This window comes from Methylobacterium sp. Gmos3 (assembly GCF_056430985.1).
This window is the reverse complement of the sequence record NZ_JBWJYL010000001.1, coordinates 555,266-666,218: the sequence shown is the minus strand read 5'-3', so window position 1 is coordinate 666,218 and position 110,953 is coordinate 555,266. Positions and strand designations below refer to the sequence as shown.

110 protein-coding genes, 1 tRNA gene and 3 pseudogenes (1 of these 114 only partly in view) are annotated in these 110,953 nt (G+C 69.0%); 71 read left to right on the top strand and 43 right to left on the bottom strand.

Annotated features, from left to right (window positions below):
• The 5 genes from ACS5Q7_RS03220 to ACS5Q7_RS03200 form a co-directional block, all read right to left on the bottom strand.
• Nucleotides 1-30: the 5' end (the start) of a sulfate/molybdate ABC transporter ATP-binding protein gene (locus ACS5Q7_RS03220; RefSeq protein ID WP_478338023.1), read on the bottom strand. The gene continues 996 nt to the left of window position 1, outside the view; the window shows 30 of its 1,026 coding nt (coding positions 1-30); the start codon lies at nt 28-30; the stop codon falls past the left edge of the window.
• A 16-nt stretch (nt 31-46) separates the two neighbouring features.
• A complete protein-coding gene (gene cysW / locus ACS5Q7_RS03215; RefSeq protein WP_478337959.1) occupies nt 47-928 on the bottom strand; it encodes a sulfate ABC transporter permease subunit CysW in 882 nt (293 codons plus the stop codon).
• Nucleotides 921-1,802, bottom strand: coding sequence for a sulfate ABC transporter permease subunit CysT (gene cysT, locus ACS5Q7_RS03210; protein WP_243951957.1), 882 nt, complete (start codon nt 1,800-1,802; stop codon nt 921-923). Before cysT ends, cysW begins: the two co-directional genes overlap by 8 nt.
• Nucleotides 1,803-1,815: 13 nt before the next feature.
• Nucleotides 1,816-2,865, bottom strand: coding sequence for a sulfate ABC transporter substrate-binding protein (locus ACS5Q7_RS03205; protein ID WP_478337958.1), 1,050 nt, complete (start codon nt 2,863-2,865; stop codon nt 1,816-1,818).
• Between the two features lie 276 nt (nt 2,866-3,141).
• Complete coding sequence (locus ACS5Q7_RS03200) at nt 3,142-3,345, bottom strand: NepR family anti-sigma factor (protein ID WP_478337957.1); 204 nt, start codon at nt 3,343-3,345, stop codon at nt 3,142-3,144.
• 177 nt (nt 3,346-3,522) lie between these two features.
• On the opposite strand from ACS5Q7_RS03200, the gene ACS5Q7_RS03195 reads away from it, so the two are divergent.
• From ACS5Q7_RS03195 to fdhE, 5 genes are all read left to right on the top strand, one after another.
• Entirely contained in the window at nt 3,523-3,855 is a 333-nt protein-coding gene (locus ACS5Q7_RS03195) for a hypothetical protein (protein WP_478337956.1), read from the top strand.
• Between the two features lie 151 nt (nt 3,856-4,006).
• A complete protein-coding gene (gene fdnG, locus ACS5Q7_RS03190) occupies nt 4,007-7,087 on the top strand; it encodes a formate dehydrogenase-N subunit alpha (protein ID WP_478337955.1) in 3,081 nt (1,026 codons plus the stop codon).
• A 15-nt stretch (nt 7,088-7,102) separates the two neighbouring features.
• Entirely contained in the window at nt 7,103-8,035 is a 933-nt protein-coding gene (gene fdxH, locus ACS5Q7_RS03185; RefSeq protein WP_478337954.1) for a formate dehydrogenase subunit beta, read from the top strand.
• A 206-nt stretch (nt 8,036-8,241) separates the two neighbouring features.
• Nucleotides 8,242-8,964: a formate dehydrogenase subunit gamma gene (locus ACS5Q7_RS03180; protein ID WP_478337953.1), complete on the top strand. Its 723-nt coding sequence runs from the start codon at nt 8,242-8,244 to the stop codon at nt 8,962-8,964.
• Between the two features lie 142 nt (nt 8,965-9,106).
• On the top strand, nt 9,107-10,093 hold the full coding sequence (gene fdhE, locus ACS5Q7_RS03175; protein WP_478337952.1) for a formate dehydrogenase accessory protein FdhE: 987 nt from the start codon (nt 9,107-9,109) through the stop codon (nt 10,091-10,093).
• A 7-nt stretch (nt 10,094-10,100) separates the two neighbouring features.
• On the opposite strand, the gene ACS5Q7_RS03170 is transcribed toward fdhE, so the two are convergent.
• Both ACS5Q7_RS03170 and ACS5Q7_RS03165 read right to left on the bottom strand, forming a co-directional pair.
• Entirely contained in the window at nt 10,101-10,427 is a 327-nt protein-coding gene (locus ACS5Q7_RS03170; protein ID WP_478337951.1) for a hypothetical protein, read from the bottom strand.
• A gap of 98 nt (nt 10,428-10,525) precedes the next feature.
• Entirely contained in the window at nt 10,526-11,008 is a 483-nt protein-coding gene (locus tag ACS5Q7_RS03165) for an SRPBCC family protein (RefSeq protein WP_478337950.1), read from the bottom strand.
• 188 nt (nt 11,009-11,196) lie between these two features.
• Here ACS5Q7_RS03165 and ACS5Q7_RS03160 point away from each other — a divergent pair, with 188 nt between their 5' ends.
• Both ACS5Q7_RS03160 and ACS5Q7_RS03155 read left to right on the top strand, forming a co-directional pair.
• A complete protein-coding gene (locus ACS5Q7_RS03160; protein WP_478337949.1) occupies nt 11,197-12,900 on the top strand; it encodes a lysine--tRNA ligase in 1,704 nt (567 codons plus the stop codon).
• A gap of 85 nt (nt 12,901-12,985) precedes the next feature.
• Complete coding sequence (locus ACS5Q7_RS03155) at nt 12,986-13,534, top strand: c-type cytochrome, methanol metabolism-related (protein ID WP_243951967.1); 549 nt, start codon at nt 12,986-12,988, stop codon at nt 13,532-13,534.
• Nucleotides 13,535-13,748: 214 nt separating this feature from the next.
• On the opposite strand, the gene ACS5Q7_RS03150 is transcribed toward ACS5Q7_RS03155, so the two are convergent.
• Genes ACS5Q7_RS03150 through ACS5Q7_RS03140 form a run of 3 tightly spaced genes read right to left on the bottom strand, consistent with a single transcriptional unit; the run spans nt 13,749 to nt 20,474 of the window.
• Nucleotides 13,749-14,648: a transglutaminase family protein gene (locus tag ACS5Q7_RS03150; protein ID WP_478337948.1), complete on the bottom strand. Its 900-nt coding sequence runs from the start codon at nt 14,646-14,648 to the stop codon at nt 13,749-13,751.
• A 34-nt stretch (nt 14,649-14,682) separates the two neighbouring features.
• Nucleotides 14,683-17,211 carry a circularly permuted type 2 ATP-grasp protein gene (locus tag ACS5Q7_RS03145; protein WP_478337947.1) on the bottom strand — a complete coding sequence of 843 codons (2,529 nt, stop codon included), beginning with the start codon at nt 17,209-17,211 and terminating at the stop codon, nt 14,683-14,685.
• Nucleotides 17,208-20,474, bottom strand: a complete 3,267-nt coding sequence (locus tag ACS5Q7_RS03140) for a transglutaminase family protein (RefSeq protein ID WP_478337946.1) — start codon at nt 20,472-20,474, stop codon at nt 17,208-17,210. Before ACS5Q7_RS03140 ends, ACS5Q7_RS03145 begins: the two co-directional genes overlap by 4 nt.
• 191 nt (nt 20,475-20,665) lie before the next feature.
• Between ACS5Q7_RS03140 and ACS5Q7_RS03135 the strand changes: the two genes are divergently transcribed.
• Nucleotides 20,666-21,862 (top strand): zinc-binding metallopeptidase family protein, encoded by a 1,197-nt coding sequence (locus tag ACS5Q7_RS03135; RefSeq protein ID WP_478337945.1) that lies wholly within the window; start codon nt 20,666-20,668, stop codon nt 21,860-21,862.
• A gap of 4 nt (nt 21,863-21,866) precedes the next feature.
• Here ACS5Q7_RS03135 and mntR read toward each other — a convergent pair whose 3' ends face one another.
• Entirely contained in the window at nt 21,867-22,325 is a 459-nt protein-coding gene (gene mntR, locus ACS5Q7_RS03130) for a manganese-binding transcriptional regulator MntR (protein ID WP_478337944.1), read from the bottom strand.
• A gap of 139 nt (nt 22,326-22,464) precedes the next feature.
• Here mntR and ACS5Q7_RS03125 point away from each other — a divergent pair, with 139 nt between their 5' ends.
• On the top strand, nt 22,465-23,793 hold the full coding sequence (locus ACS5Q7_RS03125) for an Nramp family divalent metal transporter (protein WP_478337943.1): 1,329 nt from the start codon (nt 22,465-22,467) through the stop codon (nt 23,791-23,793).
• Here the strand turns inward: ACS5Q7_RS03125 and ACS5Q7_RS03120 are convergent.
• On the bottom strand, nt 23,790-25,772 hold the full coding sequence (locus ACS5Q7_RS03120) for an acyl CoA:acetate/3-ketoacid CoA transferase (RefSeq protein WP_478337942.1): 1,983 nt from the start codon (nt 25,770-25,772) through the stop codon (nt 23,790-23,792). The genes ACS5Q7_RS03125 and ACS5Q7_RS03120 overlap by 4 nt on opposite strands.
• Before the next feature lie 590 nt (nt 25,773-26,362).
• Here ACS5Q7_RS03120 and motA point away from each other — a divergent pair.
• Together motA and ACS5Q7_RS03110 are read left to right on the top strand one after the other, a co-directional pair.
• Nucleotides 26,363-27,220 (top strand): flagellar motor stator protein MotA, encoded by an 858-nt coding sequence (gene motA / locus ACS5Q7_RS03115; RefSeq protein WP_478337941.1) that lies wholly within the window; start codon nt 26,363-26,365, stop codon nt 27,218-27,220.
• A 199-nt stretch (nt 27,221-27,419) separates the two neighbouring features.
• Complete coding sequence (locus tag ACS5Q7_RS03110; RefSeq protein ID WP_478337940.1) at nt 27,420-28,280, top strand: flagellar motor protein MotB; 861 nt, start codon at nt 27,420-27,422, stop codon at nt 28,278-28,280.
• A 51-nt stretch (nt 28,281-28,331) separates the two neighbouring features.
• Here the strand turns inward: ACS5Q7_RS03110 and ACS5Q7_RS03105 are convergent, their stop codons facing one another.
• A complete protein-coding gene (locus ACS5Q7_RS03105; RefSeq protein WP_478337939.1) occupies nt 28,332-30,020 on the bottom strand; it encodes a thiamine pyrophosphate-binding protein in 1,689 nt (562 codons plus the stop codon).
• A gap of 171 nt (nt 30,021-30,191) precedes the next feature.
• Between ACS5Q7_RS03105 and ACS5Q7_RS03100 the strand changes: the two genes are divergently transcribed.
• Nucleotides 30,192-30,452: a type II toxin-antitoxin system HicA family toxin gene (locus ACS5Q7_RS03100; RefSeq protein WP_478337938.1), complete on the top strand. Its 261-nt coding sequence runs from the start codon at nt 30,192-30,194 to the stop codon at nt 30,450-30,452.
• Nucleotides 30,449-30,778, top strand: coding sequence for a type II toxin-antitoxin system HicB family antitoxin (locus ACS5Q7_RS03095; RefSeq protein WP_478337937.1), 330 nt, complete (start codon nt 30,449-30,451; stop codon nt 30,776-30,778). The genes ACS5Q7_RS03100 and ACS5Q7_RS03095 overlap by 4 nt, the downstream gene beginning before the upstream one ends.
• Nucleotides 30,779-30,834: 56 nt before the next feature.
• Here the strand turns inward: ACS5Q7_RS03095 and ACS5Q7_RS03090 are convergent, their stop codons facing one another.
• The 3 genes from ACS5Q7_RS03090 to ACS5Q7_RS03080 all read right to left on the bottom strand — a co-directional run bounded on the left by ACS5Q7_RS03090 (nt 30,835) and on the right by ACS5Q7_RS03080 (nt 34,461).
• Complete coding sequence (locus ACS5Q7_RS03090; protein WP_478337936.1) at nt 30,835-31,719, bottom strand: LysR substrate-binding domain-containing protein; 885 nt, start codon at nt 31,717-31,719, stop codon at nt 30,835-30,837.
• 85 nt (nt 31,720-31,804) lie between these two features.
• Complete coding sequence (locus tag ACS5Q7_RS03085; RefSeq protein WP_478337935.1) at nt 31,805-33,493, bottom strand: methyl-accepting chemotaxis protein; 1,689 nt, start codon at nt 33,491-33,493, stop codon at nt 31,805-31,807.
• Between the two features lie 164 nt (nt 33,494-33,657).
• On the bottom strand, nt 33,658-34,461 hold the full coding sequence (locus ACS5Q7_RS03080) for a transporter substrate-binding domain-containing protein (RefSeq protein ID WP_478338022.1): 804 nt from the start codon (nt 34,459-34,461) through the stop codon (nt 33,658-33,660).
• A gap of 164 nt (nt 34,462-34,625) precedes the next feature.
• On the opposite strand from ACS5Q7_RS03080, the gene ACS5Q7_RS03075 reads away from it, so the two are divergent.
• Together ACS5Q7_RS03075 and ACS5Q7_RS03070 are read left to right on the top strand one after the other, a co-directional pair.
• A complete protein-coding gene (locus tag ACS5Q7_RS03075; RefSeq protein WP_478337934.1) occupies nt 34,626-35,819 on the top strand; it encodes a glycosyltransferase in 1,194 nt (397 codons plus the stop codon).
• A 56-nt stretch (nt 35,820-35,875) separates the two neighbouring features.
• Nucleotides 35,876-36,349 carry a hypothetical protein gene (locus ACS5Q7_RS03070; protein ID WP_478337933.1) on the top strand — a complete coding sequence of 158 codons (474 nt, stop codon included), beginning with the start codon at nt 35,876-35,878 and terminating at the stop codon, nt 36,347-36,349.
• A gap of 14 nt (nt 36,350-36,363) precedes the next feature.
• Here ACS5Q7_RS03070 and ACS5Q7_RS03065 read toward each other — a convergent pair whose 3' ends face one another.
• Nucleotides 36,364-36,864: a hypothetical protein gene (locus ACS5Q7_RS03065; protein WP_478337932.1), complete on the bottom strand. Its 501-nt coding sequence runs from the start codon at nt 36,862-36,864 to the stop codon at nt 36,364-36,366.
• Nucleotides 36,865-37,043: 179 nt separating this feature from the next.
• Between ACS5Q7_RS03065 and ACS5Q7_RS03060 the strand changes: the two genes are divergently transcribed.
• Entirely contained in the window at nt 37,044-38,003 is a 960-nt protein-coding gene (locus ACS5Q7_RS03060) for a DNA-methyltransferase (protein ID WP_478337931.1), read from the top strand.
• Here ACS5Q7_RS03060 and ACS5Q7_RS03055 read toward each other — a convergent pair.
• Entirely contained in the window at nt 38,000-38,923 is a 924-nt protein-coding gene (locus tag ACS5Q7_RS03055; protein WP_478337930.1) for a HindIII family type II restriction endonuclease, read from the bottom strand. The genes ACS5Q7_RS03060 and ACS5Q7_RS03055 overlap by 4 nt on opposite strands.
• Before the next feature lie 117 nt (nt 38,924-39,040).
• Entirely contained in the window at nt 39,041-40,006 is a 966-nt protein-coding gene (locus ACS5Q7_RS03050) for an IS1595 family transposase (protein ID WP_478337929.1), read from the bottom strand.
• A 105-nt stretch (nt 40,007-40,111) separates the two neighbouring features.
• Between ACS5Q7_RS03050 and ACS5Q7_RS03045 the strand changes: the two genes are divergently transcribed.
• Nucleotides 40,112-40,342, top strand: coding sequence for a helix-turn-helix domain-containing protein (locus ACS5Q7_RS03045; protein WP_478337928.1), 231 nt, complete (start codon nt 40,112-40,114; stop codon nt 40,340-40,342).
• A 188-nt stretch (nt 40,343-40,530) separates the two neighbouring features.
• Here the strand turns inward: ACS5Q7_RS03045 and ACS5Q7_RS03040 are convergent, their stop codons facing one another.
• On the bottom strand, nt 40,531-40,983 hold the full coding sequence (locus ACS5Q7_RS03040; RefSeq protein ID WP_478337927.1) for a helix-turn-helix domain-containing protein: 453 nt from the start codon (nt 40,981-40,983) through the stop codon (nt 40,531-40,533).
• Between the two features lie 12 nt (nt 40,984-40,995).
• Entirely contained in the window at nt 40,996-41,310 is a 315-nt protein-coding gene (locus ACS5Q7_RS03035) for a DUF4258 domain-containing protein (RefSeq protein ID WP_478337926.1), read from the bottom strand.
• Nucleotides 41,311-41,493: 183 nt separating this feature from the next.
• On the opposite strand from ACS5Q7_RS03035, the gene ACS5Q7_RS03030 reads away from it, so the two are divergent.
• The 6 genes from ACS5Q7_RS03030 to ACS5Q7_RS03005 all read left to right on the top strand — a co-directional run bounded on the left by ACS5Q7_RS03030 (nt 41,494) and on the right by ACS5Q7_RS03005 (nt 44,448).
• Nucleotides 41,494-41,820 carry a hypothetical protein gene (locus ACS5Q7_RS03030; RefSeq protein WP_478337925.1) on the top strand — a complete coding sequence of 109 codons (327 nt, stop codon included), beginning with the start codon at nt 41,494-41,496 and terminating at the stop codon, nt 41,818-41,820.
• A 271-nt stretch (nt 41,821-42,091) separates the two neighbouring features.
• Complete coding sequence (locus tag ACS5Q7_RS03025; RefSeq protein WP_478337924.1) at nt 42,092-42,769, top strand: glycosyltransferase family 2 protein; 678 nt, start codon at nt 42,092-42,094, stop codon at nt 42,767-42,769.
• Nucleotides 42,766-43,023: a hypothetical protein gene (locus ACS5Q7_RS03020; protein ID WP_478337923.1), complete on the top strand. Its 258-nt coding sequence runs from the start codon at nt 42,766-42,768 to the stop codon at nt 43,021-43,023. The genes ACS5Q7_RS03025 and ACS5Q7_RS03020 overlap by 4 nt, the downstream gene beginning before the upstream one ends.
• Nucleotides 43,024-43,081: 58 nt before the next feature.
• A complete protein-coding gene (mazG, locus tag ACS5Q7_RS03015) occupies nt 43,082-43,909 on the top strand; it encodes a nucleoside triphosphate pyrophosphohydrolase (RefSeq protein ID WP_478337922.1) in 828 nt (275 codons plus the stop codon).
• A gap of 60 nt (nt 43,910-43,969) precedes the next feature.
• Complete coding sequence (locus tag ACS5Q7_RS03010) at nt 43,970-44,317, top strand: hypothetical protein (RefSeq protein ID WP_478337921.1); 348 nt, start codon at nt 43,970-43,972, stop codon at nt 44,315-44,317.
• A complete protein-coding gene (locus ACS5Q7_RS03005; RefSeq protein WP_478337920.1) occupies nt 44,314-44,448 on the top strand; it encodes a hypothetical protein in 135 nt (44 codons plus the stop codon). The genes ACS5Q7_RS03010 and ACS5Q7_RS03005 overlap by 4 nt, the downstream gene beginning before the upstream one ends.
• Before the next feature lie 7 nt (nt 44,449-44,455).
• Here ACS5Q7_RS03005 and ACS5Q7_RS03000 read toward each other — a convergent pair whose 3' ends face one another.
• From ACS5Q7_RS03000 to rimO, 4 genes are all read right to left on the bottom strand, one after another.
• Nucleotides 44,456-45,385 carry an AEC family transporter gene (locus ACS5Q7_RS03000; protein WP_478337919.1) on the bottom strand — a complete coding sequence of 310 codons (930 nt, stop codon included), beginning with the start codon at nt 45,383-45,385 and terminating at the stop codon, nt 44,456-44,458.
• Between the two features lie 100 nt (nt 45,386-45,485).
• On the bottom strand, nt 45,486-46,145 hold the full coding sequence (locus ACS5Q7_RS02995) for a Fic family protein (RefSeq protein WP_478337918.1): 660 nt from the start codon (nt 46,143-46,145) through the stop codon (nt 45,486-45,488).
• On the bottom strand, nt 46,126-46,317 hold the full coding sequence (locus ACS5Q7_RS02990; protein WP_478337917.1) for a hypothetical protein: 192 nt from the start codon (nt 46,315-46,317) through the stop codon (nt 46,126-46,128). Before ACS5Q7_RS02990 ends, ACS5Q7_RS02995 begins: the two co-directional genes overlap by 20 nt.
• A gap of 46 nt (nt 46,318-46,363) precedes the next feature.
• A complete protein-coding gene (gene rimO, locus ACS5Q7_RS02985) occupies nt 46,364-47,713 on the bottom strand; it encodes a 30S ribosomal protein S12 methylthiotransferase RimO (RefSeq protein ID WP_478337916.1) in 1,350 nt (449 codons plus the stop codon).
• A gap of 185 nt (nt 47,714-47,898) precedes the next feature.
• Between rimO and pabB the strand changes: the two genes are divergently transcribed.
• The 5 genes from pabB to dinB all read left to right on the top strand — a co-directional run bounded on the left by pabB (nt 47,899) and on the right by dinB (nt 52,516).
• Complete coding sequence (pabB, locus tag ACS5Q7_RS02980; protein WP_478337915.1) at nt 47,899-49,269, top strand: aminodeoxychorismate synthase component I; 1,371 nt, start codon at nt 47,899-47,901, stop codon at nt 49,267-49,269.
• A complete protein-coding gene (locus ACS5Q7_RS02975) occupies nt 49,266-49,871 on the top strand; it encodes an anthranilate synthase component II (protein ID WP_478337914.1) in 606 nt (201 codons plus the stop codon). The genes pabB and ACS5Q7_RS02975 overlap by 4 nt, the downstream gene beginning before the upstream one ends.
• The gene (locus tag ACS5Q7_RS02970; RefSeq protein WP_478337913.1) at nt 49,858-50,712 is read left to right on the top strand and encodes an aminotransferase class IV; all 855 of its coding nucleotides are present in this window, start codon (nt 49,858-49,860) and stop codon (nt 50,710-50,712) included. The genes ACS5Q7_RS02975 and ACS5Q7_RS02970 overlap by 14 nt, the downstream gene beginning before the upstream one ends.
• Nucleotides 50,709-51,113 carry a DoxX family protein gene (locus tag ACS5Q7_RS02965; RefSeq protein WP_478337912.1) on the top strand — a complete coding sequence of 135 codons (405 nt, stop codon included), beginning with the start codon at nt 50,709-50,711 and terminating at the stop codon, nt 51,111-51,113. Before ACS5Q7_RS02970 ends, ACS5Q7_RS02965 begins: the two co-directional genes overlap by 4 nt.
• A 320-nt stretch (nt 51,114-51,433) precedes the next feature.
• A complete protein-coding gene (dinB, locus tag ACS5Q7_RS02960; RefSeq protein WP_478337911.1) occupies nt 51,434-52,516 on the top strand; it encodes a DNA polymerase IV in 1,083 nt (360 codons plus the stop codon).
• A gap of 12 nt (nt 52,517-52,528) precedes the next feature.
• Here dinB and ACS5Q7_RS02955 read toward each other — a convergent pair whose 3' ends face one another.
• The 3 genes from ACS5Q7_RS02955 to argC form a co-directional block, all read right to left on the bottom strand.
• The gene (locus ACS5Q7_RS02955) at nt 52,529-52,729 is read right to left on the bottom strand and encodes a hypothetical protein (RefSeq protein WP_478337910.1); all 201 of its coding nucleotides are present in this window, start codon (nt 52,727-52,729) and stop codon (nt 52,529-52,531) included.
• Nucleotides 52,730-52,894: 165 nt separating this feature from the next.
• Nucleotides 52,895-53,872, bottom strand: coding sequence for a quinone oxidoreductase family protein (locus tag ACS5Q7_RS02950; RefSeq protein ID WP_478337909.1), 978 nt, complete (start codon nt 53,870-53,872; stop codon nt 52,895-52,897).
• Nucleotides 53,873-53,972: 100 nt separating this feature from the next.
• The gene (argC, locus tag ACS5Q7_RS02945; RefSeq protein WP_478338021.1) at nt 53,973-54,908 is read right to left on the bottom strand and encodes an N-acetyl-gamma-glutamyl-phosphate reductase; all 936 of its coding nucleotides are present in this window, start codon (nt 54,906-54,908) and stop codon (nt 53,973-53,975) included.
• 173 nt (nt 54,909-55,081) lie between these two features.
• On the opposite strand from argC, the gene ACS5Q7_RS02940 reads away from it, so the two are divergent.
• A complete protein-coding gene (locus ACS5Q7_RS02940) occupies nt 55,082-55,615 on the top strand; it encodes a hypothetical protein (RefSeq protein WP_478337908.1) in 534 nt (177 codons plus the stop codon).
• Nucleotides 55,616-55,739: 124 nt separating this feature from the next.
• Here the strand turns inward: ACS5Q7_RS02940 and ACS5Q7_RS02935 are convergent, their stop codons facing one another.
• The gene (locus ACS5Q7_RS02935) at nt 55,740-56,267 is read right to left on the bottom strand and encodes a hypothetical protein (RefSeq protein ID WP_478337907.1); all 528 of its coding nucleotides are present in this window, start codon (nt 56,265-56,267) and stop codon (nt 55,740-55,742) included.
• A gap of 151 nt (nt 56,268-56,418) precedes the next feature.
• Between ACS5Q7_RS02935 and ACS5Q7_RS02930 the strand changes: the two genes are divergently transcribed.
• Entirely contained in the window at nt 56,419-56,568 is a 150-nt protein-coding gene (locus ACS5Q7_RS02930; protein ID WP_478338026.1) for a hypothetical protein, read from the top strand.
• 28 nt (nt 56,569-56,596) lie between these two features.
• Here the strand turns inward: ACS5Q7_RS02930 and ACS5Q7_RS02925 are convergent, their stop codons facing one another.
• Nucleotides 56,597-57,280 (bottom strand): gamma-glutamylcyclotransferase, encoded by a 684-nt coding sequence (locus tag ACS5Q7_RS02925; RefSeq protein ID WP_478337906.1) that lies wholly within the window; start codon nt 57,278-57,280, stop codon nt 56,597-56,599.
• Between the two features lie 46 nt (nt 57,281-57,326).
• Here ACS5Q7_RS02925 and recO point away from each other — a divergent pair, with 46 nt between their 5' ends.
• Genes recO through ACS5Q7_RS02910 form a run of 3 tightly spaced genes read left to right on the top strand, consistent with a single transcriptional unit; the run spans nt 57,327 to nt 60,975 of the window.
• On the top strand, nt 57,327-58,046 hold the full coding sequence (gene recO, locus ACS5Q7_RS02920) for a DNA repair protein RecO (RefSeq protein ID WP_478337905.1): 720 nt from the start codon (nt 57,327-57,329) through the stop codon (nt 58,044-58,046).
• Between the two features lie 41 nt (nt 58,047-58,087).
• Complete coding sequence (parC, locus tag ACS5Q7_RS02915) at nt 58,088-60,334, top strand: DNA topoisomerase IV subunit A (RefSeq protein WP_478337904.1); 2,247 nt, start codon at nt 58,088-58,090, stop codon at nt 60,332-60,334.
• On the top strand, nt 60,334-60,975 hold the full coding sequence (locus ACS5Q7_RS02910; RefSeq protein WP_478337903.1) for an SGNH/GDSL hydrolase family protein: 642 nt from the start codon (nt 60,334-60,336) through the stop codon (nt 60,973-60,975). The genes parC and ACS5Q7_RS02910 overlap by 1 nt, the downstream gene beginning before the upstream one ends.
• 158 nt (nt 60,976-61,133) lie before the next feature.
• Here ACS5Q7_RS02910 and rpsI read toward each other — a convergent pair whose 3' ends face one another.
• From rpsI to ACS5Q7_RS02885, 5 genes are all read right to left on the bottom strand, one after another.
• Complete coding sequence (gene rpsI / locus ACS5Q7_RS02905) at nt 61,134-61,619, bottom strand: 30S ribosomal protein S9 (protein WP_378972653.1); 486 nt, start codon at nt 61,617-61,619, stop codon at nt 61,134-61,136.
• A gap of 2 nt (nt 61,620-61,621) precedes the next feature.
• On the bottom strand, nt 61,622-62,083 hold the full coding sequence (gene rplM, locus ACS5Q7_RS02900) for a 50S ribosomal protein L13 (protein WP_342164606.1): 462 nt from the start codon (nt 62,081-62,083) through the stop codon (nt 61,622-61,624).
• Nucleotides 62,084-62,257: 174 nt separating this feature from the next.
• A complete protein-coding gene (locus ACS5Q7_RS02895; protein WP_478337902.1) occupies nt 62,258-62,815 on the bottom strand; it encodes a CoA-binding protein in 558 nt (185 codons plus the stop codon).
• Between the two features lie 33 nt (nt 62,816-62,848).
• On the bottom strand, nt 62,849-63,361 hold the full coding sequence (locus ACS5Q7_RS02890) for a cupin domain-containing protein (protein WP_478337901.1): 513 nt from the start codon (nt 63,359-63,361) through the stop codon (nt 62,849-62,851).
• A gap of 83 nt (nt 63,362-63,444) precedes the next feature.
• Nucleotides 63,445-64,539, bottom strand: coding sequence for a PAS domain-containing protein (locus ACS5Q7_RS02885; RefSeq protein WP_478337900.1), 1,095 nt, complete (start codon nt 64,537-64,539; stop codon nt 63,445-63,447).
• A gap of 687 nt (nt 64,540-65,226) precedes the next feature.
• Between ACS5Q7_RS02885 and ACS5Q7_RS02880 the strand changes: the two are divergent.
• The 3 genes and pseudogenes from ACS5Q7_RS02880 to ACS5Q7_RS02870 all read left to right on the top strand — a co-directional run.
• Nucleotides 65,227-65,520, top strand: a pseudogene (locus tag ACS5Q7_RS02880) (PAS domain-containing protein); the annotation flags it as partial.
• Nucleotides 65,469-65,732, top strand: a pseudogene (locus tag ACS5Q7_RS02875) (hypothetical protein); the annotation flags it as partial. The pseudogenes ACS5Q7_RS02880 and ACS5Q7_RS02875, both read left to right, overlap by 52 nt.
• A 202-nt stretch (nt 65,733-65,934) precedes the next feature.
• Nucleotides 65,935-66,102 (top strand): hypothetical protein, encoded by a 168-nt coding sequence (locus tag ACS5Q7_RS02870; protein ID WP_478337899.1) that lies wholly within the window; start codon nt 65,935-65,937, stop codon nt 66,100-66,102.
• Between the two features lie 3 nt (nt 66,103-66,105).
• On the opposite strand, the gene ACS5Q7_RS02865 is transcribed toward ACS5Q7_RS02870, so the two are convergent.
• Nucleotides 66,106-67,023: a LysR family transcriptional regulator gene (locus ACS5Q7_RS02865; RefSeq protein WP_478337898.1), complete on the bottom strand. Its 918-nt coding sequence runs from the start codon at nt 67,021-67,023 to the stop codon at nt 66,106-66,108.
• A 113-nt stretch (nt 67,024-67,136) separates the two neighbouring features.
• On the opposite strand from ACS5Q7_RS02865, the gene ACS5Q7_RS02860 reads away from it, so the two are divergent.
• From ACS5Q7_RS02860 to ACS5Q7_RS02850, 3 genes are read left to right on the top strand one after another with little or no spacing between them, the layout of a single operon-like run.
• The gene (locus ACS5Q7_RS02860) at nt 67,137-68,066 is read left to right on the top strand and encodes a VOC family protein (protein ID WP_478337897.1); all 930 of its coding nucleotides are present in this window, start codon (nt 67,137-67,139) and stop codon (nt 68,064-68,066) included.
• A 26-nt stretch (nt 68,067-68,092) separates the two neighbouring features.
• Nucleotides 68,093-68,725, top strand: coding sequence for an alpha/beta hydrolase (locus ACS5Q7_RS02855; protein WP_478337896.1), 633 nt, complete (start codon nt 68,093-68,095; stop codon nt 68,723-68,725).
• A gap of 36 nt (nt 68,726-68,761) precedes the next feature.
• Nucleotides 68,762-69,598 (top strand): alpha/beta fold hydrolase, encoded by an 837-nt coding sequence (locus tag ACS5Q7_RS02850; RefSeq protein WP_478337895.1) that lies wholly within the window; start codon nt 68,762-68,764, stop codon nt 69,596-69,598.
• A gap of 16 nt (nt 69,599-69,614) precedes the next feature.
• Here the strand turns inward: ACS5Q7_RS02850 and ACS5Q7_RS02845 are convergent, their stop codons facing one another.
• A complete protein-coding gene (locus ACS5Q7_RS02845; RefSeq protein WP_478338020.1) occupies nt 69,615-71,234 on the bottom strand; it encodes a methyl-accepting chemotaxis protein in 1,620 nt (539 codons plus the stop codon).
• A 204-nt stretch (nt 71,235-71,438) separates the two neighbouring features.
• Here ACS5Q7_RS02845 and ACS5Q7_RS02840 point away from each other — a divergent pair, with 204 nt between their 5' ends.
• The 9 genes from ACS5Q7_RS02840 (at nt 71,439) to ACS5Q7_RS02800 (ending at nt 79,556) form a co-directional block, all read left to right on the top strand.
• The gene (locus tag ACS5Q7_RS02840) at nt 71,439-71,804 is read left to right on the top strand and encodes a hypothetical protein (RefSeq protein ID WP_478337894.1); all 366 of its coding nucleotides are present in this window, start codon (nt 71,439-71,441) and stop codon (nt 71,802-71,804) included.
• Between the two features lie 100 nt (nt 71,805-71,904).
• A complete protein-coding gene (locus ACS5Q7_RS02835; RefSeq protein ID WP_478337893.1) occupies nt 71,905-72,603 on the top strand; it encodes a L,D-transpeptidase in 699 nt (232 codons plus the stop codon).
• Nucleotides 72,604-72,675: 72 nt separating this feature from the next.
• Nucleotides 72,676-75,588, top strand: coding sequence for a monovalent cation/H+ antiporter subunit A (locus ACS5Q7_RS02830; RefSeq protein ID WP_478337892.1), 2,913 nt, complete (start codon nt 72,676-72,678; stop codon nt 75,586-75,588).
• Complete coding sequence (locus tag ACS5Q7_RS02825) at nt 75,588-75,941, top strand: Na+/H+ antiporter subunit C (RefSeq protein ID WP_478337891.1); 354 nt, start codon at nt 75,588-75,590, stop codon at nt 75,939-75,941. The genes ACS5Q7_RS02830 and ACS5Q7_RS02825 overlap by 1 nt, the downstream gene beginning before the upstream one ends.
• Entirely contained in the window at nt 75,938-77,530 is a 1,593-nt protein-coding gene (locus tag ACS5Q7_RS02820) for a monovalent cation/H+ antiporter subunit D (RefSeq protein ID WP_478337890.1), read from the top strand. Before ACS5Q7_RS02825 ends, ACS5Q7_RS02820 begins: the two co-directional genes overlap by 4 nt.
• Nucleotides 77,527-78,012 carry a Na+/H+ antiporter subunit E gene (locus tag ACS5Q7_RS02815; protein ID WP_478337889.1) on the top strand — a complete coding sequence of 162 codons (486 nt, stop codon included), beginning with the start codon at nt 77,527-77,529 and terminating at the stop codon, nt 78,010-78,012. The genes ACS5Q7_RS02820 and ACS5Q7_RS02815 overlap by 4 nt, the downstream gene beginning before the upstream one ends.
• The gene (locus ACS5Q7_RS02810; RefSeq protein WP_478337888.1) at nt 78,009-78,293 is read left to right on the top strand and encodes a K+/H+ antiporter subunit F; all 285 of its coding nucleotides are present in this window, start codon (nt 78,009-78,011) and stop codon (nt 78,291-78,293) included. Before ACS5Q7_RS02815 ends, ACS5Q7_RS02810 begins: the two co-directional genes overlap by 4 nt.
• On the top strand, nt 78,290-78,631 hold the full coding sequence (mnhG, locus tag ACS5Q7_RS02805; protein ID WP_478337887.1) for a monovalent cation/H(+) antiporter subunit G: 342 nt from the start codon (nt 78,290-78,292) through the stop codon (nt 78,629-78,631). The genes ACS5Q7_RS02810 and mnhG overlap by 4 nt, the downstream gene beginning before the upstream one ends.
• A gap of 85 nt (nt 78,632-78,716) precedes the next feature.
• The gene (locus ACS5Q7_RS02800) at nt 78,717-79,556 is read left to right on the top strand and encodes a 3-oxoadipate:acetyl-CoA acetyltransferase (protein ID WP_478337886.1); all 840 of its coding nucleotides are present in this window, start codon (nt 78,717-78,719) and stop codon (nt 79,554-79,556) included.
• A 205-nt stretch (nt 79,557-79,761) separates the two neighbouring features.
• Here the strand turns inward: ACS5Q7_RS02800 and ACS5Q7_RS02795 are convergent.
• Nucleotides 79,762-79,836: transfer RNA gene (locus ACS5Q7_RS02795), tRNA-Val, on the bottom strand.
• 222 nt (nt 79,837-80,058) lie between these two features.
• On the opposite strand from ACS5Q7_RS02795, the gene ACS5Q7_RS02790 reads away from it, so the two are divergent.
• From ACS5Q7_RS02790 to scpA, 10 genes are all read left to right on the top strand, one after another.
• Entirely contained in the window at nt 80,059-81,105 is a 1,047-nt protein-coding gene (locus ACS5Q7_RS02790; RefSeq protein ID WP_478337885.1) for a hypothetical protein, read from the top strand.
• 2 nt (nt 81,106-81,107) lie between these two features.
• Nucleotides 81,108-83,228, top strand: coding sequence for a glycosyltransferase family 2 protein (locus tag ACS5Q7_RS02785; RefSeq protein WP_478337884.1), 2,121 nt, complete (start codon nt 81,108-81,110; stop codon nt 83,226-83,228).
• A 29-nt stretch (nt 83,229-83,257) separates the two neighbouring features.
• Nucleotides 83,258-85,417 carry a glycosyltransferase family 2 protein gene (locus ACS5Q7_RS02780; protein WP_478337883.1) on the top strand — a complete coding sequence of 720 codons (2,160 nt, stop codon included), beginning with the start codon at nt 83,258-83,260 and terminating at the stop codon, nt 85,415-85,417.
• Nucleotides 85,418-85,567: 150 nt separating this feature from the next.
• Nucleotides 85,568-86,905, top strand: a complete 1,338-nt coding sequence (locus ACS5Q7_RS02775; protein ID WP_478337882.1) for an MFS transporter — start codon at nt 85,568-85,570, stop codon at nt 86,903-86,905.
• 109 nt (nt 86,906-87,014) lie between these two features.
• On the top strand, nt 87,015-88,244 hold the full coding sequence (cyoA, locus tag ACS5Q7_RS02770; RefSeq protein WP_478337881.1) for a ubiquinol oxidase subunit II: 1,230 nt from the start codon (nt 87,015-87,017) through the stop codon (nt 88,242-88,244).
• Between the two features lie 106 nt (nt 88,245-88,350).
• Nucleotides 88,351-90,351, top strand: coding sequence for a cytochrome o ubiquinol oxidase subunit I (gene cyoB, locus ACS5Q7_RS02765; RefSeq protein WP_478337880.1), 2,001 nt, complete (start codon nt 88,351-88,353; stop codon nt 90,349-90,351).
• A gap of 4 nt (nt 90,352-90,355) precedes the next feature.
• Complete coding sequence (gene cyoC / locus ACS5Q7_RS02760; RefSeq protein ID WP_478337879.1) at nt 90,356-90,988, top strand: cytochrome o ubiquinol oxidase subunit III; 633 nt, start codon at nt 90,356-90,358, stop codon at nt 90,986-90,988.
• Nucleotides 90,985-91,380: a cytochrome o ubiquinol oxidase subunit IV gene (cyoD, locus tag ACS5Q7_RS02755; RefSeq protein ID WP_478337878.1), complete on the top strand. Its 396-nt coding sequence runs from the start codon at nt 90,985-90,987 to the stop codon at nt 91,378-91,380. Before cyoC ends, cyoD begins: the two co-directional genes overlap by 4 nt.
• A gap of 168 nt (nt 91,381-91,548) precedes the next feature.
• A complete protein-coding gene (locus ACS5Q7_RS02750) occupies nt 91,549-92,298 on the top strand; it encodes an SURF1 family protein (protein WP_478337877.1) in 750 nt (249 codons plus the stop codon).
• A gap of 55 nt (nt 92,299-92,353) precedes the next feature.
• Nucleotides 92,354-94,531, top strand: coding sequence for a methylmalonyl-CoA mutase (gene scpA / locus ACS5Q7_RS02745; protein WP_478337876.1), 2,178 nt, complete (start codon nt 92,354-92,356; stop codon nt 94,529-94,531).
• Nucleotides 94,532-94,715: 184 nt separating this feature from the next.
• Here scpA and ACS5Q7_RS02740 read toward each other — a convergent pair whose 3' ends face one another.
• The gene (locus ACS5Q7_RS02740; RefSeq protein ID WP_478337875.1) at nt 94,716-95,813 is read right to left on the bottom strand and encodes an alpha/beta hydrolase; all 1,098 of its coding nucleotides are present in this window, start codon (nt 95,811-95,813) and stop codon (nt 94,716-94,718) included.
• Between the two features lie 193 nt (nt 95,814-96,006).
• On the opposite strand from ACS5Q7_RS02740, the gene ACS5Q7_RS02735 reads away from it, so the two are divergent.
• The 4 genes from ACS5Q7_RS02735 to rpsD all read left to right on the top strand — a co-directional run bounded on the left by ACS5Q7_RS02735 (nt 96,007) and on the right by rpsD (nt 100,683).
• Nucleotides 96,007-97,638, top strand: coding sequence for an alpha-D-glucose phosphate-specific phosphoglucomutase (locus ACS5Q7_RS02735; protein ID WP_478337874.1), 1,632 nt, complete (start codon nt 96,007-96,009; stop codon nt 97,636-97,638).
• A 320-nt stretch (nt 97,639-97,958) separates the two neighbouring features.
• Nucleotides 97,959-99,173, top strand: a complete 1,215-nt coding sequence (locus ACS5Q7_RS02730) for a DUF2252 family protein (protein ID WP_478337873.1) — start codon at nt 97,959-97,961, stop codon at nt 99,171-99,173.
• Between the two features lie 18 nt (nt 99,174-99,191).
• The gene (locus tag ACS5Q7_RS02725; protein ID WP_478337872.1) at nt 99,192-99,884 is read left to right on the top strand and encodes an MgtC/SapB family protein; all 693 of its coding nucleotides are present in this window, start codon (nt 99,192-99,194) and stop codon (nt 99,882-99,884) included.
• 181 nt (nt 99,885-100,065) lie between these two features.
• Nucleotides 100,066-100,683: a 30S ribosomal protein S4 gene (gene rpsD, locus ACS5Q7_RS02720; RefSeq protein WP_238249136.1), complete on the top strand. Its 618-nt coding sequence runs from the start codon at nt 100,066-100,068 to the stop codon at nt 100,681-100,683.
• A 69-nt stretch (nt 100,684-100,752) separates the two neighbouring features.
• Here rpsD and ACS5Q7_RS02715 read toward each other — a convergent pair whose 3' ends face one another.
• Nucleotides 100,753-101,049 carry a hypothetical protein gene (locus ACS5Q7_RS02715; RefSeq protein WP_478337871.1) on the bottom strand — a complete coding sequence of 99 codons (297 nt, stop codon included), beginning with the start codon at nt 101,047-101,049 and terminating at the stop codon, nt 100,753-100,755.
• An 80-nt stretch (nt 101,050-101,129) separates the two neighbouring features.
• On the opposite strand from ACS5Q7_RS02715, the gene ACS5Q7_RS02710 reads away from it, so the two are divergent.
• From ACS5Q7_RS02710 to ACS5Q7_RS02670, 9 genes and pseudogenes are all read left to right on the top strand, one after another.
• Nucleotides 101,130-101,498 carry a DUF2293 domain-containing protein gene (locus tag ACS5Q7_RS02710; RefSeq protein ID WP_478337870.1) on the top strand — a complete coding sequence of 123 codons (369 nt, stop codon included), beginning with the start codon at nt 101,130-101,132 and terminating at the stop codon, nt 101,496-101,498.
• A gap of 77 nt (nt 101,499-101,575) precedes the next feature.
• On the top strand, nt 101,576-101,785 hold the full coding sequence (locus ACS5Q7_RS02705; RefSeq protein WP_478337869.1) for a TOBE domain-containing protein: 210 nt from the start codon (nt 101,576-101,578) through the stop codon (nt 101,783-101,785).
• An 83-nt stretch (nt 101,786-101,868) separates the two neighbouring features.
• Nucleotides 101,869-102,924: a tRNA (adenosine(37)-N6)-threonylcarbamoyltransferase complex transferase subunit TsaD gene (gene tsaD, locus ACS5Q7_RS02700; protein ID WP_478337868.1), complete on the top strand. Its 1,056-nt coding sequence runs from the start codon at nt 101,869-101,871 to the stop codon at nt 102,922-102,924.
• A pseudogene (locus ACS5Q7_RS02695) lies at nt 102,921-103,211 on the top strand (GNAT family N-acetyltransferase); the annotation flags it as partial. The gene tsaD and the pseudogene ACS5Q7_RS02695, both read left to right, overlap by 4 nt.
• A gap of 11 nt (nt 103,212-103,222) precedes the next feature.
• A complete protein-coding gene (locus tag ACS5Q7_RS02690; RefSeq protein WP_478337867.1) occupies nt 103,223-104,215 on the top strand; it encodes an NAD(P)H-dependent glycerol-3-phosphate dehydrogenase in 993 nt (330 codons plus the stop codon).
• A gap of 27 nt (nt 104,216-104,242) precedes the next feature.
• On the top strand, nt 104,243-104,665 hold the full coding sequence (locus ACS5Q7_RS02685) for an EVE domain-containing protein (RefSeq protein ID WP_478337866.1): 423 nt from the start codon (nt 104,243-104,245) through the stop codon (nt 104,663-104,665).
• Nucleotides 104,666-105,169: 504 nt separating this feature from the next.
• Entirely contained in the window at nt 105,170-106,117 is a 948-nt protein-coding gene (locus ACS5Q7_RS02680) for an NAD-dependent epimerase/dehydratase family protein (RefSeq protein ID WP_478337865.1), read from the top strand.
• Between the two features lie 12 nt (nt 106,118-106,129).
• A complete protein-coding gene (locus ACS5Q7_RS02675) occupies nt 106,130-107,107 on the top strand; it encodes a hypothetical protein (protein ID WP_478337864.1) in 978 nt (325 codons plus the stop codon).
• A 3-nt stretch (nt 107,108-107,110) separates the two neighbouring features.
• Nucleotides 107,111-108,391 carry a hypothetical protein gene (locus tag ACS5Q7_RS02670; RefSeq protein ID WP_478337863.1) on the top strand — a complete coding sequence of 427 codons (1,281 nt, stop codon included), beginning with the start codon at nt 107,111-107,113 and terminating at the stop codon, nt 108,389-108,391.
• A gap of 54 nt (nt 108,392-108,445) precedes the next feature.
• Here ACS5Q7_RS02670 and ACS5Q7_RS02665 read toward each other — a convergent pair whose 3' ends face one another.
• From ACS5Q7_RS02665 to ACS5Q7_RS02655, 3 genes are all read right to left on the bottom strand, one after another.
• Nucleotides 108,446-108,814: a DUF6481 family protein gene (locus ACS5Q7_RS02665; RefSeq protein WP_478337862.1), complete on the bottom strand. Its 369-nt coding sequence runs from the start codon at nt 108,812-108,814 to the stop codon at nt 108,446-108,448.
• A gap of 100 nt (nt 108,815-108,914) precedes the next feature.
• Complete coding sequence (locus tag ACS5Q7_RS02660; protein WP_478337861.1) at nt 108,915-109,124, bottom strand: cold-shock protein; 210 nt, start codon at nt 109,122-109,124, stop codon at nt 108,915-108,917.
• A 228-nt stretch (nt 109,125-109,352) separates the two neighbouring features.
• A complete protein-coding gene (locus tag ACS5Q7_RS02655) occupies nt 109,353-110,903 on the bottom strand; it encodes a sensor histidine kinase (RefSeq protein WP_478337860.1) in 1,551 nt (516 codons plus the stop codon).
• Nucleotides 110,904-110,953 lie beyond the last annotated feature (50 nt).

Genomic DNA, 110,953 nt, shown 5'->3' with positions numbered 1-110,953 from the left:
GAAGGTCTTCGTGACCGCCTCGACGCGGATCGCCGTCGACGGACGCTCAGTGCTTCCGGCCTGCGGCGAGCTCGTCGCTGAAGCGCCATTCGAGGACGGATTTGACGACGAGTGTGACAAGGGCGAGGGCTGCGAGGAGCGAAGCGACGGCGAAAGCGGCGACGAAGTTGTACTCATTGTAGAGGATCTCCACGTGGAGCGGCATCGTGTTCGTCAGTCCCCGGATGTGGCCGGAGACGACGGAGACCGCGCCGAACTCGCCCATCGCGCGGGCATTGCAGAGCAGGACGCTGTAGAGCAGCCCCCAGCGGATGTTGGGCAGGGTGACGGTGAGGAAGGCGTGGAAGCCGGAGGCGCCGAGCGTCAGCGCGGCCTCCTCCTCCGACGAGCCCTGCTCCTGCATCAGCGGGATGAGTTCCCGCGCGACGAAGGGGAAGGTGACGAAGATCGTCGCCAGCACGATCCCTGGCAGGGCGAACAGGATCTGGATGTTGTGCGCCTGCAGCCAGCCGCCGAACAGGCCCTGACTGCCGAAGAGCAGCACGTAGATCAGCCCCGACACGACCGGTGAGACCGAGAAGGGCAGGTCGATCAGCGTGATCAGGAACGTCTTGCCGGGGAACTCGAACTTGGCGATCGCCCAGGAGGCGGCGACCCCGAAGACGAGATTGAACGGCACGGCGATGGCCGCCACCGTCAGGGTCAGGCGGATGGCCGAGAGGGCGTCGGGCTCGCGGAAGGCGTCGAGATAGGCCGAGACGCCGTGGCTGAGCGCCTGCACGAACACCGCCGCCAGCGGCAGCACGAGGAACAGGGCGAGGAAGGTGATCGCGACCCCGATGAGGAGCGCGCGCACCCCCGCCCCCTCCCCCGCCACGGGGGCGGGCCGGGCCTCGGTGAGGCGGACGGGCGAGAAGATCTCAGACATAGCCGAACCTCTTCCGGCTCCACGCCTGGATCAGGTTGATCGCGAGCAGGGTCAGGAACGAGATCCCGAGCATGATCGTCGCGATGGCCGCCGCGCCGCCGTAATCGAACTCGGACAGCTTGATGACGATCAGCAGCGGGGCGATCTCCGACACGTAAGGAAGGTTGCCGGCGATGAAGATCACCGAGCCGTATTCCCCGACCCCCCGGGCGAAGGCGAGGGCGAAGCCGGTGAGCACCGCCGGGATCAGCGGGGGCAGCACCACCTTCAGGAGCGTCGCCCGGCGGGTGGCGCCGAGGGTGGCCGAGGCCTCCTCGATCTCCTTGTCGATCTCGGCGATCAGCGGCTGCACCGTGCGCACGGCGAAAGGCAGGCCGACGAAGGTCATGGCCACGAACACGCCGAGCGGCGTGTAGGCGACCTGGATGCCGAGACGGTCCAGCGGCGCGCCGATCAGTCCATCCGGGGCGTAGAGGGAGGCCAGCGCGATGCCCGCCACGGCGGTCGGCAGGGCGAAGGGCAGGTCGACGGCGGCGTCGACGATCTTGCGGCCGGGAAACGTGTAGCGGGTCAGCACCCAGGCGACGATGAAGCCGAAGACCGAGGCCACGAGGGCCGCGAGCAGGGACACGCCGAAGCTCAGCTTCAGGGCGCTCGCCACGCGGGGGTCGGTCGCCACGTCCCAGATGCCGGAAAAGCCGAGCCCCGAGGCGCGCGCGACGAGGGCCGCCAGCGGCAGCAGCACCACGAGGCCGAGGCAGGCCAGGGTGTAGCCGAAGCTCAGGCCGAAGCCCGGCAGCACGCTCGGGCGGCGGAAGCGCCACGCCGGACGGGGGGAAGCCCCCGCATCGGCGGGGGCGAGGGTCGAAGCCATCGCGAAGGACCCTCTAGCGGCCGGCGCGGCTGAGGCGGTCGAACAGGCCGCCGGAATCGAAGTTCTTCGCCTGGATATCGTCCCAGGAGCCCTGGTAATCCTCGATTCTGAAGAGCTTCACGTCGGGCAGGCCGGCGCCGGCGGCGGCTTGCGCCTTGAACGGCCGGTAATGGTGCTTGGCGAAGATCGCCTGGGCCTCGTCCGTGTAGAGGTAGTCGAGATAGGCTTGAGCGGTCTTGGCCGTGCCCTTCCGGTCGGCGTTGCCGGACACCAGCGCCACCGGCGGCTCCGCGTAGATGGAGGTCGGCGGGACCACGATGTCGAAATTGTCGGCGCCGAATTCCTGCAGGACGAGGTAGGCCTCGTTCTCCCAGGTGGGCAGCACGTCGCCGAGCTTGCGCTGGGCGAAGGTCACGGTGGAGCCCCGCGCCCCGGTGTCGAGGACCGGCACGTTCTTGTAGAGTTGGCCGACGAAGGCCTCGGCCTTGGCCGCGTCCTTGTCCTGGCCGTAGGCGTAGCCCCAGGCGGCGAGGAAGTTCCAGCGCCCGCCCGCCGAGGTCTTCGGGTTCGGGGTGATGACTTTCACGTCGGGCTTGGCGAGGTCCGGCCAGTCCTTCACGCCCTTCGGGTTGCCCTTGCGGACGAGGAACACCACCGTCGAGGTGTAGGGCAGCGACTCGTTCGGCAGCTTGCCGCGCCAGTCGGCGGGAATCTTCTTCGTCAGCCGGGCGATGGCGTCGATGTCGGAGGGGATGCCGAGCGTCACCACGTCGGCATCGACCCCGTCGATCACCGTCCGCGCCTGGGCGCCCGAGCCGCCATGGGAGGCGCGCACCGTCACGTCCTCGCCGGTCTTGGCCTTCCAGCTCTTGGCGAAGGCCTCATTGATCTCGCGGTAGAGCTCGCGGGTCGGGTCGTAGGACACGTTCAGCAAGGCGGTCTGCGCCCGCGCCGCAGGGGCGGTGACGCCCAGGGCCAGGGCGCCGAGCAGGGCGAGGCAGCCGGCCCGGCGGAGTCCGGCCCGAGAGCCTGCCCGCGTCGTCGAAAGCCACACCGTCCGCATCCGATCCTCCCGCCGAGCCCGGACCACAATCCGGGAAACGGGGGAGAGTTCGTTCTTTCTAACGAACGAAGTCAAGGGTGACTGCCGGGCGCGCCGAGGCGGACCACGGCGGGCGAGTGGTCTGGAAGGAGGAAACGCGCTCGGAAGCCGGGGGGTGGGAAGACCATCTTCTCCGGCCGCCACCGAACCCAGATGAAAAGTCTCGCGACGAGCGGTTTGAAAGAAAGAACGACCTCATGTGCGTTGCCGCACAGGGAAACGGGGAATGCGGGTCCCTCAGCCGGCCGGCTTGTCGAGCTGCGCCAGCAGGGATTCCAGGCGTTCGTCCACGGGGGCGGAGAGGGAATCGGCATAATGGCCGCGCAGGGTCTGCCCGAGATGCCGGCGGACGTTCGGGCTCAGGGGCGGCGCGTCGGCCGCCTCCATCGCCTGGGCGGGTTCGACCTTATGAGTCGGCCGCTCGGCTTGCGTCTTGGACATGGCGGCGGATCTCGCGCGGGAGAACTCGGGCGAGTCCTCGGGGCAGGTTGGCGAAGGATGGCACCGCTTGGTTAACGAGGTCTCACCGAGCGCCGCCGCCGGCTGCGGCGAGCCGCGCCGGAACTGGCCGGGCGGGGTGACGTTCCCCGGAACGACCGAGACACCCTGGAGATCCCCGTGCCGCGTCTGTCCGCTGCCCTCGCCATCCTTCTGCTCGCCGCCTCCCCCGCCCTCGCCCAGACCAAGCCGGGCGAGATCAAGGGCGTGGACGCCATGGGCGACAAATCCCGCAGCGCCCAGGACGGCTGGAGCCAGGCCCCGGTGCCGCGCGAGGAATCCGCCGCCAAGGACGCGCCGAACCCCGGCGGCAAGAGCACTGCGGAGAACAAGGACCGGCCGGTGCCCGGCGCCACGCCGACCGGCACCTCGGCGACCGACCCGCAGGCCCCGCTTCCGAACCGGGTTCCGTCGCCCTCGGGCAACAATCCGGCCGCTCCGGCCAAGCAGTAAAACCCTCGTGAGGGCAATGGATTAAGGTGAGATGAAAATCGTGGCGGCGCGCCAAGACAAAAGGGCAATGCGTGTCAGCTGACCGCACTTGCCTTGCGCGCCATTCTCTGGGACAGGTTCGAATTATACCAGTTTTCACGTGGGAGCGGACATGACGGTCCAGGTCTCCCGGCGCGGCCTGTTGAAGGGTGTCGGCGCCGGTCTTGCAGGAGGGTCCCTCGGGGCCCTCGGCTTCGGCGGGTTGGAACCCGCCATGGCCGCCGCGGTGCGGCCCTTCAAGCTCGCGCAGATGCGCGAGACGCGGAATACCTGCCCCTATTGCTCGGTGGCCTGTGGCGTCATCCTGTACAGCCTGGGCGACCGGTCGAAGAACGCCCGCTCCTCGGTGATGCATATCGAGGGCGATCCGGACCATCCGGTCAACCGCGGCACCCTGTGCCCGAAGGGTTCGGCGCTGCTGGACTTCGTCCATGCCGAGACCCGCACCAAGTACCCGCTGTACCGGGCGCCGGGCTCGTCCGAGTTCAAGCGCGTCTCCTGGGACCACGCCCTCGACCGGATCGCCACCCTCCTCAAGGAGGACCGGGACCGGAACTTCGTGGCCAAGAACGGCGACCTCACGGTCAACCGCTGGACCACGACGGGCTTCCTCGGGGCCTCGGCCACCACCAACGAGACGGCGTGGCTCACCTACAAGGTGGTCCGCAGCATGGGGGCCCTGGTCTTCGACAACCAGGCCAGAGTTTGACACGGTCCGTCGGTCGCCAGTTTGGCGCCCTCCTTCGGACGCGGTGCGATGACCAACCTTTGGATGGACATCAAGCACGCGGACGTCATCACCGTGATGGGCGGCAATGCCGCCGAAGCTCACCCCTGCGGCTTCAAGTGGGTCGTCGAGGCGAAGGCGCATAACAACGCCAAGCTGATCGTCGTGGACCCGCGCTTCACCCGCACGGCGTCGGTGGCCGATCTCTACTGCCCGATCCGGCAGGGGACGGACATCGCGTTCCTGTCGGGCGTGGCCAAGTACCTGCTCGACAACGACAAGATCCAGCACCGCTACGTCTCGGCGTTCACCAACGCCGGCTACGTCGTGCGTGAGGGCTACGACTTCAGCGAGGGCCTGTTCGCCGGCTACGACGCCGACAAGCGGGATTACGACAAGACCACCTGGGACTACGAGATCGGCCCCGACGGCTACGCCGTGGTGGACGAGACGATGCAGCATCCGCGCTGCGTGATGCAGCTCCTGAAGAAGCACGTCGCGCTCTACACCCCGGAGATGGTCGAGACGATCTGCGGCTCGCCCAAGGAGACCTTCCTGAAGGTCTGCGAGATGATCGCGACCACCTCGTCGCCGGAGCGGGTCATGACCTCGCTCTACGCGCTCGGCTGGACGCACCACTCGAAGGGCTCGCAGAACATCCGCTCGATGTGCATCGTGCAGACGCTGCTCGGGAACATCGGGATGCTCGGCGGCGGCATGAACGCCCTGCGCGGCCACTCCAACATCCAGGGGCTGACCGATATCGGGCTGATGAGCAACCTCATCCCCGGCTATCTCAACATCCCCGTGGAGAAGGAGCCCGACTACGCGAGCTACATCGCCAAGCGGCAGTTCAAGCCGCTGCGTCCGGGTCAGACGAGCTACTGGCAGAACTACAACAAGTTCTTCGTCTCGTTCCAGAAGGCGATGTGGGGCGACAAGGCGGCCAAGGAGAACGACTGGGCCTACGATTACCTGCCTAAGCTCGACGTGCCGACCTACGACGTGCTGCGTGGGTTCGAGCTCGCCAAGCAGGGCAAGATGACCGGCTACGTCATCCAGGGCTTCAACCCCCTGCTGTCGTTCCCGAACCGCGCCAAGATGACGGAAGCCTTCTCCAAGATGAAGTTCATCGTGGTGATGGATCCGCTCAAGACCGAGACGGCCCGGTTCTGGGAGAACCACGGCGAGTACAATCCCGTGGATCCGACCCAGATCCAGACCGAGGTGTTCGAGCTGCCGACCACCCTGTTCGTCGAGGAGGAGGGCTCCCTCTCCAACTCGTCGCGCTGGCTGCAATGGCACTGGCAGGCGCAGGAAGCGCCCGGCGAGTGCCGGTCGGACATCGACATCATGGCGGAGATCCATCTCCGCATGAAGGCGCTGTACGAGAAGGACGGGGGCGCCTTCCCCGACCCGATCGTCAACCTGACCTGGAACTACGCCGTCGCGGACGCGCCGACGCCGACCGAGCTCGCCCGCGAGCTCAACGGCTACACGGTGGCCCCGACCACCGACCTGAACGGGGCTCCGCTCCCGGCCGGGCGGCAGGTGGACGGCTTCGCCCAGCTCAAGGACGACGGCACGACGGCCTGTGGCTGCTGGATCTATTCCGGCTGCTACACCGAGAAGGGCAACATGATGGCCCGCCGGGACAACACCGATCCCGGCGACAAGGGCATCGCTCCGAACTGGGCCTTCGCGTGGCCCGCCAACCGGCGGGTGCTCTACAACCGCGCCTCCTGCGACCCCGAGGGCAAGCCGTGGTCGGAGAAGAAGAAGCTCATCGAGTGGAACGGCAAGCAGTGGATCGGCTTCGACGTGCCGGACTACGGCGTGACCGTCGCCCCCGATAAGGGCGTCGGCCCGTTCATCCTGAACCAGGAGGGTGTCGCCCGCCTGTGGACCCGGGGTCTCATGCGCGACGGGCCGTTCCCGACGCATTACGAGCCCTTCGAGTCCCCGGTGCAGAACGTCGCCTTCCCGAAGATCAAGGGCGCCCCGGCGGCCCGCATCTTCAAGGACGATCTGGCCGATCTCGGTGACGCGAAGGAGTTCCCCTACGCGGCGACGAGCTACCGCCTGACCGAGCACTTCCACGGCTGGACCAAGCACGCCCGGATCAACGCGATCCTCCAGCCGGAGGCCTTCGTGGAGATCTCGGAGGAATTGGCCAAGGAGAAGGGCATCGCCAAGGGCGGATGGGTCCGCGTCTGGTCGAAGCGCGGCTCGCTGAAGGCCAAGGCCGTGGTGACCAAGCGGATCAAGCCGCTGATCTGCGACGGCAAGCCCGTCCATGTCGTCGGCATCCCGCAGCACTGGGGCTTCATGGGCCACACCAAGAAGGGATGGCACCCGAACTCGCTGACGCCTGTCGTCGGCGATGCCAACACCGAGACGCCGGAGTTCAAGGCCTGGCTCGTGAACATCGAGCCGACCACTCCGCCCTCGGATGCGGTCGCGTAAGGGGGAGCAGGCATCATGGCTGACTACAGCTCCCTCGACATCCGCCAGCGCTCCGCCTCCACGGAGACGCCGCCGGAGATCCGCCGTCAGGTGGAGGTCGCCAAGCTCATCGACGTGTCGAAGTGCATCGGCTGCAAGGCCTGCCAATCGGCCTGTGAGGAGTGGAACGACCTCCGCGACGACGTGGGCGTCAACACGGGCACCTACCAGAACCCGCACGACCTCACGGCCAAGACCTGGACCCTGATGCGGTTCGAGGAATACGAGAATCCTCAGACCAACCACCTCGAATGGCTGATCCGCAAGGACGGCTGCATGCATTGCACGGAGCCGGGCTGCCTCAAGGCATGCCCGTCCCCGGGCGCCATCGTGCAGTACTCCAACGGCATCGTGGACTTCATCGAGGAGAACTGCATCGGCTGCGGCTATTGCGTGAAGGGCTGCCCCTTCAACATCCCGCGCATCAGCCAGACCGACCACAAGGCGTACAAGTGCACCCTGTGTTCGGACCGGGTGGCGGTGGGTCAGGCTCCGGCCTGCGCCAAGGCCTGCCCGACCGGCTCGATCATGTTCGGCACCAAGCAGGCGATGATCGAGCAGGCGAATTCCCGCATCGACGACCTCAAGTCGCGCGGGTTCGAGCATGCCGGCCTGTACGACCCGGCGGGCGTCGGGGGCACGCACGTGATGTACGTGCTGCACCACAACGACCAGCCGAGCCTCTACGCGGGCCTGCCGAACGATCCGAAGATCTCGCCCCTCGTCGCCTTCTGGAAGGGGGGCGCCAAGGTGTTCGGTCTGGCGGCGATGGGCTTCGCGGCGGTGGCCGGCTTCTTCCACTACGTCACGGCGGGGCCGAACGAGGTCGCGCCCGAGGAAGAGGAAGAGGCGGTCGAGATGGCCGGGTCGAAGCGCCGTCAGGACGGCGGCGAGGCACGGCCGCACTGAACCGCGGCGGTCTCCCTCCCCCCTCTGCGGGGGAGGGTGGCCCCCGGAGGGGGTCGGGAGAGGGGAACCCGGTCTCCGAATAGCGCTTGAGCAGGCATGACGTCCGCAGCGTCGTCCTGCGCCGTTGCTCCCCTCTCCCGACCCCTGCCGAGGCAGGGGCCACCCTCCCCCGCAGAGGGGGGAGGGAGTCATTCGAGTGAAGGCCGATGACGATCCACACCGACATCCGCGACGGCGAGACCCGTCCGCTCCACCAGGACAAGGGGGGCGCGCCGGAGGTCATCTACGTGCCGCGCTATACCGGCCTGCAGCGGGTGAACCACTGGATCACCGCGATCCTGTTCACCCTGCTGGCTCTGTCCGGGCTGGCGATGTTCTCGCCCTACCTGTTCTCGCTGACCGGCCTGTTCGGCGGCGGACAGGCGACGCGGGCGATCCATCCGTGGTTCGGCGTGGCCCTGGCGGTGAGCTTCGTGTTCCTGTTCATCCGCTTCTGGAAGCTCAACATCCCCAACAAGGACGATGTCGAGTGGACCAAGAAGATCGGCGACGTCGTGACCAACCGCGAGGATCGCCTGCCCGAACTCGGCAAGTACAATGCCGGGCAGAAGATGGTGTTCTGGGGCCAGACCGGCCTGATCGCCGTGATGCTCGTCTCGGGCCTCGCGATCTGGAACACCTATTTCGGCGGGCTGACCACCATCGAGACCCAGCGCTGGGCGCTGCTCGCCCACTCGCTGGCGGCGGTCATCGCCATCGCCATCATCGTCGTGCATATCTATGCCGGCATCTGGGTGCGCGGCACCGGCCGGGCGATGGTGCGCGGCACCGTCACCGGCGGCTGGGCCTACCGGCACCACCGCAAGTGGTTCCGCCAGCTCGCGGGCGGCAACGTCCGCAAGGGCCCGGTCGACAAGCGGGGGTCGTAGGACCCTCTCCCTCGCCGTCATTGCGAGCGAAGCGAAGCAATCCAGGGAAGCGCCACGTCCCCCGAGGTCGCGTCGCCCTGGATTGCTTCGCGTTGCTCGCAATGACGGTAGAGTAGAACGAGACGCAGAGGACACGTCAGCCGTGGTTCGGTTCTTCAAACGCGGCTCGGCGAAGGATGACGCCGAGCCTGCCCCCGTCGCAAAGACGTCCTTCGACGCAATCAAGCCCGATCCCGACAAGATCGGCATCTCCGGCTCGGTGCCCTTCGTGCGCCTGCCGGAGCCGGGATCGTTGTTCAAGGCCCGTGCCGAGCGCCTGCTGGCCCTGGCCCCCGGCCATACGCTCGAAGCCTATCTGCGCCTCGTGGCCGAGATCGCCCGCGCACAAGCTGTGGTCGAGGCCGAGCGCGCGGCGGCCGGCTGGGACGTGACCGATCCCGACGAGGCCGGGCGGGCCCTGCGCGTCGAGCACGGCATGCCCCCCCTCTCCCGCCACGTCATCGAGGCCGATCCGAGCTTCCACGCCTGCCTGGACGGCCTGCTCGACGCCCTGGACCTCTCCGCCGCGCCGGACCAGGTCCGCGCGGCGCGCGACAGCCTGCGCGCGGCCTCCAGGGAAGACCGCCTCGACCTCGCGGTGCAGGTCTTCGAGGGCGCGATCCCCGTCGAGCGGGTGGCCGAGTGCCTGTTCGTCTCGGCGGCGTTGCAGGTCTGCCTCGCCCGCCGGGCGGCCCGGCTCGACGCCAAGGCGCTGAAGCCGGTGGCGGACGGCGTCTGCCCCTGCTGCGGCGGCGCGCCGACGGCGAGCGTCGTCGTGTCCTGGACGCCGGCCGACAAGGCCCGCTACCTCAGCTGCTCCCTCTGCGGCACCCTGTGGAACCACGTCCGCATCCGCTGCACCGCCTGCGGCGACGGCGAGGGCGTGAGCTATTACGGGCTCGACGAGGTGGCGAAGGACGTGCAGGTCGAGACCTGCACCGCCTGCCACAGCTATCTGAAGCACTTGCACCAGCACCGGACGCCGGATCTCGATCCGGTCGCCGACGACATCGCCTCCTACGGGCTCGATCTGAAGATCGCCGAGGAGGGGTTCAGGCGCGCGGGCCTGAACCTGCTGTTCGTGGTGTGAGCCGGGCCTACCGGTAGCCGTAGCGCGACTTGGCGGAGGCCAGCAGGCCGCGCGCCTCGCCCTCGCGGCCGGCCGCGCAGGCCGCCGTGGCACGGTCGAGGTCGGCATGGAAGCGGTCCCCGACCGGCTTCTCGAGATTGCCCGTGGCGAGGTCGCTGTCCACGATCGCCCGGGTGCGGGCGATCTCCGGGCCGCAGCCCGTGCCGGTGGGGAGCACCGGCGGCGCGGGCGGGCCACCCACGGGCACGACGGGCTCACGCACCTTCGACTGCGACTGGCAGGCCCCGAGGGCGGCGACGGCGACGAGGACGAGGCAGAGACGGGACGCGGCCACGGCGGTCTTTCCTTCGCGCCGGGACCCTCCGGCGAACCGGAGGGTTTTGAGCCGAGCGTGGCCGTGGGTCAATCCAGGACCACGCCCCTCTTCGGCGACTACTTGGACTTGTCGGCGAGCGCCTTCAGGCCGGAATCGTAGATGCCCTGGACCGCGTCCTTGGCCACGGAATCCGGGGCGCCCTTGGCGTTGAAGGTGCCGCTCCACGTCACCTTGGAGCCCTGGCCGTCCGGGGCCACCGAGAGCGTCGACTTGTAGTCGGACACCGGCAGCGGGCTCTCCAGGATGGTGTAGGTGTAGCTCATCACCTTGTCGTCGCGGGAGACCTGCTCCTCCTTGATGGTGCCGCCACCCTTGAGGTTCAGCAGGCGGACCTTCTTGCCGTCCATCTCGGAGGGGGTGCACTTCTCGACGGCCGGGTGCCAGTTGCCGATGCCGCAGAAGTCGCCGATCGTCTGCCAGACCTTGGCCGGAGGCGCCGCGATGGTGGCCGAGCGTTCGAGGTCGATCGCGTGGGCCGGGGCGGCGGCGGTGAAGGCGAGGGCCGCGATCGCGAGGGTGCGGCGGTTGAGGATGGACATTCGGGCAGTCTCCGTCCGTTTGTGTCAGCGCGGCTCAGGCCGCGGGGGCTTTCTCTGGCCGGGCCTGACGTAGGCGTATTCTCCGCTCTGGCAATGGGGGCACGGGCGATCCGCGCCCGCAGGCGTTCCGCCGCGGCCCGATTCCCGGTATGGGATCGGTTTCCGAACGCTCCCGAACCCCGGACATCATGGCCGCCGCCCCGCCCGCCCTCACCCTCGACCCCGGCCTGATCGAGGCCGCCGCCACCGCCGCCGCGTGGCCCTTCGAGGAGGCGCGCAAGCTCGTCGCCCGGCTGGAGAAACTGGGCAAGAACGAGGTGCTGTTCGAGACCGGCTACGGCCCCTCGGGCCTGCCGCATATCGGCACCTTCGGCGAGGTGGCCCGCACCTCCATGGTGCGCCACGCCTTCCGGGTGCTGACCCGCGACAGCGTTCCGACCCGGCTGATCGCCTTCTCGGACGACATGGACGGCCTGCGCAAGGTGCCGGACAACGTGCCGAACCGCGAATTGCTCGCCGCCCACCTCAACCAGCCGCTGACCAAGGTGCCCGACCCGTTCGGCACCCATGACAGCTTCGGCGCGCACAACAACGCCGAACTCCGCCGCTTCCTCGACGCCTTCGGCTTCGCGTACGAGTTCCGCTCGGCCACCGAGTGCTACCGCGCCGGCCTGTTCGACGCGACGCTCCTGCGGGTGCTGGAGCGCTACGACGCGGTGATGGAGATCATGCTCCCGTCGCTGCGGGCCGAGCGCTCGGCGAGCTATTCGCCGTTCCTGCCGCTTCACCCCGTCACCGGCCACGTGATGCAGGTGCCGATCGACGAGGTGCACGCCGACAAGGGCACCATCGTGTGGCGCGACCCCGCCACGGGCGAAGGCTACGAGACGCCCGTCACCGGCGGGCATGCCAAGCTCCAATGGAAGCCCGACTGGGCGATGCGCTGGGTGGCGCTCGGCGTCGATTACGAGATGGCCGGCAAGGACCTGATCGATTCGGTGAAGCTCTCGGGCAAGATCGCCAAGGCGCTCGGCGGCGAGCCGCCGGAGGGGTTCAACTACGAGCTGTTCCTCGACGAGAAGGGCCAGAAGATCTCGAAGTCGAAGGGCAACGGCCTGACCATCGACGAGTGGCTGAAGTACGGCACGCCGGATTCGCTGGCGCTGTTCATGTACACCAAGCCGCGCGAGGCCAAGCGCCTGTTCTTCGACGTGATCCCGCGCCACGTCGACGAGTATATCGGCTTCCTCGACCGCTATGCCGGGCAGGATCCGAAGAATCGCCTCGGCAACCCGGTCTGGCATCTCCATGCTGGCGAACCGCCGGAGCCGGAAAAGGTCGAGGGCGCGAGCCTGACCTTCGCCATGCTCCTCAACCTTGCGGCGGTGGCCAACACCGAGGATCCGGCGGTGCTGTGGGGCTTCATCCGCCGCTACGCGCCGGGCGTCGGGCCGCAGACCCATCCGGGCCTCGACCGGCTGGTCGGCCACGCCCTCAAGTACTTTTCCGATTTCGTCCGTCCGGCCAAGACCTACCGCGAGCCGACGCCCGAGGAGCGGGCGGCGTTGGAGGACCTGCACGCCGTGCTCGCCGAGCATCTTGGCTCCACCGACCCGGAAGCCCTTCAGGCGGCGGTGTACGAGGTCGGCCGGCGGCACTTCCCCGACCTGTCGGGCAAGGCCAAGAGCCCGGACGGGCGCCCCGGCGTGTCGCAGGCGTGGTTCACGACCTTGTACAACGTGCTGTTCGGCGAGGCGCGCGGCCCGCGCTTCGGCTCCTTCGTCGCCCTCTACGGCGTCGAGGAGACGCGGGCGCTGATCGCCAAGGCGCTGTCGGGGGAGTTGATCGCGGAGCACCAAGTCTTCCTGGGTGGTTCACGCACGACAACTTGATCGGCCGGCCGCGGAATTCCTTCCGTACTTGCCTGTTGTCACGACGCTGCGCCTCAAGGCCAGTGTCGAGAACGGGAGGAACGGAATGCGCGGCATCGGCTGCATCGGCCTTGTGTGCCTGCTGGCGGGCGCCCTGCCCGCCCTGGCGGCGACCCCGGCGGACCCGTCCGGCGGGGCGGATCTCAAGAGCCTCGGTTCGACCCAGCCGGCCAAGGTCCAGGACGGGCAATACACCGACAAGAACGGCGACCCGACCTACCACGTCACCGATGGCGGCAAGAAGGTCGATTGGTACACGATGTCCGGCTACCTCCGGTACAACGCCAACTGCATCGTCTGCCACGGGCCGGACGGCATGGGCTCGACCTACGCGCCGTCCCTGGTCGATGCCCTGAAGGGCATGGACTACGCGCATTTCGCGGGCATCATCGTCGGCGGCAAGAAGGACGTGAACGCCTCGCAGGAGCTGGTCATGCCGGCCTTCGGCGATAACCGGAACGTCATGTGCTACATGCCCGGCATCTACACCTACCTTCGCGCCCGGGCCGAAGGCGCGGTCGGCCGCAACCGGCCCCCCGAGCACGAGCCCAAGCCCGCCGCCTTCACCAAGGCGGAGGACGAGTGCATGAAGTGACGTCGGCGATTGAGCCGTCGGCGGGCCTTCGGAGGTCTCCTCCCACCCTTCGCCTCATCCTGAGGTGCCCGCGCCTGCGGGCCTCGAAGGAGGGCTCCAGCCCGCTCAGCGATCCCTGGACGCCTCCTTCGAGGCTGCTTCGCAGCACCTCAGGATGAGGTGGAGGTGGGCTCGGGACCGGGATCCGAATCCGCATAAGGGGTGACGAACGACGTCACCCCACCAGGGCCAGATCCTGCATCTCGGTTTCGGGGATGACGTCCACCTCGACCTTGAGGCGCTGGCGGCCGGAGCCGCTGACGATGCCGTCGATCGGGGCGACGTCGTTGTAGTCGCGGCCCCGCGCCACCACGATGTGGTCGTCCTGCACGGCGCAGGCATTGGTCGGGTCGAGGCCGTGCCACATCTGCCCGCTCCACACCGCCACCCAGGCATGGCTCGCGTCGGCGCCGCGCAGGCGCGGGCGGCCGGGCGGCGGGACCGTGCGCAGGTAGCCGCTGACATAGGCCGCCGGCAGCCCCATCCCCCGCAGCCCCGCGATCATCACATGGGCGAAGTCCTGGCAGACGCCCGCCCGGCCGGCGAAGGCCTCGGCGATCGGCGTGTGGACGTTGGTCGCCCGCGCGTCGAAGCGGAAATCCGCGCGGATACGCATCATCAGGTCGTGGGCCGCGCCGTAGGCGCTGCGGCCAGGGATGAAGCTCGGCCGGGCGTAGTCCGTGATCGCCGCGAGGATCGGCGCCCGGTCGCTCGGGAACAGGAAGTGGATCGGCGCCCGCCCCCCGATGTCGCGGGCGGCCACCGCCCCGTCGCGGACGCTCTCCCAGGCCGGGCCCTCCTCCGGCGCGGGCGGCGGCAGGCGCTCCACCCGCACCGTGGACAGGGCCTCGACGCTGAAGCTCGTATGCGGCGCCTCCAGGGTGATCGCCACCGATTCGATGCCGAAATAGTCCCGCCGGGTCACGGCGCGGGTCGGGCTCGGGTCGATGGTGACGGCGCTCGCGAGCACGCACTGCCCCTCCCCGTCCGCCGGCTTGAGGCGCAGGGAGCAGCGGGCGAAGCTCACCGCCCGCCCGTAGCGGTAGGTGGTGCGGTGGCGCAGGGTATAGATCATGCCGCGCCCGCGAATCCGGTGAGGAGGGCGGCCATCAGGCGAGACCCGTCAGCTTTTCCTGACGGGGCGCGTGCGGCCAGGTCGGGAAATAGCGGGTGGCGATGCCGTCGGCGAGGCGTTCGAGGTCGGTGTTGAGTGCGGCCAAGCGCACCGCGTCGAAATCCGCCGCCTCCCCGGCTTTCAGATCGCCGAGGATCCGCCCCGCCAGCCGGCCATGCGGCTCGGGGATGCCGTCGGCCGACAGCGCGGGCAGTTCCGAGAGGTGGCGGACGATGGCCTCCATCTGGAAGGCGATCGAGCGCGGGTTGTAGGGGTCGAGGAGCACCATGTCGCGCACGGGGTCCAGGGCGGCGCCCTGCATGTAGCGGCGGCCGTAGCTGATCTGCGAATCCGCCAGCGCCAGCATCGTCCCGAGGCAGCCCGGCGTCGCCTCGTCGTTGGCGAAGGCCAGGGCGAAGGTGCAGGTGTTGATCGCCCGCTCGATCCGCCGGCCGAGTTCGGCGAAGTGCCAGCCCTCGGCCCGGCTGGTGTTCTCGTGGGCGAGGCCCGCCAGCGCCGCGAGGTGGCTGAGCGTCCGCTCGGCCCGCGTGGCGAGCTGCGATTCCGTGAAGGCGCGCTCGGTGTCGAGGGAGAGCAGATCCGACAGGTCGGCCAGCACCCGCCAGATCTCGCCGGACAGGCGCGCCCGCAGGGCGGCGGCGTTGCGGCGGGCGGAGGTGACGTGCGCCCGCGCCGAGCCCGGCTGGTCGCGGCCACACAGGGCCTCCTGCGCCAGGGCGGCGGTGGGCAGGTCGGCGCCGCCGACGCAGGCCCATTCGTCGAGGATGGCGCGGATCGCCAGGGCGGCGGGGGCGTCCGGGGAGCCGGAGATGTCGGCGCCCACCGCGTCGCCGAAGCTGCGCAGGTGGGCCAGCGTCAGGCGGGTGACGGCCTCGGCGCGCTCGGCGTAGCGGCCGAACCAGAACAGCCCGTCCGCCGCCCGCGCCGGGAGATGGCCGCCGATGCGCCGCACCCGCGGCGCCGCGTGCGAGCCGATGAGCGGCGTGGCGATGGGCTCGTCGGACAGGACCCACACATCCGCCGAGCGGATGCCGAGGCGCAGTTCCAGCGGATCGACGTTGTCCCGCTCGGCCATCCGGCAGAATCCGCCGGGCATCACCCGCCAGCCGGCGGCGGTGCGCGCCGCGAAGACGCGCATCACGAAGGGGCGCGGCACGAGGGTGAGGCCGTCCGGCCCGCGCTCCCAGCCCGGCATGGTCGAGAACGGCGCGGGCTCCTGGGCGACGGTGTCGAACGGGCGGTCGCGCAGGGCGTCCACCACCGCCGCCCGGCCGGCGGCCAGCGCCGAGGGGGCGAGCAGCGCATCGCGCCCGGCCCCGCGCTGGGGCGTCGCGGCGGGGCGCAGGATGAGGCCGTCGAGGTTCGCCCGGACATGGGCGAGCCCTTCGAGGTCGCCGCACCACCATGTCCGGGGGTGGGACAGGCGCAGGGGCTCGCCGAGCAGCCGCTGGCACAGGCCGTCGAGATAGGGCGTCAGCGCGGCCGATTCGACGAGGCCCGAGCCCGGCATGTTGGCCATCACCAGGGAGCCGTTGCGCAGGGCGTCGAGCACCCCCGGCACCCCGAGCCGCGAGGTGGCGTTGAGTTCCAGCGGATCGAGGTAATCGGCATCGATCCGCCGCCACAGGGCGTCGGCCCGCTTCAGGCCGGAGACGGTGCGGACATGCAGCCGCCCGTCCTGCATGACGAGGTCGTCGCCCTCCACCAGCATCAGGCCGAGATAGCGGGCGAGCGCCGCCTGCTCGACATACGTCGAGCTGTAGGGGCCGGAGGTCAGCAGGCAGATGCGCGGGTCGGCGCGCTCGGCGCCGAGCGCCAGCCCTTCGCGAAACGCCTGGAAGAAGCCCGGCAGGCGCTCGACATGCAGGTCCTGGAAGAAATCCGGGAAGGTCCGGGCGAGGACCATGCGGTTCTCCAGCGCCCAGCCGAGGCCGGAGGGGGCCTGCGTCCGGTCGGCCAGCACCTGCCAGCGCCCGTCCGGCCCGCGCCCGAGATCGGCCGCGTAGAGCCGCAGGTGGTGGCCGCCGGGCGGCGACACGCCGTGCAGCGGATGCAGGAAGTCCGGGCTGCCGGCCACGATGGCGGCGGGCAGGTGGCCGGCGGCGACGAGGTCGCCCGGACCGTAGACGTCGGCGAGGATCGCCTCCATCAGTTCGGCCCGCTGGATGAGGCCGGCGCAGAGGTCGCGCCATTCGCCCGCCTCGATCACCAGGGGCATGGCGCCCAGCGGCCAGGGATGCTCCCGCTGGTCCCCCGCGATGCGGAAGGAGATGCCCGCGTCGCGGATATGCCGTTCCGCCGAGACGAAGCGGGCCATGATCTCGGCCTCGGGCAAGCCGCCGAGCTTGTCGAGGAGGTGCCGCCACACCGCGCGCGGCTGACCGTCCGGCCCGAGGAATTCGTCGGGCAGGTTGGGATCCGGACGATAGGAGGCCGTCCAGCGCGCGACCCGCTGGCCTGAGCTCTCGCCAGGCTCGATGCCGGTCGCGAGCGCCGCGCTCATCGGGGCACGGGTGTCCGCAGGTCGAGGGTCAGGGGGAACTCGGCGCTCCCCTCCTCGGCCGGCATGGCGATGCGGCCCGGCGTATGGCCGTGCGCCTGGAACCGGGCGAGGCGCCGCCCCTCGGCCTCGTAGGCGTTGACGGGATGGGTCTCGTAATTGCGCCCGCCCGGATGGGCGACATGATAGCGGCAGCCGCCCAGCGAGCGCCCGCTCCACGCATCCAGGATGTCGAAGGTCAGCGGCGAGTGGGCGGGAATCGCCGGGTGCAGGCTGGAGGCCGGCTGCCACGCCTTGAAGCGCAGGCCCGCCACCGCCTCCCCGGCCCGGCCGGTGCCCGTCATCGGCAGGCGGCGGCCGTTGCACGCGACGACGTGCCGGCCGGGGACGAAGCCCTCGACCTTGACCTGCAGACGCTCGACCGAACTGTCGACGAAACGCACCGTGCCCCCGCTCGACCCTTCCTCGCCCATCACGTGCCAGGGCTCCAGGGCCTGGCGCAGTTCGAGACGCACCCCGCCCTGCTCCACGGTGCCGAAGACCGGGAAGCGGAACAGGGCCTGCGCCTCGAACGCCGTGGGATCGAAATCGTAGCCGGCCCGCGACAGGTCTGCCAGCACGTCGAGGAAGTCCGCCCAGAGGAAATGGGGGAGCATGAAGCGATCATGCAGGCTCGTGCCCCAGCGGACACAGCCCCCCTGCTGCGGCTCCCGCCACAGCCACGCGACCAGCGCCCGCAGCAGCAACTGCTGCGCGAGCGACATGCGCGCATCCGGCGGCATCTCGAAGGCGCGGAATTCCAGCAGGCCGAGGCGGCCGGTGGGGCCGTCCGGCGAGTAGAGCTTGTCGATGCAGATCTCGGCCCGGTGGGTGTTGCCGGTGACGTCGATCAGGATGTTGCGGAACAGCCGGTCCACCAGCCAGCGGGGGATGTTGGGCGTGTCCGGCGCCGGCACCTGCGCCAGGGCGATCTCCAGCTCGTAGAGGCCGTCGTGGCGGCCCTCGTCGATGCGCGGCGCCTGGCTCGTCGGGCCGATGTAGAGGCCGGAGAACAGGTAGGACAAAGCCGGGTGGCGCTGCCAGTAGAGCACGATGCTCTTGAGCAGGTCCGGCCGGCGCAGGAACGGCGAATCGTCCGGCGTGACGCCGCCGAGCACCACGTGGTTGCCGCCGCCCGTGCCGGTGTGGCGGCCGTCGGTCATGAACTTTTCCGCCCCGAGGCGGGTCTGGCGCGCCTCCTCGTACAGGCCGGTGGTGATGTCCACCGCCTCCCGCCAAGAGGCGGCCGGGTGGACGTTGATCTCGATGACGCCGGGATCGGGCGTGACCTTGATCAGCGACAGCCGCGGATCGAAGGGCGGCTCGTAGCCCTCGATATGGATCGGCTGCTTCTGCTCGGCCGCCACGGCCTCGAGATGGGCGACGAGTTCGAGGTATTCGTCCACCCGCTGCACCGGGGGCATGAACACCCGGATCACCCCGTCGCGGGGCTCGATGGCGAGGGCCGTGCGCACGGCGACCCCGGCGATCCCGCCTCCGTTGGCGACCCGCGCGGCCTTGCCCTCCGGCAGGGCACCGCGCGCCTCCAGCGGGTCCTGCGGCTGGTAATAGGGATAGTGCTCCGGCGGCACGTAGGGCAGCGACGAGAGCGGCAGCCGGTAGCCCACGGGGGAATCGCCCGGCACGAGATAGGCGTGGCCGCGCCCGAACTCCCATGTCTCCGAGATCCAGACGCGATCCGCATCGCCGTCCTTGCCCGTGGGCAGGCTCGCCAGCGGCAGCACGTAGCCCGCCGCCTCCCCGAGGCCGCGCTCGTAGACCCGCTTGATCCGGGCGTCGAACTCCACCGAGCCCGACCGCGCCGCCGCCGTCGTTACGTTGACGGGCAGTTCGGCGCGCTTCTTCTCCCAGATCTCCCCGTCCTCGAAGGCCGGGAAGACGAAGGGCTCGAGGCCGAGCCGGGCGGCGAGCGCGCCCATGAAGGCCTTGGCCTGGGTGATCGTCGCCTCGCCGGTCCCGCCCTCGGGGGCGATCAGGGCGGCGTCGCGCCAGACCGGCTTGCCGTCCTTGCGCCAGTAGAGGGCGAAGGCCCAGCGCGGCAGGCTCTCGCCGGGGTACCACTTGCCCTGGCCGTAATGGAGCAGGCCCCCCGGCCCGAACTTGTCCCGCAGGCGGCGGATGAGCTGGTCGGCCAGGCCGCGCTTGGTCGGGCCGACGGCGGAGATGTTCCACTCGGGCGCCTCGAAATCGTCCACCGAGACGAAGGTCGGCTCGCCACCCATGGTCAGGCGCACGTCCTGCTCGGCGAGGTCGGCATCCACCTTTTCGCCGAGCCGGTCCATCGCCGTCCAGACATCCTCGGAATAGGGCTTCGTCACCCGCGGCGCCTCGGCCACGCGGCTGAGGCTCATCGCGAAGTCGAAGGTCGTCTCGGCGGGCTCGGCGAGGCCGGAGATCGGGGCGGCCGAGCGGTAATGCGGCGTGGCGGCCAGCGGGATGTGCCCCTCCCCCGTGAGCAGGCCGGATGTCGCGTCCATGCCGACCCAGCCCGCGCCGGGGATGTAGACCTCCGCCCAGGCGTGGAGGTCGGTGAAGTCCTTGGTGGCGCCGGCCGGGCCGTCCACGGCGGTGGTGTCGGGGACGAGCTGGATCAGGTAGCCGGAGACGAACCGGGCCGCGAGGCCGATCCGGCGCAGCACCTGCACCAGCAGCCACGCCGAATCGCGGCAGGAGCCGCTCTTGAGAGTCAGGGTTTCGGTGGGGGTCTGCACCCCCGGCTCCATCCGCACGCCGTAGGCGATCTCGCGGGCGATCAGCCCGTTGAGGGCCACGAGGAACAGGACGGTGTTGGTCTCCTCCGGCAGGCGGGCGAGCAGCGCCTCGATCTCCGGCCCCTCTGCCTCGACGGGGGTGAGGTAGGGGGCCAGCTCCTCGCGCAGTTCCGGGTCGTAGGCGAAGCCCCGCGTCTGGGCGTAATCCTCGACGAAGAAGTCGAACGGGTTGATCACCGCCATCTCGGCGGTGAGATCGACCTCGATCCGCAATTCGTCGGTCTTCTCGGGGAAGACCAGCCGGGCGAGCCAGTTGCCGCTCGGATCCTGCTGCCAGTTGATGAAGTGGTTCTGCGGCGTGACCTTCAGGGCGTAGGCCGGCACCTGCGTGCGCGCGTGCGGCGCCGGCCGCAGGCGGACCACCTGGGGACCGAGCCCGATCGGCCGGTCGTAGCGGTAATGCGTGACGTGGTGCAGGGCGACTTTGATCGACACGGGGGCTCCGTCACAGCATCTCGGACAGGTGGCACGGACCGGACCCGGCTCGGCTCCGGTTATGCGGCAAGCGAAGGTTGCAAAGCAATTTCCGTGCGGGGAAGGTGTCCCCCGTGCTCCGGCAGGAACTTTGCCTTACTCCTCCGCTTGACCGCGCGGGGCCGGCGTGCCGGCCCCTGGGACCCCGGACCATGAAGATCTTCCAGTGCCAGGCCTGCGACCAGCCGGTCACCTTCGAGGCGACCGGCTGCGAGAGCTGTGAGCGGCGCCTCGGCTATGTCTGTGCCCGGCACGAGGTCTCGGCGCTGGAGCCCGCCGGCTTCTCGATCCATCCCCGGATGGGCGGCGCGCAGATCTACCACGCCTATGCCGATCCGGGGCCGCGCTACCGCTATTGCCAGAACGCCGTCTCGTCCGCCTGCAACTGGCTGGTGCCGGAAGACAGCCCGGACATCTTCTGCACCTGCTGCCGCCACAACCGCGTGGTGCCCGACCTCACCGTGCCGTGGAACCTCGTCCGCTGGCGCCAGATCGAGGCCGCCAAGCACCGGCTGTTCTACTCGCTGCTGCGCCTCGAACTGCCGCTCGCCACCCGCGAGCAATACACGGACGGCCTCGCCTTCGATTTCCTGGCCGACCCCTCCGAGGCCAACGCCGCCGGGGCGCCGGTGCTGACGGGGCACATCAACGGCCTCATCACCATGAACATCGCGGAAGCCGACGACGTCGAGCGCGAGCGCCGCCGGATCCTGTTCGGCGAGCATTACCGCACCCTGCTCGGGCATTTCCGCCACGAGATCGGGCATTACTTCTGGTACTTGCTGGTGATGAACAGCCCCGTCCAGGAGACCTTCAGGGGATTGTTCGGGGACGAGCGGCGCAACTACGTCCAGGCCCTGCGGACCCATTACGCCGGGGGCGCCCCGCCCGATTGGGAGGGCAGCTACGTCTCGGCCTACGCCACCGCCCATCCCTGGGAGGATTTCGCCGAGACCTTCGCCCATTACCTGCACATCGTCGACACGATCGAGACCGCCTCGACCTTCGAACTCCACGTGCGCCCGCGCCTGCGCAGCCGGGTCGATCTCTCGCCGCAGCCGCCGACGGTGATCGATTTCGACCCCTACGACACGGCCGACCTCGACCGTCTGATCGAGGCTTGGCTGCCGCTGACCTACGCGGTGAACTCCCTGTCGAGCAGCATGGGCCAGCCGGCGCTCTACCCGTTCAAGCTGACGCCGGCGGTGATCGCCAAGCTCGCCTTCGTCCACGAGCGCATCTACGCCGCCCGCGTCGGGGTGATGCCCACCCCCGACGAGGCCGAGGCGGACATTCTCCGCGCGGTCATCACCGGCCTCCGCCAGAGGGTCGCCGCGCCGACCGTGTGAGGGGCTACCCCCGCCGCGCCTCGGCGAAGGCCCGGAACGCCTCCAGCGTCTCGGCGCTGACATGGTGCTCGATGCCCTCGGCGTCGCGGCGGGCGGTCTCGGGGCTGACGCCGAGGGCGCACAGGAAGCGCTCCACGATGCGGTGGCGCTCCCGCGACTCGCCGGCGAGCCGCTTGCCCGCCTCGGTCAGGAACACCCCGCGATAGGGCCGCTGCTGCACCAGCCCCTCGTCGCACAGGCGCTTCAGCATCTTGGCGACGGTCGGCTGCGCCACCCCGAGCCGGGCGGCGATGTCCACCTGCCGCGCCTCGCCGCCGTCGCCGATCAGGTCGTCGATCAGCTCGACATAATCCTCGACCAGTTCCAGCCGCCGTGCCTCGCGCGCCTGCCGGAAGCTCTCGACATGGCGCTCGGGATCGACGAGCGCGGTCTCGCTCCGGCCGGACGACTCCGATTCCTGCATCCGAACGCCTCCCTCGGAGCCTCACCCCGTCCTTAGAGCGAGCGCCGAGGCCGTTGCAATCCGCCGGATCGGGAAAGCCCTTGTCGCGAGCCTCGGCTTTTCTATATAGCCGATGCTATACGAAGGGAACCGGGCGACCATGGCGGCAGGCGATCTCGTCGTGACGGAGAGGCGGGCCGAAGCCGGCCTCAGCCGTGCGACGGAGGACGGCATCCGTGCCGTGCTCGACGGACGTCCGGGCGGGCGCGCCCGTTTCCTGCTGTTCGCCGGGCCGGCGGTGACGGCTTCCATCGCCTACATGGACCCCGGCAACTTCGCGACGAACATCCAGGCCGGCGCCCGCTACGGCTACAGCCTGCTCTGGGTGGTGCTGGCGGCGAACCTGACCGCGATGCTGTTCCAGGCCCTCTCGGCCCGGCTGGGGATCGTCACCGGAAAACACCTCGCCGAGCATTTTCGCGATGCGCTGCCGACGCGCTGGCGCTTCGCCGCCTGGGGCGTCAGCGAGGTCGCGGCCATGGCCACCGACCTCGCGGAGTTCCTGGGCGGGGCCATCGGTCTGTCGCTGCTCGCCGGCATCCCGCTGATGGCGGGGATGGCGATCACGGCCGTCGTCACCTACGCGATTCTGCTCCTGGAGAACCGGGGCTTCCGGCCGCTGGAGATCGCCATCGGCGCGATGGTCGGCACGATCGGCCTCTGCTACGCGGTCGAACTGCTGGTCGCGCCGGTCGCCTGGGGCGAGGCGGCGAAGGGGCTCGTCACCCCGAGGATCCCCGATGCCGAGGCCCTGACCATCGCGGTCGGGATCATCGGCGCGACGGTGATGCCCCATGCCCTGTTCCTGCATTCCGGCCTGACTCAGGGGCGCGGCGCCCCGCGCGACGAGGCCGACCGCCGCCTGCTCGTGCGCTTCTCCGACCGGGAGGTGATGATCGCCCTGGCGCTGGCGGGCCTCGTCAACATGGCGATGGTGATCATGGCGGCCTCGGCCTTCCATGCCGGACACAGCGAGGTGTCCGAGATCCAGGAGGCGTACAAGACGCTGACGCCCCTCCTCGGCCCGGCGGCGGCGGGGGCCTTCCTCGTCTCGCTCATCGCCTCGGGCGTGTCGTCCTCGGTGGTGGGCACCCTCGCCGGGCAGATGGTGATGCAGGGCTTCACCGGCTGGCACATCCCGATCCTCGTGCGCCGCCTCGTGACGATGGCGCCCGCCTTCGCCGTGGTCGCGGCGGGGGTGGACCCGACGCGGGCGCTGGTGCTCTCGCAGGTCGTGCTCTCGCTCGCCCTGCCGGTGCCGATGATCGGCCTCGTGCTGTTCACGAGCCGGTCCAGGGTGATGGGTCCCTTCGCCAACGGCCCGTGGACCAGGGCCGCCGCCATCGCCGGGGCGGGGGTGGTGCTGGCGCTGAACGTCGTGCTGCTCGCGCAGGCGCTGGGGGTGCCGGTGCCGGGGTTGGCGGATTAGGCCGCCGAGGCGACGGCGGGGGAGATGCGCTTGCGGGCCTTGCGGTCCTCGGTGCTGCTGACGAAGGCCTGCGCCTCCTCCTTGCGCTCGAAGACGTGCGGCGCCACCCCGCGCTTGGTCAGGGCCTCCTCCATCTTCAGGCGCAGGAAGGCGCTCGTCGCGTAGCGGGTAGTGGTCGCGTAGTAGTTCGCCTGAAGATACTGGATCATCCCGGCGTAATCGTCGACGAGGTTGTCGTTCAGGCGGAACCCGTCGTGGTTGATCACGGCGTTGACCCGCTGGCCCGCCTTCCGGCACGCCTCCACGATGGTGAGGCGCAACTCGTCCATGTCGCCCTTCACCCGGCAGTACCAGCCTTCCAGGTTGACGAAGAGGATGTTGCGCTCGCCGTCGTAGCTCACCCGCGACTTCAGATCGAGGTTGAGCAGGTCGGAGATCAGCTCCATCGGCTCCTCGCGAAAAATGCGCGGGTCCATCGGCACGGGGCTGCGCACCACGGGGGCGAAATCCATGTGGGCGAGGATGTCGCGCGCGACGTCGATGCCCGGCGCCACCTCGATCAGTTCCAGCCCCTCCGGCGTCAATTGGAAGACGCAGCGCTCCGTCACGTAGAGCACCGGCTGCGAGCGCTGCACGGCGTAGGGGCCGGAGAAGGTGTTCTGCTGCACCGCCGTCACGAACTTGCGCGCCCGGCCCTCGGTGACGATGCGCAGGTGCCCGTCCTCGACGGCGATCTCCAGCCCGCCGGCGGTGAAGGTGCCCGCGAAGACCACGGTGCGGGCGTTCTGCGAGATGTTGATGAAGCCGCCGCAGCCGTTCAGCTTGCCGCCGAACTTCGAAGTGTTGACGTTGCCGAGGGCGTCGCACTCGGCCATGCCGAGGCAGGTCATGTCGAGGCCGCCGCCGTCGTAGAAGTCGAACATCTGGTTCTGGTCGATGATGCAATCGGCGTTCGTGGCCGCGCCGAAGCTCGACCCCGAGGCGAGGACGCCGCCCACCGCCCCCGCCTCGGTGGTGAGGGTGATGTAGGGGGTGACCTTCTCCTCGTTCGCCACCGAGGAGATGCCCTCCGGCGCGCCGACGCCGAGGTTCACGACGCCGTTCGGCGGCAGTTCGAAGGCGGCCCGGCGGGCGATGATCTTGCGCTCGTTCAGGGGCATCCGCTTGATGCCGGTGACCGGCACGCGGATCTCGCCCGCGAGCGCCGCGTCGTGCATGACGCCGTAATTCATGCGGTGCATCTCGGGCTCGGCGACCACGACGCAATCCACGAGGATGCCCGGCACTCGCACGTCCTTCGGCAGCAGGTAGCCGTCATCGACGATACGCTCGACCTGCGCGATGACGATGCCGCCGTTGTTGCGTGCCGCCATCGCCTGGGCGAGGCAATCGAGCGTCAGCGCCTCCTTCTCGTAGGAGAGGTTGCCGGACGGGTCCGCCGAGGTGGCGCGGATGAAGGCCACGTCGATCTTGGTGGCGGTGTAGAACAGCCATTCCTCGCCATCGACCTCCACGAGCTTGACGATGTCGTCGGTCGTCAAATCGTTGACCTTGCCCCCGCCATGGCGGGGATCGACGTAGGTCTGGAGCCCCACCTTCGAGAACAGGCCCGGCTGGCCGGCGGCGCAGGCCCGGTAGAGCTGCGAGATCACCCCCTGGGGCAGGTTGTAGCCGCGGATCAGGTTGTCCTGCGCGGCCTGCGCCACCTTCGGCATCCGCCCAAAATTGGCGGCGATCACCCGCGAGAGCAGGCCGGCATGGTGCAGGCGCCCGGTGCCGAGGCCTTTGCTGTCGCCCGCGCCCGCCGTCATGATCAGGGTGAGGCCCCGGGGCGATCCGGTTTCGACGAAGCGCTTCTCCAGGGCGGCATGCAGCGCCTCCGGGATGCAGCTCTGCACGAAGCCCGTGGTGGTCACGACGTCGTTCACGCGGACCAGGGCGATGGCCTCCTCCGCCGAGATGACCTTGTTCTTCCGCATGGGCCTGCCGATCCTCCCTGACATCCGGTCGGTCGGCGGGGTGGTCCCCGTCCGCCGGACGTGTCGTCGTGAGGCCGCGCGGCGCCTTGGAAGCATCCGCCGCGCGAATGACTGCATTCCGAATGCAATCGTCGTTGCGGCGCACCGTTGTTTTTCGCGTTGCACGAAACCGGGGCCTATTGCCGCGATGATACACCTATTCCGGACCGGCGCGCCGCTGAAAAACTCTTCGATGCCCGATCATAAAAATTGCGAAGTTCGGGCCGGAAGCGTCACGCCCCCGGCGAGCGCCGGTGCCTTTGGACCGACGCGATGGCGGCAAATGCGGTTTCCAAAAACTGATTAAATAACGTTACCGAATCGTGCCGATCGCGTTTAAAATTTGCATATAATGAATTGATGGCTGTCATTTCATGCGCGGGACTTTTTTGCCGCCGGACGAAAAGTGCGCGGAATGAAGGTGAAGCGTCCACCATATCGGCGCGAGTCCGCCTTGTTCGAAACGGTGGGTTAGAAGCTCGGTGAGACAGTGCCCGCTCACGGATAGCGTCGCGTGGGCCGTCTCCGCCGCCCCGCAAGGATGGGACATCATGCGGCTGATCGTCGGCACCCTGGTCGTCTTCGCCTGCGTCTTCGGCAGCTACTCGCAGATGGGTGGCCACCTGCAAGTCCTGTGGCAGCCCTTCGAATTCGTCATCATCCTCGGTGCGGCCATCGGCGCCTTCATCATCGGCAACGTGGGGCCGGTGCTCAAGGCCGTGCCCGGCATGCTGGGCACGCTGGTGAAGGGCCCCAAATATTCGCAGCAATGCTATCTCGAGCTTTTGGGGATGCAGTATTCGCTGTTCAAGCTCGCGAAGCAGAAGGGTTCGATGGCGCTCGAGCCGCACATCGAGAATCCGAGCGAGTCGACGCTGTTCAACGCCTTCCCGACCTTCGCCGCGAACCATCACGCGGTCGAATTCGTCTGCGATTACATGCGGATGGTCACGCTGGGCGTCAACAACGTCTACGAGATCGAAGTCCTCATGGATGAGGAACTGGAGACGCACCACGAGGAGCAGGAGCGTCTCGTTTCGGCCATGCAGTCGCTCGCCGACGGAACGCCGGCCCTCGGCATCGTCGCCGCCGTGCTCGGCGTGATCAAGACGATGGGGGCGATCAAGGAGCCGCCGGAGGTGCTGGGACATCTGATCGGCGGCGCGCTCGTCGGCACCTTCTTCGGCGTGTTCGTCGCCTACGGCTTCTTCGGGCCGATGGCGCAGTCGCTGAAGAGTCTCTTCGCGGCCGAATCCAAATACTATGCCTCGCTCAAGGCGGGTCTGCTCGCCCATATCGGTGGCCAGCCGCCGGTGATGTCGATCGAATTCGCCCGCAAGTCCCTGATGAGCGAAGTCCGCCCGACCTTCAACGAGGTGGAAGCGGCGACCGCCGCTCTGCCGGCCTAGAGCGGTTTCGGTTTGATCCGGATCACCTGCTTCACCGTCTTTGCGAGCGAAGCGAAGCAATCCAGGGCAGCGGGACCTGAACGGATGTGGCGGATCCCTGGATTGCTTCGCTTCGCTCGCAAAGACGGGAGGCGCGGCATGAGCCGGGTTTTCCCGAAAACGCTCTAGTGCATCGATCCGTTTTCCGAGCAGGGATTCAATGGCCACGATCATCGTCAAGAAGGTCAAGAAGGCCGCCCATGGCCATCACGGCGGGGCCTGGAAGATCGCCTATGCGGATTTCGTGACCGCCATGATGGCGTTCTTCCTGCTGATGTGGCTGATCAGCATGACGACGCAGGAGCAGAAGGTCGGTCTGGCGGAATACTTCGCGCCGGCGGCGCTGAGCACGACGAACAGCGGCGCCGGCGGGATGCTGCAGGGCACGGCCCTCGACAGCGCCGGCAACAAGCCGTCGGCGCCCCGCGACTCGGAGACGGGCTCCGACGGGAAGGACGACAGCCCGCGCCCGGACAATCCGGGCCGTGCCAAGGATCCCGATGCCAGCCGCCGGGCCGCCAACGTGCAGGCCAATCAGCGCGCCATGGCCACCCTCCGGCAGGCGCTCCAGACGATGCCGGACATTGCCGAGCTGTCGCACAACATCGTCATCGAGCCGACCAAGGAGGGCGTGAACGTGTCCCTCGTGGACGAGAACGGCCGCTCCATGTTCCGCGACGGCTCCGTCGCCCCCTACGAGCGCACCCGTCGCGTGCTGGAGGCGATCGCGCCCGCCCTGCGCCAGTTGCCCAACCGCCTGACGATCGCCGGCCACACGGCCACCGCGCGTCCGGGTTCGGCGCCGGCCGCGGAACCCTGGAACCTCACCGCCGGCCGTGCGCTCGCCGTCCGCGAGATCCTGTCGGGGGCCGGGGTACCCAACGACAACTTCGTGTCCGTGATCGGGCGCGCCGACACCGAGCCGGTCTTTCCCGACGATCCCTACATCGCGTCGAACCGGCGGGTGACGATCACCCTGCTCAACGCCAGCTCGCCGGTGCCCACGAACCAGCTGCGCTGACGACCGGGCGCGCGGAGGCGGACGCGCGCGGCCCCAGCGGCCGGCGCGCCCTCACCCCGCCCGCACCACGACCTCCACCAGATTCGCGCCGCCCGAGGCGATGCCCGCCTCGATGGCCGGGGCGATGTCGGCGGCCCGCGTCACCCGTCGCGCGGGCACGCCCATGGAGGCGGCGAGCGCCGGGAAATCGATGCGCGGATCGGTCAGGTCCATGGCGATGAAGCGGTTCGCCCGCGCCGAGGCGTAGTGCGACTGGCCCTTCATGAAGTTCTTGAGGATGTTGTACTCGGCGTTGTTGATCACCACGAAGGTGACCGGCAGCTTCTCGTGGGCGGCGGTCCAGAGGGCCTGGGGCGAATACATCGCCGCCCCGTCGCCCACCACGCAGACGACCGGCGCCCGGTCGATGCCGAGCGAGAACCCCACCGCCGCCGGCATCCCCCAGCCCAGCACGCCCCCGCGCATCGCCGCGTATTGGTGGACCGAGGGGCTGTCGAGGAAGGTGCGCAGGTGGGTGAGCGTCGCGGGCGCCTCGTCGATGATCGGGGTCTGCGCGCCGACCGCGCGGGCGACCTCGCGGGCCGCCGTCAGGGGATCGATCACCGGATCCTCGAAGGCCGCGTCGGCCGCCGCATGGAGCCTCCGGCGGCGCTCGGCCTGCTCGGCCACCGCCTGCGCGCGGAGCGTGGCGAACGCCCCTGCCCTGTCGGCGAGGCGCGGCGCGAGGAGTGGCAGCAGCGCATCGAGCGAGGCGCGGATGTCGCCCACCGTCGAGAGGGCGGTGGCATAAGTCCGGCCGAGGTCGCGCACATCGGCCGAGAGCTGGAACACGGCGGTGCCCGGCGGCACCGCCGAGCCCTCCGAATAGAGGACGGTGATGAGCGACTTGCCGCCGAGCGCGAAGACCGCGTCGTAGCGCCCGAGGATCGCCGCGATGGAATCGGCCCGGGTCGGCAGGTTGCCGGCCCAGAGCGGGTGGCTCGTGGGGAACGGGATATGCGCCGGCCAGGATGAGCCGTAGACCGGGGCGGCCAGCAGGTCGGCGAGGGCCACGGTCTGCGCGGCGGCGTCCGAGGAATCGATCTCGTCGCCCGCGATGAGGGCGAGGCGGCCCGGCGCCACGGCGGCGAGCTTGTCCGCCAGCCGGTCGAGGGAGCCCGCCACGGCGCGCTGGTCGATGGTCGAGGTCTCGCCGGCCGGGACGTCGGTCAGCGCGTCCATCACGTCCATGGGCAGGGAGAGGAAGACGGGCCCCGAGGGCGCGGCGGCGCAATCGTGGAAGGCCCGGCGTAGGAGGATCGGGATCTGGTCCGGGCTCGTGACCTCGCGCGCCCATTTCATCACCGGGTCGGCGATGGCGACGAGGTCGCCCATGAGGAGCGGGTCGGTCAGCGCATGGCGCAGGTCCTGCTGGCCGGCGGTGACGACGAGCGGCGTGCCCGAGACCTGCGAGTTCACGAGGCTGCCCATGCCGTGGCCGAGCCCACCGGCCGTGTGCAGGTTGAGGAAGGCCGGGCGCCGGGCGCCCTGCGCGTAGCCGTCCGCCATGGCGACGGCGGTGGCCTCCTGCAGGGCGAGGACGTAGGCGACGTCCGGCGCCTCGGTGAGGGCGTCGATGAGCGGCAATTCGGTGGTGCCGGGATTACCGAAGATGTAGCGCACCCCCTCCGAGCGCAGCACCTCCACGAGCAGTTCGGCGCCCCTGCGCCGCCCGGCGGCCTCGACGGTGGTAACGGTCATCGTGGGTTCCCCAAAGCCGGCCCGAGGCTAGTCCGGGGTTCCCAAAGGGCCAAGCCCTTTGGCGGGGTCCAGGGGCGGCGCCCCTGGGCATGGCAGGGCTTCACCGGTCGCGTAAGATAGCGAAACCGATTCCGGCGGATGGTGGATTGTGATACTGAGCGGTGATACTAAATGAGGCTCAGCGGGAGGCACCGTGCGACGCTCCAGGCGGTGTTCGCCGATCCGGTGCGGCCGGGCATCGTCTGGACCGACATCGAGGCTCTGATGGCGGCGTGCGGCGCGGAGATCGAGGAGGGACGGGGATCCCGCGTCCGAGTCGCCCTGAACGGCGTGCGCGCGGTGTTCCACCGGCCGCACCCGCAGAAGGAAACCGACAAGGGCGCGGTGAAGTCCGTCCGGCGCTTCCTCGCCGAAGCGGAGATTCGGCCATGACCACGATGCACTACAAGGGCTATGAGGCCGTCGTCGAATTCGATGAGGACGCCGAGCTGTTCCATGGCGAGGTGCTGAACCTCCGTGACGTGATCACCTTCCAGGGCAGTTCCGCGGCCGAGTTGAAGCAGGCCTTGGCTGACAGCATCGAGGATTACCTGGCGTTCTGCGCCGAGCGCGGCGAGGAGCCGGAGAAGCCCTATTCCGGGCAGTTCGTCGTGCGGGTCGAGCCGGGCCTGCACCGGGCCGTGGCCTCCGCCGCCCGCCGGGATGGTGTCAGCCTGAACAAGTGGGTGGCGCGGACGCTGGAACGCGCCACGGGGTGAAGCGCAGGGCGCTGCCCTGCACCCGCCAGAGGGCTTGGCCCTCTGGACACCCCGTCTCACGCGCGCAGCGTGTCGATGAGGTCGCGCACGAAGGGCGGGAGCGCGTCGAGGTCGCGCAGGCACAGGGTCAGGTCCCGGCGCGCCCAGGGGTCGGAGAGGGGCACCACCGCGAGGGCGAGGCTGCGCGCCGCCCTTAGCGCCGTGCTCTCGGGCAGGATCGCGAGGCCGACCCGCGCCTCCACCAGGCGGCACACGGCGTCGAAGCCGCGCAATTGCGCCCGCAGGCGCATCGGCCGTCCGGCCCGGGCGGCCTTCTCCACGAGGAAACGGCTGATCGCGCTGCGGCGGTCGAGGCCGACGAGGTCGCGCTCCAGCACGTCGGCCAGGGCGACCTCCCGGCGCGCCGCCAGCGCGTCGTCCCGCGCCGCCACGAGGACGAAGCGGTCCTCGCGGAACGGGAAGGTCGCGAGCGCCCCCGTGTCGACCGTGCCGGAGAGCAGCCCGAAATCCGCCGCGCCCTCGGCCACCAGCCCGACGATCTCGTCGGAGGTGCGCTCCTCGATCTCGACGGCGATGCCGGGGTGTGAGGCGAGGAAATCCGCGAGGGGGGCTGGCAGGAATTCGATCAGTGCGTGGGTGTTGGCCACCACCCGGATCTGCCCGGCGGCGCCGCCGGAATAGGCCGCCATCTCCTCGCGCAGCCGCTCCGTATCGGCCAGGATCGCGCGGGCATGGCGCATCAGCGCCCGCCCCGCCGCCGTGGGGCTCACCCCCTGCCGGCCCCGGGTGAGGAGGGTGGTGCCCAGGCTCTCCTCCATCGCCCGGATCCGCGCCGAGGCGGCGGCGAGGGCGAGGTGGGCGCGCTGCGCCCCGTGGGTGATCGAGCCGGCCTCCACCACGTGCCGGAACAGGCCGAGATCCACGAGGTCGAAACGGAACATCGCAGGGTCGTCCTTCCCCCCGACGTCGCGAGTGCCGTCCCCGCCCGTGGGCGGGGACGCTTGTCGGGCAGGGACGCGGATGAAATCAAGCCGCGCGGACGGTGTTGAGGAAGCGCGCGACCTCGGCCGTCAGGTGCTCGGACTGGCGGGACAATTCGCCCGAGGCCGACAGGACCTGCTGGGCGGCCGCGCCGGTGTCCTCGGACGCGCGGGCCACGCCCACGATGTTGCTCGTCACCTCCGACGTGCCCGTCGAGGCCTGGGCGACGTTGCGCACGATCTCCTGCGTCGCCGCGCCCTGCTGCTCCACCGCCGCCGCGATCGACGTCGCCACGCTGTTGATCTCGCGGATCCGGCCCGTGATCGCGCCGATCGCCGAGACCGCCTGATCCGTCACGCCCTGGATCTCGCCGATCTGGCTGCCGATTTCGTCGGTGGCCTTGGCGGTCTGGTTGGCCAGTTCCTTCACCTCCGCCGCGACCACGGCGAAGCCACGGCCCGCCTCGCCCGCGCGGGCGGCCTCGATGGTGGCGTTCAGCGCGAGCAGGTTGGTCTGGCTCGCGATGTTCGAGATCAGCCCGACCATGTCGCCGATCCGCGCCGAGGTCTGGCGCAGGGCCTGGACCAGGGCTGCGGTCTGGTCGGCCTCGCCCACGGCGGCCTGGGCCAGCGTGGCCGAGCCCTGCACCTGCCGGCCGATCTCCTGCACCGAGGTGCCGAGTTCCTCGGCCGCCGCCGCGACGGTCCCGACGTTCGACGCGGCCTGCTCGGCGGCGGCGGCGACGGTGGTGGATTGCGTGGCGGTCTCGGCGGCGGCCGAGCTCATCTGCTGGGCGGTGGCCTGCAACTCGGTGGCCGAGGACGAGACCATGCCGACGATGCCGCCGACGGCGGCCTCGAACCCGTCCGCCAGCTCGAACATGGTGCGCTTGCGCTCGACGGCGGCGGCCTCGTCGGCGATGCGCTTGATCTCGGCCTGCTCGGCGGCCTTCTGGGCGACCATGGCCTTGATGCCCTCGACCGCCTTGCCGACGGCGCCGATCTCGTCGCCGCGCTTGGCCTCGGCGATCTGCGCGTCGATCTCGCCCTTGGCCATCCGCTGCAGCACCGCGACGAGCCGCCCCAGCGGACGCGCCAGCTGCAGGAAGACGAAGATCGAGAGGAGGACCGCGATGACGATGCTCGCGAGACCGCCCGCGACCGACGTGAAATAGCCCGCATCGAAGGCGCGCTGCTGGTCCGCGGCGCGGCGGACGAGGAGGTCGCGCTCGACGCCCGCCATCTCGTTCGTCTGCGCGCGCAGGGCATCCATGGAGACCTTGCCCGCCCCGCCTGCCTCGATGGCGCGGGCCTTGTCCAGGGCGCCGCTCTCGACCAGCGTGATCTCCTTGTTCGCGATCTCGCTCACCCAGGTCTGGGCGGCGCGCCTGACCTGCCCGAGGCGCTCCTGCTGCGCCGGGTTGTCCGAGGTCAGCTCCCTCACCTTGTCGAAGCTCTGCTGGAAGGCCATCTGGCCCGCCCGGTACGGCTCCAGGAACTTCGGATCGCCGCCGATGAGGTAGCCGCGCAGGCCGGTCTCCTGGTTGACCATCGCGGCCGAGATCTCTTCGAGGCCGGCGAGCACCTGATAGGTGTGCTCCGTCCAATGGATGTTCGTCTCGATGGCCGACATGCGGGTGTAACCGAGAGCGCCGACACCGACCGTGACCGCCGACAGCGAGACGAAGGCAACAGCTAGTTTTGTGGTGATCTTGATGTCGGACAGGGCGCGCATTGCGGACGAGCTTTCGTTAAGCCGAGACGATGAATGGTGTCACCGGTCGCCATCCTGCCCGCGATTCAATAAATTATGTTGATTTCCAAATGGCAGATGCGGTTGGCATCAGCGAAATCGAGGACGTAAACCATCCATTTCGGAGCGCATCCACCAAAATCGGCTCAAAATGGGCTGATCGGAAAAAAGCGTAGGTACAATTCCGTATATTTGCCGTCGTCCCAGACCCGTTGCAGGGCGTCATCGAGGGCACGGGCCAGGGCGACGTCCTCCTGCCGGGTGATGAGCCCGATTCCTTCTCCGAAGAACCGGTTCTCGAGGTAATCGCCGCCGATCAGGGCGCAGCAATTCTCCGCCTCCTGTCCGCCGATATAGAGGGCGAGGTTGAGCCCGTCCGCGAAGACGTAATCGACCTCGCCGCGCTTGAGCGCGCCTTCGGCGGCGGCGAGGTCGGTGAACTCGCGGGGCTTCGCCTTCGGGAAGAAGGTGGCGAGGTAGGCCGCATGGGCACTCCCGCCGATCACCCCGACGCTGCGGCCGTCGAGACGGGCCGGCGAGGGGTCCGGCAGGCCCCTGTCGATCCGGGCGGCGAAGCGCGCGGGCCAGCGGAAATACGGCCGCGTCGCCAGGAACTTGCGCCGCAGGCCGGCGGTCAGCGGGATGGCGGCGGCCACCACGTCGCCCTGCTTGGACTCGAGGGAATCGAGCAGGGTGTCGAACCGGCGCGCCTGCACCGTGCAGGTGATGGCGAGCTTCTCGCAGACCGCCCGGGCCAGTTCCACGACGAAGCCGGTCGGGTTGCCGTCCGGCCCGGCGAAATGGAGCGGCGGGAACTCGTCGTCGGTCAGGAAGCGCACCGCCCGCCCGGTCTGGGGCGCCTCGACCCGCTCGCCCCGGCTGCGGGGATTCCAGAAATCCGGCACCGCCACGGCGGGCACGGGCTCCTGCCCGGCGGGCGCCGCCGCCATCCCCGGGGTGGCGAGGGCGAGCCACAGGGCCGCGCCCACAGCCCATCGCCGGCCCGAGCTTGACCGGGACGGGCGGCGGATGCTCCTCACGGAGCGGGGATGGCATGGCGGGCTCACCGCCCTCCCCTAGCACGGCTCGAGCCCGGTGCGGGAGCGGAACCTGGATGGGGTTCCAGGGTCAAACGGCCGGCGCGAGGAGCGACCTTCCGCCGGATATCGCCTTTCTCCGCGCCGAGGGCGTGGAGGAACACCACCTCGCCCAGGCCGCCGCGGCGGCCCGGCGGGCGGGGACCGACGCGGCCACGGCCCTCCTCCATGCCGGCCTGATCCATGAGGCCTGCTACTACCGGGCGCTCGCCCGCACCCTCCGCCTGCCGTTCCTGGACGGGCCGATCCCCTTCGGGCCGGGCCTGCGCCATCCGGATTGCCTCGTCGCCGGCGTCGCGCCCCTGGCGCCGGGCGCCTGCGCCGAGGTGGTGATCGCGCCGCGCGGATCCCTGATCGCGGAGCTGCTGTCCGGGCCGAGGCCGGTGCAGGGGCTCGCCCTCACGTCGCCGACGCACCTGCGGGAGGCGGTGTTCGCGGCGATGCCGGGGGTGATCGCCGCCGAGGCCCTGGGCCGGCGCCGGGACGGGACCGAGGCCGGGCCGATGCTGCTCGTCCTGGCCTTGGGCCTCGCGGCGCTCGCCTGCCTCCATGCCGCCGCACCGCCCCTGCCGGCTTTGGCCATCACGCTCGGGATGCAGGGAACGGTGCTGGCGCTGATGGCCTTCCGCCTCGCGGCGCCCCTCCTCGCCCCGCACGCGGTCGAGGCGCCGCCGCTGCCGGATGCGAGGCTGCCGGTCTATACGATCCTCGTGCCCCTCTACCGCGAGAAGCGGGTGGTGGACCGGCTCGTGAAGGCCCTTGCCGACCTCGATTATCCGGCCGCCAAGCTCGACATCAAGCTGCTGATCGAGGCGGACGACGACGAGACCGCGCACGCGCTGGCCAAGATCCCCCTCCCCGCCCGGTTCGAGACGATCACGGTGCCGCCGGGCTGGCCGCGCACCAAGCCGCGCGCCCTGAACGTCGCCCTGCCGCTGGCGCGGGGAAGCCTCCTCGTCGTCTACGATGCCGAGGACGTGCCGGAGCCCGACCAGCTGCGCAAGGCCGCCGCCATTTTCGCGGCCGAGCCCCCCTCGACGGCCTGCCTCCAGGGCCGGCTCGTCATCGACGATCACGACGACGGGCTCCTGCCCAAGCTCTTCGCCGCCGAATATGCCGGCCTGTTCGATGTGGTGAATCCGGCGCTCTGCGCCCTCGACCTTCCGGTGCCGCTGGGCGGCACGACCATGCATGTGCGCGGAATTAGGTAGCAAGCTCACCCAGACCAACGCTTACCGTTGACGTCGGTTTCGCCTACAATGGCGAGATGACAGACATCGCACGCCACCCCAGATCCCGCGCTGAGTCCTACGGCCAAACCGTCACCGCCTTGCTGACGAAGCGGTCGGATCTGTTCGCGGAGGCATCGAAGCTCCGCGACCGTATGGCGGAGATCAAGAACGACGTAGCGGCCTTGGACCGCGTTCTCGGCACCTTAGGCTACGAGGGCGATCTAGACGCTGCCATGCCTCGCCAGAAGCGGGAGGTGCTGTTCGGCCGGGGCGAGCTGACACGGGGCATCCTTGACACCCTAAGGGATGCAGAGGCGCCGATGACGAGCCGGGAAGTGGCGCAGTCTGTGTTGTCCCTATCAGGCCAGGACGCGCGGGATCGCAAGCTGATGGCAGAGCACACCCGGCGGGTTTCGAAGGCGTTGCGGGCTTTGAAGGGTGACCGAATTGTTCGTGGCTCCGCAGACGGGCGAGGTAATAGACTATGGGAATTAGATCTAGACCGGTAGTCGATTATCGTATTTTATGTTTGATAATTAGTGTCTATTGACTTCCGGTTAACAATGAGATGCGACATCCTGCATTCAGACAGAACATCTAGAAGCAATCTATCGTTCGAATCAAGGTATAAGTCATCAATCTGACAAGTGATGAAGGGGTTTTTGACTAAAAAACCCATAGAAGGACTTGAGTCTAATACCTTGTAATAATCAGGCTCTTTGGCTACAAAAGATTTATGCAATTTATAAAATATAATATCGTATAGACGCGTGGAAAATCCAGAAAAAATTCCATTCTCCTTGATGATTAGTATAAGTCTGCTGGTCAGACCTAATTTTATGGCTTCAAGTATTTTTGCGTGTCTCTGCTCTGATCCAACGCGTCCGAACTTACCAACGTGGGCGTATCCCGCCTCTACAATCAAACTATTGTGCTCTTCAAGCGTATTGACCAAATGATCGCCGCAACGGGTGATTTTTGGGACTCGCAAAACAATATCGCTAGCGTAAATTCTATCAGGCATCGACATCATCTTATGGATCTATAGCCTTGCCATACGACATGAAGAGCGGCAGGACGATGGAAAAAACTTGGCTTTAACTCATTACCAGATGGCTTCCCTCGCTACCCAATCATGTTAAAGATTAAATTAACGACCCTGTGTGATAGTTGCAATTTCTTCTCAGGCGCCTTGGCTGACCCATGAATGAACATGTTCGTAAAGTGCGCCGCAGTAGCATTTGGCGAGATCAATCAGATGATCGTTCGTTTGGCTTCGTTATGAACAGCATTGTTCATGCTGATTCAATTGAAGCAATCAAGAAAATCCCATCTTCTTCCGTTCATCTAATACTGAGTGATATACCATACGGCATCGGGGCAGCAGATTGGGACGTTCTCCATAGCAACACAAATACGGCCCTGCTTGGATCAAGCCCTGCCCAAGAGAAGGCAGGTGCTATTTTCAAAAAGCGTGGCAAGCCGATCAACGGCTGGTCTGATGCTGATCGTATGATACCGCACGAATATTATAATTGGTGCTCAACATGGGCGGCAGAATGGCTCAGAATTTTGAAGCCGGGAGGGTCTGCCATTATTTTTCCAGGTCGTCGGATGATGCATCGAGCAACTGCATCCTTAGAGGATGCAGGATTTAATTATAGGGATACAATCGCATGGCTTAGGACCAAGGCTCCTCATCGGGCTCAACGTCTTAGCATCGTGTTTGAGCGTCGAAAGCTCTTAGAAGTTGCCGCCAGTTTTGCTGGATGGCGGGTCGGAAACTTAAGACCAACCTTTGAGCCGATAGTATGGTGCTTCAAGCCCTACCGTATTACGATTGCTGACAACGTGCTTGAGCATGGGGTGGGGGCCTATAATGAAGAGGCGTACGCAAAATATGTTGATAAGATAGAAAACGTAATTCGTAGCGGCTTTTCTACCAACGAAGCTGGACTCCACCCAACTCAAAAACCTCTTCAACTCATGGCGGCCTTGATTGAGTTAACCACTCAGCCTGGACAAATCGTCATCGATCCATTCGCGGGTTCCGGAACTACCCTGCTAGCCGCAAAATATTTAAACAGAAATTATTTGGGCTTTGAAGTGGACAAAAATTATTATGAAATTGCATCCGAGCGTCTCCAGGGGCGTTTAATTTAATAAATTTCCATGATGCCGTTATCGCAAACCAATCTGATAGTTCTAGCCCTGCTATCTATGTTGTGTTCTCTGATCAAATGTTCAATTGCTTCCTCATGACTAAGCCGCATGATACGCTCTCTTTCGGCAGCTAGAAAAATAAGCCCTTCTTCCTTTGCTGCCGAAATTGATTTCAAAAGTTCGACTTTTTCTTCTCTCCATATTTCAGGTATAGCTTTGTGGTAAGACAACATTGTGTTATTTATTGATGTCCAGTATGGAAGTGAATCTTTTGAAGGGTTAAGCGATGCAACAACTCGGAACATAGCTTCAAAGCAATGCTCAGCCGCAGACTTATTCTCATTTACTGCAAATTGAAGCAATACAGAAAGCTGAGTGTATGATAATATTAATACGTCTCTAGCTATGGCTTGAAGATAAATTTGGCTTGATTTTTTAGGTAGCTGATAGAGTGGGCAAACCACGACAGCAAATGGTTTTCCTCTCTTCCAGCTATGCATAGCCTCGACTTTAAAATCTTTCTGATTTTTTGCCGTCCGGCTTAATCGAAAAGCCTTTGCATCAGCAACGAAGCTGTACTTTCCGGCAACCGCCTCAACATCAGCCGCATCAGCCCTTTCCGTTATCACTATGCTTTTTATACCGAGGCTCACGAATGCCTCTGAAAGCAGTATGTCGGTGTATTTAGAGTACAGCTTTTCTTCCGAAGAATCGTGTCTATAGCATTCAGGCAGGTGCCCACACATGCGAAGATGATCCAGCAAAGCGCTGACGCCTTCCTGTTTGATTTCGGACCTAATTTCAGCCTGCAAGCGCTCCGTGTCGTCCGCAAACTTACCGCTAATTTTGGAGATTTCTGAAATCCAGTATGCGCGCCGTTCTATTGTTGTGCGGCCGATTTTGTTGTTGATGGGGGCCATTGATGAGGGCTCGCAAGCGCTGTTGGCGTCACGGCCGCAACGCCTTCTATCTCAGCCTCATATCTCGTTTTTGGTGGTTATCAATCCGAATGGCGAATGTCGTATCGGTATCGTCGATTATGGGCAGGCCTTTTTCTGCCAGTAGCCCTTCCACTGCCGTGAGACAGGGTGCATCAGGGCAGCGCCGGTCGCCATAAGGTATTGGACGCCATTGCTGATGCGGCGGTGGTCCTCACGCCAAGCCATCTCGCCAGCGTAGGCAGCGAGGTAAGCACCGCTGATCCGGTGATAGATGCCCATCTCGGCGCGGCGTAGGCGGGCGAAGTACGACTCGGCCTGATTGGTGCAAGCCTCGCCGTCGCTGTAGCTCTCGCTGTGATTGATCCGCTTCGTCAGGAAGCGGGCATGGAGCTTATCCCAACCAGCGGCTTCATCGGCATGGACGGTGCTGCCAACGGCGATCTTAGCGGCCACGGTGGCGATGGAAGCTCCCTCGGAAGCCGCGACAAAGGAAACGGTGCGGCCCTGCCGCTCGCGGATTACGATGACCGACTGACGCTTGCCTGACTGGTTAGTCGCGAGGCGCCGGTCGATCCGCTTGGCTTTCTCGTTCTCAGGGCGGACATGGCCGCCAAAATAGGCGCCATCGACCTCAACGGTACCGGAGGCGGTGTGCGTCGCCGCTTCGGCGCCGATGGCCTCACGGAGCTTGTGCGATAGCACGAAGGCCGTCTTGTACTGACAGTCGAGATCGCGGGACAACTGCAGGGCGCTATGCCCCTTCGCGCCGTTCACGAAGATCGCGATGGCAAGTAGATAGGTGCCAATCGGGAGCTTGCGGCTCGCGAACGTCGTACCCGACGTGACTGAAAATTGGTGCTTACAGGCAGCGCACTTCCACAGCTTGCGCGTGGAGAGGAAGGAGTGCTTGAGGCTACCGCATCGCGGGCACACCGGATCACCGGCCGTGTCGTACCAGCGGATCATGCGGAAAGCGTCGTGGGCTTCGTCGGCGCTCATGCGCGCAACCTTCGCCAGGGAGAGCGTGCGGGCCGCGCGGGAGAGAAGGAAGTGCTGTGTCATCGGGCCAACGCTTTCCGTTGGCCTTGGTGGTAAGTGATGAAAGCACGGACGTCAACATTTTTCGTTGGCGTTGACCGTTCTCAATGGCATCCCTAATTTGTACGCATGACGCCAGAGCAGAGTCGAGCCGCGCGAGGATGGTTGGATTGGGGGCAGGCGGAGTTGGCCGCTGCCGCCTCGGTCTCGCTTTCCACCGTGCGCGACTACGAGAAGGGGCGTCGCGTTCCGATAGCGAACAATCTAGCGGCAATGCGATCTGCCCTTGAAGCTCAAGGAATCGTCTTTCTTGACGACGACCGCGTGCGTGGCGTCGGACATCTGAAACAGGCTGACTGAAATCGCTTTCCCTTCACAGAATGCGAAAGGCGCGCCGCCTGTGTTGGAGCACGGGCAGCGCGCCTCGGTTTGGAGATAAAGGGACCTGCACCCTCGGGGCGACAGGTGGAAATCCACGCCCCGCACTCTGCTATCCCCAGGTCAGCGTCTGAGCTTTGTTCTCATACGCTTAAATCTGAGCAGTGATATCAAGCGGCCCGATCCCAATCGACCCCTTTGCGGAACTCCCACGACTCGCGCTCGCGCTCGTCTTGCTCTGCTAGAGACGTGAGAAAATCCACAATTTGTTCGTGGCCTCCGATATACTGCTCATACAGATAGCGGATCATCCTCTCCTGACCGCCAATCTTTTTAGTCCCGACCGCCTTCTTCTCCCGGCGCGCTACCGACTGCTCATTCTCTCCGAGCAGTCGTGCTAGACAGGGCTGGGAAAGCCCCATCTCATTCCGTAGAAACCGAAGTTCATTGCCCGCCAGCCCTGACTTCTGACGGATAAGCATCTCGCCAATTGCGGCGTGTAGACCCTTCTGGTCAATGACGTGTATGGTTCTGCCACGCTTACCCTGCTTAATGGTGTAGCCATTCAGCAGATAGACGTTGTCCAGCCCACACTGGGTGTAGTGCAACTTGTCATCTGCCATTACGCTGCTCCTTCAATAGACCGTTATTATTGTTATGTCCGCAACGCCTTCGGCTAAGCCGACGACGACGTGGACCGGTCTACCCGAGACAGTTTTCCTTAGTACGCAAGTCCAATCCTGAAACTCCTCGTTCCACTCTGGTCCCTTCTTTAATGGTCCTTCGGATAGAACGGTGAGAACTTGCGCCGTTACGATATCTGACCCGAGCTTTGCCATTGCATGATCGGTCCAGCCTATTCGCTCCGTCTCTGCCGCAGCCGCGCGGATGATCGCTAGAGCGCGATCAGGCCCAAGTGGGCGGCGGAGAGGGACGACATCGGCAACCATGCACCTATCAATATGATAGGGCCGTGCCGACCTGTCAATATGATAGGTGCGGCGCAAATCCGTTTTCATGCAGCAGACACCACAAGGCCCCTCACCGCCGTGGCCTAGATACCTAAGCGCACGGAAGGGCGGGCCATGGTAGGATGGCCGATGCCAAGCCGACGTCTAACGAAAGATGAGGCAGTGAAAGCCGACGCACTCCTCGCCGAGGTCAAGGCGATGGTAGCGGACGCGGCTGGCGGCGATCCGGTTCTGCTGTTCGCGCTCCGGCGCCGGCTCTTCACCCGCCTGATGTACTGGGAGCGAAGCACGCCAGCCGAGCGGATGAAGCTCAAGGCGGTGAAACACAAGGCTCAAAGGGGCCTCTGTGCGATGTGCGGAGAGCCGATGGACGTAAAGGGGTCGGAACTGGACCGGACCGACGCTTTGGACGGCTACACGGCAGAGAACACCCGGCTCGTGCATCACGCCTGCCATCGACAGGACCAAGAGGTGAAGGGGTTTAGGTGACGCTCACCCTGGGCACGGCGTCTCGGATATTGCGTCAGCGGCAAAGTCTATGGCCGGACGGGGGACAACCCCTCCCCAACCACCACCAATCCAAGGTGCGCTCCAAACCGTATGTTCGTTACGGTCAGTCACCTTACGGATCTGGCCGCCTACCGCTTCATAGCAGCGACCGACAACAATCTCTTCTGGAGCGACCGGCATTTGATCCCCGCTTCCTGTCTACACAGGTAGGATCATATGCGCCGGGTGAACTTGCTACCTAATTCCGCATGTGCGCACGCAAGCCCTGCGCGACCTGGGCGGCTGGAACACCTTCTGCGTGACCGAGGATGCCGAACTCGGCCTCCGGCTGGCGCTCGCCGGGTACCACACCGCCGACCTTCCGAGCGCGACTTATGAGGAGACCGCCCGCGGCTGTCGACGCTGGCTCGCGCAGCGGACGCGCTGGCTCAAGGGCTTCATGCAGACGAGCCTCGTCCACGGGCGGCATCCCGGCGTGATGCTCGCCAAGCTCGGACCGCTCGGCGCTTTCGGCGTGCTCGCGCTGGTGCCCGGCACCGTCGCCTCGGCCCTGGTGTATCCGGCCTGCCTGGTGCTCTTCGCGTGGGACGTGGTCGCCGGGCGTCTCGCGCCCACGCCCTTCGTCCTCGACAACCTGTCCGCCGGCCTCGCCCTGACCCTGTTCGCCGCAGGCCTCGCCGCCATGATGGCCCCCGCCGCCCTCGGCTGCCGCAAGCGTGCCTGGGGCGACCTGTGGTGGGTGGTGCTCCTGCTGCCGTTCTATTTCCTCGGCGTGAGCCTGGCGGCCTGGGCGGCCGTCCTCGAACTGGTCCGCGCGCCCCATCGCTGGAACAAGACCGAGCACGGCCTCGCCCGTTCCTCCCGCAGCGGCATGCTCGCCTTCGGACGGCCGCAACGGAACGGCGGGTCCGCCGTTGACTCGCCATGAGCGATCAATCCGCCACCATCGCGATCCTGATCGGAACCCCCGCAGGCGCCCGGCTCCTCGCCTCCGGCACCGAGCGGGACGCGGCACGGGCCGCCGAATTGTTCCTGCTGCGCCTGCCCGCCCGGGCGCTGCCCGCGCCGCTCTGGGTCCAGTGCGGCGACCGGCGCGCGGGCGACCGCCTCACCGCCTACCTCGCCGAGTTCCAGGCCGAGCGGGTGCGCGAGCGCGACGGGATGACGGCGCCGGGCTCCTGATCCTCCGGCGCGAAAGGTGCTACAGCGGCCCGCCCCCAAGGAGCGGACCGGCCGACCCGTGACGACCTCTTCTGACAGCCCGATCCAGGTCCTCCTTCGCCTGATGGCCGACCTGCGCGATCCCGTGCGCGGCTGCGCCTGGGACGTGGAACAGACGCCCGCGACCATCGCGCCCTACACGATCGAGGAGGCCTACGAGGTCGCCGACGCGGTGGCGCGGGGCGACCGCGACGACCTGCGCGACGAACTGGGCGACCTGCTGCTGCAGGTGGTGTTCCAGGCCCGCATGGCCGAGGAGGACGGCGCTTTCGCCTTCGACGACGTGGCCCGCGCCATCACCGCCAAGCTGATCCGCCGCCACCCGCACGTCTTCGCGGCCGATGGCAGCCTCCTGCCGGAGGGCTCGCCCCGGCGCGACCCGGCGCAGGTCGAGGCGCAATGGGCGGCGATCAAGGCGCAGGAGCGCGCCGCCAAGCCGGTCGCGGCGCCCGATCCCCTGGGCGGCGTCGCCCACGCCTTGCCGGCCCTGATGCGGGCGGAAAAAGTCTCGCGCCGGGCCGCCGCCTACGGGTTCGACTGGGACGACGCGGCCCAGGTGATCGCCAAGGTCCGCGAGGAGACCGACGAGGTCGCCGAGGCCCTGGAACGGGGCGAGACGGGGCTGGTTGCGGAGGAGATCGGCGACCTACTGTTCGCGGTGGCGAACCTCGCCCGCCACGCCGGCATCGACCCGGAGGCGGCGCTGCGCGACGGCACGCTGAAGTTCGAGCGCCGCTTCCGCGCCATGGCCGACGAGCTGCACGCCGAGGGCGGCGCGCTCGGCCGTTCGGACCTCGCCGCGATGGAGGCGGCCTGGGGCCGGGTGAAGCGGTCGGAGAAGGCGTAAAGCCCGTTCGTAGGAAAAGAGGGGCTTTCGAATCGGTCTCGTCAGCCGTATCGAGGCGGAATGGTCGCCTCGCCCAAACCACAGCCACGCGAATCGGCATCCGATGACCCACGGCGCGCGGTTCCCGTCTCTTCCGGCGGGCCGGCCAGTGACGTCGGGGGAGGTTCCGGCGGAGGATCGCCCGGCACCCCGGAGAGGACGATCCACAACGAGATCACGAAGCTGAAGGCCAACACCGTCAATGCTGCGGCCATCGCCTTCTTCATCGGCGGAGGCGTCGGGCCGCTGATCGGCATCGGCGTGACGGGTTTTACCGTCCTTCAGGCTGTCATGGTCCTGGTTTGGTTCTTCGTCGGGTTGGTCTTACATTCCATGGCCCAGACCGTCCTCGGAGGGCTACTTCCATGACGTTCGGTATCGTCTACCTGCTGTTCGTCGTTCCGGCCGTCGCGCTGGTTCTCGGCGCGCTCGCCGTCGTGACGACGAGACGAAGCGCGGAACGGGTCCGCGACATCGAACGTCGGCGCGTCGCGAACTGATCCGCCCTTACGCCGCGACCCCCTCGAGCACCAGCAGCACCAGCGGCAGGGCCGCGCCGGCGAGCACGGTCTGGAGGGCGATGATGCCCGCCATGAGCGGGGCGTCGCCGCCGAGCTGGCGGGCCATGATGTAGGACGAGGAGGCGGTCGGCAGCGCCTGGAACAGCAGGGCGGTCGCCGCCGCCGGGCCGCGCAGGCCCAGCGCGAGGCAGGCGAGCACTGTCGCCAGGGGCATCAGCCCGAACTTCACCGCCGAGGTGACGGCGAGGGGCCGGATCCAGGTCCGCGCCGCCCCGAAATCCAGCGCCGCGCCGACGCAGAGCAGGCCGAGGGGCAGCGAGGCCTGCCCCAGCCCTTTCAGCATCCCGTCGACGCCCACCGGCAGGGGCAGGTGCAGGGCCTGGAGGGCGATGCCGAGGAGGCTCGCGACGACGAGGGGGTTGAGGGCGAGTTGCTTGGCGATGGCCGCCGGGGCGAGCCGCCCGCCGGACCCGAACCGAGCGAAGACGAGGACGCACAGGATGTTGACGGTGGGCACGATGGCGGCGTTCGCCACGGCGGCCAGTGCGAGGCCCTGCGCCCCGAACAGGCCCACCGCCGCCGAGACCCCGACATAGTTGTTGAAGCGGATGCCGCCCTGGAACACCGAGGTGAAGGCCGCGCCGTCGAGGGCCAGATGCGGGCGCAGCATCAGCAGCACCAGGGCAACGGCGACGGTCGAGGCAACGAGGACGAGGGCCAGCGACAGGACCGGCACCCCGTCGAGCCGCGCCGTGGCGAGGCCGTGCACGAACAGGGCGGGCAGCAGCACGTAATAGCCGAGCCGTTCCGCCTGCGGCCAGAACGCCTCGCCGATGAACCCGATCCGGCGCAACACGGCGCCGAGGCCGATCAGCAGGGCGATCGGTAGAAGGGCGAGGAGGATGGCGCCGGTCACGGGGCGGGGTCCGGGTCTGGGGAGTGGCCGAGGGCCGGGAGCGGCCTCCTCATAGGCCCGGCAGGCGCGGCTGCAAATGCCAGCCCCCCGCCTCCGCGCGTCAGCCGGTCCCTTGCGGTTGGAACCCGGAGAGTTGGCGCGCCAGCATCGCACCGAGCAGGAGTTCCATCTTGGAAAGGTCGAGCCGGCCTTCCGCCCAGGCGGCATCGGCCCCGTCGAGGGCCTCGAAGTAGGGCTTTCGGTTGTCGACGATCTGATCCGGGATCGTCGGTGTCCCGGGCAGGAGGGTCCTGGCCGCGATCGACAGGACCACATACGACGCGATGCGCGACGTGCGGCCGTTCCCGTCGGCGAAGGGGTGGATCCAGTTGAGCCGCCACATGACGTAGGCGGCCAGATGCAGCGGGGAGACCTCGTCCCACCGCTCGTTCACGTAGTCGCACATGTCCTCGATGAGTTCGGGGACGAGGTGCGCGCCCGGCGGGGCATGCCGGCTTCCGCTGATCTCGACGCCGCCGGGCCTGAAGTTGCCCGCATAGAGGCTGATGCCGCGCAGGGCCTCCCGATGGAGGCCGAGGATCAGGGACGGCCGCAGCCTGAAGCGCCCCCCGCGCTCGAGGATGTCCTGGATCGCCGCGATGCCGGCATCGTACTGGCGGAGACCGTTGAGGGCTTCGGCCTCGGCCCTTGCCAGGGGATCCCTGATGAGGTCGGGTTCGAGGGCGCGGCTGTCGCGCCGCTCATCCCCGCCCGTGCTCACCGTGCTCTTTCGCGAGCTTGTCGGCCTGCCGGTCCACCATCTCGCGCGTGATGAGCCGGTTCTCGAAATGCGTGTTGCCGTAGGCGAAGCTCCGACGCTGTGCCTCGCGGTGCTGCGGCGAGGGCTTGGCCTGCCGGGCGGCTTCCAGAAGCTGTGTCAGCGCATCCGTCATGGATCGAGTCCGATCAAACCTGCCGCATCCTAGCCGGGCCTCCGCCTCAGGTCACGCTGCCGTAGAGGTCGTAGGCCTCGGCCCGGTCGATCTTCACCGACACGATGTCGCCCACCCGCACCGGGCGGCGGAAGGCGGCGTGGACGGTGCCGTCGATCTCCGGCGCGTCGGCCTTGGAGCGGCCCCGGGCGATCCCGCCCTCCACCGCGTCCACGATCATCGGCATCCGGCGGCCGACCTTGGCTCGTTGCAGGCGCAGGGCGACGGCGTTCTGGGTCTCCATGAAGCGGCGCTTGCGCTCGGCCTTCACCTCCGGCGGCACCGGGTCCGCGATGGCGTTGGCGGTGGCCCCCGCCACGGGCTCGAATTCGAAGCAGCCGACCCGGTCGAGCTTCGCCTCCTTCAGCCACTCCAGCAATTCCTCGAACTCGGCCTCGGTCTCGCCGGGGAAGCCGACGATGAAGGTCGAGCGGATGGCGAGGTCGGGGCACCCGGCGCGCCACGACCGGATCCGGTCGAGCTGCTTCTCCTGGTTGCCGGGCCGGCGCATCCGCTTGAGGACGGACGGGCTCGCGTGCTGCAATGGCATGTCGAGGTAGGGAAGCACCTTCCCCTCGGCCATGAGCGGGATCACCTCGTCCACGTGCGGGTACGGGTAGACGTAGTGCAGCCGCACCCAGGCCCCGAGCTCGCCGAGTTCCTTGGCGAGGTCGTAGAAGCGGGCGCGGACCTGCCGGTCGCGCCAGGGGCTCTCGGCGTAGCGGATGTCGAGGCCGTAGGCGCTCGTGTCCTGCGAGACGACCAGAAGCTCCTTCACGCCGGCCTTGACCAGCTTCTCGGCCTCCCGGAGCACGTCCGCCGCCGGGCGGCTCACAAGGTCGCCGCGCAAGGACGGGATGATGCAGAAACTGCAGCGGTTGTTGCAGCCCTCGGAAATCTTCAAATACGCGTAGTGGCGCGGCGTCAGCTTGATGCCCTGCGGCGGCACGAGGTCCAGGAACGGGTCGTGGGCCGGGGGCGCCGCCTCGTGCACCGCCGCCACCACCGATTCATAGGCCTGCGGGCCGGTGACGGCGAGGAGGTCCGGATACTTCTCGCGGATCTCCTCCGGCTGCGCGCCCATGCAGCCGGTGACGATGACCCGCCCGTTCTCGGCCATGGCCTCGCCGATGGCGGCGAGCGATTCGGCCTTGGCGGAATCGAGGAAGCCGCAGGTGTTCACGATGACGAGGTCCGCCCCGTCGTGCTTGCGGGCGAGTTCGTAGCCTTCGGCGCGCAGGTGCGTCAGGATGCGCTCGGAATCCACCAGCGCCTTCGGGCAGCCGAGGGAGACGAACGAGATCTTGGGGGCGCCCGGGGAGGCAGACTTGCTGTCGGGCGAGGCGGTGCTGGTCATGGGGCCATCGGATGCGGCGGCGCCCGCGCCGCTCACGGCACGTCGAGGACGCTGGCAGTCTTCGGGATGGACGCCGATATAGCGGATCCAGGCCGCGAGTGCGAGCCTGCCCGCTCTTCCCCCACGGCATCGCCTGTGCGAGGGCGTCCCGACACCGCCGCGATCCGAAGGCCCGACCCCGGTTCATGTGGACCCGAGACCTCCCCACGCTCGACGCCATCGCCGCCGCCGCCCGGCTGCGCGCCCTGCCGGGGCTCGCCGTGCTCGACAGCGCCATGCGGCACGATGCCCTGGGCCGGCTCTCGGTGGTGGCCGCCGATCCCTTCGCCCGGTTCCGGTTCCGCGACGGGCAAGCCACCCTCGACGGACGCCCCGTTCCCGGCGGGCCGTTCGAGGCCCTGCGCGCCTGCCTCGCGCCCTACCGCCTGCCGGCCGATCCCGCCCGGCCCTTCCCCGGCGGGGCCATCGGCTACATCGCCTACGATTGCGGCGCCTCCCTGGAACGGGTGACGCCGCCCGCCCGCCGCGCCGGGCTGACCGACGACATCGCCCTCGACTTCTACGACACGGTGCTCGCCCTCGACCACGCGGCCGGCACCGCGACCCTGCTCTCGACCGGATTCCCCGAGACCGAACCGGGACCCCGCGCGGCGCGGGCCGAGGCCCGCCTCACCGCCTTCGCCGACCTTCTACGCGACGCCCCCGCGCCGGAGCCCGCGCCGGAGTGCGGCGACCTCGCGTGGCGCTCGAACTTCACCCGGCAAGCCTATGAGGAGGCGGTCGAAACCGTGCGCGATTACATCCGCGCGGGCGACATCTATCAGGCGAACATCGCCCAGCGCTTCACGGCGGACCTGCCGGCGGGGTTCGATCCCTTCGCCCTCTACCGGCGCCTGCGCGAGACCAACCCGGCCACCTTCGGCGCCTACCAGGAATTCGAGGGGCTGACGGTGGCCTCCTCCTCGCCGGAGCGGTTCGTGCGGCTCGACGGGCGCCACGTCGAGACCCGGCCGATCAAGGGCACCGCCAAGCGCCTGTCCGATCCGGCGGAGGATCGCGCCGCCGCCGAGGGGCTCGCCGCCTCGGCCAAGGACCGGGCCGAGAACGTGATGATCGTCGATCTCCTTCGCAACGACCTGTCGCGGGTCTGCGCGCCGGGCAGCGTCGCCGTGCCGGTGCTGTGCGGGCTGGAGACCTATGCCGGCGTCCACCACCTCGTTTCGGTGGTGACGGGCACGTTGCGGGACGGGCTCGACGGCCTCGACCTGCTGGAGAAGACGTTTCCGGGGGGCTCGATCACCGGGGCGCCGAAGATCCGCGCCATGGACATCATCAGCGAGATCGAGGGCGACGCCCGCGAGATCTATTGCGGCGCCATCGGCCGGATCGGCTTCGATGGCGACCTCGACACCTCCATCGCCATCCGCACCGTGTTCATGGACGACCGCGAGGCCGTGCTTCAGGCCGGCGGCGGCGTCACCCTGCTCTCCGAGCCGGGGCCGGAATACGACGAGACGCTCGCCAAGGCCGAGCGGGTGTTCGAGGCATTCCGATGATCCTCGTCCTCGACAACTACGATTCCTTCGTCTTCAACGTCGTCCGCTACTTCGAGGAGCTGGGCCAGGAGGTCCGCGTCGTGCGCAACGACGCCCTCGACGTCGCCGGCATCCGGGCGCTGGCGCCGGAGGCCCTGGTGATCTCCCCCGGCCCCTGCACCCCGGCCGAGGCGGGGGTCTCGCTCCCGGCGATCCGGGACCTGTCGGGACACCTGCCGATCCTCGGCGTCTGCCTGGGGCACCAGGCCATCGGCGCGGCCTTCGGCGGCAGGGTCGAGCGGGCGCGGCGGCCCCTGCACGGGCAGGCGACGCCGGTCGCCCATGACGGCCAACGCCTCTTCGCCGGCCTGCCCGCGCCGATGCCGGTGGGGCGCTACCATTCCCTGGTGGTGACGCCCCAGCCCGGCATGGAGGCAAACCTCGCCGTCGATGCGCTCTCCGACGAGGGCGAGGTGATGGCCCTCTCCCATCGGCGGCACCCGACCTACGGCGTGCAGTTCCACCCGGAATCGGTGCTCACCGAGAACGGCCACGCCATCTTCGGCAACTTTCTCGATCTCGCCCGCGCGTGGCGGGAGGGCCGGCGCGATGCTGTGGCGTGACGGGCAGGTCCTCGCGGGCACGGAGGCGCCCCTCGACCATGCCGACCGGGGCCTGACGCTCGGTGACGGGCTGTTCGACACCGCGCTCGCCCTGAACGGCCGCGTCGCCTTCGAAGCCGAGCATGTCGCGCGGCTGGTCACCTCCGCCGAGGTGCTGGGCATCCCCGCCGATGCGGGGGCGATCCGGTCGGCCATGCGCGCCCTCGCCGGCCGGGGCGAGCGGCTCGCCCTCCGCACCACGCTGACGCGGGGCGCCGGCCCGCGGGGCCTGAAGCCGCCGGAGGACCCCCGGCCGACCCTGTTCGCCACCGCCGCCGCGAGCGGCCGGGCCATCGCCTTCGCGCCCCTGCGGCTGCGGCCGACCGCCATCGCCCGCAACGACACCTCCCCGGCCGCACGGCTGAAGACACTGGGCTACCTCGACGCCGTGATCGCGGCCGGCGAGGCGGCGCGGGACGGGTTCGACGAGGCGCTGTTCCACAATACGAAGGGGCTCATCGCCTGCGCCGGGACGGGCAACGTGTTCTGCGTGGCGGACGAGGGCACCCTCCTCACCCCACCCCTCACAGACGGCGTGCTGCCCGGCATCGTCCGCGCGCAAGTGCTGGCGTTGGCCCCGGCTCACGGCCTCGCCGTGGCGGAGCGCTCCCTGACGCCGGACGACGTGCGGCGGGCAAGGGCCGTGTTCGTCACGAACTCCCTGCGCCTCCTCGCCCCGGTGACGGCCCTGGGCGAGACCGCCTACGACAGTGCCGGCCACGCCGCCTTCGCCCTGCTGCGCGAGGCGCTTCGGGCGGCGGTGGCGGAATCCTGCGGTGTTACCCCGGAAGAGGTCGCGTGAGCGAAGGCAACGGTCGAAGAGTCCTTCGCTGGGGGTTGGCGGGGGCCTACGCCTTCATCGGCGTGGTGCATCTCGTCGCCACCGACGCGATGCTGCCGCTGATGCCCGACTGGGTGCCGGAGCCCCGCCTCGTCATCCAGGCGACGGGCCTGTGCGAACTCGCCGGGGCGCTGGGCCTGCAGATCCCGGCGACGCGCAAGGCGGCCGCCATCGGCCTCGCCCTCTACGCGGTCTGCGTCTACCCGGCGAACCTCAAGCACGCCTTCGAGCACATCCACATCGAGGGCATCCCGGATTCCTGGTGGTATCACGGCCCCCGGCTGGCCTTTCAGCCGGTCTTCGTCTGGGCCGCCCTCTGGGCCGGCGGGCTGATCGATTGGCCGTTCCGGCGGGGGCGCTGACGGCGCCCTCCTCTCCCCGCCTGCGGGGAGAGGCCCGTTTGCACCTCGTCGTGCAAACGGGAAGCGAGAGGCGAAGCCGAAGCGGCGGTGAGGGGGCTCGCAGGATGAGCCTCCTCCGGCCGACCCCCTCACCACCGGCTGCCGCCTCGCTTCGCCCCCGACAAGGGGGGCTCAGCCCTCTCCCCGCACGCGGGGCGAGGGGATGATCGCCCGTCGGCCGAATCCCATTCCAATCGCCTGTGGCCCCCGGCGCCTCGCGCCTTGACCCGCCATCGTTGCCGTTGTCTTTGAACGAACCGGGAACATCTGAGGCGTCAGCGATGCAGGCGGAGGTCGCCCTCCGGAAGATCATCCATATCGACATGGATGCGTTCTACGCCTCCGTGGAGCAGCGCGACGACCCGTCCCTGCGCGGCAAGCCGCTGGCGGTGGGCGGCTCGCGGGAGCGGGGCGTGGTGATGGCCGCGAGCTACGAGGCGCGGCCCTTCGGCGTGCGCTCGGCCATGCCGGCGGCGACCGCCCGGCGGCTCTGCCCGGACCTCGTCTTCGTGAAGCCGCGCTTCGAGGTCTACCGGCAGGTCTCGGAGGAGATCCGCGCCGTCTTCGCCCGCCACACCGAGGTGATCGAGCCGGTCGCCCTAGACGAAGCCTATCTCGACGTCACCGAGAACCTGCTGGGGCTGCCCACCGCCACGGCGGTGGCGAAGGCGATCCGCGCCGAGATCCTGGAGCGCACCGGCCTCGTGGCCTCGGCGGGGGTGTCGTACAACAAGTTCCTGGCCAAGGTCGCCTCGGACCACCGCAAGCCGAACGCCCTGTTCGTCATCACCCCGGCGATGGGGGCGGATTTCGTGGCGGAGCTGCCCATCGGGCGGTTCCACGGGGTCGGGCCGGTCACCGAGGCTAAGATGAAGCGCCTGGGCATCGAGACCGGCGCCGACCTGCGCGCCTGGGATCTCGACCGGCTCAAGGAGACGTTCGGCTCGGCCGGGAGCTATTACCACGCCGTTGCCCGCGGCATCGACGAGCGGCCGGTGCGGGCGCACCGCATCCGCAAGTCCATCGGCGCCGAGACCACCTTCACCGACGACACCGCCGCCTACGACGTGCTGGCTGAGCGCTTGGCGCCGATGGTCGACAAGGTCTGGCGCGGGGCCGAGGCGAAGGCCATGCGCGGGCGCACCGTCACCCTGAAGCTCAAGTTCTCGGATTTCACCCTCGTCACCCGCGCCCGCTCCCTGGCGGCGCCGGTCCCCGACCGGGAGAGCCTGGAGCGGATCGGCCTCGAATTGTTGCGCGGGCTGTTTCCCCTGCCCCGCACCGCCCGGCTGATCGGCGTTTCGCTGTCGGGCTTCACGCAGGAGGAGGCCGAGGCGCCGCAGCAGCTCGGCCTCGGGCTGTGAGGCCGGATCGGCCTACTTGTTCTTGCGCGGCCGGTGGTTCGGATCGACGCCGCCCTCGGGCGTCGTCTCGTTGTCGACATCGCCCTCGAAGGTGGAATCCAGCTCCAGCTCTTCCGGGTCCGCCCCGGCCATGCCCTTCGAGGTGCCGATCCCCGGGTTGCCCTTGAGGTCCGCGTCGGTGGGCGTGGTCGTCTTGGGTTGCTTGTTGGACATGCTGCCTCCTGATGAACGGGGGCAACGCCGATGTCCTGTGCGAGTCCCGCCCCTGCGGCGCTTCGCCCCCGATGGGGGCGAGCCCTTTGCCCGGAGGTCGGTGTGAGACCCAGGGGCTTTGCCCCTGGACCCCACCAAAGGGATGATCCCTTTGGAATCTCGGACCTAGGGCACCATGACCGTGGAGCCGGTGGTCTCGCGGCCGGCGAGGTCGCGATGGACGCCCTCGGCCTCGGCCAGGGGGCGCACCGCGTTCACGGCGATCTTCACCGCGCCGGAGCGCACGGCGTTGAACAGGTTGGCGGCGGCCTCTTCCAGCACCGGGCGCTGGCTGGAGAAGGTCGCGAGCGTCGGCCGCGTGACGTAGAGCGAGCCCTTGGCCGCGAGCAGGCCGAGGTCGAGCCCGGTGATCGGGCCGGAAGCCGAACCGAAGCTCGCCAGCAGGCCGGTGGGGGCGAGGCTGTCGAGCGAGCCCATCAGGGTCGCCTGGCCGACGCCGTCATAGACGACCGGCACGCCCTTGCCGCCGGTCAACTCGCGCACGCGCTTGGCCACGTCCTCGCTGCGGTAGAGGATGACGTGATCGCAGCCGTTCTGACGCGCGAGTTCCGCCTTCTCCTCGCTGCCGGCGGTGCCGATCACCGTGGCGCCGAGATGCTTGGCCCATTGGCAGGCGATGAGGCCGACGCCGCCCGCCGCCGCGTGCCACAGGATCGTGTCGCCGGGCTTCACCTTGTAGGTGCGGTGCAGGAGGTATTCGGCGGTGAGGCCCTTGAGCATCATCGCGGCGGCGGTCTGCGCGTCGATGCCCTCCGGCATCGGCACGGCGGCGGAGGCCGGGATCACCGGCTCCTCCGCGTAGCAGCCATCGGCCACCGAGCCGTAGGCGACCCGATCACCGACCTTGATCTGCGCCACGCCCTCGCCCACGGCGGTCACGGTGCCCGCGCCCTCCTTGCCAGGGGTGAAGGGCATGTGCGGGGACTTGTAGGCGCCCGTGCGGAAGTAGATGTCGATGAAGTTGACGCCGATCGCCTCCTGGCGGACGCGGATCTGGCCGGCGCCCGGCTCGGCGAGCGGCACGTCCTCCAGCTTCATCACCTCGGGGCCGCCGTACTCGTAGACCCGGATCGCCTTCGGCATCGTTCTCTCCCGTGTTGTCGTGTCCCGCCCCGCAGCGAGATAGACCCACGGGAGCGGGAGGCAATTTCTTTTGTTGGGCCGCCCCGGAAGGGGCGACCCGTCACAGACCCAGCATCAGCGACAGGTTCTGCACCGCCGCGCCGGAGGCGCCCTTGCCGAGGTTGTCCAGGCGCGCGACCAGAACCGCCTGCCCGTGCTCGGTCGAGCCGAAGACGCGCAGTTCCAGCCGGTCGGTGTCGTTCAGGTCCTCGGCCTCGATCTTCTCCCGGTGGGAGCCGTCGGCGCCGGGCACGACCTGCACCAGCGGATGGCCCCCGTACCAGTCGGACAGGGCCGCTTCGAGGTCGGTCGCCTGCGGGCGGCCCGGCAGGGTCTCGAGATGCAGCGGGATGCTCACCAGCATGCCCTGCCGGAAATTGCCCACGGACGGGACGAAGATCGGCCGCCGGGAGAGCCTGCTGTAGAGCTGCAATTCCGGCAGGTGCTTGTGGCCGAAGCCGAGCCCGTAGAGCTGGAACGGCGGGGCGCGGCCCGCCTCGAAATCCTCGATCATGCCCTTGCCGCCGCCGCTGTAGCCGCTGACCGCGTTGACGCTGATCGGGTGATCGGCCGGGATCAGCCCCGCCTCCACGAGGGGGCGCAACAGGGCGATGCCGCCGGTCGGGTAGCAGCCGGGATTGGCGACCCGCCGCGCCTGCGCGACCGCCTCCGCTTGCCCCGGCGCCAGTTCGGGGAAGCCGTAGGTCCAGCCCGGCGCGACCCGGTGGGCCGTGCTGGCGTCGAGGATCTTCGGGCCGCCCTCCGGCAGGCCGTCGGCGAGCGCCACCGTCTCCACGGCGGCGGCGTCCGGCAGGCAGAGGACCACGAGGTCGACCTGCGCCAGCAGGTCCCGCTTGGCCGCCGGGTCCTTGCGGTGCTCGGGGGCGATGCTGACGAGGCGCACGCGGCCTTCGCGCTCCAGGCGCTCGCGGATGCCGAGGCCGGTGGTGCCCGCCTCGCCATCGATGAACACGCTCGGCCGTGCCGTCTCGTCCATGCTCGCCATGATCGCCTCGCGCGCCGGAATCGGTCCGGCGTCTCGCCCGAGGCAGGTGGGGGGTGTCGGGGGCCGCTGTCAACGGGAAGGCCATCCCCAGCTTGCGGATCCGCCGCGGGAACATGGGCGCGGCCAAGGCTTTGATCGCCAAATCCTCTCAGGAGATGTCAGTCATGGCCGGAACCGCGAAGAAGACCGATCCCAAGCTGTGGGAGAAGGTCAAGAAAGAGGTCACGAAATCCGACAAGGGTGGCAAACCCGGCCAATGGTCGGCGCGCAAGGCGCAGATGGCGAGCGCCGAATACAAGAAGGAAGGCGGCGGTTACGCGGGCAAGAAGTCCAAGGACAATCACCTCCAGCAATGGACCGACGAGGAGTGGGACACCAAGTCGGGCAAGGAGAGCGGCAAGACCGGCGAGCGCTACCTGCCGAAGAAGGCCCGCGAAAAGCTGTCCGACAAGGAATACGCCGACTCGACCGCCAAGAAGCGGGCCGACACGAAGAAGGGCAAGCAGTTCTCGAAGCAGCCCAAGGCGGCGGCCGAGAAGTCGGCCAAGGCCCGTAATAAGGAGAGCGGCAAGTCGGATAACAAGTCGGACAAGAAGGGGCCGACCAAGGCCGAATTGATGAAGAAGGCCAAGGCCCAGGACATTTCGGGCCGCTCGAAGATGTCGAAGGCCGAGCTGGAGCGGGCCGTCCACGCCTGACGCCTCGGCGATCCGACGGACGGGGCGGGGGTCGTGGCGGCGAACGCCGCCTTCCCTCCGTCTCGTCAGTGAGAACGACGTGAAGCCATCCGGGGATGCGCCTCGCCCGCAGCGACGGCGTGCCTCACGGCCCGAAGCACGGCTCCAACGCCTTCCGCACCGAGGCCGCGTCGGTGACGGGGAAGGTCGCGATCACCGAGGCATCCCCGGCGCGGGGGCTCGATTGCGTCCAGACGATCCGCGCGTTCGCCTCCGCGAGGCCCGGCGCGATGCCGCGCAGGGGGTTCTCGGTGCGCTTCGGGCCGGCGACGGTCAGGGTGAAGCTGGTCGACGGATCGGCGGCCACCGCGCCGCTCGCGGGGGCGATCATGCTGCGCACGCCGTTCGCCCCCGCGACCCGGATCGCGGTCAGCGGCTTGCCCGTGCCGCCCGGTCCCTCGAAGGCGTCGAAGGCGAAGTGTGCCGACAGCTCCGCGAAGCGCGGGATCGTCAGCGTCGCCGAAAGCCCCGCATGAGCCGGATCGCAGGCGAGCCGCAGGGTGACGTGGCGCGACGCGCCGCCGATCGTCGCCTCGCCCACCAATCCCACCTCGTCCGCCAGGACGGGCGAGGACAGAAGAACGACGGCAAGGGCGGGGGCGACGATCCGCATGGGAGCCTGATCCGTTAACGCCGCATCGCGGCCGGGAAGGGTCGCTTTACCACGGCCACAGGAAAGGGGGGCTCGCCTCAGGGTTGATGTGCGTTGCAGCAACTCATTCAAAATCGATCGATCTTAGACAGCCACGCTTAGGTTCTCAGGCGTGGCCATGCGCATCAAGATCACCCTCGGCCTCATGCTCGTCGTGTATCTCATCGACGGCCGGGCCCCCGGTTTCCGCGAACTCCGCAACCCCGACGCGGAGCATGCCGGCGCGCGCAGCATCGTCGCGACGAAGCGGGCCTGGGTGTGAGGCGGAGGCGCTTCTCGAAGGCGGCCTGTTAGGTCTGGGCGGAACTGTCCCGCAGCCGCGCGGCCACGAGCGCCTGCAACCGCCACAGGTGCCGGTCGCGGATGCCCAACGCCTCGCAGGCCTCCACCGTGCGGTAGAGGTATTCGGCGCTCGGCCCCGTATGGCCGCACGCGGTGGCGATCATCGCCGCGACCTCGGCATCCGGCAGGCGGGCGTAGCGGTCGCTCGCCCGGTTGGCGAGGAAGGTGAGGGCCGAGACCGGGCCGTCCTGCGTCTCCACCGGCAGCCAGCGGGCGACGTAGCCGCGCCCGCGCATCTCCCGCCGCCACAGGGGCATCAGCGCCTCGCGGATTTCGGCGTCCGGCAGGCGGAAGGCGACGCCCCGGCACAGGCCGCCCCGGTCCAGCGCGAGCACGAAGCCCGGCCGCTCCGGCGTGCCCCGGAAGCGCCGCTGCAACAGGCAGAACCGGCGGTGGAAGCCGCGCACCGTCCCGAGGCGCCGTTCGGCCACCGGGAATTCCGGCCGCCACATCAGCGAGCCGTAGGCGAAGACCCACAGCGCCGCGCCCTCGCGGCCCGCGACGATCTCCTCCAGGCCCGGCCGCAGCTCCTCGTCGGTCATCACCGTGAGCGCGCTGGGATCGTCGGCCACCGGCTGCGCATGGGCGGCGCGGATCAGGTCGAGGCTGAGGTCGAGGGAGGGTGCGGGCATCGCACGAGGCTAATGCAGCCGCGCGGAAAATGCCTATATCCCTCCCATGCAATGGACGGACGACGCCCTCGTGCTGGGCCTGCGCCGGCACGGGGAGAGCGGCGCCATCCTCGAAGCCATGACCGCCGAGCACGGGCGCCATCTCGGCCTCGTGCACGGCGGGCGTTCGCGCCGGATGCAGCCGGTGCTCCAGCCGGGCAACCGGGTGCGCGTGACGTGGCGGGCGAGGCTCGACGAAGGTCTCGGCGCCTTCGCCGTCGAGCCCCTGGCCTCCGAGGTCTCGCGGATGATCGGCTCGGGCCTCGCCCTCTACGGGCTCGGCACGATGGGCGCGATGCTGCGCCTCCTGCCCGAGCGCGATCCGCACCCGGCGCTCTACGAGGCCGCCTGCATCCTCGTGGAGCACCTCGACGACCCGGCCGTGGCGCCGCCGCTGATGGTGCGGTTCGAACTCGCCGTGCTCACCGAACTCGGCTTCGGCCTCGATCTCTCGGCCTGCGCCGCCACCGGGGGCAACGACCGCCTCGCCTACGTCTCCCCCCGCACCGGCCGGGCGGTGAGCGCGGCGGCCGGCGAGCCCTACAGGGACCGCCTGCTTGCCCTGCCGACCTTCCTGCGCGAGGGCGGGGCACCCGGCCCGGACGGCGTTGCGCAAGGGTTTACCTTGACGGGATACTTCCTCGACCGGCACGTCTGGGGTCCGCGCGGCCTCACGCCACCGGAGGAGCGGGCGCGATTCGTTGCGCTCGGCATCGCCGCCGGTTAATCTGTTCGCGTTACGTTCCAGTCTGAAAGCCGGAAACCACCATGGGCCAGCCCTTCGAGCCGCCGTCCGGCGACGGCATCGAAAGCGTCGAGCTGAAGTCGGCGCTGGAAGAGCGCTACCTCGCCTATGCGCTCTCGACCATCATGCACCGGGCCCTGCCCGATGCCCGCGACGGGCTGAAGCCGGTCCATCGGCGCATCCTCTACGGCATGCGCCTCCTGCGGCTCGACCCGAACACCGCGCACAAGAAATGCGCGAAGATCGTCGGCGACGTGATGGGCGATTTCCACCCCCACGGCGATCAGGCGATCTACGACGCGCTGGTGCGCCTCAGCCAGGATTTCGCGCAGCGCTATCCGCTGGTCGACGGCCAGGGCAACTTTGGCAACATCGACGGAGACGGCCCCGCCGCCTACCGCTACACCGAGGCCCGCCTCACCGAGGTGGCCCGCCTCCTGCTCGACGGGATCGACGAGGACACGGTCGATTTCCGCCCCTCCTACAACGGGGAGAAGGAAGAGCCGGTGGTGCTGCCGGCGGCCTTCCCGAACCTGCTCGCCAACGGCAGCCAGGGCATCGCGGTCGGCATGGCGACCTCGATCCCGCCGCACAACGCGGCCGAGCTGTGCGACGCGGCGCTCTACCTGATCAACCACCCCGAGGCGACCTCGGGCCAGCTCGCCAAGTTCGTGCAGGGGCCGGACTTTCCGACCGGCGGCATCCTCGTCGATTCGGCCGAGTCCATCGCGGAGGCGTATCGCACCGGGCGCGGGGCGTTCCGGGTCCGCGCCCGCTGGCACAAGGAGGACCTTGGCCGGGGGACGTGGAATATCGTCGTCACCGAGATCCCCTACGGCATCCCGAAGGGCCGGCTGATCGAGAAGATGGCCGAACTCCTTCAGGAGAAGAAGCTGCCGCTGCTGGCCGACGTCCGCGATGAATCCGCCGAGGACGTGCGGGTGGTGCTGGAACCGCGCTCGCGCAGCGTCGATCCCGTCATCCTCATGGAATCCCTGTTCCGCCTCACCGAACTCGAGGCGCGGATCTCCCTGAACCTCAACGTCCTCGTCGGCGGCCTCGTGCCGAAGGTGATCGGGCTCGCCGAATGCCTGCGGGAATGGGTCGATCACCGCCGGGTGGTGCTCCAGCGCCGCTCCCGCTACCGCCTTGGCCAGATCGACCGCCGCCTCGAAATCCTCGGCGGGTTGCTCATCGTCTACCTCGACCTCGACGAGGTGATCCGCATCATCCGCGAGGAGGACGAGCCGAAGCCCGCCCTCATGGCCCGGTTCGAACTGACCGAGGTGCAGGCCAACGCCATCCTCGACACCCGCCTGCGGTCCCTGCGCAAGCTGGAGGAGATGGAGCTGCGCCGCGAGTTCGACGCCCTGACCGCCGAGAAGGCCGAACTCGACGGGCTGCTGGCCTCCGAGCCGGCGCAGTGGAAGTCGATCCAGGCGCAGATTCGCGCCGTGAAGAAGACCTTCGGCCCCGAGACCAAGCTGGGCAAGCGCCGCACCAGCCTTGAGAACCCGCCGGACACGGCCGGGGTCGACCTGACGGCGGCCCTGGTGGAGCGCGAGCCGATCACGGTGATCGTCTCGGAGAAGGGCTGGATCCGCGCCCTCAAGGGGCATGTGGCCGACCTGTCGGGCGTGGCCTTCAAGGGCGACGACCGGCTCAAGATCGCCTTCCCGAGCGAGACGACGCAGAAAATCCTGCTGCTCGCCTCGAACGGCAAGATCTTCACCCTCGACGCCGCGAAGCTGCCGGGCGGGCGCGGCTTCGGCGATCCGGTGCGGCTGATGGTCGATCTCGACGACGGCACCGAGGTGGTGGCGGCCCTGCCCTACCGGCCGGAGACCAAGCTGCTGATCGCCGGTTCGGACGGGCGGGGCTTCGTTGCGCCCTCCGATGCCCTCGTCGCCAACACCCGCAAGGGCAAGGGCGTGCTCGGCCTCGACGGCGACGCCACCGCCACGGTGATGGTGCCGGCGGACGGCGACCATGTGGCGGTGATGAACACCGAGAGGCTGCTCCTCGTCTTCCCCATCAGCGAGGTCGCGGAACTGGCGCGCGGCAAGGGCGTGCGGCTGCAGCGCTGCCGCAGCGGCCAGCTCATCCACGCCCATGTCTTCCGCCTGGAGGACGGCCTGCCCTGGCAGGACGGATCGGCCGAGGGGCGGCTCGCCAACGCCTCGATCTTGGAGAAGTGGCTCGGCCACCGGGCGGAGGTCGGCCTGATGATGGCCCGCAGCTTCCCGAAATTCGAGCGGTTCGGGCGCTGATGCGCGATTGGCTGGCGCGGCGGCTTCAGCGGCGGCGCTATCTCAAGATCTGCCGGGAGCGCATCGCGATGCGCATCCCGCAGATCCAGCAGGATCTCGACGCGGCGCCGCCGGGCTTCGCCCTGATCGTCGGCGATTCCCATGCCGAGTTCCTGTGCGCGCATCCTCTCGGCAGCCAGCCCGTGGTGAATGGCGGCGTCGGCGGGATCTCGACCGGGACCTGCGCCGCCCGCCTGCCGGGCCTGCGCCTGCGGCACCGGGCGGCGGTCTCGGCGCTGGTCATCGGCAGCAACGACCTTTCGGTGCGGGTGCGCCCGCTGTCGCCGGAGGCCGTGGCCCGATTCGAGGCCTCGGCCGGAATCCTCATCCGCTGGCTGCGGGATCAGGCCGACAGGGTCGTGGTGCTCGCCCTGCCGCCGATGGATCGCGTGCCGGGCCAGGAACGCGAGGCGGCGGCGGTGGAGGAGTACTCCACCCGCCTCGCGCGGCTCGCGGACGAGCAGGGCTGCGCCTTCTGCGACCCCTTCGCGGAGTTGCGCGACGGGCGGGGCGGGCTCGCCCGGCCGGGGGCGCTGAGTGACGGCGTCCATCTCGCCGATTACGGCCATGCGGCGCGAAAGCTCGCGGATAGGCTGGGGTGACGACCACGCCGTTCCTGGTGCGACCGCCCGGCGGGGCGCTCCCGAACGTCGCGCGTCCGGGATGGCCTCGCGGTCCCTCGCGGCGGCGACGGTGCCCCCAAACGAAAAAGGGCGGCGCCTCGCGGCACCGCCCTCCCCTCCGTGCAGATGGTAGCGGATCAGCGCTTCGAGAACTGGAAGCTGCGGCGAGCCTTGGCGCGGCCGTACTTCTTGCGCTCGACCACGCGGGCGTCGCGGGTGAGGAAGCCTTCGCGCTTCAGCGGCGCGCGCAGCTCCGGCTCGTAGTAGGTCAGGGCCTTGGACAGGCCGTGGCGCACGGCGCCGGCCTGACCGGAGAGGCCACCGCCCGCCACCGTGACGGTGATGTCGTACTGGTCGACGCGGCCGGCGATCTCCAGCGGCTGGCGCAGGATCATGCGCAGCACCGGACGGGCGAAGTAGGTCTCGACCGGGCGCTTGTTCACGACGACCTTGCCGGTGCCGGGCTTGATCCAGACGCGGGCGACCGCGTCCTTGCGCTTGCCGGTGGCGTAGGCGCGGCCCTGGGCGTCCAGCTTCTGGACGTGGACGGGGGCTTCGTTGGCCGGATCGACCGCGCCGGTGTTGGCCCGGTTCAGGTCGGCGAGGGACTGAAGGGTCGCCATGATCACGCGCTCACGTTCTTGCGGTTGAGGGCGCCGACGTCGAGCGTCTGCGGCTGCTGGGCAACGTGCGGATGCTCGGTGCCCTTGTAGACACGGAGGTTGCCGAGGATCTGGCGGAACAGCGGCCCACGGGGCAGCATGCGCTCCACGGCCTTCTCCACGACGCGCTCCGGGAAGCGCCCCTCGAGGATGAACTTGGCCGTGCGCTCCTTGATGCCACCCGGATAGCCGGTGTGGTAGAAGTAGCTCTTCTGGGTGTACTTGCGGCCGGTGAACTTCACCTTCTCCGCATTGATGACGATGACGTTGTCGCCGCAATCGACGTGAGGCGTGTAGGCGGCCTTGTGCTTGCCGCGCAAGCGCATCGCCACGATCGAGGCGAGGCGGCCGACCACAAGGCCTTCCGCGTCGATCACGATCCACTTCTTGTCGACCTCGGCGGGCTTCAGCGAGGTGGTCTTCATGGCCAAATCCCGAAAGGTGCCGGAAAAGGAAGCCGCCACGTGCGGACACGCGGCGGCGATGCCGGCTCAATAGCCGCGCCGGGCGCGCGGGTCAACCGCAAATCGCGCGCGCCGACGCCGAAAAGACGTGTTCCGAGAGCGGGTTCAGCCATGCGGTACTATGATACCGCGACCTCAGGAGCGCGGCGTCCGGCGGTCCGCGATGGTGAGCTTCTGCACGCCGCCCTTGGCGAGCACGGGCTTGCGGGCGCTGAGGATGCGGGAATTCACCCCCGTCCAGCCGATCTCGCCGGACAGGCGCCCGTACTCGATCTTCGGGCAGCGGTTCATGATGACGGTGACGCCCTTCGCCTCGGCGCGGGCGGCGGCTTCCTCGTCGCGCACGCCGAGCTGCATCCAGATCACCCTGGGCAGGGGAGCGAGGGCCAGCGCCTCGTCCACGATGCCGCCCGCCGCGGCCGAATTGCGGAAGATCTCGACCATGTCGAGGGGACCCTCGATCTCCGCGAGGCCGCCCACCACCCGGCGGCCGAGGAGGTCCTGCCCCGCGAGCCCCGGATTGACCGGCGTGACCGCGTAGCCCCGGTCGAGGAGATACTTGAGCACGATGAAGCTCGGCCGGGCGGGATTCGCCGAGGCGCCGACCAGCGCGATGGTCTTCGTGCCGTCGAGGATCGCGCGGATCGCCGAATCGGCGTAGCGGGCGTGCCGCGCGGCGATGTCGTCTGTCATGGTCGGGCCGCCGGCTGCGTCAGGGGTGCAGGGTTATGGATGCTTGTGGATCGGATCGACCCAGTGGACGGTCTCCGGCCGCTCGACGGGCTCGACATCCGGGATGTTGACCACCACCGCCTCGTTGTCCGAGCGCACCAGCACGCAGTGCAGGGGCTCGTCGGTCGAAGCGTTGATCTCCTGGTGCGGCACGTAGGGCGGCACGAAGATGAAGTCGCCCGGCCCCGCCTCCGCGACGTATTCGAGCGCGTCGCCCCAGCGCATCCGGGCACGGCCGGAGACGACGTAGATCACGCTCTCCAGGGCGCCGTGGTGGTGGACGCCGGTCTTGGCGTCGGGCTGAATCGCCACCGTGCCGGCCCAGATTTTCTGCGCGCCGACACGGGCGGCGTTGATCGCCGCCTGCCGATACATGCCGGGCGTCTGGGCGGTGTTGTCGTCGAGCTTGTCGCCGGGAATCACCCGCACGCCGTCGTGCTTCCAGCGCTCCCCGGCGGGAGCGTGATCATGGGTGTGATCTTGCGCGTGGTCATGATCGTGACCCATGCCGCCCTCCCGAACGCCTGTGTTCGGACAGGGCTACGCCCTCCCCCGGCGCGCCGTCAACGCGCCGGGGGAGGCGGGCGTGATCAGCCCTCGCGGATGCCGGGCTTGGCGTTGGCCTCGAAGGTGAAGGTCACGCCGGCCTGCTCCAGGGCGCGGCGCACGGCCATCACCGTGTCGTGGCGCGGGCGGACGGGTGAGTTCGCATCCTCCAGGCGCACGATGGTCGAGATCGACACCCCGGCCATCTTGGCGAGCTCCTCCTTCGACAGGCTGACCATGCCGCGGGCGGCGCGGACCTGCGCGGCGGTGAGGGGCCGGTCCGACGTGTCCGCCTCCGCCGAGTCCGGCAGGAGCAGGCCCTGGGTGCCGTAGCGGCTCTGGCCCGGCACGTTGAGGCAGATGCCGACCCATTCCCGCACGCTGCCGTCCTTGTTCAGCACTGGCGCGCCGCGGGAGTTGAACCAGCGGTAGATGCCGTCCGCGCAGAGGATCCGGTACTCGGTGTTGTAGGCCGAGGCGTGCTGCACGGCCGTGGTCCACGCCGCCTGGGTGCGGGCGCGGTCCTCGGGATGGACGGCGTCGAGCCAGTCGAAGCCCCGGGTCTGGGCATAGGTCTGCCCGGTCAGGGCCATCCACTGCGCGCACTCGCTCAGCTCGCCATGGGGGGTCGTGGTCCAGAAGGCGGCGGCCGTCACGGTCACGAGGGCGTTGAGCCGGTCGTGGCGCTGCAGCACCGCCTGCATCGAATCGTGCCGCGCGGTGACGTCGAAGACCACGCCCATGCCGTAGCTCGGGCGCTCGTCGGCGCCTAGCGCGACCTCGCCGCGATGCTGGACCCAGCGCTGCGTCCGGTCCGGACGGACGATGCGGAACTCGCGGTTGATCGGTTGGCCGGCATTCAACATGGCGAACTGGTCGCCATGCACCGCGCGGTCCTCCGGGTGGATCATGTCGATCAGCAGGCCGATCGGCAGTTCCGTCGCCGGTTCGAGCCCCAGGATCCGGTAGAGGCCCGGCGTCGCGTCGAGGGTGCCCGTGCGCAGGTCGGCGGACCAGAAGCCGACCTCACCGGTATCCTCGATAATCTTCAGGAAGTTGCGTGACGAGAAGAAGCGGGAGGCCCCTCCCCTCGGGGGGGCGGGATCCGCCTGAACGCGCATGAGGGAACGGGTGGGCATGATGGCGCAGCCTAGTCCGGCAAACCGGATGAATCATGGTTGGTCATCCGCCGCACGGGCGGTCGCGGTGCAAGCCAAAGACTGATCTCGTCTCAAGACGTCGCACAGCGGACCTCCCAACGGATCATATCGGTTCCCCCCACCGGGGGCTTGGCCCTCTCTTGATGGAGGATCGTGCAAAATGCGCAAGGAGGGGGGCGGCAGCTTATATCGACTTTTCGTCGCACAAATGAGTGATTTGAAGTTTTAGCGAGCGACCGTCAACCAACGGACAACCACAACGATAGAATTGAGCGACGCAATTGTTCTCTTGTTTTTGAAGTCGTTGTCGCCGTTGCTCGGTGACGTGCCATGCTTTCGCAGCTTAGGCCGAAATCTATCGTAATCGTTTCAGCGTGGGATGATCTGAGCTATAGGCATGGAGGAGTGAAACTACGGAGGCGTTTAAGTGATTTGACCACCCGGCAGCATCGGTCCGTATCCAATGGTTCACGAAGATACGCTCATTGACCGAATAATGCTCAAACGAGCGGCGCCTGCGCTCTCGATGACCGGAATCCACTGTGGAATGCGTGGGGAAGAGGTCTGATCCGATGTTCTCGATGCTGCGGTTTGACTCTTGGGTAATATCCAAAACCTAAACTCAGAGTTGAATACGTCACAAGGCATCTCGTTCCGGGGATTGTTATGGTGTTTTGGACCGATGGATCGGCCCCGAAGTCGCGGGCATTGCGCGATTGCACTGCAATGATCGAATGCACCGTCGACGGGACGGTGACGGCGGCGAATGCGAGATTCCTGAGCTTGCTGGAGTATCGCGCCGAAGACCTGATCGGTCGAAACCATTCATGCCTTCTGGAGCCGTCGGAGCGGGATTCCGCCGCCTACCGGGAATTGTGGCACGCGCTGCGGCGTGGTGAGCCCACCCTGTGCGAGGTCCGGCGCCGGACGGCCACCGGCCGCGAGGTGTGGCTGCGCGAGGAGTATCTGCTCCTGCGTGGCTGCAAGGGCCAAGTGACGGGCATGTTGGGCCTCGTCACGACGAGGTGCGCGGCCGGCACGATTCCCTGTTCCTGGACCCGGCCGAGGCGAAGGGCGATGCCAATGCCTATGCCTGGGAGAACCTGCGCCGTGGCGAGTTCAAGGCGGCGGAGTACCGCCGGATCGCCAAGGGCGGTCGCGACGTGTGGATCCAGGCCACCTGCAACCCGGTCACGGATGCCGCCGGCCGCCTCGTGAAGGTGGTGAAGTTCGCCACCGACGTGATCGGCGACGCGATCACCCGCGCCCCCGAACAGACGATGGGCGCGGGCGGGCGAGGCGGCCTCGGCGATCGTCGGGATCGGCCACACGATCGGGGAGGTCAACGAGATCTCCTCCGCGATCTCCGCCTCGGTGGAGCAGCAGGCCGCCGTCGCCCGCGAGATGTCGGCCAACATGCAGGCCATGACCACGGCGGTCGAGGAGATCAGCCGCAACGTCAGCCTGATCGCCCATTCGAGCCGCGAACTCGACCAGTCGACCCGGCAGGTCCGCGAGGCCTCGCGCAAGATGGCGCGCTGACCGTCAGGCCGCGTCCCTGGCCCAGGGGGCGGCGACGAGGGCTTTGGCGAGGTACTCGATCAGCGCGACGACCCGCGCCGGACGGGGCTCGCCCGGCGGCGTCACGAGGTGGAGCGAGATCGGCGGGGCCGCCCAGTCCGGCAGGACCCGCTCCAGCCGGCCGGCGGCCAGATCCTCGTGGATCATGAAATCCGGCTGGAGGGCGAGGCCGAGCCCCGCCCTCAGGGCCGGGGCTAGGGCCTCGGCGTTGTTCGCGCGCATCGGGCCGCCCGGCGTCACGCTCGCCTCCCGCCCGTCCGCATGGCGGAAGCGCCAGCGGTCGGGCGTCGGCAGGTAGGCGTAGCCGAGGCAGGCATGGCGGGCGAGGTCGTCCGGGTGATCCGGCCGCCCGTGGCGGTCGAGATAGCCCGGCGTCGCCACCAGCGAGCGCTGCACCGGGCAGAGCCGCCGCGCCTTCAGCGAGGAATCCGGCAGGGCTGCGATGCGCAGGCCGATGTCGAACCCGCCGCCCACGAGGTCGACCACCGAATCGGCGAGATGCAGGTCGACCGAGACCGCCGGGTGCCGCGCCAGGAAATCCGGCAGGAGCGGCGCCACGTGCAGCACCCCGAAGCTCATCGGCGCCGCGAGCCGCACGAGGCCGCGCGGCAGCGCCGTGGCGGCGGTGGCCCGCGCCTCGGCGGCCTCCCCCTCCGCCAGGAGCCGCGCCGCGTCGTCCCGCGCGGCGAGCCCCGCCTCGGTCAGCGCCAGCCGCCGGGAGGTCCGGTGGAACAGCCGCGCGCCGATCCGCGCCTCCAGCCGCCCCACCGCCTTCGAGACCGTCCCCTTCGACAGGCCGAGTTCCCCGGCGGCGGCGCCGAAGGAGCCGGCCTCAACCACCTTGGCGAAGATGGCCCAGGCTTCGAAATCGGGCAGGCGCATGGGTCGTTTCCGGAAACGATGAGTTTCCATCGTTTCTATTTTCAGGCGCCATGGCAAGGCGCATCGTGTCTCCATCGACGACGCCCACCGGGCGCGCTCCAGGAGACGACGCCATGTCCGAGACCGGCCTCCACCACGTCACCGCCTTTTCCGGGCCCGTGGCGCGCAACCTCGACTTCTACACGGCCGTGCTCGGCCTGCGCCTCGTCAAGAAGACGGTGAACTTCGACGATCCGGGCACCTACCACCTCTATTACGGCGACGCGGCGGGCCGTCCCGGCTCGATCCTGACCTTCTTTCCGATTCCCCATGCGGCCCCCGGCCGGGCGGGCCTCGGCGAGACGCAGGAGACCGCCTTCCGCGTGCCCCGCGCCTCGATCGGCTGGTGGACCCACCGGCTCGTGGAGAAGGGCGTGCGCCACGAGGCGCTGGTGCAGGTCTTCGGCGAGCCGACCCTGCGCTTCCGCGATCCCGACGGGATGATGCTCGCCCTCGTCGGCGTGGACGAGGCGGCGGCGCCCTCCGCCTGGACCGGCGGCTCCGTGCCGGCCGAGCACGCGATCCTCGGCCTGCACGGGGTGACGCTGCTCCTCGCGGAGGGCGAGGGCACGGCGGCGATCCTGACGGAGGTGTTCGGCTTCACGCAGACCGGACGGGAGGGCTCCGCCACCCGCTATTCCGGCACGGCGGCCTCCGGCCGGCACGTCACCCTGCGGGCGGTGGGCGCGTTCCTGCCCGGCCGCCAGGGGGCGGGCTCGGTGCACCACATCGCCTTCCGCGCCGCCGACGACGCGGCCCAGGCGGCGATGGCCGAGGCCCTGCGCGACCGGCACGGGCTCGGCGTCACCGAGCAGCGCGACCGGCAGTATTTCCGCTCGGTCTACTTCCGCGAGCCGGGCGGCGTGCTGTTCGAGATCGCCACCGACGCCCCCGGCTTCGCCGTGGACGAGCCGGAGGCGACCCTCGGCCAGGCGCTGAAACTGCCGCCGGGTTTGGAGCGCCACCGCGCCGAGATCGAGGCCGTGCTCCCGGCCGTCGCCTGAACCCCGTCTCCCCCGTGGAGGGTGCCATGACCACCGAGACCCAGTCCTTCCGCCATCGCTTCGCGCCGGGCGAGGCCGCCCTGCCCCCGCTGCTCCTCCTGCACGGGACGGGCGGCGACGAGGACGACCTCCTGCCGCTCGGCCGGGCCGTCGCCCCCGGCGCGGCCCTGCTCTCCCCCAGGGGGCAGGTCAGCGAGAACGGCGCGCCGCGCTTCTTCCGCCGCCTCGCCGAAGGCGTGTTCGACGAGGACGACCTGCGCCGCCGCACGGACGGGCTCGCGGATTTCGTGGCCGAGGCGCGGGAGCGCTACGGCCTCGCCGCGCCCCTGGCGCTCGGCTTCTCGAACGGCGCCAACATCGCCGCCGCGACGCTGCTCCAGCGGCCGGAAACCCTGGCGGGGGCGGTGCTGATCCGGCCGATGGTGCCCTTCGCCACGCCGCCCGTCCCTGCCCTCGCGGGCAAGCCGGTCCTGATGCTCTCGGGGATCATGGATCCGATCGTGCCGGTGGAGAATGCGCGGCGGCTCGCCGCACAGCTCACGGCGGCCGGCGCCGCCGTCACGCACCGGATCCTGCCCGCCGGCCACGGCCTGTCCCAGGCCGAGATCGGCCTCGTCGCGGAGTGGCTCCGCGACATGGCCCGCCCGGCGGCGGCCTGAACCTTGCCCACCCCCCATCCCTCACAGGAGGCGACCATGCCGACCATCACCACGCAGGACGGGACCGAGATCTTCTTCAAGGATTGGGGCCCGAAGGACGCGCAGCCCATCGTGTTCCACCACGGCTGGCCGCTCTCGTCGGACGATTGGGACGCGCAGATGCTGTTCTTCGTCCGGCACGGCTACCGCGTGGTCGCCCATGACCGGCGCGGGCACGGCCGCTCGGCCCAGGTCGGATGGGGCCACGACATGGACCATTACGCCGCCGACGCGGCGGCGGTCGTCGCGCATCTCGATCTGCGCAACGCCGTCCATATCGGCCATTCGACCGGTGGCGGCGAGGTGGCGCGCTATGTGGCCCGCCATGGCGAGCCGCAGGGCCGCGTCGCCAAGGCGGTGTTGGTGAGCGCGATCACGCCGCTGATGCTCAAGACCGCGGCGAACCCTGACGGGCTGCCGCGCGAAGTGTTCGACGGGTTCCGCGCGGCGCTCGCCGGCAACCGCGCCCAGTTCTACCTCGATGTCCCGACCGGCCCGTTCTACGGCTTCAACCGCGACGGGGCGACGCCCCAGCCGGGCGTGATCCAGAACTGGTGGCGGCAGGGCATGATGGGCAGCGCCCTCGCCCATTACGCGGGGATCGAGGCCTTCTCGGAGACCGACCAGACCGAGGATTTGAAGGCCATCGGCGTGCCGGTTCTGGTGCTGCACGGCGAGGACGACCAGATCGTCCCCATCGCCGACGCCGCCCTGAAGGCGATCACGCACCTGCGCCACGGCACGCTGAAGACCTATCCCGGCTACAGCCACGGCATGCTCACCGTGAACGCCGACGTGCTGAACGCCGACCTCCTCGCCTTCGTGCGGGGGTGAGGCGCCGGCGGCCCTGTCAGGTGCGGTACCGCTCCGCGAGCGCCGTCAGCGCTTGCGCGAGCTCGGTCATGTTGGCCGAGGCGGTCTCGACCTGCCGCGTCCCCGCCGCCGTCTGCTGGCTCGCCTGACGGATGTTCTGCAGCGCCCCCATCACCTGCTCGATCCCGAGCTGCTGCTGGTTCGTCGAGGCCACGATCTGCTGGAACGTCTGCACGTTCTCCTCGAACCGCGCCGTGATCTCCTCGATGGTCCGCTGCGTCGTGTCCGAGCGCGTCTTGCCCACCGCCGAGCGCTTCACCGCCTCCTCGGTGAGCATCACCGAGGTGTTGATGCCCCGCTGGATCTCCCCGAGGATCGCCCGCACCTGGCCCGTGGCCGCCTTCGCCTGATCGGCGAGCAGCTTCATCTCCGAGGCGACCACCGCGAAGCTGCGCCCGCTCTCGCCCGCCGCCGCCGCCTCGATGGCCGCGTTCAGCGCCAGCAGGTGCGTGCGCTCCGAGATGTCGTTGACGCTCTCGATGATCTCGCCGATCGCCTGCGTCTTCTCCGAGACGCCGACGATGTTGCCGGCGACCGCCTCGGCCTGCTCGCGGATCGCGTCCATGGCCTGGGCGGTGTCCGACACCGCGCGCAGGCCCTGCCGCGAGGTCCTGGCGGTCGCCTGGGCGGTGGCGATGACCTCGCTGGCGCGCTTGGAGATCTGCGCGCCGGAATGGGTGATCTCGTCCACCGTGGCGGCGGTCTCCTGCACGGCGGCGAACTGCTCCTCGACGGAGGCCGCCTGCTGCTGCGCCGAGGCGCGGATCTCGGCCGCCGCCGCGTTGAGGTCGGCGGTCGCCGCCCGGTTGGTCCGGGCGAAATCCGACAGGCCCGTCACCATCGCGCTCAGGGTGGCGGCGAGCCGGCCGACCTCGCCGTCGGACCGTCCCTCGAGCCGCCCGGTCAGGTCGCCCTCGCCGATCCGCTCGACATAGGCCATCACCCGCAGCAGCGGCCGGACCACGAGGCGGTTGATGGCGATGCCGAGGCCGAGGCAGATCAGCAGGGTGAGCAGCGTCCCACCCCAGACCGCGATGTCCTCGTCCCGCTGGGTCTGCGCCACGCGCCGGGTCAAGTCGGCGCGAAGGGTCTCCTCCAGCGTCTCGATGGAGGCGAGTTCCGCGCGCAGCCGGTCGAACAGCTGCTTGCCGCGCCCGTCCGCCTCGACTCCCACCGCGTCCGCCCGCGTCGCCGGGTCGGCGGCCTTGCGGATCGCCACCTCGGCGATGTCGGACTGCCAGCCCCGCGCCGCCGTCACCGCGTCGGCGAGCATCCGGGTGCGGTCGCCGTCGCCTCCGACCAGAATCCGCAGGCGGCCCACCGCCTCGTCCAGGGCCCGGCGGCCCGCCTGATACGGCTCCAGGCTGCTCTCGCGCCCGGTGATCAGGTAGCCGCGCAGGCCGGTTTCCTGGTTCAGCATCGCCGCGCGGAAGGCATCGAGCCCCCGGATCAGCTGATCCGAGCGCTCCCTGGCATCCGTCGCCTCCTGCAACCGGCTGCGGGTGAGCAGGACCGCGCTGCTGCTCAGGATCGACACGACGGCGATGACGCCGATCGCGCCACCCAACAGGCCATTGAGACCCAACGACTTCCGCATCTCGGCCTGCCCTGCCCGACCCTCGGGCGGCGCCCGATGGCAGCCGTGATAGCCCGCAACCTCGGCGGTTGCGAGATCGGTCTTCATCTTGCTTCGCACGAGTGGAGGTGCGCGGCCACACAGAAGGGCCGCCCCTCTTCCGGTTGTGTTCGAACCGGCCGCGAGGCTGCGCTTTGTGGTCGGTACGGTGTCGCGGCTAAACGGATGAAGAGAACCCTCGCCCCTCTCCTGCTCTGCCTCGGCGCCTGGGCCGCCTTCGGCTCCTGGGCGGAGGCGCGTCGCGCGGCGCTCCAGAGCGATCCGCCGGCCCTGCGCGCGGGGATCGAGGCCGACATGGCCGCGCGCCATTGCGACGACCTGCGGATCGACACGGAGGGCTTCCGTGCCTTCTCGCACGCCAACCACATGAACCATGCCGACTTTTTCACCCTGAAGCGCTCGGTCGGGCTGCAGCGGAGCCTCGCCTCCGAGGCACGGGCGTTCCGCGACCAGCCGGCGGAGGCCTGCGCGCGGATGTGGGACCGCTACGGCAGCACGGGCAGCGAGGCGCGTCTCCTCGCGAGACGGTGAGCCCGCGCAAGCGACAAGCTTGTCCATTGAAACGCGCGGCGGCAGGCGCTACCCCGTGGAGACGTAAGGCCGGCAGGCCGCACACGGGACGACGACGACCATGACCCTGGATCGGCGGAGGGGCGGTGCCCCCGGACGCGGCGGCGCCGCATCGCACGCAGGCTTCGACCGCCGGTCGTTCCTGTTCGGCTCGGCGATGGGCCTCGGCACCCTCGCGCTCGGCGGCTGCAAGACCTCGGACTCGACGAGCCTCGCCGAGGCGGCGAGCCTCTACGGGCCGATGCCGCAGGAGAAGTTCCCGATTCCCGCGGTCGACATCAGCAAGGTCGATCCGAAATACTACCGCAAGACCGTCGCCTACGAGACGAACGAGGCGCCGGGCACGATCATCGTCGATCCGAAGAATTACTACGTCTACCGGATCGAGGAGGGCGGCGCGGCGACCCGCTACGGCGCCAATGTCGGCCGCGACGGGTTCCTGTGGAGCGGCGACGCCTATGTCGGCCGCAAGTCCGAATGGGCGGTCTGGACGCCGCCGAAGGAGATGATCAAGCGCCAGCCGGAGGCGGCGAAATACGCCCGCGGGATGCCGGGCGGCCTCGACAACCCGCTGGGTGCCCGCACCCTCCACCTCTACCAGAACGGCGCCTACACGCTCTACACGATCTACGCCACGAGCGACCCGGAGACAATCGGCAGCGGCATCACCAGCGGCTGCGTCGGCCTGCTCAGCCAGGACATGATCCACCTGTATTCGCGCACCCCGGTGAAGACCAAGGTCGTCGTCCTTCCGGCCTGAGGCCGGGAGGGGCGCACGCGGCCCCGAAGACGCGGTTGCGCGGCCGGGGAAAGTGCGCTCTTGCCTCTGGCGATGCCGCCAGATCTCCTCCTCGCCGCCGCCGCGACCCTGCCCTTCCTCGGCAGCGTCGTGGTGATCTGCCTGCCGAGCCACGCGCGCCGGGCCGCCGCCGGGGTCGCGGGCTTCGTCATGCTGGCGAGCCTCGCCTGCCTCGCATGGCTCACCCCCCTCGCCGCGGGTCCGGAGCCCGTCACCTTCGCCGTCGACTGGCTGCCGAGCCTCGGCGTCCGCTTCGTCCTGCGCCTCGACGGGCTCGCCTGGATCTTCGCGCTGCTGATCCTCGGGATCGGCGCGCTGGTGGTGCTCTACGCACAGTACTACATGGTCGCCGCGGATCCGGTGCCGCGCCTGTTCTGCTACTTCCTCGCCTTCGTGGGCGCGATGCTCGGCATCGTGCTCTCGGGCAACGTGATCCAGCTCGTCGTCTTCTGGGAACTGACGAGCATCGTCTCGTTCCTGCTGATCGGCTACTGGTCGGACAACGCCTCCGCTCGCGACGGGGCGCGGATGGCGCTCACCATCACCGCCGCCGGGGGCCTGTGCCTCCTCGTCGGCATGGTGATCCTCGGGCGGATCGCGGGCAGCTACGACCTCGACGCGGTGCTCGCCTCGGGGAAGGCGATCCACGAGAGCCCCCTCTACCTGCCGGCCCTGGTGCTGATTCTGGCCGGGGCGCTCACCAAGTCAGCGCAGTTCCCGTTCCACATCTGGCTGCCCCGGGCGATGGCGGCGCCGACGCCGATCAGCGCCTACCTCCACTCGGCGACGATGGTGAAGGCCGGCATCTTCCTGATGATCCGCCTGTGGCCGGTCCTGTCGGGCACGGAGAGCTGGTACTGGATCGTCGGCACCGCCGGCATGGCGACGATGCTGGTCGGCGCGTGGAGCGCGGTCTTCCAGCACGACCTGAAGGGGTTGCTCGCCTATTCCACCATCAGCCATCTCGGGCTGATCACCCTGCTGCTCGGCCTCGATTCGCCGCTGGCCGTGGTCGCGGCGATCTTCCACACGGTGAACCACGCGACCTTCAAGGCCTCGCTGTTCATGGCCGCCGGGATCATCGACCACGAGACCGGCACGCGGGACATGCGCCGCCTCAGCGGGCTGTGGCGGGCCATGCCCTACACCGCGACCCTCGCCATGGTCGCCGCCGCCGCCATGGCCGGCGTGCCGCTGCTCAACGGCTTCCTCTCCAAGGAGATGTTCCTGGCCGAGGCGGTCGACAACCGGGGCGACCACGCCCTCAACCTCGCCCTGCCGGTGCTGGCAACGCTGGCGAGCGCCTTCACGGTGCTCTACTCCCTGCGCTTCATCCGCCAGACCTTCTTCGGCCCCCCGGCGCGCGACCTGCCCCACGCGCCGCACGAGCCGGCGCGCTGGATGCGCATCCCCATCGAGGCGCTGGTCCTCGCCTGCGTCGCCATCGGCCTCGTGCCGAACCTGACGATCGGGCCGCTCCTGGCCGGCGCCGCCCGCGCCGTGCTCGGGGACCGCACGCCCGATTACGACCTCGCCATCTGGCACGGGTTCAACGCGCCGCTGGCCATGAGCGTCCTGGCGCTGGCAGGCGGCGTCGCCCTCTACATGGCCTTCGGCAAGCGCATCGACACCAACCCGCGCGGCGGCCCGTGGCTGATGGACCGGCTCGACGGCGGCTGGCTGTTCGAGCGTGGCATGACCAACCTCGTGCGCGGCGCCCGCTGGCTCGAGGCGCGGCTCGGCACCGAGAGGCTGCAGCCGCAACTGCGCATCCTGTTCCTCGCCGCCCTGCTGGCCGCCACGGCGGCGGGCCTCGGGCGCGGGCTCGACCTGTTCGCGCCGGGGCGGACCACCGCCTTCGATCCCGCCTTCGCCCTGCTCTGGCTGGTCGGCGCCGCTTGCGCCGTCGGCGCGGCGGAACGGGCGAAGTACCACCGGCTCTCGGCGGTGATCCTGCTCGGCGGGGCGGGCCTCGTGAGCTGCCTCAGCTTCCTCTGGCTCTCGGCCCCGGACCTCGCGGTGACGCAGATCCTCGTGGAGATCGTCACCACGGTGATGCTCCTTCTCGGCCTGCGCTGGCTGCCGAAGCGGGACGCGGCGATCCCCGCGCCGGCCTCCGAGCGGGGGCGGGCGCGGCGGCGGCGGCTCATCGACCTCGCCATCGCGGCCTGCGCCGGGTCCGGTCTCGCCGGGCTCGCCTACGCGGTGATGACCCGGCCCCCCGTGGAGGGGATCAGCCGCTGGTTCGTGGAGGAGGCCTATCCGCAGGCGGGCGGGCGCAACGTCGTCAACGTGCTGCTGGTCGATTTCCGGGCCTTCGACACCCTGGGCGAGATCTGCGTGCTGGGCGTGGTCGGGCTCACCGTCTTCGCCCTGCTCCGGCGCTTCCGCCCCGCCCCCGACAGCCGCGCGCGTCCGGCCCAGCAGATCCGGCAGGACGCCTACGACAGGGGCCGCGAGGGGCGCGAGCCCGGCCACACCGCCGCCGACGCGCTGATGGTGCCGCGCACGGTCATCACCTGGCTGTTCCCCTTCGTCGTGCTGCTCGCCCTGCACCTGTTCCTGCGCGGGCACGACCTGCCCGGCGGCGGCTTCGCGGCGGGCATCACGCTGACCATCGGCTTCATGCTGCAATACATGGCCAACGGCGCCGAATGGGTGGAGGCGCGCCTGCGCATCCAGCCGATCCTCTGGATCGGGATCGGCCTCCTCGTCTCCGTCTTCGCCGGGGCGACCTCCTGGCTGTTCGCGCACCCGTTCCTCACCGCCGCCTTCGCCTATTGGGACGCGCCGATCCTCGGCAAGGTGCCGCTCGCCTCCGCCCTGATCTTCGATCTCGGCATCATGGTCCTCGTCGTCGGCGCGAGCGTGCTGATGCTCGTGGCGCTGGCCCACCAGTCCCTGCGGCGGACGCGGGTCGCCGAGGCCGAGCGGGAGCGCGCCTGATGGAACTCGTCCTCTCCCTCGGGATCGGGGTGCTGTCCGCCGCCGGGATCTGGCTGATCCTGCGGCCGCGCACCTTCCAGGTCGTGCTCGGGCTGTCGCTCCTGAGCTATGCGGTCAACCTGTTCATCTTCGGCATGGGGCGGCTGACCGTCGGGGCGCCGCCGGTCCTCGGCGCCGGGCCGGACATCGTCTCCGTGGACGATCCCGTGCCCCAGGCCCTGGTGCTCACCGCCGTGGTGATCAGCTTCGCGCTGACCGCCCTGTTCCTCGTGGTGCTGCTGGCCGCCCGGGGCGTGACCGGCTCGGACCATGTCGACGGGCGCGAGCCGCACCAGGAAGAGCCAAGCGCATGAACCCGGCCGTGACGAACCTCGCCGCCGAGACCGCGTGGTCGGACCACGTCACCGTCCTGCCGGTGGTGCTGCCGATCGCGGTGGCCGGGGCGATGTTCCTCCTCGACGAGCGACGCCGCGCGCTGAAGGCGAGCCTGTCCTTCGCGACGATCCTCGCCCTGATCGCCATCGCCGTCACCCTCGTCGCCTCGGTTTCCGACGCGCCGCGCGTCTACCGCCTCGGCAACTGGGCTGCGCCCTACGGGATCGTCCTCGTGGCCGACCGGCTCTCGGCGATGATGCTGGCCCTATCGTCGGTGCTGGGGCTCTGCGCGCTGGTCTTCTCCTTCGCCCGCTGGGGGCGGGCGGGGCCGCGCTTCCACGGCCTGTTCCTGCTCCTGCTGATGGGGGTGAACGGCGCCTTCCTGACCGGCGACCTGTTCAACCTGTTCGTGTTCTTCGAGGTGATGCTCGCGGCCTCCTACGGGCTCGTCCTGCACGGTTCGGGGGAGACGCGGATCCGCGCCGGGCTCGGCTACATCGCCGTGAACCTCGTGGCCTCGCTGTTCTTCCTCGTCGGCGTCAGCCTGATCTACGGCACGATGGGCACGCTCAACATGGCCGACCTCGCCCGGCGCCTCGCCGGGCCGCCTGAGGGCGAACTCGCCCTGTTCGAGATCGGCTGCGCCATCCTCGGCCTCGCCTTCCTCATCAAGTGCAGCGCGTGGCCCCTGGGCTTCTGGCTGCCCTCCACCTACGCGGCGGCCACCGCGCCGGCCGCCGCCATCCTCGCGATCCTCAGCAAGGTCGGCATCTACGTGGTGGTGCGCCTGAGCCTCCTCGTCTTCGGCGCGGGCGTCTCGGCGGGCTTCGGCCAGACAATGCTGTTCGCGGCGGGGCTGGCGACCCTCGCCTTCGGGACGGTGGGCCTGCTCGCCGCCCGCGACCTCACCCGCGCGGCGGGCTACGCGGTGATGGTCTCCTCCGGCACGGTGCTCGCCGCCCTCGGCTCCGGCAACGACCGGGCGCTGGCGGGGGCGCTCTACTATCTCGTCGGCTCGACGCTGGCGGCGGGCGCCCTGTTCCTCCTCGCGGAGATCCTGCAGCGCGGGCGCGACCCGGCCGAGACCGCCGCGCCGGTCTTCGCCGACGAGTACCGCGACCCGTTCGACGACGAGGATTCCGTCGAGGTCGGCAGCGTCATCCCGGCGGGCGTCGCGATCCTCGGCGTCGGCTTCCTGCTCTGCACGCTGATGCTGGCGGGAATCCCTCCGCTCGCGGGCTTCGTCGGCAAGCTCGCGATCTTCGTGGGCGCCGCGGACGCGCCCTCCCCCGCCGGCTGGTGGCTGATCGCCGCCCTTACCCTGTCAAGCCTGTTCACGCTGATGCCGCTGGTGCGGCTCGGCATCCTGAACCTCTGGGTGCGCGACGCGGACAAGCCGCCGACTTTGGCCCGCTCCGAGGTCGCGGCGCTCGCCGGCCTGCTCGCGACCTGCCTCGCCCTCTCGGTCTGGGGCGGCCCGGCGCTCGCCTATGCCGACGCGACGGTGGGCTGGCTGACGCAGCCGCAGGATTACGTCCGCGCCGTCCTGGGAGGACCCGCCCCGTGAGGCTCCTGCCCCATCCCTGGCTGTCCGCCGGCCTCGTCCTGGCGTGGCTCCTCCTCAACGCCCCGGTGACGCCCGGAAGCCTGCTGCTGGCCCTGGCCGTAGGCCTCACCGTCCCGGCGGTGATGAACGCCCTCCAGGCCCGGCCCGTGCGGGTGAGTGCCCCCGGCGCCCTCCTCCGGCTGGCGGGGATCGTGCTCGTGGACATGGTCCGCTCGAACATCGACGTCGCGCGGATCATCCTCGGCCGGCAAACCGGCGCGCGGCGGACGGGGTTCGTGGCGATCCCCCTCGACCTGCGCGAGCCCTTCGCCCTGTCGCTCCTGTCGATCATCCTCACGGCGACGCCGGGCACCCTCTGGGTGCAGTACGATTCCGATACCGGGCGGCTGCTGCTGCACGTCCTCGACTTCACGGACGGCGAGGCCTGGATCCGCCGGGTGAAGGACCGCTACGAACGTCCCCTGATGGAGATCTTCGCATGAGCGCCGCGACCATCCTCGATTGGGGGCTCGGCCTCGCCCAGGCGATGCTGGTCCTCGCCATGGCCATCGCCGCGTGGCGGATGCTGCGCGGCCCCCGCGCGCAGGACCGGGTGCTCGGCCTCGATACCCTCTATCTCAACGGGATGCTGGCGATCGTGGTGCACGGGATGCGCACCGGCAGCGGCCTGTATTTCGAGGCGGCCTTCATCGTCGGCATGCTCGGCTTCACCGCCTCGGTGGCGCTGGCCAAGTTCCTGATGCAGGGCGAGGTGGTGCAGTGACCGGCGCCGGCCTGCCCGCCTGGGCCGCCCTCCTCGTCGTCGGCCTCGCCCTGACGGGGGCCGCCTTCTCGCTCACCGGCGCTGTCGGCCTGATCCGGCTCAGGACCTTCTACGAGCGCGTCCACGCGCCGACGCTGGGTGCGACCCTCGGCATGGCGCTGATCCTGTGCAGCTCGATGCTGCTCCTGTCCCTGATCGAGGGGCGGCTCGTGCTGCGCGACCTGCTGATCGGCGTGTTCCTCACGGTCACGACGCCGGTCACGCTGCTGCTCCTCGCCCGCGCCGCCGCGCACCGCGACCGGCACGAGGGGCGGCCGGGCGCGCCGCCGAAATCGTGAAGGAGGCCGACGCCGGCCCGCCGGTTCGGTATCATGCCGCGCGGCGGTGACGAGACCGCCCCCTTCGATCGATGAGAACGGACCCATGAGCAGCAAACCCGTCGTCGTCGCGGTGGCGATCACCGGCTCGGTGCCGCGCAAGAAGGACAACCCGGCGGTTCCGGTGACCGTCGCCGAGCAGATCGAATCCACCCGGCAAGCCTTCGAGGCGGGGGCGAGCCTCGCCCACATCCATGTCCGCAACGAGGACGAGAGCCCCTCGTCCGATCCGGACAAGTTCGCCGCCGTGCAGGAGGGGCTGCGCAAGCATTGCCCCGGCATGATCGTCCAGTTCTCGACGGGAGGGCGCGGGCGCGATCCGGCGGCGCGGGGTCTCTCGCTGAAGCACCGGCCCGACATGGCCTCGCTCTCGACGGGCTCGGTGAACTTCCCCACCATCGTCTACGAGAACCACGCGACCCTCGTCACCGACCTCGCCACGCAGATGCGGGAGTTCGGGATCCGGCCGGAGATCGAGATCTTCGACCTCTCGCATATCCACGGGGCGAAGCGCCTGATCGAGGCCGGGCTGATGGACGCCCGCCCGCACGTCCAGTTCGTGATGGGCGTGCAGAACGCCATGCCGGCCGACGAGCACCTGCTCGACATCCTGCTCGCCGAGACCCGCCGGGTCATCCCGGGGGCGACCTGGACGGCCGCCGGAATCGGCCGCCAGCAGGCGGTGGTGATGGACTGGGCGCTGGCCCGGGGGGCGGACGCGGTGCGCACCGGGCTGGAGGACAACATCCGCGTCACGAAGGACCGGCTGGCGGCGAGCAACGCCGAACTCGTGAGCCTCGCGGTCGCGGCGGCGGCCCGTCACGGACGGCGCCCGGCCACACCCGCCGAGGCCCGCGCGGCCCTCGGCCTCGCATCCGACCGGTAGGCGCCCGCGCGCGATCGAGACCCGCTCGGGCCGCAGGGTCGACCCCTGCGCCCCCGGCGGCATGCGCTTCGACGCGGCTCGGAGGGTGATCGGGGCGGTGGATCGAAACGGTCGCCGCGGCTCTGCCTGAACCGTTCCGGGACCGAAGACAGGTTCGTTGAACCTGGGGGCCATAACCGCCACGACCCTTGGGCCGTTGAAGTTATGGTGGGCGCGACAGGGATCGAACCTGTGACCCCTACCATGTCAAGGTAGTGCTCTCCCGCTGAGCTACGCGCCCGGGCCGGCAGACGTTCGCTGCCGGTGGGCGGGGGCTATAGCTGCTGGCAGCGGGGGGCGCAAGCCGGATTTCCCAATTGCCTCGCTTCGCCCGGCCTCCGTATTGTGGAGACCCCTCCTCTCCTGTAAGGCCTCGCCACGCACCGGCCGGCGGCCGGATCCCGCGTGTTCGCCACCGTGGGACGAGGCCCGGACCCGGTTCCGGTGGGCTGAGACTCGGAGCATGCGTTTCCACATCGATTGCGACACGGGCAACATGATCCAGGGTTGGATCGTGCCGGACAATCCGCTCGCCATCAGCCAGGTCGCCGTCTCGGCCGGGGGGCGGCGCATCGCCGTGATTCCCGCCTCGCTGTTCGACGAGAACTTCAAGCAGTTCGGCTGGCACTCCACCGGCCAGTGCACCTTCCGCGTCACCGAGGCGGAGGTGCCCGGCATCACGCAGATGACCGACCTCGAACTCTTCGATGCCGACACGAACGTCAGGGTCTATCGCCGCCTGCCCGACGAAGGGACGCTGCAGCAGCGCTTCCTGCTCATCAACACCGGGATCGAGCCCGAGACCGCGCTCCAGACGGCGCTGTTCCCCTACTTCCGGCATTGCCATTTCGGCCTGCACCGGCTGACCGACGAGGTGCTCACCAGCATCCTGGGCAGCGAGATCACGCCCTCGCTGTTCCTGTCGGGGGCGCTGATCGTGCCCCGCTACGAACATTACATGATGCCGGACATGATGCTCACCAGCATCATCGTCCAGGATCCCTATGTCGAGATGGCGACGCGGATGCTGTGGCTGCGCGACCGGGTGCCCGAAGCCGCCGACCCGGCCCGGCGCTGGCGCCTCGGACCCCTGGCGGAGGCGGCCGCCTTCGCGGCGGAGTACGACCTGACCGATGCGCGCAGCCTGAAGCGCTATTTCCGGATGCTGCCGGAATCGGCCTACCGGCTTCTCTACAATCCGCTGATCCGCCAGCTCGCCACCCGGATGCCGGAGGACCGGCTGTTCCCCGGCCACTCGATCGCCGCGATCGAGGTGATCGCCCGCGTCGGCATCGTCGGCCACCGGGAGCGGTTCGACGCCTTCGCCTCGAGCCTCATCGACCGGCTGGGGCTCGATATCCCCGTGCCCGTCGCCACCGACCTCCCGACCGAGACCGCCGACCTCGCGGACAGGCTCCGCACGGTGAAGGCGGTGCAGGAGATGCTGGTCTACGACGTCGCCCTCACCGATGCGGTGAAGGACACGGTCGACAAGATCTGGAAGGCGTGAGGATGACTCCCGACGCCGTCGGCCCGTCCCGCGCCGAGGGGGCGGATGGCCTGCGCCTGCCGGTCTCGTCCCTGCGCGGGCGGTGGGTCGACCTGCGGCTGGCGGACGACCCGGCCGCCGAGGCGATCGGGTTCGCCCTGGCCTTCGTCGGCCCGGACGGGCGCCCCGGCCCGCTGCTGCACGAGGAATCCCTCGGCGGGGGCGCCTATCTCTGGACCGGCCGCGTGCCGCCCGAGGCGGTGGAGCTCAGGATCGCCACCCGCCTCGGCAGGATGCCCGCGACCCTGCGCGAGACGCGCCTGCGCCGCCTCGCCCGGCCGTTCCTGATGCTGCGCGCCCTGCGGCGGGCGCCGGGGCTGGCGATGACGGCGCTCAAATGGCGCCTCCTCGGCAAGAAGGTCCGCGCCCGCGGCCTGCTGGAGCGCGCCCTGAACGGCCGGCGCGAGACCGGCTATCCCCGCTGGATCGCGGCCCACCGGAGGCGCGCTCCGGAGCGCGCCGCCATCGCCGCCGAGATCGCGGGATGGGGCGATCCGCCCCTCGTGTCGGTGCTGATGCCGGTGCACGACCCGTCCCCGAAGGTGCTGCGGGCTGCCCTCGCCTCCCTGAGGGCGCAGATCTATCCCCATTGGGAACTCTGCGCCGTCGACGACGCCTCCACCGATCCGGCGATCCCGCGTCTCCTCGCCCGCGCCGCCGCCGCCGACCCGCGCATCCGCGTGCTCCGGCGGAGCGAGAACGGCCATATCGCGCGGGCCACCAACGACGCGCTGGCCATGGCCGGCGGCGCGTGGTGCGCCTTCCTGGACCACGACGACATGCTCGCCGAGGACGCCCTCTACGAGATCGCCCGTGCCGCCCGCGAGGATCCCGGCCTCGTCCTCGTCTACAGCGACGAGGACAAGATCGACGGACGGGGGCGCCGGTTCGAGCCGCATTTCAAGGCGGATTTCGACCGGGAGATGCTCTACGGCCAGAACTACATCAACCACCTCACCGCGATCCGCACCGAGGCCCTGCGCGGGATCGGGGGCCTGCGGCCCGGCTTCGAGGGCAGCCAGGATCACGACCTGCTCCTGCGCCTGACGGCCGGGCTCGATCGGTCGCGCATCCGCCATGTGCCGCGCGTGCTCTACCATTGGCGCGCGGCGGGGGGCTCCGGCACCTTCTCCGACCGGGCGCTGGCCAGGGTCGAGGGGGCGCGGCTGCGCGCCCTGGAGGAGGTGGCGGCGCCCCTCGGCGCCCGCGCCGAGCGCGGCCCGGAGGGGTTCAACCGCCTCGTCCATCCCCTGCCCTCGCCCCCGCCGAAGGTCTCGGTAATCATCCCGACCCGCGACCGCGCCGACCTGCTGCGGACGACCCTCGACGGGCTCCTCGGCGCCACCGACTACCCGGACATCGAGGTGGTGATCGTCGACAACGACAGCCGCGAGCCCGCCACGGCGTCGCTTTTCGCCGAGCTGTCGGCCGAGTCCCGGGTGCGGGTGGTGCCCGTCCCCGGCCCGTTCAACTTCTCCGACCTGTCGAACCGGGGCGCGGCGGCGGCGGCGGGGCCGGTGCTGCTGTTCCTGAACAACGACATCGAGGTGATCGAGCCGGGCTGGCTCACCGAGATGGTGCGGCAGGCCCTGCGCCCGGAGATCGGGGCGGTCGGCGCCAAGCTGCTCTACCCCGACCGGACGATCCAGCACGGGGGCATCGTGCTCGGCATCGACGGCGTCGCCGGGCACAGCCATCTCGGCATGCCGGATGCCGACCCCGGCTACTTCGCCCGCATGGTGCTGGCGCATGAGGTCTCTGCGGTGACGGGCGCCTGCCTCGCGATGCGGGCCGCCGTGTTCGCCGAGGTCGGCGGGTTCGACGCCCAGGCGCTGAAGGTCGCCTTCAACGACGTCGACCTCTGCCTGCGAACCCGCGAGGCCGGCTACCGGGTCGTCTGGACGCCCTTCGCCAAGCTGATCCACCACGAATCGAAGAGCCGCGGCCCCGAGGACACGCCCGAGAAGAAGGCGCGGTTCGAGGCCGAGACGCGGGTGATGCTCGGCCGCTGGGGCGCGCAGCTGCGCGCCGACCCCTATTACAACGTCAACCTGTCCCGGAACTCGGCCCATTACCGGGTGTGATGCCGCGACCGGACCCGGAGAGGGCAGCGATGGTCACGAGACCGCTGAAGCGATGGCTGCGCAGGCTGCTCGGGACCGCCAAGCCCCCGCCCGGCGTGGTCGGCCATGTCGACATCGCCTGCGAGACCTTCGTAAAGGGCTGGGCCCTCGACACCGCCGATCGCGACCGGGCGGTCGGCATCGAGATCCTGCATAGGGGCGCCGTGGTCGCGCGCGGGGTGACGGACATCGCCCGCGACGACGTCGCCAAGGCCGGGCACGGCAAGCTCCTCACCGGCTTCCGTTTCGACCTCCCCGCCGGAATCGCCTTCGCGCAGGGCGACACGGTGGAGATCCGCGACGCCGACAGCGGCAGGCCGATCCTCGGAAGCCCCGTGCGGGTCGACGTCAACCCGAACTTCGTCCGCTTCCGCGACCGGCTGCGGACCCTGCCCCAGGCGAGCGCGGACCGGTTCATGCGCCGCCACGGCCGGGCCGACGCGCCCGCGATCAGCGTGATCATGCCGGTCTACAACACGCCGGCCGCGTGGCTCGAACAGGCCATCGCCAGCGTCACCGCCCAGTGGCACCCGCGCTGGGAGCTGGTCTGCGTCGACGATTGCTCCACCGACCCCGAGACGGCCGCGATCCTCGCCCGCCACGCCGCCGCGGAAAGCCGCATCACCCTCGTCCGGACCGCGACGAACGGCGGGATCGCGAAGGCGACGAATGCCGGCCTCGCGGCGGCCTCGCACGACATCGTCGCCTTCATGGACCACGACGACGTGCTGGAGCCCTCGGCCCTCCATGCCATGGCGATGGCCTTCCTGCGCGAGGAGGTCGATTTCGCCTACAGCGACGAGGTCGTGACCGACGAGAACACAGACCATTTCCTCGAATTCTCTGGCCGCCCCGCCCTCTCCTTCGATTACTACCTCTGCCACCCCTACTTCGTGCATTTCGTCGCCTGCCGGAAAGCGCTCGCCCAGGCAGCCGGCGGATTCGACGAGAGCTTGGCGGTGTCGCAGGACGTGGATTTCGTCCTGCGGGCGCTGGAGCGGGCGAGGACCGTCGCCCATGTGCCGCTCTTCCTCTACCGCTGGCGAACGCATCGCACGAGCACCGGCCACGGCAAGGCGGATCAGGTCACCGGCAACACCAGCCGGGCGCTGGCGCGATCCCTGGCGCGGGTCCATCCCGGCTGCGCGGTGGTGCCGGGCCACACCTTCAACACCTACCGGGTGATCTGGCCCGACGTGCCGGGCAGGACCCTGATCGTCGTCCCGACCAAGAACGCCCTGGCCTTCCTCGAGACGACCGTCGCCTCGATCGAGCGGCACACCGACAGGGCCGAGTACGACCTCGTCATCGTCGATCACGACTCCGACGATCCGGCGACGCGGCGCTATCTCTCGCGGCTGGAGGAAGAGGGACGGGCGCGCATCCACCCGTACCGGGGGCGGTTCAACTTCTCGCGGATGAACAACGAGGCCGTGCGGGCCTTCGGCGGGGATGTCCCCTTCCTGCTGTTCCTGAACAACGACGTCGAGATCGTCTCGGACGGCTGGCTCGGCCGGCTGCGCTCCCTGGCCGGGCGCCGGGACGTCGGCGCCGTCGGGCCGATGCTGATCTACGGCAACGACCTCGTGCAGCATGCCGGCGTCATCGTCGGCTTCAACGGGCCGGCCGAGCACGCGATGAAGCTCGCCCCGGCCTATCACGACCGTGTGCGCAACGCCGGCCCGAACGCCGTCCTGACCTCGACCCGCGACGTCTCGGCGGTGACCGCCGCCTGCCTGATGACGCGGCGCGCGGTCTTCGAGGCGGTCGACGGCTTCGACGAGTCGCTCGATATCGGCTTCAACGACACCGACCTCTGCCTGCGAATCGGCGCGCGGGGATACCGGGTGCTCTACGACGGCGACGTGGTGATCCGGCACTACGAATCCGCGACGCGCAACGCCGCCGAGGCCCTGCTAAAGCACCCCGAGAACACCGCCGCGTTCACGGCGCGCTGGCAGGCACTGATCGCGGCGGGCGACCCCTTCTACAATCCGCAATTCGCATCCGAGGGGAGCGACCATGTGTTGCGCCGCAACAAGCCCGTGCCGAAACAACTGACGCCGCGCCTGCGACCGGCCGGGTTGGCGAACGGGGGCTTAACCGGCGGCAAAAGCTTGGCCGCGTTCGCGGAATCGGTGTCTGACTGAGCAGATTGTCGCGCGCACGCGGGTGCGCCCAGTGGGCGGCGGCACTGCGGGGCCGCTATGCTTGCAATGAAGGTTGCAGCGCGGGCAGACATGCCGCAAGAGGCAGTCCCGGTCGGAATCGCAACGGGCGACGGGGGTGGGCAGCCGGCGATGAGCGCGAACACATCCATTTCCTCCAGCGCCGGTCTCGAGCGCGACGCACAACGCGCCATGGGCGACCACAAGGTCGCGCCCAGCGAGATCGCCATGGGCGTCGTCATCGGACGCGCCTCCGAGTATTTCGATTTCTTCGTGTTCGGCATCGCCTGCGTGCTGGTGTTCCCGAAGGTGTTCTTCCCCTTCGTCGACGCGCATACCGGCACGCTCTACGCCTTCGGCATCTTCGCCCTGGCCTTCATCGCCCGCCCCTTCGGCACGGCGCTGTTCATGGCGATCGACCGTCGGCACGGGCGCGGCGTGAAGCTCACCACCGCCCTCTTCCTCCTCGGCGGCTCCACCGCCGCGATCAGCTTCCTGCCCCGCTACGAGTCGATCGGCATCTCCTCGGTCTACCTGCTGGCGGCTCTGCGGGTGATGCAGGGGCTGGCGCTCGGCGGCGCCTGGGACGGCCTCGCCTCGCTGCTGGCCCTCAACGCCCCGAAGGAGCGGCGCGGCTGGTACGCCATGATCCCCCAGCTCGGCGCGCCGATCGGCTTCATGGTGGCCAGCGCCCTGTTCTCCTTCTTCCTCGTGAACCTCTCCGCCGAGGACTTCATCGACTGGGGCTGGCGCTTCCCGTTCTACTGCGCCTTCACCATCAACGTCGTGGCGCTGTTCGCCCGCCTGCGCCTCGTGGCGACGGACGAGTTCGCGCGCATGATGGACAGCGACCGGCTGCAGCCGGTGCCGGTGCTGGACCTGTTCCGCCACCACCTGAAGGACGTGCTCCTCGGGGCCTTCGTGCCGCTCGCCGCCTTCGCCCTGTTCCACCTCGTGACGATCTTCCCGATCGCGTGGCTCACCCTCAACAACACCGACCGGTCGCCGGGCGAGTTCCTGATGGTGCAGTTCTCCGGGGCGATCATCTGCGCCGGCGCCGTCGCCGCCTCGGGGCTGATCGCCGACCAGATCGGCCGTCGCTCCGCCCTGATCATGAGCGCCAGCCTGATCGGCCTGTTCGCCCTCGGCTCGATCCTCGCGCCGCTGCTGTTCGGCGAGAGCGCCATCGGCCAGACGATCTACGTGACCACCGGGTTCATGTTGCTCGGCCTCGCCTACGGGCAATCCTCCGGCGCGGTCACGGCGCGGCTCGGCAAGCGCTACCGCTACACCGGCGCGGCGCTGACCTCGGATTTCGCGTGGCTGTTCGGCGCCGGTTTCGCGCCGCTGGTCGCCCTCTACCTCGCGGACCGCTTCGGTCTCGCCCTGGTCGGGGTCTACCTGCTGTCGGGCGCGGTCTGCTCCCTGGCCGCCCTGTTCATCGACCGGTCCGAGATGCGGCAGATGTGAGCCTTGGCCGCGCCGGATCCGGTGCGGCCATGTTGCCGAGTTGTGTGAGGGGCCGGGTCCGCCGGCCGGCGATGCCGCGCCTGCGGCACGGGATGACGAGACGAGAGCAGTGAGTTCTTCGACCCTTCGACCGGACCACACCATCGCCCACGGCCGACGCCGCGGTGCCCTGCGCCGTTTCGCGCCGCTGATCGCGCTGCCGCCGCTGATGACCCTGCTCGGCGGCTGCAACCTCGTGGTGCTGCACCCGGCCGGCTTCGTCGCCGAGCAGCAGCGCAACCTCGTCCTGGCCTCCACCGGCCTGATGCTGCTGATCATCGTGCCGGTGATCGCCTGCACGCTGTTCTTCGCGTGGCACTTCCGGGCCACGAACGAGGACGCCGTCTACGATCCCGACTGGCACCACTCGACCCAGCTCGAGGTGCTGATCTGGACGGCGCCGCTCCTCATCATCATCGCGCTGGGCGCCCTGACCTGGATCGGCACCCACACCCTCGATCCGTTCCGGCCCCTGACCCGCCTGGACGCCAAGCGCGAGCTGCCGGCCAATGTCGAGCCGCTTCAGGTCGAGGCGATCGCCATGGATTGGAAGTGGCTGTTCCTCTACCCGCAATACGGGATCGCCACGGTCAACGAGCTGGCCGTCCCGGTGGACCGGCCGGTGACCTTCAAGATCACCGCGACGGACGTGATGAACACGTTCTACGTGCCGACCCTGGCGGGCATGATCTACGCCATGCCGGGCATGGAGACGAAGCTCCACGCGGTGGTCAACAGGGCCGTCGACTCGGAGGGCCGCTCGGCCCACTACAGCGGCGCCGGCTTCTCGAACATGTTCTTCAAGTTCCGCGGCGTCGCGGACAAGGATTTCGACGCCTGGGTCGCCAAGGCCAAGGCCGAGGGGGGCGACCTCAACCAGGACGCCTATCTGAAGCTCTCCGAGCCGACGGAGTCCGAGCCGGCCCGCTACTACAAGTCCTATGCCGAGGGCCTCTACGGCAAGATCATCGGCCTGTGCACGCGGCCCGGCCAGATGTGCATGGCGGAGATGATGGCCATCGACGCCCGCGGCGGCCAGGGCGGCGCCGAGGGCGAGGAGAACTACAAGCGGCTGCAATACGACAACCACTTCGCCCGGGAAGGCCACGAGGCGCCGGGCGCGACGGGGCCGGCCTCCGGGACCGGGCCGCATGGCCAGACGCAGCCGGAGGGCATGAAGCCGCGCCCGGACATGGGCAACCCCGACTCGCGGGGCGAGGCGCCGGACAAAGCAAAGCCTGAGACCGGAAGCGGTTCGCCCGACGGCGGGCAGGTCGCTCCCAAGCAGATCAGTCAGTGACGCCACTCAACCAGTGACGAAGTGAACCAGTGAGGCGGGCCGGCGCGAAGGATATCTAAGATCCAACGCGACGGTCGCCTTCGAACCTTCTGAACGGTCGGATTCAATGTTCGATAACGTCAATCTCCAGCAGCTGATCTTCGGTCGATTTACCCTCGACGAGATTCCGTATCACGAGCCGATCCTCGTCGGCACCTTCGCCGGCGTGGCGGTGGTGGGCTTGGCCGTGCTCGCCACGATCACCTATTTCCGCTTCTGGGGACCCCTGTGGCGGGATTGGGTGACGTCGATCGACCACAAGAAGATCGGCATCATGTACTGCATCTTCGCGCTGATCATGCTGCTGCGCGGCTTCGCCGACGCGCTGATGATGCGCGCGCAGCAATCCATCGCCTTCGGTGACCAGCAGGGCTTCCTGCCGCCCCACCACTACGATCAGATTTTCACCGCCCACGGGATGATCATGATCTTCTTCGTGGCGATGCCGTTCGTCACGGGGCTCATGAACTTCGCCGTGCCGCTGCAGATCGGCGCCCGCGACGTGGCCTTCCCGTTCCTGAACAATTTCAGCTTCTGGATGACCGTGTCCGGCGGCATGCTGGTGATGGTCTCGCTCTTCGTCGGCGAGTTCTCCCGCGCCACCTGGCTCGCCTACCCGCCCCTGTCGGGGGCGGCGATGAGCCCCGGCGTCGGTGTCGACTACTACATCTGGGCGTTGCAGATCGCCGGCGTGGGCACGACGCTCTCAGGCATCAACCTGATCGCGACCATCGTGAAGATGCGCGCGCCGGGCCTGACCATGATGAAGCTGCCGATCTTCGTGTGGTCGTCGCTCTGCACGAACATCCTGATCGTGGCCGCCTTCCCGATCCTCACCGCCGTTCTCGTGCTCCTGTCCCTCGACCGCTACCTCGGGATGCACTTCTTCACGAACGACCTCGGCGGCAACTCGATGTTGTACTTCAACCTCATCTGGATTTGGGGTCACCCGGAAGTCTACATCCTGATCCTGCCGGCCTTCGGCGTGTTCTCGGAGATCACCTCGACCTTCTGCGGCAAGCGGCTGTTCGGCTACACCTCGATGGTCTACGCGCTGGTGGTCATCACCATCCTCGCCTACCTCGTGTGGCTGCACCACTTCTTCACCATGGGCTCGGGCGCCGACGTGAACTCGTTCTTCGGGATCACGACGATGATCATCTCGATCCCGACGGGGGCGAAGATCTTCAACTGGATGTTCACGATGTACCGTGGCCGCATCCGGTTCGAGGTGCCGATGATGTGGGTGGTGGCGTTCATCGTCACCTTCGTCATCGGCGGCATGACCGGCGTGCTGCTGGCCGTGCCCCCGGCCGACTTCGTGCTCCACAACTCGCTGTTCCTGATCGCCCACTTCCACAACGTGATCATCGGCGGCGTGCTGTTCGGCATGTTCGCGGGCGTCACCTTCTGGTTCCCGAAGGCGTTCGGCTTCAAGCTGGACGAGTTCTGGGGGAAGATGGCCCTCTACCTCTGGGTGTCGGGCTTCTACCTCGCCTTCATGCCGCTCTACGTGCTCGGCCTGATGGGCGTGACCCGCAGGATGCAGCATTTCGACGACCCGTCGCTGCAGCCGTGGTTCATCGCCGCCGCGTTCGGCGCCCTGCTGATCGCGGGCGGCATCGGCAGCCAGATCATCATGTTCGTGGTCTCGATCCGCCGCCGCGAGGAACTGCGCGACCTGACCGGCGACCCGTGGGGCGGCCGGACGCTCGAATGGTCGACCTCGTCGCCGCCGCCGGACTACAACTTCGCCTTCACGCCGGTGGTGCACGATTCCGACGCGTGGTGGGACATGAAGGCCCGCGGCTTCAGCCGGCCGACCGGCGGCTACCGGCCGATCCACATGCCCAAGAACACGGCGGCGGGGGCGATCCTGGCGGCGCTGAGCTTCATCCTCGGCTTCGCCATGGTCTGGTACATCTGGTGGCTCGCCGCCCTGTCCTTCGTGGCCCTGATCGTCACGGCCATCGTCCACACCTTCAACTACGACCGCGAGTACTACATCCCCGCCGAGACGGTCGCGCGGGAAGAGGCCAAGCGGATGCGCGAACTGGAGCTGGCGTAATCCGATGATGCACACCGACACCGCCCCGCCCGGTACGGCTGCGCCGGTCTTCTTCGCCACGGAGGAGGAAGGCCACCACAGCGAAGGCTCGACGATGCTCGGGTTCTGGCTGTACCTGATGAGCGACTGCCTGATCTTCGCGACGCTGTTCGCGACGTACGGCGTGCTCGGGCGCAACTACGCGGCGGGGCCTTCGCAGAAGGACCTGTTCGACCTCACGGGCATCGCGGTGAACACCGCGATGCTGCTGTTCTCCTCCATCACCTATGGCTTCGCCATGCTGGAGATGGACAAGGACAACCAGCGCCGGACGCAGCTATGGCTGGCCGTCACCGGCCTGTTCGGCGTCGCCTTCGTGACGCTGGAAATCCGTGAGTTCGTCCACCTGTTCCACGAGGGCGCGCCCCCGTGGCGCAGTGCCTTCCTCTCCTCGTTCTACACCCTGGTCTCGACCCACGGGCTGCACGTCTCGTTCGGCATCCTCTGGCTCGTGACCCTGATGATCCAGGTCCAGAAACACGGGCTGGTCGCGGCCAACAAGCGCCGGCTGATGTGCCTGTCGATGTTCTGGCACTTCCTCGACCTGATCTGGATCGGGGTGTTCACCGTCGTCTACCTGATAGGAGTGCTCGAATGAGCGCGGATTCCACCCACGCTCACGGCGCTTCCGATCACGGCCATGCCCACACCGAGGGCGGCCACGGCAGCGTGAAGGCCTACGTGACGGGCTTCGTCCTGTCCGTGATCCTGACGGTGATCCCGTTCTGGCTGGTGATGGGCAACACCCTCGACAACAGCCTCGTCACGACGCTGGTGGTGCTGGTCCTCGGCGGGGTGCAGATGGTCGTGCACCTCGTCTACTTCCTGCACATGAACACGAAGTCCGAGGGCGGCTGGACCTTCATGGCGATGATCTTCACCGTCACGCTGGTCGCCATCCTGCTCTCCGGCTCGGTGTGGGTGATGTACCACATGAACCGGAACATGATGCCGGCGGCCCACCACGAGCTGCTGCAAAAGATGCGGTGACGGGCCCGCCCGTCCCGGGGCCCCTCCGTCACTGCGAGCGAAGCGAAGCAATCCAGGGACGCGCCGAGGCTTGAGAACGTCCCGCCACCCTGGATTGCTTCACTGCGTTCGCAATGACGGCGGAGTGCCAGGATGAGGAAGAGGGTGGGAACAGGGGTGGCTGCGGACATGCGCACCGGTCCTTCCTCCCCCTCCCCCACGCCGCTCCGCCGGGTCGTCTTCGGCCTCGGGGCGGCGTTCGTGTTCCTGACCCTCCTCGGCCTCGGGACGTGGCAGGTCCAGCGCCGCGCCTGGAAGCTCGACCTGATCGCCCGGACGGAGGCGCGGGTTCATGCGCCCGCCGTGCCGGCACCCTCCCCCGCCGTTTGGGCGCAGGTCGGCCCCGATGACGCCTACCGGCACGTCACCCTCTCCGGCCGGCTCCTCAACGACCGCGAGACGTGGGTGCAGGCGGTGACCGAGTATGGCGCCGGCTTCTGGGTGCTCACGCCCCTGCGGCGGGAGGACGGGAGCCTCGTCCTCGTGAACCGCGGCTTCGTGCCGGGGGATCGGAAGGATCCGGCGAGCCGGCCCGAGGGGCAGGTCGCGGGGCCGGTGACGGTCACGGGTCTGCTGCGCCTCACCGAACCCGGCGGCGCCTTCCTGCGCGCGAACGATCCGGCGGCGAATCGCTGGTACTCGCGGGACGTGGCCGCCATCGCCGCCGCGCGGGGGCTCTCCGACGTCGCCCCCTATTTCGTGGATGCCGACGCCGCGCCGAATCCCGGCGGGCTTCCCGTCGGCGGCCTGACCGTGGTGTCCTTCCCGAACAACCACCTCGTCTATGCGGTCACGTGGTACGGGCTGGCGCTGATGCTCGGCGGCTTCTTTGTCTATCGCCGTGTCGCGCGGCGCGGGCGCCCGTCTTTCGGGGAGTAGCCCGCGCCGAACGCCCGGCTATAATGGCCTGACAAGAACGGACACGAGTCACGCCATGACCTCCCGCATCCCGGATTTCGCCACGTTGCCACTGTCCGGGGCTCTTGCCGGCGATCCGCTGGCCGTCGCGGCTCCCGCCGTGGGCGAGCCGTGGATGACGCCCGAGGGCATCCCGGTGAAGGGCCATTACGGGCCGCAGGACCGGGACGGCATCGAGTTCCTGAACACCTGGCCGGGTCTCGCGCCGTTCCTGCGCGGACCCTACCCGACCATGTACGTCACCCAGCCCTGGACGATCCGGCAATATGCCGGCTTCTCCACGGCCGAGGATTCGAACGCCTTCTACCGGCGCAACCTCGCGGCGGGGCAGAAGGGCCTGTCCGTCGCCTTCGACCTCGCGACCCACCGGGGCTACGATTCCGACCACCCCCGCGTCTCCGGCGATGTCGGCATGGCGGGCGTGGCGATCGATTCGATCTACGACATGCGCACGCTCTTCTCGGGCATCCCGCTCGACGAGATGACCGTGTCGATGACGATGAACGGCGCGGTGCTGCCGATCCTCGCCCTCTACATCGTGGCCGCCGAAGAGCAGGGTGTGCCGCCGCAGAAGCTCGCGGGCACGATCCAGAACGATATTCTCAAGGAGTTCATGGTCCGCAATACCTACATCTATCCCCCCAAGGGATCGATGCGGATCATTTCGGACATCTTCGCCTATACCTCGAAGAACATGCCCAAGTTCAACTCGATCTCGATTTCCGGCTACCACATGCAGGAAGCCGGGGCGACGAACGACCTCGAACTCGCCTACACGCTGGCCGACGGCGTCGAGTACATCAAGGCGGGCCTCGCGGCCGGGCTGACCATCGACCAGTTCGCCCCGCGCCTGTCGTTCTTCTGGGCGATCTCGACCAACTTCTTCATGGAAGTCGCCAAGATGCGGGCGGCCCGCCTGATCTGGGCGAAGCTCGTGAAGGCATTCGATCCGAAGTCGGACAAGTCCCTGGCTTTGCGCACCCATTCGCAGACGTCGGGCTGGTCGCTCACCGCGCAGGACGTGTTCACCAACGTCACCCGCACCAACATCGAGGCGATGGCGGCGACGCAGGGCGGCACGCAATCGCTGCACACCAACGCGCTGGACGAGGCGCTGGCCCTGCCGACCGACTTCTCGGCGCGCATCGCCCGCAACACCCAGCTGTTCCTGCAGCAGGAGAGCGGCACCACCCGGATCGTCGATCCGTGGGGCGGCTCCTACTACGTCGAGAAGCTCACCGCCGACATGGTGGCCCGCGCCTGGGAGCATATCCGCGAGGTCGATTCGCTGGGCGGCATGGCCAAGGCGATCGAGGCGGGCATCCCGAAGCTGCGCATCGAGGAGGCCGCCGCCCGCGCCCAGGCGCGGATCGATTCCGGCCGCCAGACCATCGTCGGCGTGAACAAGTTCCGGGCCGACGACGAGATGGCGATCGAGCTGCTGCGGGTCGACAACGGCAATGTCCGCCGCCTGCAGATCGACAAGCTGAAGCGCCTGCGCTCCGAGCGCGACGAGGCCGAGGTCGCGAGCCGGCTCGACGCCCTGACGAAGGCCGCCGAGGGCAGCGGCAACCTGCTCGAACTCGCCGTGGACGCGGCCCGCGCCAAGGCGACGGTGGGCGAGATTTCCGAGGCACTGGAGAAGGCCTGGGGCCGCCACCGGGCGGAGATCCGCTCGATCTCCGGGGTGTACAAGCGCGAGGTGGGACACATGTCGCCGGTGGTCGAGGAAGTGCGCACCCTGGTCGAGGCCTTCGAGGAATCGGATGGGCGCCGCCCGCGCATCCTCGTCGCCAAGATGGGCCAGGACGGGCACGACCGGGGCCAGAAGGTGATCGCCTCGGCCTTCGCCGATCTGGGCTTCGACGTGGATATCGGGCCGCTCTTCGCCACCCCGGCCGAGGCCGCGCGGCAGGCGGTGGAGAACGACGTGCACATCGTCGGCGTCTCGTCGCTGGCGGCGGGCCACCTCACCCTGGTGCCGGAGCTGAAGGCGGCGCTGGCCGAGCAGGGCCGGGACGACGTGATGATCGCGGTCGGCGGCGTCATCCCGCCGGGGGATTACGATGCGCTGCGCGCGGCCGGCGCCTCCGCGATCTTCCCGCCGGGCACGGTCATCGCCGAGGCGGCGGTGCACCTGATCCGCGAGCTGAACGCACGCCTCGGCTACGAGACGCGGGAAGCGGCGGAGTAGACGGCTCCTGACGGTCTTTTTCGTCTTTGCGAGCGTCAGCGAAGCAATCCAGGGTAGCGGGACGTTTCCGAACCGTAGCGGATCCCTGGATTGCTTCGCTGCGCTCGCAAAGACGGGGGTGGTTGCCGTCCCGCACAGACAATCAGGATGAGGTCGCGGTGGGGATGGGCGTCGCGCCCGCCTCTCAGTTCAGCGCCTGCGGGTCGCCCTCGGTGAGGAAGGCGGCGATCTCGCGGAGGAACTGCATCCGGTTCTTCTCCATCATCACCGTGTGCGTGCCCTCGCCGAGTTCCACGAACCGCTTGTAGGGGGCGTGCGTCAGCTTCGCGAAGTATTCCTGCGCCTGATAGCTCGGCAGGTCCGCGTCCCACTCGGCGTGGATGATCAGCACCGGCACCGTGATCGCGCCCGGATCGTACAGGGCCTTGCCCGCCGCCCAGTAATCCTCCTTGTCGGCCACCGTGCCGTTCGGCGCGCGCAGCACCGGCGGCGATTGCTTGGCCCCCACCGCGTCGGTGGCGAAGGTGGCGTCCGCCCATTGCTCGAACCAGCCCGGCGGGATCAGGTCGGCCTTCTTGTCCTCGGGGACGCCGGTCAGCCAGCGCGTCCTGGCGCTGTCGCGACTGACGCTGCGATAGGCGGGGATTTTCCCATCGCCCGCCGCCATCAGCGAGGGCGTGCGCGCCAGCCATTGCGGGGCGTAGAGGACGAGGCGGTTCACCTTGTCGTTGTGGGTGCTCGTGTAGAGGCCCATGGTCGAGGTGCCCCAGGACCAGCCCATCAGGTCGATCTTGTCGACGCCGCGCCGCTTGCGGATGAAATCCACCACCTGCCCGACCACGGCCGCCGCGTCCGGCGTGCGCATGAAGGCCGGGTTGTCGGCGGCTGGAGCGCTCATCTGCGACGGGCGCCCGGATTGGCCGTAGCCGGGGAGATCGACGAGATAGACGTCGAAGCCCTGGGCGGCGAGGTAATCCATGGCCGACATCCCCGCCAGCGGCAGGTCGAAGGCCGTGGAGGCGGGGTAGGTCGAGCCGTGGACGAAGAGCAGGATGCGCTCGCCGGGGAAGGTGTTCTGCCCCGCCGGGTGCTTGTTGCGTACGTAGATGTCGACGCCCGCCTCGCCCGCCCACGGCAGGCGGAACTCCTCCCGGTCGAGGCGCCCGGCCGGCGCCGCGCCCGAGGCCGGGGCGATCGTCGCGGCGAGGCCGGCGGCCGCCAGGGTTCCGAACAGGCGGCGGCGCGGCATCGCCGGCCCCTGGCCATCATGTGATCGATCCATCGAATCCTCTCAACCGCCTCTCCCGGGCGGATGGGGGATCGAAGCCCGTCGCCGCAAGTAACGCAAGGAGAATACTTGGCGATACTTTGAATTGAATTGCTACCTGTCACCGCGCGGGGCGGGTGACGGCGCCTCTCCGGACTGGCACAAGGGCCCTACCTTGGCAGGCAGAACGCTTCGGAGGCCCGCACCGATGACGCTGACGACGATCGACACGACGCCGTACCCGGACCAGAAGCCCGGCACGTCCGGCCTGCGCAAGAAGGTGCCGGTGTTCCGGCAGCGGCACTACGTCGAGAACTTCGTCCAGGCGATCTTCGATTCGATCCCCGACAAGGCCGGCAAGACCCTGGTGCTGGGCGGCGACGGGCGCTTCCTCAACCGCGAGGTGGTGCAGACCATCCTGAAGCTCGCCGCCGGCAACGGGTTCGGGCGGGTGCTGGTCGGGCGCGGCGGCCTGCTCTCGACGCCCGCCGCCTCCTGCGTCATCCGCAAGCACAAGGCGATCGGCGGGATCATCCTCTCGGCGAGCCACAATCCCGGCGGCCCGGAGGGCGATTTCGGCATCAAATTCAACGCCGCCAACGGCGGCCCCGCCCCCGAATCGCTGACCGACGCCATCTTCGCCCGGGCCAAGGCGATCACCCGCTTCACCCTGGTCGAGGGCCCGGACCTCGACGTCGACCGGCTCGGCGAGACGAGCCTCGGCGCCATGGCGGTGGAGGTGATCGACCCGGTCGCCGACTATGCCGAATTGATGCGCGACCTCATCGACTTCGAGTCGGTCTCCGCGCTGTTCGCCTCGGGCTTCCGGATGCGCTTCGACGCGATGAGCGCGGTGACCGGCCCCTACGCGACGGCGATCCTCGAAGGGATGCTCGGCGCGCCGAAGGGCACGGTGGTCAACGCGGAGCCGAAGGAGGATTTCGGCGGCCACCACCCGGACCCGAACCCGGTCCATTGCCACGACCTCTACGACCTCATGCAGGGGCCGGACGCTCCCGATTTCGGCGCCGCCTCGGACGGCGACGGTGATCGCAATATGATCGTGGCCCCCGGCCTGTTCGTGACCCCGAGCGACAGCCTCGCCCTGCTCACCGCCCACGCCCACCGGGCGCCGGGCTACGCGGAGGGCCTGAAGGGTGTCGCCCGCTCGATGCCGACGAGCCGCGCCGCCGACCGGGTCGCCGCGTCCCTCGGCATCCCCGCCTACGAGACGCCGACCGGCTGGAAGTTCTTCGGCAACCTCCTCGATGCCGGGCTCATCACCCTGTGCGGCGAGGAGAGCGCGGGCACCGGCTCGAACCATGTCCGTGAGAAGGACGGCCTCTGGGCCGTGCTCCTCTGGCTCAACATCCTCGCCGCCACGGGGGAGCGGGCCGACGCCCTGGTGCGCGCCCATTGGCAGGCCTTCGGCCGCGACTACTACGCCCGCCACGACTACGAGGAGGTCGATGCCGACGCCGCCAACGGCCTGATGCAGGCGCTGCGCGACAAACTCGCGAGCCTGCCCGGCACGCGGATCGGCGACCTGACCGTCTCCTCGGCCGACGAGTTCGCCTATCGCGATCCGGTCGACGGCTCGCTGACCGAGCGCCAGGGCCTCCGCATCGCCTTCGCGGAGGATGCGCGGGTGGTGTTCCGCCTCTCCGGCACCGGCACCGCCGGGGCGACGCTCCGGGTCTATCTCGAGCGCTACGAGAACGACCCCGCCCGCCTCGACCGTCCCGTCGCGGAGGTGCTGGCCCCCGTCGTCGCCGCCGCGCGGGCCATCGCCGAGATCGAACCGCGCACCGGCCGGGCCGAGCCGAGCGTCGTGACCTGAGGGCCTGGCCGGACAGGTCGCGATGCTTCCCCCCCAACGACCTCATCCTGAGGTGCCGGAGCGGAGCGGAGGCCTCGAAGGAGGCCTCCAGGGGGCGCAGTGCCTTCTGGAGCCCTCCTTCGAGGCCGCTTCGCGGCACCTCAGGATGAGGGGGATTGATGGGAGCCATCGGCTTTTCGGCCGGGCTCAGGGGCGCCTGCGTCCTTTTAATCCCATCCCTGACAGGAAATTTAATATCGCCGCCACGGTTGAGTCCTACATGACAATTCCATGACACCCGCCTTCGCGGCGTGTGTCGGGCACGGGGGCGCAAGCGAGCGATGAACGTCCATGTCCGGCCGGATCAGGGCCGTGAGACCGAGCTTCTGCGGACGCGGCGGCTGTGCAAGATCGCGGCGTCGCCCCTCTCCTACGTGCGGGGCTCGACCGCCCGCTTCTACGAATGGCTCGCGGATTTTCCGCCGGACGCCCTCCCCGAGGGGCCGCCGGTCTGGATCTGCGGGGATTGCCACCTCGGCAACATCGGCGCCCTGGCCGATTCCGAGGGCCGGGTGCGGATGCAGATCCGCGACCTCGACCAAGCCGTCGTCAGCAATCCCGCCTACGACCTCGTGCGGCTCACCCTCTCGCTGGTGACGGCCGGCCTCACCGCGCCCCTCTCCGGCATCGCCGTGGCGCGGATGATCGAGGCCATCGCCATGGGCTACATCGCCGGCCTCGAGGATCCCGAGGGGGAGGATCCGGGCGGCGAGGAATCCGCCATCGTCAAGACGACCCGGAGCCGGGCGCTCGGCCGGCGCTGGCGCCACCTGTCTGAGGAGCGCCTGCGGGGCAAGTCCGCGCGCCTGCCCCGGGGCAAGCGGTTCCTCGACCTCTCGCCGGACGAGGAGGCGGCCTTCGAGGCCCTCCTGGGCGAACCCGGCTTCCGCACGCGGGTCCTCGGCCTGGAGCCCGACGGCGACGAGGATCTCGACCTCATCGATGCTGCCTACTGGATCAAGGGCTGCTCGTCGCTCGGCAAGATGCGGCTCGCCGGCCTCATGCGCATCGGCGGGGCGAAGGACCGCGCCAAGGTGGCGCTGATCGACGTGAAGGAGGCGGTCCCTCACCTCGCCCCTGCCGCCTCCGGCGCGTCGATGCCCGAGGACCATGCGCGGCGGGTCGTGCAGGGCGCCCGCGCGCTGTCGCCGGCCCTGGGCGAGCGGATGATCGCCGCCCATGTGGGCGAGACCCCGGTGATCGTGCGCGAATTGCTGCCGCAGGATTTGAAGATCGTCGCCGAGCAGTTCTCGAAGGACGAGGGCGTGCGCGTGGCCCGCAGCCTCGCGGCGGTGGTCGGCCGGGCGCACGGGCGGCAACTGACGCCGGAGGCGCGCCATGCGTGGCGGCGCCATGTCGAGGCCGACGGCTGGCACGAGCGTGCGCCGCACTGGTTGTGGACCTCCGTGACGACGCTGATGGGCCAGCACCAGAGCGGCTACCTCGCCCATTGCCGCGATGTCGCCCGCGACAAGAGCCTCGCCGCCTATCTCTGAGCGCGATGTCCCGCCGCGATGCTCGTTGACCCCACGATCGACGTCTTCCTCACGCGCCTCGCCCTGAGCTTCGGCGCGGCCTTCCTCCTGGGGTGGAACCGGGAGGAGCTGGGTCATCCGGCGGGCCTGCGCACCCATGTGCTGATCTGCCTGGCCGCCTGCACGGCGATGCAGCTCGGCGTCTGGCTGCTCGCCGAGACCGGCCCGACCGGGAATTCCCTGTTCCGGCTCGATCTGATGCGCCTCGCCCAGGGCGTGCTCGCGGGGATCGGCTTCATCGGCGCGGGCACGATCCTGAAGCAGGGCAACATCGTCCGTGGCGTCACGACGGCGGCGACGGTCTGGCTGGTGACGGTGATCGGCCTCTGCTTCGGCGCGGGCGCCTGGCGGCTCGGCCTCTGCGCCACGGGCGCCACCCTCGCGACCCTCCAGGGGCTCGGCTGGGTCGAGACGGCGCTGAAGCAGCGCGGTTACGGCACGGTGACGGTGCAGTTCGACCCGCGCGAAACCTCCCCCACCGCCCTGTTGAGCCTCCTCGGGTCGATGGGCTTCAAGATCGGCTCCCGCAGCCTGGAAATGACGGACGGCGACGGAAAGCTGTGCTGCGTCGGCGCCTTCAGGGGCGAGGAGACCGCGTGGTCCCTCCAGCTCGTGGAAGGCCTGCGCCGCGCGCCCGGGGTCGGACGGGTGGGCTGGGAGGAGATGGGCTGACGGTTGACCCGGCGGCCCGTCTCCCGTATGGAACCGGCCGTCGACGGGGCTCCTCAACGGGGCCCCGCGGCGTTTTACGCGACCCGTGGGCCGGCTTCGGCCGCCCTGTCGTCCCGGACCTTGAGGTATCGGGAAGAGGAGGGCGCGTTCCTCAATTCTCATCCCGAGAGGACGCGAAGTCATGTCGAAGCGGATTCAGGCGAAGCATAAGCTCGACCGCCGCATGGGCCAGAACATCTGGGGCCGCCCGAAGAGCCCCGTGAACCGCCGCGAATACGGCCCCGGCCAGCACGGCCAGCGCCGCAAGGGCAAGATGAGCGACTTCGGCACGCAGCTGCGCGCCAAGCAGAAGCTCAAGGGCTATTACGGCAATATCACCGAGAAGCAGTTCCGCCGCTACTACGCCGAGGCGATCCGCCAGCGCGGCGATTCGGGCGAGAACCTGATCGGCCTGCTGGAGCGCCGCCTGGACGCGGTGGTGTACCGCTCGAAGTTCGTCGCCACCCCCTTCGCCGCCCGCCAGTTCGTGAACCACGGGCACATCAAGGTGAACGGCGTGCGCGTCAACATCCCGAGCTACCAGGTGAAGGCCGGCGACCTGATCGAGGTCAAGGAATCCTCCCGCCAGCTCGAGATCGTCATCGTGGCGAGCCAGCTCGCCGAGCGCGATGTGCCGGACTACATCGAGGTGGACCACGCCAAGATGACCGCCCGCGTCACCCGCGTGCCGGGCCTCTCCGAGGTGCCCTACCCGGTGCAGATGGAGCCGAACCTCGTGATCGAGTTCTACTCGCGCTGAGGTCCTTCCCGGCCGGACGGATACAGGGGGCTGCCTTCGGGCGGCCCCTTTTTCGTTGGGGGAGGCCCCTCAGCAGCCGTGGCAGATGGAGCTCATCGTCCGGTGCATCTTGGCGTCCCAGGCCTTGGAGCGGGCTTCGGCGGCCTTCTGGGCCTTGATCATCTCGGCCTCGGTCGCCGCCGGCTTGGCCTGGGTCTCGGCGGGGGCATTGCGCGGGGGCGGCATGGTCCGGCCCGTCGCGGCGATGGAGCGGCCGGGCTTCGGTCCGGCTTCGGGGGCTTGAGCCAGGGCCGGACCGGCGGCCAGCAGCGCCGCCACCGCGAGGGCGCGCCGCAGGGCGAGGCTGGACGAGACGAACATCGACATGAGACCGTACTCCCGGCGGATCACCGCCTTCCCGCGAGCCTGCGCATGATCCTATCCGATCCCGCCCCGAAGGCCATGGCATGACGCCGACAAACGCGCCTTCGCCGGACGCGGTCCCGGACCGGCGCTCCGCCGTGGCCGGCGCGCTGCGGCGCTTGGCCCCGCGCCTGCCGCCCTTCGAAGCCGGCGTCGTGCTCGATCGGGCGCTGGCGAGCCCCGGCCTGCGTGGGGCTGCCCCGGAGAATGCCGCGCGCCTCGCGCTGATCGCCTATGCCCGCCACGTCTTCACGGAGTACGACGACCTCCTGGCGGACGGCTACGACCGCGATAGCGCCCGGCACTTCGTGCTCGACGACCTCAACGCGGCCCTGGCCGGGTGGGGCGCCGCGCCCGTGCCGGAGGATGCGGAGGACGCGGCCGAGGGCGGCCCGCGCGAGGGCGAACCATGAGCCGGTCGCCACCCGTCCCGCGATGAGGTAGGAGCCCGCAGCGCCCGAGCGGCGCGCCGGAAGGAGAGTTGGACCTCATGAAGATCAGCGCACGCAACGTCCTCAAGGGCACCGTCGTCTCGATCGACAAGGGCGCCACCACCGCGCATGTGAAGATCGAGATCAGCCCCGGCCAGGTCGTCACGGCCGCGATCACCAACGAGGCGGTCGACAGCCTGAAGCTCGTGACCGGCGGCCCGGCCTATGCCGTCGTCAAGGCCTCCGACGTCATGGTCGCCGTCGACTGAATGAATGTGAGTTCGCGAGCCGCTTCCGCGACAGGCGGGGGCGGCTCGCGCCGAAGGGTTAGGGATCCGGGGGAGTCCACGACGTGAAGACCGTGCTCGGCATCGAGACCACCTGCGACGAGACCGCCGCCGCCGTGGTCTCGCTCGATCCCGACGGCGCGCCGGTGATCCGCTCCAACGAGGTGCTGAGCCAGATCGCCGAGCACGCCGCCTATGGCGGCGTCGTGCCGGAGATCGCCGCCCGCGCCCATGTGGAGGTGCTGGACCGCCTGATCGCCCGCGCCCTCGAACGGGCCGGGACGCGCCTTGCCGACCTCGACGGCATCGCCGTCGCGGCCGGGCCGGGGCTGATCGGCGGCGTGCTCGTCGGCCTCGTCACAGCCAAGACCCTGGCGCTGGTGGCGAACAAGCCGCTGCTGGCGGTCAACCATCTCGAGGCCCACGCCCTCACCGCCCGGCTGACGGACGGGCTCGACTTCCCCTATCTGCTGCTGCTCGCCTCCGGCGGGCACACGCAGCTCGTGGCCGTGCGCGGCGTCGGCGATTACGTGCGCCTCGGCGGCACCATCGACGACGCCATCGGCGAGGCCTTCGACAAGGCCGCCAAGCTCCTGGGCCTCGGCTATCCCGGCGGGCCGGAAGTGGAGCGCATGGCCGAGGCTGGCGATCCCGAGCGCTTCGCCCTCCCCCGGCCGATGCTGGGGCGGCGGGAGGCCGACTTCTCCCTCTCCGGCCTCAAGACCGCCCTGCGGATCGAGGCCGAGCGCACCGCGCCGCTGGCCGAGCGCGACGTGGCCGACCTCTGCGCCAGCTTCCAGGCGGCGGTGGTCGATGTGGTGATCGACCGCACCCGCGTGGCCCTGCGCGGCTTCGCCGACCGCGCCGGGCGGCCGACCGCCCTGGTCGCGGCGGGGGGCGTCGCCGCCAACGGCGCGATCCGGCGGGCGCTGGCCGCGCTGGCGGGGGAAGCCGGGCTCGCCTTCGTCGCGCCGCCCCTGCACCTCTGCGGCGACAACGGCGCGATGATCGCCTGGGCCGGGCTGGAGCGCCTGCGGCTCGGCCTCGTGGACGACATCACCGCCCCGGCCCGCCCGCGCTGGCCGCTGGCGGCCGAGCCGGTGCCGGGCACCGCTGCATGAATGCCCCCGACCGGCGCGCCGCGTGGCGCGACCTCGTGGAGCGCCGCCTGCCGGAGGCGGCGCGGACCCGCCCGGACTGGCCGGTGCGCCTCGACCATTGCTTCGCCCGCATCCTCCTCGACCATGCCTGCGGCGGCCCCTGGCGCGAGAGCGTGAAGCCGCCGGCCTACGCGAACCTGCCTGCCGACCGGCTGGAAGCGGCGATCGCGCTGGGCGAAACGGTGCTCGCAGGCGAGGCCGACCTCAACGCCCTCAACCGGCGCTCGCTGGCGTGGCGGGGCAAGCTGAGGCAGACCGCATGAGCACACCCGTGAACGTCGTCGGCGGCGGGGCCTGGGGCACGGCGCTCGCCAACGCCGCCGCCGCCGCCGGCCATCCGGTGACCCTGTGGCTGCGCGATCCGCAGGCCGCCGCGCGGCTCGAGGCCGAGCGCGAGAACCCGCGCTACCTGCCGGGCGTGCCCCTGCATCCGGGCGTGCGTGCCACCGGCGAGGCCGACGAGCTCGCGGGCGCACGGGCGAGCCTCCTCGTGGTGCCGGCGCAGACGGTGCGCGGGGTGCTCGGGCACCTCGCCGGGCCGCTGGCGGCCGCGGGGCCGGTGATCCTGTGCGCGAAGGGCATCGAGCGGGGCAGCGACAGCTTCATGAGCGCGGTCGCGGCCGAGGTGCTGCCCGCCGGGACGCCCGTCGCCGTGCTCTCCGGCCCGAGCTTCGCGGCGGACGTCTCGCGCGGCCTGCCCACCGCCGTGACGCTGGCCAGCGCCGATGCCGGCCTCGCGGCCTCACTCTCGGCCCTGCTCTCGGGGCCGACCTTCCGGCTCTACCACACCGACGACGTGCGCGGCGTCGAGATCGGCGGGGCGGGCAAGAACGTGCTGGCCATCGCCTGCGGGATCGTCGCGGGACGGGGGCTCGGAGAGAGCGCCCGCGCCGCCCTCATCGCCCGCGCCTTCGCGGAACTGATGCGGTTCGCGCGTGCCTTCGGCGGGCGGCCGGAGACGCTGATGGGGCTGTCGGGCCTCGGCGACCTCGTGCTGACGGCGGGCTCGCCGCAATCGCGCAATTTCGCCTTCGGCCAGCGCCTCGGCGCTGGGGCGAGCCCGGAGGAGGCGTCGGGCGGCAAGCTCGCGGAGGGCGCCTTCACCGCCGCCGCGCTCACCGGCCTCGCCCGGGCGCGGGGCATCGAGATGCCGGTGGCCGAGGCGGTCGCCGCGCTGGTGGCGGGTGAGACCGATGTGGATACGGTCGCCGCGAAGCTTCTCTCCCGCCCGCTGCGCGGCGAAACGGATTGAGGCGACACGAATCCCGACGAGACGACGATGGCGTATTGGTTGTTCAAGTCCGAGCCCGCGACCTGGTCGTGGGAGCAGCAGGTCGCGGCCGGCGCCGAGGGGACGTTCTGGAACGGCGTGCGCAACCACCTCGCGAAGAAGCACCTGATGGCGATGCAGGTGGGCGAGCGGGGGTTCTTCTACCATTCGAACGAGGGCAAGGCCGTGGTCGGCGTGGTGGAGGTGATCCGCCCCTACTATCCCGACCACACCGACGAGACCGGCCGTTTCGGCATGGTCGATGTCCGGGCCGTCGAGGCGATGCGCATCCCCGTCACCCTCGACGCGATCAAAGGCGAGGCGGCGCTGAAGGACATGGTCCTCGTCACCAACTCCCGGCTCTCGGTGCAGCCGGTCAGCGACGCGGAATGGGCGCTGGTGCGGGCGATGGGGGGAATGGCCGCCGGCTGACAGGCCGCGGCAACAGTCCCTCGGCGAGTAGGCCTCCGCCGCCGTCCTTGCGAGTGTGAGCGAATACCGTCGATGACGGAGAAAGTACTCCGAGAGCCGCACCCGAACGAGTCGGCTCAGCCAGCCTTCTCCAGATCTTGCCCTCCTTCGAGGCCCGCTGACGCGGGCACCTCAGGATGAGGTGAGTGGGTGGGGCCACCTCGACGTGCTCGGTCGCTGCTCCAGCGTGGTTTCGGTATGATCGGGCTCGTCTGCTCCACCGTCTTTGCGAGCGGCCGCGAAGCAATCCAGGGCTGCGGAACCTTGGTTGAATATCAGATAATAATACAACCAAAGGAATCACCCGCTCCGACCAGTCTATCTAAAATATTCAACTATAAAATGTATTGAATTTACCCCGTTTAGGGTCATACTCCCTGCCTCATCAGGCGAATATTGTTCTTGATATCGCAATTTTAAATTCGGCGATATTGCAGGGGTATGTGGGAAATGAATTCCGCACTGGTGCTCGGTGGCGGCGGCTTTATCGGCAACCACATGGTCAACCGATTGAAGTCGGAGGGATTCTGGGTTCGTGCCGTCGACCTGAAGCGGCCTGAGTTCTCACACAGCCGTGCCGACGATTTCCGCACAGGCGACCTGCGCGACCCGGTGTTCTGCCGTTCCGTGATCGATCGGCCCTTCGCCGAGATCTATCAATTCGCCGCCGACATGGGGGGCGCCGGCTTCATCTTCACCGGCGCGAACGACGCCGACATCATGCACAACTCGGCGATGATCAACCTGAACGTGCTGGAAGCGGTCGTCCGGAGCGAGAACCGGCGGATCTTCTACTCATCTTCAGCTTGTATGTACCCCGAGCACAACCAGCTCGACCCGGACAATCCGAACTGCGCCGAGGACAGCGCGTATCCTGCCAATCCCGACAGCGAGTACGGCTGGGAAAAGCTCTTCAGTGAGCGGCTCTATTTCGCGTTCGCGCGCAATCACGGCATCGAGGCGCGGGTCGCACGCTACCACAACATCTTCGGACCCGAAGGGACGTGGCGGGGCGGCCGCGAGAAGGCCCCGGCTGCGGTCTGCCGCAAGGTCGCAGAGGCCCGCTCCGGGGACAGCATCGAGATCTGGGGGGACGGTCGGCAGACCCGCTCCTTCCTGATCGTGGACGAATGCATCGAAGGTACACTTCGTCTGATGCGGTCCGATTTCGCGGGTCCCGTCAATATCGGCTCGGACGAGAGGGTCACGATCAACCAACTCGTCGACATGGTCGCGACCCTATCCGGGAAGACGATTCACAAGACGCATGTCCCCGGCCCCCTGGGAGTCCGGGGCCGCAACTCGGACAACCGTCTGATCTCCGAGCGGCTCGGATGGACCCCGAGCCAGCCCCTGAGCCGCGGCCTCGAGCGGACCTACGGCTGGATCGAGGCCCAGATCCGGGCGTCCTGATCCCGGCCACGCTTGGTCGCCGCCGCTGCCGCCTCGTCTTCGCGTTCGCAAGGAAGTGTGTCGATGAAAAAAGTGATCGTCACGACCACGATCAATCCACCCACCGAGGCGATCGAGAAATTCGATGCGCATCCCGACTATGAATTGATCGTCATCGGCGACAAGAAGACACCTTCCGATTATCGCCTCGCGCGCGGCCAGTACATCACCCCGGATGAGCAGGAGAAGCGGTTCCCGCGCCTGTCCCAATTGCTGGGCTGGAACTGTATCCAGCGCCGCAACATCGGGTTCCTCATCGCCCTGGAAATGGGGGCCGACGTCGTCGCCACGGTCGATGACGACAACATTCCGTCGCCGGGATGGGGCGAGAATCTGCTGATCGGGCAAACCGTGAGGATGCGACGCTACGAGGGGGACGGCCTGGTTTTCGATCCCATCGGCGCCACGAATCACGGGCACCTGTGGCATCGCGGCTTCCCCCTGCAGAGAGTGGGCGCCCGCGACTATTCCCGCTACACCGAGGTCGATGCGACGGTCCGGATCCAGGCCGATTTCTGGAATGGAGATCCCGATATCGACGCGGTCTGCCGGATGATCTTCCGGCCGGATTGTACGTTCCAGGCGGATCGTTTCCCGTTCACGAGCACGGAATTCGCTCCGTTCAATTCACAGAATACTTTCATACACCGGGATTTGCTGCCCGAGTATTTCATGTTTCCCGCAATCGGCCGGATGGACGACATCTGGGGAGCCTATTACCTGCAGGCCGCGACCGGCGTGCGGCCCGTCTTCTGCCGGGCGACCGTGACGCAGCAGCGCAACGTCCATGACCTGACGCGCGATTTCACGCACGAGGTCATCGGCTACGAGAAGACCGAGCCGCTGCTCAACGACCTCGCCGTGGACGCCAGGAACCTGTTCGCGCATATCCCCGGCGTGGCGGTCGCCGCGTTCCAGGAATATCACGCCCTCGCCTCCCAGAGGGTCTGATCGATGGAGACATCGGTCACTTCGTTCCGGGAGCGCCGGTCGCCAATCGCCGTGGCCTACAGCACGAAGGATCGCGTCGACCTGACCCGCGCCACCGCGGGCCGGCTGCTCGCCGAGGACCGCATCGATCTGGTCTGGTTCGACGGCAGCGCCACCCCGGAAGGTCGCGCGCTGCCCGGGGAACTGATGCCCGGTCACGCCGCCGCGACGGCCCTGCACCACGGCGTCGTGGGCGGCCCGGACAGCGCGATCCTGTACGCCCTGCTGACGCTGCGGGAAGCCGGGTATCGCTGGATCGTGCTGATCGAGAACGACATCCTTCTCGACGAAGGGTGGTTCGATGCGCTGTTCGCGGCCGTGGCGGCGGCGGAGCGGGATGGGTTCCGGGTCGGGGGCGCCTCGTGCCGGGTCATCGCCAACCGTGTCCTCAGCGCCAACGGGGACTACGCCCTGCTGTTCAATGCAGGGGCAGGCTTCCTCGCCCTGACGCATGAAGCCGCCGGGCTCGTCATCGAGAACTACCGGACCGTGGACTCCCTCGAGCTGGCGCGGCTCTTCCTGAACCTGACCGGCCTGACGGTCGATTGCTGGTCGAACCCCGACGCAACGGGACCGTCCAGGCTCCTCCTCAGCGCGGATTGGATGTTCGACGCGGCGCTGTACATGCATGGCCTCGTCGTCGCGAGCCCGCCCGCCACGGTGGCCCGCAACATCGATCCCGGCGACAGGACGATCGTCGTCGAGGGCGTCGAGGATCACCGCTCGGGGATGCAGGGCGCGCTCGCGCGAGGATCGCAGCTGCGTCGGATGACGCGGCCGGACGTCCGCTTCCAGCGGTCGGCCTCGTCCGGGCTCCCCATCGTCGGTTGCCATCACCTGCGTCTGGGGGGATTGGGCGCCGACCCGGGGGCCCTCCTGAGCCTCACGGGAGACTGGAAGCGGCGCTGGCTGCAGCACTACGGCCCGTTCGAGCTGTTCGGCAGCGGCAGCCTGACGATCGCGTTGCTCGATGCACCGCTGATGCTTCTGGTGCACGCGCGGGACGGCGCGGCCGTCCTCGAACTGACGGGTTCGTCCGGCGCGACGCAGGTCGTCACCGTCGATCCGCCCGCCGACCCCCTTCCCATCGCCGAGATCGGCCTGGACCCGTTCGGTCAACGGCGCGGGGTGGTGACGGTGAGGGTCACGTCCGGGACGATCGGATGGATCGGCCTGTGCATGGAGCGCGAGCTGCTTCCGTACTACGCCAAGGCGCAGCCGGATTTCGATTTTCTCGCCCTCTAGCGCCTCGATCCGGACCCGGCTGACGCCACGGTCCGGATCGATAGGCACAGAGCCTTATCCGCGACGCTGGGCCTTGGCTTTGCGGGCGAGGTAACGGGCGTCGCGCTGGGCCTTCATCTCGGCCTGCTTGGCGATGGCGCGCTCCTCGGCGGCGAGGCGTTCGCCTTCGACGCGCTCGGCTTCCGCCAAGCGGGCAGCCTCAGCGGCCTCCTCGGCGCGGGCGACCTCGACGAGGCGCTGGGCCTCGCGCTCGGCGGCACGGATCTCGCGGGCGTCGACGATGGCGCGGCGGGCCGAGTGGCGCGCCAGCACGGTCGGATCGTCGGCGGCCGGCCGCGCGCGGAAGCGGGCCAGCATTTCGGACCGCGCTTTCGACGCGGCTTCGAGGCGGTCGGTCAGGGCTTGGCTGTTCTGAAAGCTCACGCAATCTCCGGATCGGGCGGCACTCTCGCGCACCGCCCCGTATAGACAAAAAAGGAAGCCGCCCCGCGGGGGGCGGCTCGGTCATCGATCCTGGAAAGGATCAGGCGGCGCGCAGCTGGCCGGCGGCCTTCTTGCCGCTGCGACGGTCGGTCTCCAGCTCATATGAGATGCGCTGGCCTTCGTTCAACGTGCCGAGGCCGGCGCGCTCGACGGCGGAGATGTGCACGAATACGTCCTCACCGCCCTCTTCCGGCTGGATGAAGCCGAAGCCCTTGGTCGCGTTGAACCACTTCACGGTACCGGTCGACATGGATACGTCTCGATCTTCGCAGGGTCAGAGATAGACAACGACCGCGTGAAGACGCAGAGCGTCGGGTCGAACGATAGCGATAGGAGGGAGAGAGCCGCCCTGCGAAGGAAATACGGCCCAAAGCATCCAAAAACGTACCGAGGATTTCAGCTTAGGCCCCTGCGCTCAATTTTGCAAGGCCGAAGAACTTCTGGACGATAGTTCAGGAAATTCAACCGTTGGCTGGCGTCAGGCCGCGCGGCTCACCGGACGCGACGATTTCGCCTTGGGCTTCGGTTCCGGCTCGGGCGCGTCGAACGATTCGGCGGCGAGGGTGTCCATCACCCGCGCGGCGGGCAGGGTCACGATCACCTCGGTGCCCTGCCGGGGGCGCGATTCGAGCTGGAACTGGCCGCCGTGCAGTTCCACGAGGCCCTTCACGATCGGCAGGCCGAGGCCGGAGCCCTGCTCGGCGGTCTTGATCGCCAGGGCGCCGCGGCCGAACGAGGACATGACCGTGCCGAGCTCGTCCTCGGGGATGCCGGGGCCGCTGTCGCGCACGGAGAGGTACTGGCCGCCCCGCGCCGTCCACCCGACCTTCAGCCAGATCTCCCCGCCCGGCGGCGTGAACTTCACCGCGTTGGAGAGGAGGTTCAGCACGATCTGGCGGAGCGCCCGCTCGTCGGCCCACAGGCGCGGCAGGGTCATGTCGACCATGTCGTGCACGGTCTGGCCCTTCGCCTTGGCCCGGAGCGCCATCATGTGGCGGCACTCCTCCACGATGCTGGAGAGCAGCACCGGCTCCTCGTTCAGCTCGTAGCGCCCGGCCTCGATGCGCGAGAGGTCGAGGATCTCGTTGATGAGGTTGAGCAGGTGCATCCCGCTGTCGTGGATGTCGTTCGAATATTCGCGGTAGGCCGGCGCCGCGTGCTGGCCGAACACCTCGTTCTTCATCACCTCCGAGAAGCCGAGGATGGCGTTGAGCGGCGTGCGCAGCTCGTGGCTCATCGTGGCGAGGAAGCGCGACTTGGCCAGGTTCGCCTCCTCAGCCCGGCGGCGGGCCTCGTCGGAATTGGCCTTGGCCTGTTCCAGCTCGCCGAACACCGCGTCCTTCTCGGCGCGGGAATGGAGGGCGCCCACCGTCGAGGCGTAGAGGCGCCGCGACAGGCCGAGGAAGAAGATCTGCGTGCCTCCGGCCATGGCCACCAGCACCAGCGCGTCCATGCCGCTGGAGAAGGCCGTGAGCGCGATCGTGGCGATCGAGAGCGGCAGCAGGGAGGCCACCGCCGCCACCGGCACGGTCGCCGCCAGCATCGTCGTGACCGCCGAGGCGATGACGAGGGCGAACAGGGCGAAGGTCCAGCCCTCCGTGCCGCCGAGCGCCACCATCCCCGACCAGGACAGGCTCTGCAGCACCTCGCCGATCACGAAGCGGCGGCGCCAGCGGGCGAGATCGATATGCTCCGGGTCCGACGCCAGGAAGGCGCGGCTCATCATGGAGTTGAGCGTGATCATCATGAACACGCACAAAGCCCAGGACGCCGAGACGACCAGCGGCATCCAGAAGGTCGCCGCCCCGGCCAGGGCGATGGCGAACAACCCGAGCGCGATGCCCGATCCGGCCCTGTACTGGGCGTAGTGGCGCAGCAATTCCTGGTCGAAGGCGCGTTCCAGGCCGGTCTGCGAGGTCAGCCTCTCCCGCGCCGAGCGGATGTCGCGGGCGACCCCGAGGCGCCGGGCGGCCTCCTCGGTCGAGGGACCACGCCCGCGCTGGACCATCTCGACGGTGAGATCGGACATGCGCTGCAGGAAGACCGGGCTATTTGGGATTTATTGACGAGAGACGGTGA

Coding starts and splice junctions, on each gene's coding strand:
- cysW (WP_478337959.1), bottom strand. CDS start 928: ATGTCTGAGATCTTCTCGCCCGTCCGCCTCACCGAGGCCCGGCCCGCC.
- cysT (WP_243951957.1), bottom strand. CDS start 1,802: ATGGCTTCGACCCTCGCCCCCGCCGATGCGGGGGCTTCCCCCCGTCCG.
- ACS5Q7_RS03205 (WP_478337958.1), bottom strand. CDS start 2,865: ATGCGGACGGTGTGGCTTTCGACGACGCGGGCAGGCTCTCGGGCCGGA.
- ACS5Q7_RS03200 (WP_478337957.1), bottom strand. CDS start 3,345: ATGTCCAAGACGCAAGCCGAGCGGCCGACTCATAAGGTCGAACCCGCC.
- fdxH (WP_478337954.1), top strand. CDS start 7,103: ATGGCTGACTACAGCTCCCTCGACATCCGCCAGCGCTCCGCCTCCACG.
- ACS5Q7_RS03180 (WP_478337953.1), top strand. CDS start 8,242: ATGACGATCCACACCGACATCCGCGACGGCGAGACCCGTCCGCTCCAC.
- ACS5Q7_RS03165 (WP_478337950.1), bottom strand. CDS start 11,008: ATGTCCATCCTCAACCGCCGCACCCTCGCGATCGCGGCCCTCGCCTTC.
- ACS5Q7_RS03160 (WP_478337949.1), top strand. CDS start 11,197: ATGGCCGCCGCCCCGCCCGCCCTCACCCTCGACCCCGGCCTGATCGAG.
- ACS5Q7_RS03155 (WP_243951967.1), top strand. CDS start 12,986: ATGCGCGGCATCGGCTGCATCGGCCTTGTGTGCCTGCTGGCGGGCGCC.
- ACS5Q7_RS03150 (WP_478337948.1), bottom strand. CDS start 14,648: ATGATCTATACCCTGCGCCACCGCACCACCTACCGCTACGGGCGGGCG.
- ACS5Q7_RS03145 (WP_478337947.1), bottom strand. CDS start 17,211: ATGAGCGCGGCGCTCGCGACCGGCATCGAGCCTGGCGAGAGCTCAGGC.
- ACS5Q7_RS03135 (WP_478337945.1), top strand. CDS start 20,666: ATGAAGATCTTCCAGTGCCAGGCCTGCGACCAGCCGGTCACCTTCGAG.
- mntR (WP_478337944.1), bottom strand. CDS start 22,325: ATGCAGGAATCGGAGTCGTCCGGCCGGAGCGAGACCGCGCTCGTCGAT.
- ACS5Q7_RS03125 (WP_478337943.1), top strand. CDS start 22,465: ATGGCGGCAGGCGATCTCGTCGTGACGGAGAGGCGGGCCGAAGCCGGC.
- ACS5Q7_RS03120 (WP_478337942.1), bottom strand. CDS start 25,772: ATGCGGAAGAACAAGGTCATCTCGGCGGAGGAGGCCATCGCCCTGGTC.
- motA (WP_478337941.1), top strand. CDS start 26,363: ATGCGGCTGATCGTCGGCACCCTGGTCGTCTTCGCCTGCGTCTTCGGC.
- ACS5Q7_RS03110 (WP_478337940.1), top strand. CDS start 27,420: ATGGCCACGATCATCGTCAAGAAGGTCAAGAAGGCCGCCCATGGCCAT.
- ACS5Q7_RS03105 (WP_478337939.1), bottom strand. CDS start 30,020: ATGACCGTTACCACCGTCGAGGCCGCCGGGCGGCGCAGGGGCGCCGAA.
- ACS5Q7_RS03100 (WP_478337938.1), top strand. CDS start 30,192: ATGAGGCTCAGCGGGAGGCACCGTGCGACGCTCCAGGCGGTGTTCGCC.
- ACS5Q7_RS03095 (WP_478337937.1), top strand. CDS start 30,449: ATGACCACGATGCACTACAAGGGCTATGAGGCCGTCGTCGAATTCGAT.
- ACS5Q7_RS03090 (WP_478337936.1), bottom strand. CDS start 31,719: ATGTTCCGTTTCGACCTCGTGGATCTCGGCCTGTTCCGGCACGTGGTG.
- ACS5Q7_RS03085 (WP_478337935.1), bottom strand. CDS start 33,493: ATGCGCGCCCTGTCCGACATCAAGATCACCACAAAACTAGCTGTTGCC.
- ACS5Q7_RS03080 (WP_478338022.1), bottom strand. CDS start 34,461: ATGGCGGCGGCGCCCGCCGGGCAGGAGCCCGTGCCCGCCGTGGCGGTG.
- ACS5Q7_RS03075 (WP_478337934.1), top strand. CDS start 34,626: ATGGGGTTCCAGGGTCAAACGGCCGGCGCGAGGAGCGACCTTCCGCCG.
- ACS5Q7_RS03070 (WP_478337933.1), top strand. CDS start 35,876: ATGACAGACATCGCACGCCACCCCAGATCCCGCGCTGAGTCCTACGGC.
- ACS5Q7_RS03065 (WP_478337932.1), bottom strand. CDS start 36,864: ATGCCTGATAGAATTTACGCTAGCGATATTGTTTTGCGAGTCCCAAAA.
- ACS5Q7_RS03060 (WP_478337931.1), top strand. CDS start 37,044: ATGAATGAACATGTTCGTAAAGTGCGCCGCAGTAGCATTTGGCGAGAT.
- ACS5Q7_RS03055 (WP_478337930.1), bottom strand. CDS start 38,923: ATGGCCCCCATCAACAACAAAATCGGCCGCACAACAATAGAACGGCGC.
- ACS5Q7_RS03050 (WP_478337929.1), bottom strand. CDS start 40,006: ATGACACAGCACTTCCTTCTCTCCCGCGCGGCCCGCACGCTCTCCCTG.
- ACS5Q7_RS03045 (WP_478337928.1), top strand. CDS start 40,112: ATGACGCCAGAGCAGAGTCGAGCCGCGCGAGGATGGTTGGATTGGGGG.
- ACS5Q7_RS03040 (WP_478337927.1), bottom strand. CDS start 40,983: ATGGCAGATGACAAGTTGCACTACACCCAGTGTGGGCTGGACAACGTC.
- ACS5Q7_RS03035 (WP_478337926.1), bottom strand. CDS start 41,310: ATGGTTGCCGATGTCGTCCCTCTCCGCCGCCCACTTGGGCCTGATCGC.
- ACS5Q7_RS03020 (WP_478337923.1), top strand. CDS start 42,766: ATGAGCGATCAATCCGCCACCATCGCGATCCTGATCGGAACCCCCGCA.
- ACS5Q7_RS03010 (WP_478337921.1), top strand. CDS start 43,970: ATGGTCGCCTCGCCCAAACCACAGCCACGCGAATCGGCATCCGATGAC.
- ACS5Q7_RS03005 (WP_478337920.1), top strand. CDS start 44,314: ATGACGTTCGGTATCGTCTACCTGCTGTTCGTCGTTCCGGCCGTCGCG.
- ACS5Q7_RS02990 (WP_478337917.1), bottom strand. CDS start 46,317: ATGACGGATGCGCTGACACAGCTTCTGGAAGCCGCCCGGCAGGCCAAG.
- rimO (WP_478337916.1), bottom strand. CDS start 47,713: ATGACCAGCACCGCCTCGCCCGACAGCAAGTCTGCCTCCCCGGGCGCC.
- pabB (WP_478337915.1), top strand. CDS start 47,899: ATGTGGACCCGAGACCTCCCCACGCTCGACGCCATCGCCGCCGCCGCC.
- ACS5Q7_RS02975 (WP_478337914.1), top strand. CDS start 49,266: ATGATCCTCGTCCTCGACAACTACGATTCCTTCGTCTTCAACGTCGTC.
- ACS5Q7_RS02970 (WP_478337913.1), top strand. CDS start 49,858: ATGCTGTGGCGTGACGGGCAGGTCCTCGCGGGCACGGAGGCGCCCCTC.
- dinB (WP_478337911.1), top strand. CDS start 51,434: ATGCAGGCGGAGGTCGCCCTCCGGAAGATCATCCATATCGACATGGAT.
- ACS5Q7_RS02955 (WP_478337910.1), bottom strand. CDS start 52,729: ATGTCCAACAAGCAACCCAAGACGACCACGCCCACCGACGCGGACCTC.
- ACS5Q7_RS02950 (WP_478337909.1), bottom strand. CDS start 53,872: ATGCCGAAGGCGATCCGGGTCTACGAGTACGGCGGCCCCGAGGTGATG.
- argC (WP_478338021.1), bottom strand. CDS start 54,908: ATGGACGAGACGGCACGGCCGAGCGTGTTCATCGATGGCGAGGCGGGC.
- ACS5Q7_RS02940 (WP_478337908.1), top strand. CDS start 55,082: ATGGCCGGAACCGCGAAGAAGACCGATCCCAAGCTGTGGGAGAAGGTC.
- ACS5Q7_RS02935 (WP_478337907.1), bottom strand. CDS start 56,267: ATGCGGATCGTCGCCCCCGCCCTTGCCGTCGTTCTTCTGTCCTCGCCC.
- ACS5Q7_RS02925 (WP_478337906.1), bottom strand. CDS start 57,280: ATGCCCGCACCCTCCCTCGACCTCAGCCTCGACCTGATCCGCGCCGCC.
- recO (WP_478337905.1), top strand. CDS start 57,327: ATGCAATGGACGGACGACGCCCTCGTGCTGGGCCTGCGCCGGCACGGG.
- parC (WP_478337904.1), top strand. CDS start 58,088: ATGGGCCAGCCCTTCGAGCCGCCGTCCGGCGACGGCATCGAAAGCGTC.
- ACS5Q7_RS02910 (WP_478337903.1), top strand. CDS start 60,334: ATGCGCGATTGGCTGGCGCGGCGGCTTCAGCGGCGGCGCTATCTCAAG.
- rpsI (WP_378972653.1), bottom strand. CDS start 61,619: ATGGCGACCCTTCAGTCCCTCGCCGACCTGAACCGGGCCAACACCGGC.
- rplM (WP_342164606.1), bottom strand. CDS start 62,083: ATGAAGACCACCTCGCTGAAGCCCGCCGAGGTCGACAAGAAGTGGATC.
- ACS5Q7_RS02895 (WP_478337902.1), bottom strand. CDS start 62,815: ATGACAGACGACATCGCCGCGCGGCACGCCCGCTACGCCGATTCGGCG.
- ACS5Q7_RS02890 (WP_478337901.1), bottom strand. CDS start 63,361: ATGGGTCACGATCATGACCACGCGCAAGATCACACCCATGATCACGCT.
- ACS5Q7_RS02885 (WP_478337900.1), bottom strand. CDS start 64,539: ATGCCCACCCGTTCCCTCATGCGCGTTCAGGCGGATCCCGCCCCCCCG.
- ACS5Q7_RS02865 (WP_478337898.1), bottom strand. CDS start 67,023: ATGCGCCTGCCCGATTTCGAAGCCTGGGCCATCTTCGCCAAGGTGGTT.
- ACS5Q7_RS02860 (WP_478337897.1), top strand. CDS start 67,137: ATGTCCGAGACCGGCCTCCACCACGTCACCGCCTTTTCCGGGCCCGTG.
- ACS5Q7_RS02855 (WP_478337896.1), top strand. CDS start 68,093: ATGACCACCGAGACCCAGTCCTTCCGCCATCGCTTCGCGCCGGGCGAG.
- ACS5Q7_RS02850 (WP_478337895.1), top strand. CDS start 68,762: ATGCCGACCATCACCACGCAGGACGGGACCGAGATCTTCTTCAAGGAT.
- ACS5Q7_RS02845 (WP_478338020.1), bottom strand. CDS start 71,234: ATGCGGAAGTCGTTGGGTCTCAATGGCCTGTTGGGTGGCGCGATCGGC.
- ACS5Q7_RS02840 (WP_478337894.1), top strand. CDS start 71,439: ATGAAGAGAACCCTCGCCCCTCTCCTGCTCTGCCTCGGCGCCTGGGCC.
- ACS5Q7_RS02835 (WP_478337893.1), top strand. CDS start 71,905: ATGACCCTGGATCGGCGGAGGGGCGGTGCCCCCGGACGCGGCGGCGCC.
- ACS5Q7_RS02830 (WP_478337892.1), top strand. CDS start 72,676: ATGCCGCCAGATCTCCTCCTCGCCGCCGCCGCGACCCTGCCCTTCCTC.
- ACS5Q7_RS02825 (WP_478337891.1), top strand. CDS start 75,588: ATGGAACTCGTCCTCTCCCTCGGGATCGGGGTGCTGTCCGCCGCCGGG.
- ACS5Q7_RS02820 (WP_478337890.1), top strand. CDS start 75,938: ATGAACCCGGCCGTGACGAACCTCGCCGCCGAGACCGCGTGGTCGGAC.
- ACS5Q7_RS02810 (WP_478337888.1), top strand. CDS start 78,009: ATGAGCGCCGCGACCATCCTCGATTGGGGGCTCGGCCTCGCCCAGGCG.
- ACS5Q7_RS02800 (WP_478337886.1), top strand. CDS start 78,717: ATGAGCAGCAAACCCGTCGTCGTCGCGGTGGCGATCACCGGCTCGGTG.
- ACS5Q7_RS02790 (WP_478337885.1), top strand. CDS start 80,059: ATGCGTTTCCACATCGATTGCGACACGGGCAACATGATCCAGGGTTGG.
- ACS5Q7_RS02785 (WP_478337884.1), top strand. CDS start 81,108: ATGACTCCCGACGCCGTCGGCCCGTCCCGCGCCGAGGGGGCGGATGGC.
- ACS5Q7_RS02780 (WP_478337883.1), top strand. CDS start 83,258: ATGGTCACGAGACCGCTGAAGCGATGGCTGCGCAGGCTGCTCGGGACC.
- ACS5Q7_RS02775 (WP_478337882.1), top strand. CDS start 85,568: ATGAGCGCGAACACATCCATTTCCTCCAGCGCCGGTCTCGAGCGCGAC.
- cyoB (WP_478337880.1), top strand. CDS start 88,351: ATGTTCGATAACGTCAATCTCCAGCAGCTGATCTTCGGTCGATTTACC.
- cyoC (WP_478337879.1), top strand. CDS start 90,356: ATGATGCACACCGACACCGCCCCGCCCGGTACGGCTGCGCCGGTCTTC.
- cyoD (WP_478337878.1), top strand. CDS start 90,985: ATGAGCGCGGATTCCACCCACGCTCACGGCGCTTCCGATCACGGCCAT.
- ACS5Q7_RS02750 (WP_478337877.1), top strand. CDS start 91,549: ATGCGCACCGGTCCTTCCTCCCCCTCCCCCACGCCGCTCCGCCGGGTC.
- scpA (WP_478337876.1), top strand. CDS start 92,354: ATGACCTCCCGCATCCCGGATTTCGCCACGTTGCCACTGTCCGGGGCT.
- ACS5Q7_RS02740 (WP_478337875.1), bottom strand. CDS start 95,813: ATGGATCGATCACATGATGGCCAGGGGCCGGCGATGCCGCGCCGCCGC.
- ACS5Q7_RS02735 (WP_478337874.1), top strand. CDS start 96,007: ATGACGCTGACGACGATCGACACGACGCCGTACCCGGACCAGAAGCCC.
- ACS5Q7_RS02730 (WP_478337873.1), top strand. CDS start 97,959: ATGAACGTCCATGTCCGGCCGGATCAGGGCCGTGAGACCGAGCTTCTG.
- ACS5Q7_RS02725 (WP_478337872.1), top strand. CDS start 99,192: ATGCTCGTTGACCCCACGATCGACGTCTTCCTCACGCGCCTCGCCCTG.
- rpsD (WP_238249136.1), top strand. CDS start 100,066: ATGTCGAAGCGGATTCAGGCGAAGCATAAGCTCGACCGCCGCATGGGC.
- ACS5Q7_RS02715 (WP_478337871.1), bottom strand. CDS start 101,049: ATGTCGATGTTCGTCTCGTCCAGCCTCGCCCTGCGGCGCGCCCTCGCG.
- ACS5Q7_RS02710 (WP_478337870.1), top strand. CDS start 101,130: ATGACGCCGACAAACGCGCCTTCGCCGGACGCGGTCCCGGACCGGCGC.
- ACS5Q7_RS02705 (WP_478337869.1), top strand. CDS start 101,576: ATGAAGATCAGCGCACGCAACGTCCTCAAGGGCACCGTCGTCTCGATC.
- ACS5Q7_RS02690 (WP_478337867.1), top strand. CDS start 103,223: ATGAGCACACCCGTGAACGTCGTCGGCGGCGGGGCCTGGGGCACGGCG.
- ACS5Q7_RS02685 (WP_478337866.1), top strand. CDS start 104,243: ATGGCGTATTGGTTGTTCAAGTCCGAGCCCGCGACCTGGTCGTGGGAG.
- ACS5Q7_RS02670 (WP_478337863.1), top strand. CDS start 107,111: ATGGAGACATCGGTCACTTCGTTCCGGGAGCGCCGGTCGCCAATCGCC.
- ACS5Q7_RS02660 (WP_478337861.1), bottom strand. CDS start 109,124: ATGTCGACCGGTACCGTGAAGTGGTTCAACGCGACCAAGGGCTTCGGC.
- ACS5Q7_RS02655 (WP_478337860.1), bottom strand. CDS start 110,903: ATGTCCGATCTCACCGTCGAGATGGTCCAGCGCGGGCGTGGTCCCTCG.